Consider the following 115,343-nt stretch of genomic DNA (forward strand, 5'->3'; position numbering starts at 1 on the left):
TAGTTTTATTCGGTTCATATGAATGGGCAGATGGAGAATGGATGAGACTATGGCAAGAAGAAGTTGAAGGAACTGGTGCAAAACTTCTTGCAGATGGTTATGCAGCATATGACAACCCAGATCAAGATGCTTTAGAAGAATGTGAAGCTTTAGGAAAGGATCTTGCGAGGTCATAATGTATGACAGGGTTCTAATTGAATTTTTATCTTACATCAATAATTTTAAGGACTTTGATTATATTTTGGCTCTTATTAAGTCAACAGTTGCACCAACTAATAATAATTTAAAGCTTGGGACTATGATGAATCTGAGAAATGCCAAAAGGCCCTTAAAAGATTATTGGATGAAGAACAAATTTATATTAAAGGATGCCTTGGGACTTGATTTTTTTGAGTTAAAAGAAGGGGAAGACTCTGTCTTAGTATATTTCTTTAAAAATGAGAGACTTGAAAGGAAACTATCTCAAGTTAAGATTAAAGACTTCTTAAATTCTCATGGTTATGAATCTTGTCTTACTACAGATGATTATTTAAATTTATTGAGGGAAAGATTTACTAAAACATGTCCTGATGAAATAGGAATATTTTTAGGTTACCCCCTAAAAGATGTAATAGATTTCAAACATAGGGACAAAAAAGCATGTAAGTGCACTGGCTACTGGAAGTGCTTTAACAATGAAAAATCTTCTCTAGAAGCCTTTAAGAGGTTTGATGAAGTAAAGGTTATTGAAATGAAAAATATTTTACAAAGCCTTTGATAATATGAAAATTACCTAATTAATATTAATAATAAAACTCTATACCATATTTCAATCCAAGAGGACTGAGCTTATTAGCTTGGTCCTTTTAAAATTTAGAAACTTATAAGTTAGAACTACTTATTAATTATTTATCTAGAATATTCTTTAGATATATTATAAAATTTTAATAGGATTAATAACAAATTTTTATTTCAATATTTAAATAAAAGAGGTGGGTATGGAAGAATTAGTTTTTAAATTTTTAGAAAAAAAAGATATAGATGATATATATGATTTGACTAGTGAAGTCTATGAAGGAATAGAGAATAAAGAAATTTTTTCTCAAGACTCTAAAGAAGAATTAGAAGCCCTAATAGATGGTGGTGGATCCTTTGTTGGTGTTTTTGATGGAGGAAAGCTTGTAGCCTATAGGAGCATAAAGGTTCCAAGCCATGAAGACAATCTAGCTCATGATGTTGATTTCTTTATTGAACCAGAATCTGTAATTGTCAATGATACAGTTGTAGTATTAAAAGAGTATAGGGGAAGAAACCTACAAAACATAACTAGGGAGAAGCTTGAAGAAAGATATAAGAATTCAAAATTTACTAATAAGATGTCTACTATTTCTCCTAAGAACTACAGGTCCTATAAGAATACCTTAGATTCTGGATATATGCTTGTTTCATTAAAGAAGAAATATCCAGATGAATTTTCAGAAGATGGTTATGACAGATTTATTCTCTTAAAATCTGATGACTTAGACATAAAGATGACAGGTAAGGAGAGGATAATTCACTCAAGTGAGACAGATGAACTTAAAAAAGCTTTCGAAGACAATTTCTTTGGTCTTGCAGTGGATGAGAATGGATATATTCTTTTTAAAGAAGTAGAAATTTCATAATTAAAATATTGGTCAGAAATTATCTGACCTTTTTTATTGGAAATTTTTGCAAAAACAAAAAACCGAGATAAACTCGGTTTTCTTAAAAAAGTGTTACAAATATAAAGTTAATAATGAACCATATCATCTTAAATAGGAGTTCAAAAAGTGTAAAGGATATTGCGTACCAGCCTACAAAGTTTATCTTGGATCTGGCCACAAAATTTTCCTTATAAAGGTTTAGTCCTATTAAAAGTGAAAGTCCAATTAAAATTAAGGTTGCAAGTGGCATAGGAGTTAAGGCTTGAAGCATATTGTATTTGAAAAATCCGCCAAAAGGTGAAATTAAAAATCCAACAAATAATACACCCTTACAAATTATCCAGTTAATTAAGGCAAACTTCTTGACCTCAGAATAAGATGTATCAATAGAATCTCTGTCAGTTGCAATATTTAATGGAATATAAAATTCAAAATAATCAAAGACAATTTTTAAAAGTAAAAATGGGATTAAGATCAATTTAAATGATCCGCTTCCAATAAGGAGCATGATGAGATTTAATAAAATACCAAGCCCAATAATAATTTTACTTTCCTTTGAACCAAGGGAACCAATATATTTGGATAGTCTTCCTGTTAGCTTATCTAAAGAAGATAAAAAATCATCTATTTCTTTTTCAGACTTATGAGAGACTTTAGTTACCTTTTCTGAAATATTATGTTCTAATGATTTTTCAAGATTTGAAGAAACTTTTTCTATATCTTTAACAGGTTTTTCTCCCTTGTCACCAAAGCTGAATAAGTCTTTGAGATTTTTCTTAGTTTTAGATTCTTCTTTAAGTACAGAATTTTTAGAGGTATCTTTGGCTTCTTTACTTTCTTTCTTTGAATTAATCTTTGAAGTTTTGTTTATTTTTTCTTTATGAGCCTTAGACTTTTCTTCTTCAGCTTCTTTTATGGCATTTTCAATATCAATCTTAGGTGTGCTAAGTGTATTTTCAAAGGACATGTCAGAATCTTCAATAGATTTACTTATTTCTAAGTTCCTAGTGTCCTCTTTTTTCTTAGTATCATCTCTTAGGTCTACAAAAATTGAATATTCATCGTCATCCTCTTGTATAAAATTATTCCATTTTTCCTTTAAAGAGAATTTTTTAGGAGCATCTTTAGATTTTTCTTCTTCAAAATTTTCTAAAGATTGCTTAATATCTTCTTGAGTAGACTTAGGGATTTCAGATGAGGTATTCTTTATATTCTTTTCATCAAAGTTTGATTTTTTTAACTCTTCTTGAACCCTACGAATTAATTCTTTTTGGCTCATTTTATTTGAAGAATCAGAATCTTTAAAATCATCTAAAATATTTTCATCAAAGTCTTTTGAATCAATATTTTTTGACTTATCTGTATTCTTTTTTTCTTTTTTATTTATATTTTTTTCTGAAGTTTCTTCATGTTTTGATTTTGATTTCTTTTCTTTTTCAGCAGCTTTTGCCTGAATATTATTTTTTTCATAATCTTTTATATTTTTAGAAATCTTTCTATCGACTTCAGCAATAATATTTTTAAGTTCATCAGTAGTGTCAATTGCATCTAGAGATCTCGGATTAAAGACTCTCGTATTTTGACTAACTTTTTCCACCTTGTTGGTGTCTCCAAAGCTTTGATTTTTATTTGATGTAATATTTATTTTTACGTCTTTTAAGTTGTGGCCACATGAAGCACAAAAGTTGTCATCTTTAGAAACTTGGTTTCCGCATTTTGGACAAAACAATGTAACACCTTCTTTCATAAATTCTATTGAAGTAATTATAACATATTTTTTTACTTAGATTAATCTTTTATATGCTAAATTAGAAGAATACTAAAAGATTTTAAGAAAATTTTATGTAAAAAAAAGAAGCCTCGAAAGGCCTCTTTGTAAGTTAAGCTAAATTATTTTGCTTGTTCTTCTTTAGCGTTATCTTCTTTAGCGTTGTCAGCTTTAGCATTGTTTGCTTTAGCGTTGATTTCTTCTTTAGCTTGTTCTTCTTCAGCTTTTACGTTAGCTTCTGCTTCTTTAGCGTTAGCTTCAACTTTAGCTTTGTTAGCTTCAGCTTGTTCTTCTACTGCAGCATTTTTAGCGTTTGCAGCTTCGTTAGCTTTTTTGTCAGCGCCTTGGCATGCTACCATACCTAGCATTAATACTGAGATCATTCCAACGCTTGCTAATTTCTTTAAATTTTTCATTTTAATAAATCCTCCTAAATTGAAACATATTGTTTCTTTGATTTGTCTATATCTTATACTTGCCATGTGAAAATTATGTGAAGATGATGTTAAATCTTTTGGAAGAGATTTTGAAGTTCTTAATCATAAACATATAAGAAATCATTTTAATTGTTAGAAAATAATTCAATATAAAAGTTTTTCATGTATAATTATTACAAGGTGAGAGAATGTATAAAGCTTTATATAGAAAGTATAGGTCAAAGACCTTTGATGAACTCTACGGCCAAGAAGCTGTAGTAGCTTCACTAAAAAATCAAGTTAAAAACAATGAAATAAGTCACGCATATATTTTTCAAGGGACAAGGGGAACAGGGAAGACATCTGCTGCAAAAATTTTATCCCGTGCAGTAAATTGCCTTCATCCAGTAGATGGTAACCCTTGTAATGAATGTGAAAACTGCAAGAGGATACTAAATGAATCTGTCTTAGATGTTGTTGAGATGGATGCAGCCAGCAATAATGGTGTAGATGATATTAGAGACTTAAAGGACAAGGTAATATATCCTCCCCAAGCTCTAAAGTACAAGGTCTACATTATTGACGAAGTTCACATGTTATCAAAAGGGGCTTTTAATGCCCTCCTTAAGATACTAGAAGAACCACCAAGACACTTAATATTTATTTTGGCAACAACAGAGATTGAAAAAATTCCTGCCACAATCTTATCAAGATCTCAAAAATTTAATTTCAAAAGGATTTCTGTAGAAGACATTGAAAGTAATTTAAAGAGAATAACTGAGCTTGAGGGAAAGTCTTGCGATGAAGCAGTCTTTACCTTGATAGCAAAGACTGCTGATGGTGCCATGAGAGATGCCCTATCAGTTTTGGACCAACTTCTTACTAAGAATAAGGACCACATAAGGCTAGAAGATGCAATGGAAGTCTTAGGAATATCATCTTCTGACTTATTATTTTCCCTTTCAAAGGCAATGATTGGAAGAAATATGAGTGAGTCTCTTAATATTATTGATGAAATTTATAGGGAGGGTGTGGACTTTAACACCCTTTCCTCGCAAATATTAAGTCACTTTAGAGATATTTTGCTAGTAAAAACTTTGAGGGACCCTAAAAAAATAGTTTACACAACTTATTTAAAGGAATTTCAAAATCTTGCTGGAAGCATAGAGCTGGAAGACCTCTTAGATATTATAGAAATTTTAAAAGAATTGGCTCTTGAGATTAAATATGCAGATAACAAGAGAGTTGTATTTGAAATGAACGCAATTAAAATTTGCAATAGGTCTAGTAAGAATGATCTAGAGGGAAGAATTAAATTAATAGAAGAAAAAATAAATAATTTGGGTAGTGTTGGTCTTAATCAGCCTGCGAATAATCTATTAAATAATTCAGCAAATAAGGTAGAAGATAGCTACGATAATTTTGATGATAATTACTACAATCCAGAAGATTTTTATAAGGCAGAAGTAAGCCAAAACACAAAAAATATAGGCAAGACTAATGAAGGTAATCTAAGTGAAAATACAAAAGAAGCTAGTAGGCCTACAATTGAAAATTCAAGGCAATCTGCTATAATTGAAATTGATGAGGCTAAAAATATTAGTAAGGAAGATAAAGCTATTAATGAGATAAGCCTTGATAGAATAAAAGCTGATTGGGACAAGATCATAAATGAACTTGTTTCAAGGGGTTTTAAGGGTTTTGCTGGCTTTGTTGGTCATGCTAAACCAGAAAGTCTTCATGATAATATTTTAGAATTAGTATTTGAAGAAAAAGATAGCTTATTTTATGATTACTGCATCATGCCTGATAATAAAAATATTTTGCCTGAACTATTAAACAATATTTATGGCACAAATATTGATATCAGGATGAAATTACAAAAGCCTGGCATAGATAGGCTAGAAGAAATTTTTGGTAAAAATAATATAGAAGATATTTAGGAGGAAACATGGCTAGAGGTGGATTTAACGGCTTCCCTGGTGGAGGCGGAAGAAATAATATGATGAAGCAAATTGAAAAGCTTCAAAAACAAATGGAAGAAATGCAAGAAAACTTAGCAAATGAAGAAATTACTGCTAGTGCAGGTGGCGGAGCAGTTTCTGCTACTGTAAATGGTAATAAGGAACTTATTTCTATTAAGCTAGATAAGGATGCAGTAGATCCTGACGATGTTGAAATGCTTGAAGACCTAATTGTTGCTGCAGTTAACGAAGCATTGAGAAATGCTGATAGCAAAATGAGCTCTCAAATGGGTAAATTCACAGGCGGATTAAACATACCGGGGCTATAATATGACTAAAGAAATAGGACCTATTGAAGACCTAATCAAAAGATTAAATCGTCTACCGGGAATTGGTTCTAAAACTGCTCAAAGGTTAGCCTACTATATAATTGGACTTGATGAAACTGAAGTTAGGGACTTAGCAGAAGCCTTAATTTCTGCAAAAAATAATACTGTTGAATGTTCAATTTGTATGAACTATGCCGACAGCGATCCTTGCGAAATTTGCTCCAACAAAAATAGAGACGACTCAGTAATTTGTGTTGTGGAGAGTCCAAAAGATGTTGATGCAATGGAAAGATCTCTAAGTTTTCGTGGCAAGTATCATGTGCTTCACGGAGTTATTTCACCCTTAAAGGGCAAGACACCAGAAGACGTTACTATAAAGGAATTAATCAAGAGGATTGAAGAAGGAGACATAAAGGAAGTAATAGTTGCAACTAATCCAACTGTAGATGGAGATGCAACAGCTAGGTATATTAAAAATATCTTAGAAGATTACGATATTATTGTCTCAAGAATAGGCTATGGCCTTCCAGTAGGTGGCGACCTTGAGTATTATGATGAGATAACAATTCAAACGGCAATGGAAAATAGAAGAAGACTAGATTAATTTTGGGACTTGGTCCCAAATTTTTTCTTTATTCACCTTTAAGAGGGGGAAAAATTTGTCAAATAAAAATAATGATTTTAAAAAATATATTCCTACAATAATTTACGTAATCTTGGCAATTGTAATTTTTTACACAGTTGCCATAGTACTATTGCCAAGATTAAATAAGGACTCAGAAATAAAAGAAATTGATTATGTGTCCTTTGTAAATATGGTTAATGGGAATCAAGTGAAAAAGGCAGAGGTAAGAGACAGAACAATTGCCTTTGAAGTTGAAAAAGATGGAAAGAAAATTAAATATGAAACAAATAGGATGTATGATCCTAATTTAGTTGATAGACTAGTTAATAAAAATGTAAAGTCAGCCCAAGTTTATAAGCCAGAGATGAATCCAGTTTTATCCTTCATCATCTCAACTGTTGCAACTTTTGCAATAATTATTGCTTTTTGGCTCATCCTTTCCAAATTTATTTTCAAAAAAATGGGTGATGTAGGCCCAATGAATTTTGGTAAGAGTGGTGCAAAAATTTATGTTGAATCAACTGATGGCATAAAGTTTGATAATGTTGCAGGACAAGATGAAGCAAAAGAAGCTTTATCAGAACTTGTAGACTTCTTGCACAATCCAAAGAAGTACACAGAAATTGGTGCAAAACTTCCAAAGGGAGCCCTACTTGTTGGACCTCCAGGGACTGGTAAAACACTTCTAGCTAAGGCTGTTGCCAGTGAAGCAGAAGTACCTTTCTTTTCTATATCAGGTTCTGCCTTTGTAGAAATGTTTGTTGGGCTTGGTGCTGCTAAGGTAAGAGATTTATTTAAGCAAGCAGTGGAGAAAGCTCCTTGTATTATATTTATTGATGAAATTGATACTATTGGAAAGAAGAGGGATGGTTCAGGTTTTTCTGGAAACGATGAGAGAGAACAAACTCTAAATCAACTTCTTTCAGAAATGGATGGCTTTGATGCAAAGGCTGGAGTTGTAATTTTAGCTGCAACTAATAGGCCAGATTCCTTAGACCCAGCCCTTTTAAGACCAGGAAGATTTGACAGGAGAATTCCTGTTGAATTACCTGATTTAAAGGGTAGGGTTGAAATTTTAAAGGTTCATGTCAAAGACATTAAGAAAGAAGAAAACATTGATTATGAAAAAATTGGAAGAGCAACTGCTGGTGCCAGTGGGGCAGACCTTGCCAACATGGTAAATGAAGCAGCTCTTCGTGCAGTTCGACAAGGCAGAGACAAGATGAGTGAAAGAGACCTTGAGGAATCTGTTGAAGTTGTCCTAGCTGGTTATGAAAAGAAAAATGCAGTTATATCTCCTCGTGAAAAGAGGATTATAGCCTACCACGAAGTTGGTCATGCTCTTGTAGCTGCAAAGCAAAAGAATTCAGCGCCAGTTCACAAGATAACAATTATTCCTAGGACTTCAGGAGCTCTCGGTTACACAATGCAAGTCGATGAAGAGGAAAAATTCCTTATGACTAAGGAAGATGCCATTAATAACATTGTAACCCTAACTGGGGGAAGATCAGCAGAAGAGTTAATCTTTAATATAAGAACAAGTGGAGCTTCCAATGATATTGAAAAGGCAACAAAAATTGCCAAGGCCATGGTGACAAGATTTGGTATGACAGACGAATTTGGTTTCGTAGCACTTGAGTCCATGACTAATGCTTATCTTGGGGGAGATACATCTCTTCAATGTTCTCCACAAACTCAATATGAAATAGATGCAGCTGTTCAAAAAATTATTGATAACGCCCACGATGAAGCAAGAAAAATCTTAAGAGAAAATATAAGAGCCCTTCATGCTATTTCAGAATATCTACTTCGTCAAGAAACTATAACTGGCGAAGAGTTTATGGATATTCTAAAAAGATATGAAGAAGAGGAAAAACTTCCTGAAGAAGATAAGAATGAAACAAGGGAAGAAGACAGTGATGAATCTTCAATAAATTAAATAATTTGTTATAACTTAATATATTTATAGCTGACTTTGCAGAAAAATAATATCAAATAAAGATAAAAGACTTTTCTAATTTAGAGAAAAGTCTTTTTTTTAAGTCTAATTTAGCTTAGAATATAATATAGTAAGATAATAATTAAATAGAAAAGGAGAAAAAATGATATTTACAAACGCAGTTGTGCTGTCAGTAATTATTTTGGCAGCTTTATGTTTAGCAAAAATTCCTGTATTTTTTGCTCTAATGATTTCAGCAATATCTGCTGGTCTAATTTCAGGTATGGGAATTGCTGAGACTATGAACACCCTAATAGGTGGAATGGGAGGTAACGCTGAAACAGCATTAAGTTATATACTACTAGGTTCTTTAGCTTATTGTATGGAAGAAACTGGTGCAGCAGCCATAATGGCAAAGAAAATTGGGTCCTTGGTTAAGGATAATAAAATTTTACTTTGTGGAATTATAATTGTAATAGCTATAATGGCAGAAACAGTTATACCAATTCACATTGCTTTCATTCCAATTTTGATTCCGCCACTTCTTTCACTTACTAACAAGATGAAGATGAACAGAAAAATGCTTTCTGTTTCCTTTGGTTTTGGACTTAAGGCGCCTTACATCGCCCTACCTCTAGGATACGGTGCAATTTTCCATGGTTTAATAATTGACTCCTTTGGAAGATCAGGTCTTGATATAACAGATAAAGATGTAACTGGAACTAACTGGATTGTTGCAGCTATAATGTTTTTAGGTCTATGTGCTGGTTTATTATTCTTTATGAGAGACAGGGAATATGAAACAAAAGATGTAAAGGGAGAAATTGTCGAAGTTCCAGAAAAATTAGAAAAGAAACACGTTTTAGTTTTACTTTCTGGAGTTATAACAGTTGTAGTACAAATCTTAACAGAGTCACTGCCACTTGGAGCCTTAATTGGACTTATCTTTGTAGTTGTTACAGGAGTAGTAAAGTGGTCTGATATGCAAAAAATGCTTGATGGCGGTATTAACATGATGGGTTTCATTGCTTTTGTTATGTTAATTGCAGCAGGATATGCCAATGTAGTAATAAAATCAGGTGCAATTGATGATTTAGTTCAAGTCGCTCAAAACCTACTTGGTGGATCAAAACTTGTAGCATCCTATGTAATGATTTTATTGGGACTTATGATTACTCTTGGAATAGGAACTTCCTTTGGTACAGTTCCAATTATATCTGCCATTTATGTTCCAATAGCAATGAGTTTAGGTTATTCTCTTAAAGCAACTATCCTTCTTGTTACTATTGCAGCAGCTTGTGGTGATGCAGGATCACCAGCATCAGATACAACACTTGGACCAACATCTGGTCTTTCAGTTGATGGTCAACACGAGCACATAAAGGATACTTGTATTCCACAGATGCTATTCTTTGGTTTACCATTAATTGTATTAGGTGGATTTGTAACGACATTATTATAAAATAAATAAAAGAGACTTACTGCGGGGTGTACAGTAAGTCTCTTTTATTTTTCAAAATATAAGTAAAGGATAGTAAAATAATTCAAATATTATTTCACTAATATAATTATAACTCTAAACTAAAAAAAGTAAAGAAAATTTTTGCCATACGAAGTCTATTCCACAATACGGAACTAATTATTTTGACACTCAGGACAAAGTCCCTTTAGCTCTACAAGGTGACCAATTACCTTAAAACCAGTTTCTTCTTCAGCAATTTTTTCAAACTCTGATATAGGGCATTCTTTTATTGGAGACACCTTGCCACACTTAGAACAAACAATATAATGTCTATGCTCAGATCCTGCAAACTCATAATATAAAAGGCCATTAGAGTACAAATTTTTTCTTATTATGCCTTTGTCTGATAGCTCATTTAACATCCTATAGAGGGAAGTTAGACTAGGAATAGTATTCTTGTCAGCAGATGCAAAAATCTCTTCTGTGTTCATTGGAACTTCAGATTTATTTAACTCTTCTAATAGGGTGAGACGACCCTTAGTAACTTTCAAATTATTTTTTTTCAAAATCTCTTCAAATATTTTCATGATTTCACCACCTTTAATAATTTAATTATAACAAAATTTAATTAATTTTAAAAAAATCCTTTTATTATAATAATTATCTGTTATAATACTAATGCAAATCATTATTGTTTAGGAGGAAAAAATGAAAAATATCAAAAAATTTATATTTTTATTAGCAGGAATTATTTTATTATCAGGATGCTCTAAAGGAGGAGAAGCAAAAAACTCTAGTGACGCTAGCAATAAAGAAAACAAGCTAAAGGTTTACGCTTCTGTATATCCTATTTATGATTTTACAAAAAAAATTGCTGGAGATAAGTTAGATGTTGAAATGGTTATGCCACAAGGAACTGAACCTCATGGATGGGAACCAGATTCTAATGCAATTAAAAATTTAGAAAATGCTGATATGTTTATTTACAATGGAGCAGGTCTTGAATCATGGACTGATAAAGTTCTTGATTCTCTATCAAATAAGGACCTAAAAGTTGTTGAAGCTTCAGAAGGTGTTGATCTTATTAAGTCAACTCATAGCCATGACCACGAAGACGAAGATCATGACCACGACCATGATCACGAAGCAGAAGAAAACCATAACCACAATCATAATCATGAAGTTGAAGAAAATCATAATCACAATCATGAAGCTACAGAAAACAACCACGATCATGAAGATCATGACCACGAAGGACATCACCATGGACCAATGGATCCACATGTATGGATTTCTCCAAAGAATGCAAAAATAGAAATGGAAAATATTAAAAATGCCTTAGTGGAACTTGATAAAGACAATGCAGATTATTATGAGTCAAATTACAAAAAATATGCTAAAATGTTAGATGAACTTGATGCAAAATATAAGGAAAGCCTAGAAAATCTTCCAAAGAAAGAAATTGTTGTTAGCCACGAAGCTTATGGATATCTTTGCAAGGACTATGGCCTAACTCAAATTGGGGTTAAGGGAGTAAATGCAGAAACTGAACCAGATGCAAAGAAGATGGCAGAAATAATTTCTTATATTAAAGAAAATAATATTACAACTATTTTTACAGAAGAATTAATTGATCCAAAGGTTTCAAACATTATCGCAAGTGAGACTGGCTGCCAAGTTAAGGTTCTTTCACCAATTGAAGGTTTAAGCCAAGAACAAGTGGATAATAATGAAGATTATTTTAGCATCATGGAAGAAAATCTAGAAAATTTAGTAGGTGCTTTAAAATAGTGAAGGAAAAATTGTTAGAAATTAAAAATCTGAAATTTAAATACAATGATGATTTAGTTTTAGATGATATAAACTTTGATGTCTATAGGGGCGACTACATCGCCCTTATAGGATCTAATGGTGCTGGAAAGTCGACTTTAGTTAAACTTATTTTAAACCAACTTAAGCCGCTGGAGGGCACTGTTTCTTTTTATACAGAAAATGGAATAGAAAATATTGGCTATGTACCACAACTTTCTGTCCCATCAAGTCTTGAGTTTCCAATTACAGTTTCGGAACTCTTGTCCCTTGCTCTTTATCCAAAAAATAAGGGCTTTAGAAAATTAAAAAGTTATCATAAAGAAAAAATAACCAATGCCTTAAATTTAGTTGGCATGAATGACTACAGGGATAGACTTTACACAGAGTTATCGGGTGGCCAAAGGCAGAGAATTTTAATTGCCAAGACCCTAGTGGCAACCCCAGAATTTTTAATTCTTGATGAACCCATGACTGGTGTAGATAAGGAGTCTAAGGAAGCCTTATTTCACCTTTTAAGTCACATAAATAAACAGCACAATATTACCATCCTTATGATAACTCACAATCTTGAAGAGATAGAGGACAATGTAAACAAGGTTTATGAGATAAAAGATAAAAAGATAAGGGAAGTGAAATAATGGAAATTTTTCAGTATTCATATATGATAAAAGCTTTAATAGTTGGAGCTTTTTTATCAGTAATAATCCCTTGCATGGGTGTTGTAGTTGTAAATAAAAAAATTTCTGTAATTGGAGATGCCTTATCTCACGTCTCCCTTGCTGGTGTAATGCTTGGTCTAATAACTTCAACTTCTCCTGTTATTGGAGCCCTAATACTTTGCGTTGTTGGATCTATATTTTTGGAGTATGTTAGGACGAAATTTCCAGGCTATCAAGAAATTTCTTCTGCAATATTAATGAGCACAGGAATTGGTCTTGCATCACTTTTTTCAGGCTTTGTTAAGACAAGTGCAAACTTCGAAGAATATTTATTTGGATCCATAATTGCCATACCACAATTAGATTTTTATTTAATCCTTGGAGTTTCAATTATAGTATTCTTTTTATTTTCATATCTATTTGTGGACTTAATGTACATTTCCTTTGATGAGTCTTCAGCAAGGCTTTCTGGGGTAAACGTGGATAGAATAAATTTGATTTTTATGATTCTAATAGCTGTTACTATTTCTGTATCAGCAAGAACTGTTGGGATTCTAATTATTTCATCCCTAATGGTAGTGCCAGTGGCTTGTGCTATGCAGTTTAAGCTTGGATACTTAAAGACCACTATACTCGCTTCATGCTTTGGTTTTATATTTACTATGCTTGGACTCGTGTCATCCTTTTACTTGGGTTTAAAACCAGGTGGTGCCATTGTATTAATTGGAGTTTTATTTTTAACAATTTTACTAATTATAAAGAGAAAATAAGAGTGAGGATTTTTATATGACCTCACTCTTTATTAATAGCTTATGTTTTTATTTTTAATTATAGACGACCGTAGTGAACATAATCTTCTTCATAGAAATATTTAAAATGACGATTTGCTCCTGTTACAGAAAAATGCAAATTACCATTTCCACCAACACCAATACTTCCGCCACCAGTAGTGCTAATTGTACCATTATTATAGAAGTCTCCACTAATTGAATAATAAATTCTTGTGTTAGTTTCTAAGTTATAGTATATGTTACCTTCAAAAGTTTTTGACATAGAATTATACTGCCTGTTCATATCAACATTTAAGATTTTATAAATATAATAAGCACCGTGACCAGAATCAACTTGAATATAAAATTTTAGTGTAGGTTTATAATCTGAACGTACATTTAAAGTTCTAGATAATGTAGTATATGAGAAATCTCTTAATTCTGCTTCATTATTAGTTGAAAAACTACTGCCAAGAATAGAATATATTTCCCTTTCATTATATCCATCTTCTAGCATAGTATTGAACATTTCATCATAAGTTAATAGCTTGTTTTCAGAAAGGTCAATATCTATACTTTCCTTTTCAATATTTAATTTATCTGAATCAGCATATACGGTAGTGAAGATACAAAAAACTAATAGACTTATAAATAAGAATTTTTTAAATAAATTCATGACTCCCCTCCTAAAAAATAAATAATTTTATTAAAATTAACATAAGCTATCAAAGAAAACAAAGAGTAAATTTATTTAAATTATATATATATTCCAAGATTATATAAACAAATGCAAAAAACAAAAACAATGAAAACTATAACAGTACAGAGATATGTAATAATATAATATTCTTTTTTAAAGTTTTTTTTAAAATCAGAAAAGCCTAGCTTTGCGAGTATTATAGGAAAAAAAGGTAATAAAATAATTAAAAATTCTCTAAATAAATAATTAGCATAATCGCTCATATAATCACCTCATATATATGATAACATATTTATTACTAATATACAACGATATTGAGGTAAAGTAAAATAAAAAAATAATTTATTCTAAAAACAAGTAGAATCTTTATTTATACTTATCTTTGTTTTATTATAAAGATAACAAAGTATAGGAGTGTTTTATGGAAATACTAGTAAAAGAAAATTCTTATAAAATAGATATTGATTATAAAAGTGACTACAAGTTAAAAGATTTTTTAAGGGGAAGAAGCGAATCAAAATTTTTGATAATTACTGACGAAAATGTCTTTTCTTTATACGAAGACAGGATAAAAAGTATAATGAAGGGCTTGGAATATTTTATTTTCAAAATTACTCCAGGAGAAGAATCAAAATCCATTGAAAACTTTGTGGAAATTAATAAGTTTCTTGTAGAAAATAATTTTAATAGGGGCGATGCAATAATAGCCTTTGGAGGAGGAGTAGTTGGAGACCTTGGTGGCTATGTTGCAGCAAGCTACCTTAGGGGAATTGATTTTCTTGCTGTTCCTACAACTTTACTATCAATGATTGACTCATCTGTTGGCGGAAAAAATGGAATAAATTTTATGAATTTAAAAAATCAAGTTGGATCCTTTTATTTTCCAAAGTATGTGCATATTGATTACAGTTTTTTAGAGACTCTTGATGAGAGAAATATAAATAATGGGCTGGCAGAAATTTTTAAGTATTCTGTCTTAAAGGACAGGGAACTTTTTGATTATTTAAAAACAGCAGACGACTTGGACTATGAAATGATTATTTATAAGTCCCTAAACATAAAATTAGATTTTGTTAGAGATGACGAAAGAGATAGGGGCAAAAGACAAAAATTAAATCTTGGCCACACCATAGGCCATGGTATTGAGTCTCTATCAAACTATGAGCTTAACCATGGCGAAAGTATTGGAATAGGAACTATATATATGGCAAGGGCAGCTTATAAATTGGGTCTTGCAGAAGATGATTTTTATAAAGAACTAATTGAAGCTTTTGAGAATCATAATTTGCCAATATCTTATGACTTTGATACAGATGAGATTTTAGAAGTATTAAAGCATGACAAGAAGATAAAAAATAATAGGATTAACGTAATTATTCCAACAAAAATTGGAGAAGTTATGAGTAAAAAAATTGATTTTGATGAATTAAGGGAAATAATAGAACTTGGAAAAAATGATTAATAGACTAATTGAAAATAAAAAATTAGATGGAAAAATTTCAGGTATAACTTCAAAATCCTATGCTCATAGGGCAATCTTTTGTGCCGCTTTGGCAAGAGGGGAATCTTTTTTAGAAATTGACAACTTGTCCAAGGATATAGAAGCGTCTCTAAATGTGATAAAATCTTTAGGAGTAAAAATTTCAAGAGAAGGAAGTAAGTTTCACATTGAAGCTCCAGAAGAATACAACAAAAAAACACTTATTGATGTAGGAGAAAGTGGAAGCACCCTAAGGTTTATATTGCCGATTCTAGGAGCGCTTGGAATTGAGGCTGAAGTGATAAGAAGAGGAAGCCTCGTGACAAGAACTAACTCTGTTTACTTCGACCTATTTCCAAAACATGGAATTTATATAAAAGAAGAGGGAGAAAAAATTTTAATCAGTGGGAAATTAACAAATTATAATTTTGAACTTCCTGGAAATATCTCTTCACAGTTTGTTACTGGTTTATTATTGGCAGCTGGAGGAATAGGACAAAACTGCACTATTAAACTAACAACTGAGACAGAATCAAGGCCCTATATTGATATGACAGTAGATGTTATGGATAAATTTGGAGTAAAAGTATTAGAAGATAAAAATATTTATTCAAGCAGGGGAAAATTTATAGGACAAGATTATATTGTTGAAAAGGACTGGTCTAACGCCCTATTTTTCCTAGCAAGCGGAGTAGAAGTTATAGGCTTAAATAAATTATCAATCCAAGGAGACAAGGAAGCCTTGAGGTATTTTAATGAACTTGGACTTGAAAATATTTCAGAAAATTCCTATAAGTTTATAAAGAGAAATGACGCTAAAGAAAAAATTACAATAGATGCAAAAGATATTCCCGACACAATTCCAATCTTGTCAGTTCTTTGTGGAGTTTATGGAAAAGAAATAGAAGTCATAAACATTGAGAGATTAAAACTAAAGGAAAGTGACAGGGTAGAGTCAACTATTGAAATGCTAAAAAGACTTGGGGTAAAAGTTTCTTTAAATGAAAATTCTTTTTCCTTTATAGGAGTTGGAAAATTTAATTCATGTAAGATAAATTCCTTTAATGATCACAGGATAGCCATGTCTGCATCTATTGCTGCAGGCTTTGCCAAGGGACCTATAGAAATAGTTGATAGCGAATGTGTAGAAAAATCCTACAGAGAATTTTATAAGGACCTAGCTTCACTAGGAGGTGAAAATCATGTCCTATAGTTTTGGTAAAAATTTCAAAGTTACATTATTTGGTCAATCTCACTCAAGAGAAATTGGCCTTGTTATTGATGGAATTGAAGCCGGATACAAAATCAACAGAGGCTTAATTGAAAAAAATCTTGACCGAAGAAGACCTGGTAGAAATGAATTTTCAAGTCCTAGAAAAGAAGAGGACTCTTATGAACTTGTCAGTGGAGAGGTAGAGGACATAACTTGTGGGGCGCCTCTTTGTGCAATTATAAAAAACAAGGACCAGAGATCAAAGGACTATGACAATCTTAGGGATATGCCTAGGCCATCTCATGCAGACTATCCAGCCTATGTTAAATTTGCATCTTACAATGATGTAAGAGGTGGAGGCCAGTTTTCTGGAAGGATGACAGCTCCTCTTGTAATAGGAGGGTCTATTGCTGAAGATCTTTTAATGAAAAGAGGAATAAAGATTTACTCAAGAATTAAAAGCATAGGTTTGGCTGAGGATTGTGAAATAAATTTAGAAGATATAAAAGAAGAGAACTTTTATGACTTTAAAGTTCAGGTTTTTCCTGTTATAAATCCTTCTTCAAGAGAAAAAATGAAAACTGAAATTTTAAAGGCAAAGGAAGAAGGAGACTCAATTGGAGGTATAGTTGAAACCTTTATACTAAATATGCCTGTAGGTATTGGGGAGCCCTTTTTTGATTCTTTAGAGTCAGTTATTTCTCATGCAGTTTTTTCAGTTCCTGGCATAAAGGGAATTGAATTTGGAAGTGGTTTTGAAGCCGCAAAAATGTTGGGAAGTGACCACAATGATCCCTATTATTATGAAAATAATAAAATAAAAACTAGGACTAACAATCATGGGGGAATAATTGGTGGACTTTCAAGTGGTATGCCAATTGTATTTAGGACTGCTGTAAAGCCAACAAGTTCTATTGCTAAGATTCAGGACACTGTTTCACTAAAGGAAAAGAGTAATTCAAAGTTAGAAATTGTAGGAAGACATGACCCTTCAATTGTGCCAAGAGCTCTTGTTGCAATAGAGATGATTACGGCTATAGCTCTTCTCGACCTAGTGATGGAGGGTGAAAGATGAGAAATCTAAAAGAAGATAGGGAAATCCTAGATAAAATTGATGCTGAAATAATAAGACTTCTTGAAGAAAGAATGAAGATCATAAAAGAAGTAGGTCTTTACAAGTTAAATAATAATTTAAATACAGAAGATAAAAATAGGGAAAGAGAAATAATAAAAAAATTAGAAAATAAAATAGATGGAGAATTTATAAATATTGTTGACCCTATTTATACTTCAATCTTTAAAGAAAGTAAAAAGCTTTCAGCAAAAATAAAAAATGAAAACTTCACTTATGGATTGATTGGTAAAAGCCTATCTCACAGTAAATCTAAGGAAATTCATGAACTTTTAGCGAACTACACTTATAATTTAAGAGATATAAAAAACAATGAATTAGATGAATTTTTTAATTTAAAAAAGTTCAAAGGGATAAATGTAACCATACCTTATAAAGAAGTTTCCATGAAATATCTTGACGAGATAGATGAACTTGCTAAGGAAATTGGAGCTGTAAATACCATAGTAAATAGAAATGGAAGACTTATTGGATATAACACAGACTACCTTGGATTTGACTACAGTTTAGATTTTTATGGTATTGATTTAAAAGATAAAAAAGTATTAATTTTAGGATCAGGTGGAGCTAGCAAGATGCTTCAAAAGCTTCTTGTGGATAAGGGCGCCAAGGAATTTGTAGTAATAAGTAGGTCCACAGAAAACAATTATGAATCTATAGAAAAATTTGCTGACTTTGAAGTAATAATCAATGCAACACCAATTGGTATGTATCCAAACAACATGGAGTGTAAAGTGGATTTAGCTAAGTTTAACAAACTAGAGGCTCTTATAGACTTAATTTATAATCCACTAAAAACTAAGTTAATACTCGATGCAGAAAAATTAAATATAAAAACTATGTCAGGTCTTATGATGTTAGTTGCCCAAGCTTTCTTTGCCTGTGAACTTTTCCTAGATAAAAAACTAGATGAATCTTTAATTATAAGAATTTATAAAAAATTAAAATTTGATATGGAAAATATCCTTTTAATTGGAATGCCATCATGTGGCAAGACAAGTATGGGTAAGATGCTTGCAGAAAAACTTAAGAGAGACTTCTATGATACAGATGAGCTAATCATAAAAGAAGAAGGCAAAACAATTCCAGAAATTTTTGAAGAAAAAGGCGAAGCTTATTTTAGAGATTTAGAAAGTAAAATATTAAAAGATCTTAGCAAGAGAAACGGCATAGTAATAGCAAGTGGAGGTGGAACACCTCTTAGAAAAGAGAACAGAGATTACATCTCACAAAACTCTTTAGTTGTATATCTTAATAGAGACTTAGAAAATTTAGAGACATCTGGTAGACCACTCTCAAAAAATTTAGAAAATCTTAAAAAACTTTATGCAGAAAGAAAAGAAATTTATGAGGGATTAGCTAGTCTAAAAATAGATGTTATAGAGGATAAAATTAAAAATTTAGATTTAATTCTTAAGGAAGTAGAAAGACATGAAGATTTTAGTGATTAATGGACCTAATATAAATATGTTGGGGATTAGAGAAGTAAATATTTATGGCAGTGATAACTATGAAAAACTCTTAGACATTTTAGTAAAAACTGCTAATGAAGAAAATATTGAACTTGAACATTTCCAATCAAATCATGAGGGAGCTATAGTTGATAAAATTCAAGAAGCCTACAAAAAGTTTGATGGACTTATCATAAACCCCGCTGCCTATACTCACACCAGCATTGCAATTTTAGATGCCTTAAAGGCAGTAAGTCTACCAACAGTTGAAGTCCATATATCAAAAGTTTCAGATAGAGAAGACTTTAGACAAGTTAACTTTATCAGAGACTATGCTATAAAGTCCTTTGAAGGATTAGGAATATCTGGTTATAAAGAGGCAATTATTTATATAAAAAATTATTTAAAGGAGCAAGAATGAGATCACTTATAATAGATAATTACGATTCCTATACTTACAACCTCTATCAATTAATTGGAAAGGTTTCAGGCATTGAGCCCATTGTAATTAAAAATGATGAGATGACCTATGATGAAATTTTAAATTTAGATTTTGACAATGTAATTATTTCTCCAGGTCCTGGAAGCCCAGACAAGGAAAAAGATTTTGGAATTTGCAAAGATATAATCGAAAAATTAGATAAGCCAATCTTAGGAATTTGTCTCGGACACCAAGGAATTTATTACTACCACGGTGGGAAGGTAGTAAGAGCAGAAGAGCCAATGCATGGAAGACAAAGTTCTATTAACCATAATGGCAAGGGTTTATTCAAGGGAATAAAAAATAATTTTATTGTCACTAGGTACCATTCACTCACTTGTCAAGACCAAGAGCTTGATTATATTGAAATCGATGCAAGAACTCCTGAGGGTATAGTAATGGGTATTTCTCATAAGACCAAACCTATCTATGGTCTTCAATTTCATCCAGAATCTATAGCAAGTGAATGTGGAGAAGAATTAATTAAAAATTTTATAAATATTACTAGAGACTTTTATAATAAAAACCAACTTGCTTATGAAATAATTGAAAAAGATTTTGATACAAGTGAACTTTATGAGAAACTTTATGCTTATGATGACAGGACCCTTTGGCTTGATAGCAGTAAGGTAGAAGAAGGTCTTTCAAGATTTTCCATCTTTGGACTTCAAGGCGAAAAAAGAGGACACACAATTAAATATGATGTTGAAAAAAAATTAGTGGAAAAAACTTTTGTAGCTTCACAAGAAAAAGAAATCTTTGAAGAAAGTATATTTGATTTTTTAAAAACTAATAGACCTAGATGGTATTATGATGAAACTCTTCCCTTTGACTTTCAACTAGGTTATATTGGATACTTTGGATATGAGTTAAAAAAAGACACAGAGAATGTTTCAAATAAGCACTCTTATTCCTATCCAGATGCCTATTTAAAATATTGTGACAGAGCCCTTGTTTACGATCACTTAGAAAAGAAATTGTATCTACTTTCTTACGGCGATGATCTAGATTGGAAGGAAGATATAAAAAAAATTTTAGATGTTGATTTAGAAATAAAAAAAGAAAGAGAAGAAAAAAGAAAATTTCCAAAATTAAAATTTGTAAAAGATAAAAAAACTTATACTGAAGATATTATAAAAATAAAAGAACTAATTCGTGCAGGGGAAACTTATGAAGTTTGTTTAACAAATAGACTTGATATCTTTGACAAAATTGATGGAAAGAAGTATTATATGGAGCTCAGGGATAAAAGTCCTGGACAATATAGTGCCTTCTTGCCCCTTGATGAGCTAAAAATAGCATCTTCATCAATGGAAAGATTCTTGAGAGTAGATAAAGATAAAATTGTATCAACTAAGCCTATCAAGGGTACTATAAAAAGAGGAGAGTCAAAGGAAGAAGACGAAAGCTTAATCGAAGAACTTAGAAGCGAAGAAAAGACTAAGTCAGAAAACCTAATGATTGTTGACCTTCTTAGGAATGACTTGGGCAAGTTCTGTGAGATTGGATCTGTTGAAGTTCCAAAACTTATGGATGTAGAGACTTATAAGACCCTACATCAACTTGTAACAACAGTCTCTGGAAAAATCAAGGAAGATGTTGACATAATAGAAGTTCTTGAAAAAACTTTTCCAGGTGGTTCCATGACTGGGGCACCAAAGAAGAGGACCTTGGAGATAATTGATGAACTTGAAACTTATCCTAGAGGTGTTTATTCAGGAACAATTGGATATATATCAAATAATTCAACAATGGATTTTAATATTGTTATAAGGACTGCTCTTATTGAAAAAGATAAGGCTACTATAGGAGTTGGAGGAGCCATCATTCTTTTATCAGACGAAGAAGAAGAGTTTGATGAAATTGTCTTAAAGGCCAAGGGTTCACTTCTTGCACTCCAATCTTATTACAATAATTTTGATGAAATAGATATTGAGGGAAGCAAAAATTAAAATGAGAGAAAATTTAAGCAAAGCTAAAATTGTAAAAATTAGAGATATAAATCTTGGAGATGGCAAGCCAATATTAATTGCTGGGCCTTGTTCCATTGAATCGCGAGACCACATAATAGATGAAGCTAAAGACCTAAAAAGATTTGGTGTAGACATAGTAAGAGGTGGGGCTTTCAAACCTAGAACATCTCCTTTTGATTTTCAAGGGTTGGGTTTTGAGGCTGTAAAATATTTAAATGAGGCATCAAAGGAAGCTGACCTACCAGTAGTAACTGAAGTCTTAAGCGAAGATCACGTGGAATTAATTAAAGATTACGTAGATGTTTTTCAAGTTGGGTCTAGAAATATGTACAACTATGCTCTTTTAAAAAAAATTGGTAAGACTAATAAGCCAATAATTTTAAAGAGAGGATTTTCTGCAACTCTAAAAGAATGGGAAATGGCAGCAAAATATATTGAAGTTGAAGGCAATGAGAATATAATTTTCTGTGAAAGAGGAATCAGAACCTTTGAAACTGAAATGAGAAACACTCTTGACCTAGCAGGAGCTTACATGTTAAAAGAAAAAACTGGTTATCCTGTTATAGTAGATCCTAGTCATGGAACTGGAAAGAGAGAACTTATTGAACCAATGGCTAGGGCAGTCCTTGCTCTAGGACTTGATGGCCTTATGATAGAAGTTCATCCAAACCCAGACCAAGCGAAAAGTGATGCAGCTCAAACAATTGGATATGATATCTATGAAAGAATTGTAAAACAATTTGAGGAATTCAATGAGAATAGAATTTGATGATGGTTATTACTTTGGAAGGGGAGTCTTTGAAACTATAAAAGTTGTTGACGGAAAGCCTCTTTTTCTTGGTAAGCATTTAAGTAGACTAAAAAAATCTATAAGATTCTTTGGAATTGAAAAAGATATTGATGAAGGAAAAATTTATGCTTATATAAATTCTTCTGAAGAAAAAAATTTTGCTTTAAAGCTAATTGTATCCGACAAAAATTTTATATTGACAAGTAGGACTGACAATTATAGAGATGATGATAAAAGTTATAAATTAATTCTTTCTGATGTTAGGAGAAATTCATCTTCTAAAGTGATTTATCACAAGAGCCTTTCCTACTATGAAAATATTATGGAGCACAGGTGGGCACAAGACCAGGGATATGACTCAGCTCTTTTTATAAATGAAGTAGAAGAAGTTTGTGAAACTTCCTTTGCCAATATATTTTTTGTAAGGAATGGAGAAATTTTTACTCCAACTATTTCTTCAGGACTTTTAAAGGGGACTATGAGAGACTACATTTTAGAATCATATAAAGTTAAAGAAGATGTAATTAGTTTTAAAGACATAGATAATTATGATGAAGCTTTTATTTCTAATTCACTTATGGGAGTTAGAAATGTTTCATCGATTAACAATCTAAATTTTAATAAGGATGAAGTAACTAGATTAATTCAAAGAAATTTGAAAGAGTTTGGTTTTTAAATTAAGCTGGCAATAGCCAGTTTTTTTATTGAAGAAAATTTATGATAAAGGCAAGTAAAAATTTTTAAATAGATGAAGAAAAAATTATTTTGTTGTAAAATTAAAGTAGATGAAAAGGTGATTTTATGAAAAAAACTAATGCAATGAGAATTCTCGAAAGTGAAAATATAAATTTTGAAATAATTGAATACTCTACTAAAGACGGAATAGGTGGAGTAGATGTGGCAGAAAAATTAGGAGAAGATCAACACAGGGTTTTTAAAACTCTTGTAACAGAAGCCAAAGAAGGAGAACATTTCGTGTTTGTTGTTCCAGTTTCATCAGAGCTCGACTTAAAAAAAGCTGCGAAGGTATCAGGTTCAAAGAAAGTTGAAATGATTCCACAAAAAAAGTTATTACCACTGACTGGTTACGTCCATGGAGGTTGTTCACCAGTTGGCATGAAAAAAGAATTTAAAACTTTTGTTGATTCCTCTGCAGAAGATTTTGATTTCTTTTATGTAAGCGGTGGAAAAGTTGGAATGCAAGTAAAATTAAATCCCAAGGAACTAGTTAGTCTAATTGGTGGAGAATTTGCTGATATAAAAAAGGAGTAAGTATGTATAGAGATATTTATGAAGAGTGGCTTAAAAGTGATAAAGTAAGCCAAGACTTAAAAAAAGAACTATTAAAAATGAAAGATAATGAACAAGAAATAGAAGATAGTTTTTATAAGGATCTTGAATTTGGTACAGCTGGTCTTCGTGGAATTCTTGGACCAGGAACCAATAGGATGAATTATTTGACTGTAGGTAAGACTGCTCTTGCCCTTGCTGAACTAATAGATGATCTTGGAGAAGATGCAAAGAATAGGGGAGTTGTAATTGGTCGTGATATAAGACATGGGTCCTATGAATTTTCTATTCTGACAGCAAAAATATTAGCAGACAAGGGAATAAAAGTTTATTTGTTTCCAGGAATTTGTCCAACACCACTTCTAGCTTATTCTATAAGATATTTAAAGACGATTTCTGGAATAATGATTACTGCATCTCACAATCCTAAAAATTATAATGGATTTAAACTATATTGGGAAAAGGGATCACAAATCCTAAATGATATCGCAGAGGCAATTGAAAAAAAATCAAAAAATATAAATATTTTAGATTTTGACTTCAATAGTCTAAAAAAATTAGGGGAATATAAAAATATTAAATTCTTAGGTGAAAATGTAATAAACTCTTTTTACAAAGACACTCTCAGTCTATCCTTAACAGATGATATAGATAAGGATATAAAAATTGTTTATACCCCTCTAAGTGGTTGTGGTAATAAATATGTTAGAAAGGTATTAGCAAAAAGAGGCTTTAATAATGTTTTTGTCGTTCCTGAACAAGAAAATCCTGATGGAGACTTTAGGAATGTATCCAATCCAAATCCTGAAGATATAAGAGCTTTCGACAAGGCCATGGAACTTGCAAAAAAAGAAGATGCAGATATAATCATTGCAACAGATCCAGATTCCGATAGGGTTGCTGTTCTTGAAATGGGAGATGAAATTTTAAGAATTAGCGGCAACCAAATGGGATTTATATTAGGAAACTTCTTGCTTGAAATGAATATCCAAAAAAATATTGAAAAGCCAGCCTTTGTCAAGACAGTGGTAAGTGCTGACCTAATTAAAAAAATTGCCAAAGACTATGATGTTGAAGTTTTTGAAACTTTAACAGGCTTTAAAAATATTTGCAACTTGCCTAATATTTGGGATGAAAGTAAAGAACATAACTTTATCTTCGGATATGAAGAATCCATTGGTTATGTAATTGGAAACCACATAAGAGACAAGGATGCAGTGGGAATATCTATGATAATTGCTGAGATGGCAGGATATCTAAAGAAGAGAAATCTTAAAATCAAAGATTATATTGAAGAAATCTACAAAAAATATGGATACTTTGAAGAGTATCTTGACTCAGTTTATTTCCAAGGAAAAGATGGAAATGCTACAATGAAAACAATTATGGAAAGTTTCAGATCGCTTGATTCCTTTGAAAAAATCGGAGACTTAAAGAAGAAAAAAGACTTTATAAAGGATGAAGAGAACCCACAAGATCTTTTGAAATTTTATTTTGATGATGAAACATGGTTTGCTCTTAGACCTTCAGGTACTGAACCGAAATTAAAAATTTATGCATACGTAGTATCTGATAATAAGGAAGAAGCAAAAGAAAAAATAAATATTATGAAAGAAGAGATAATGGGAAAAATTCATACAAGTAGGTGAAAAAATGATTCTTTATTGTGACTTTAATCCAAAAATTGTTAGAGAGTTTAATTTGAAAGATGAATCAGAGGATATTATTGAAGCCTCAAAGATTTATCCTAGCGGGCATGGAATATATATGTCTCTCTTTGCAAAAAAACTTGGCATAGACTCTGAAGTTTTTATGTTAAAGGGAAATAAGAGAGGTAGAGAAATTGCATTATCATTGAGTCAACTGGGGATAGATGTTAACTATACAGGACTTAAGGATGAAAATGTAGAGGAAGTGTTAATTAAATCAAAAGATTTTAAAAAAATTTATAGTACTGAAGATCCCAGAATAACTATGGAGGACAGGTCTGATATATTAAACTCCTTTGAAAGGTCTCTTTACAATAAAAAGATAGTTGTTATTCCTAAAATTGATTTAAAGGGTTTAGATGATGATATTTATGAAAAACTCGTAAAGATTTGCTACCAAAACAAAGTTAAGGTTGCTATAAACCCAAGAAATCTTGATGAAATTGAAAAGACAAATCCCTACATCCTCATGTTTGATAAAAATGACATAGAGAAAGATAAGAAAATAAACTACACAGGAGAAGTAATTGAATTTAACAAAAAATTTATAAAGTCTGGAACTAAAATTGTCTTTGTAAATAGTAAAAGAGCAACAATTATTTCTACAGAAGAAAAAAATTATAGGGCCTATATAAATAAGGAAAAGTTAGAAAATAAAATTTTAACCGAAAAATTTGACACAAGTCTATGTCTTTCTGGTCTTGCTATAGCCCTTGATAGGGATTATGATTTTATAACTTCAATAAAGCTTGCAATCTCTTGTGGAGTGTGGGAAAATTTTGTAGAAAAAGATAAAATTGAAATGAGCCCTATTAAAAGAATAATGAATAGTGTTGAAGTAGAAGAAATTTTATAAATCAGGAGGAAAAATGAAAAACTTTCACTTAAACAGAGAAGATGTTGTCTTTACCTTTATTGACATTCAAGACAAGCTACTAAAGGCAATGTATAACAAGGATCAAATTGTAAAAAACTCAACTGTATTGGCAAAAGTAGCCAGTACTATTGGTGCTGAAGCAATATATACCGTTCAATATCCAAAGGGACTAGGCTTTACTAACGAAGAAGTTAAGGCTCCTCTTAAGGACAAAAAGGAATTTGGCAAGCTAACTTTTAATTCCTATGGAGACGAAGAAATAAAAAAAGAATTTGACAGTCTTGGTAAAAAACAAGTTGTCCTATGTGGAATGGAAACTCATATTTGTGTATTCCAAACTGTTAGGGCCCTACTTGAAGCAGGCTTTGAAGTTTTTGTTGCAGCAGATGCATTGGGATCAAGAAGTGAAGAAAACTCTAAAAATGGAATGGAACTTCTTCGTGAAATGGGAGCAGTAATTTCTAACACAGAAACAATTTTGTTTGACCTTGCGGGTATTGCGGGAACAGATGAATTTAAAACATTGCAAAAATTAATAATTTAATAAAATTCTTTATGAGAGAGCGTCCATGTGGATGCTCTTTTTTGGTCTTAATCTGTGATATAATTATTTTGGTGATAAGATGAAAATAATTCACACTGGTGATTTACATTTAAAAAAATTTTATAAGGGAAGGTTACCTTTAGAAGTTTCAAACAAACTTTTAGAGGATTCTTGGCGTGCCCTCTTTGAAGTTTTTGAATTTTCAAAGGAAGTTCAAGCTGACATAATTTTAATTGCAGGAGACTTATTTGAAAGAGAATTTTTTGACTTGAGAGATTTAAATAGATTTTTAGACTTGGTAAAAAGAGTTAAGGCCAAAGTTTTTATAGCCTTTGGAAATCACGACTACCTCTCTGAAGACAACTTATTTTTAAAGGTAAACTTGCCAGAGAATTTATATATTTTTAAAAATGAACTCGATTATTTTGAATTAAGTGAATTAAATACAAGGATTTATGGAATTTCTTACGATTCTTTTTCATTTAAAATAGATTTAAACGATATTAAATTAGACGAAAAATTCATAAACATTGGACTCTTTCATTCTGACTTAAAAGATGAAAGATACTTGCCCTTGAGCAGGGATTTTCTTGAAAAGTTTAATTACGTTGCCCTTGGTCACATCCACAAGAGAGGCAAGGTCTTTGACAATACTTATTATGCAGGATCCCTAATTCCGCTTTCCTTTAAGGATCAAGGCAAGAGAGGAATAATTTTTTTAGATGATGAAAAAAAATCTATTGAATTTAAGAATTTTTCAAAAAGAGAATTCATTAATCTTGAAGTAATTTTAAATAAAGAAATGGAATATAGTGAAGTTCTAAATTTAATACAGGGTCAAATTGAAGAAGACAATCTTTATAGGATAAGACTCAAAGGAGAAACAAGACATAGGGAAGACTTAGAAAACTTCTTAAGAGAAAATTTGTCAGCCTTTTATTTTGAAATTCAAAATGATTTACTTGATTCTTTTGAAGAATATGAGATAGAGGACAAGTATTTAATAGATCTCTTAAACAGTTTTGCTCCTAGCCCTAAAGGAATAGAGGCAAGAGAACTTTCAAAAAAATATATTTTGGAGCAATACTATGATAATTAAAGAATTAGGACTTTTAAATTTTGGAAAATTTGAAGATAAAAAAATTGAGCTCCAAGAAGGAATAAATTTAATCTACGGCAGAAATGAAGAGGGTAAGTCAACAATCGTAAACTTTATAGATGGAATTTTTTATGGTTTTAGTCGTGACTCTCTTTCGAGAAAGGTTCGTGACGACTTATTTGAAAAATCTAGACCTTGGAACTCAAATTTGTACAGGGGCTACCTGATTTTAAATGGCGATGAAGAAGATTTTAGAATAAGTAGGGACTTTGATAAGGACGAAATTTCAATTTTAAATCTTAAGACAGGCGATGATCTATCAAATGACCAAAGAAATTTTATTTATTCAAGAATTTCCCAACCAGGAGCTTTATTCTTTGACTTAAATAGAAAAATTTATAAATCAACTTTTTTTATTGGCCAAAGACTAAGTCAGTTTGAAAGTGATGCAAGTGGTGAATTACAAAATAGAATTAATAATTTTTCTGTTTCCAAAGATGAAAATGTTGATTTAAGTAAGGTCATAGAAAAAATGAAAGATGACCTTTATGATTTAGGAAGCAAAAAAAGAAAATCATCAGAAATTGGAAAAATTAACGAAGAATTAGAAAATATTTCAAAAGATAAAGTTAATTTTTTTAGTCTTAAGGAAACTTATAAGAAGTCAATTGATAAGTATAAGGAGTCTAAAGACAGATTAGTAGATTTAGAAGACAAGCTTAGGGGGCGAAAACTCTTTGAACTTGAAATCTTGAAAGATAAACTAAAGCAAGGTTATGCAAGCGAATCAGAAAATGATGAGAATTATAATTTTTCTGATCTTGAAAATGCCATTGAAATAAATAGAAGTCTTGGCATGTATTCAAGTAAGCTTGATGATTTATTATCAGCTGAGAGAAAGAATTTTGATGTTGACCTAGATTTGGAAGAGGATTATAAAAGATTTAAAGAAATAAATAGAGAAATCCAAGCCTTAAACGAAAATAATTATTCTAAAGAAAGAGAGATAATTTCTTGGGATATAAAAAACATAGAAAGAGAAGTTTTTAAATATGTTATAAAATTTCTTTCATCAATGCTTGGAGGACTTGCAATAATTTTAATTTCTTTTTATTTTAAGAAATATTTTATTTCAATCCTATCTCTTTTATTTTTTACTTATTCTTATTTTAGGATAGTAAAATTTAGAGAAAACAAAGACTTATTAAATAGATTAAAAAATAAATATCAAGATTATAAATATAAATCTCAGGAAAAAACTTTAATAAAGAAAAAATTTGACAAAGAAATAGACGAGATTTTAATCAAATACAATGCTAGAGATAAAAAAGAACTCAGTGAAATCTTTGATTTGAAAAGTGAAGAAAATATAAAAAATATTTCTAAAAATGAATACAATAGAGAATGGATAGAAAAAAATTCTCTAGAAATAGAAGAGACTAAAAAAAATATATTTAATCTTGAGAAAGAACTCCAAAATATTTTCCAAGAATATGAGGTTGAAAATATTAAGGAATTGAAAAATCTATTCTATGAAAAGAGAGACGCAAGCAGGGTTAGTGAATACAAGTATAGGATTAAAGAACTTGAAAAAGAAAATCTTAGTGGAGACTTCTACAAGGAAGAATCTATTGATGAAATACAAGATAAAATAGATCAAGAAAAAAATAATATTTTAAACTTAGAAGGTAGCTTAAAAACTCTTGAAGATTCCCTAGAAAAATTAAGAATTCTAGATGAAAATTCCTATGAGCTAAATGAAAAGTTAAAAAAATTAGAATATAAGAAGGAATTGCTAGAATTATCAATTGAAAAATTTGAAGATTTTGTTAAAGCAAGAAGAATAGATAATCTTCCCCTTCTAAGAAAAGAGATTTCAAAATACTTGGATTATATGACTTCTGGAAAATATAAGGACATTTTAATTGATGACAGCTTCGTAATAAGGGTTTATGATAGAGACATAGAAGACTACATTGAATTAGATAGTTTGAGCATGGGTACTATAGACCAGATTTATCTAGCTTTTAGACTATCTATATCAAAAATAATTAGTGACAAAGAAATACCTTTAGTGCTTGACAGCCATTTTGACTCTTATGATGATTTTAGACTTAAAGAAGCTCTTGAAATTCTACAAGACAATAAACAAGTCTTAATTTTTACAAGCACAAATAGAGAAAAAGAAATTTTAGATAAATATAGTATGACATATAATTTAATAAAAATTTGAGGTGTATATGATATTCGCAATTGGAGATCTTCACTTCGACTACACACAAGAAAAACCCATGAATATTTTTGGAGACAACTGGGAAAATCATGAAGAGAAAATAATTGAAAACTGGAAAGAAGTCGTAAGAGAAGATGACTTAGTTCTTTTGCCAGGAGATATTTCTTGGGCTCTTAAACTAGATACAGCTGCTTATGATCTAAAGAGAATAGATGAGCTCCCAGGAATAAAAATAATTTCAAAGGGAAACCACGACTATTGGTGGTCTTCATTAAATAAGATGAATAATCTTGGATACAAGACCATAAATTTCATTCACAACAACTCTTTTGAATACAAGGGTTATTCAATATGTGGCACAAGGGGATGGGCAGCTAGAGATTCCTTTGAGTTTTCTGAAAATGATGAAAAAATTTATTTGAGAGAAGTTCAAAGATTAAAGAATTCTCTTGATTCATGCGTAAATAAAAAAATTATTGCCATGATTCACTATCCACCCTTTAACCAAGACTTGGGAGTCAATGAATTTTCACAAACTTTAAGTGATTATAAGGTGGAAAAATGTGTCTATGGGCATCTTCATGGAAAGGGACATAAATTTTCATATGAAGGAGACCTAGAGGGTGTTGATTACCACTTTGTAGCCAGTGACTTTTTAGGTTTTAAATTAAAGATAATTGAGGAGGACTAATGGAAAGAGAGATTGAAGTAAAGCTTCTTGATATAGATGTAGAAGAATTTGAAGATAAAATAAAAAAAATTGGTGGCAAATTTGTAAAAGAAGAAAATCAAACCAATATTACTATTAATTCAACAGCCCACAAGATTTATAAAAAGAAGGGCTATTTAAGAATTAGAATTTCTGAATCATCTGATGGGGAGAAAAAATATTTTACTTTTAAAGAAAATGTTTCTGACTTAAAAGTTAGAGATAATATAGAGCACACTACAGAAATCACCAGTGTAGATGATCTTATTAATATTCTGAAGTGCCTTGGATATGATATCTATCACACAGGTTACAAAAACAGAAAAAAATATTCCTATAAAAAATTTGTAATTGACATAGATACTTGGGATAAGGAAACTTACCCAAAGTCCTATGTTGAGATAGAAGCACCTAGTATGGAAGATATTTATCACTTAGTAGATAAATTAGAAATACCTAGAGACCATGTTTCTACAATGTCTATTGATGAACTTAGAAAATCTTTAAAAAAGTAGTATGACATATATAATATATGTGTTATAATATTTTTAGAAAATAAGGAGGAGTTATGTCTAAGTATAATTATATTAAATGGTTTGATGAAATCGGTAAAGAAGATGTAGGAATTGTCGGAGGAAAGGGAGCTAACCTTGGTGAGTTAACTAATTTTGGTCTACCAGTGCCTCCGGGATTTTGTGTAACAGCAGAAGCTTACACTAAATTTATTAAATACGCAGAACTTGATGAAGTTGTTAAATTTTTAATGGAAGCTGTAGACGTTGAAAATGTTGATGACCTTACAAATGTTTCAAAGGAAATTCAAACTAAGATTAGAGAAAAAGACTTTGATCCTGAACTTGAAGAAGAAATCCTAAGAGCCTATAGAGAATTTTCTGAAAACATTGGGGTTAAAGACCCAGAAGTTGCAGTTAGATCATCTGCTACTGCAGAAGACCTTCCAGATGCATCCTTTGCAGGACAACAAGATACTTACTTACACATTAGCGGCGAAGAAGAACTTCTAAACCACATTAGAGATTGCTTTGCATCACTTTGGACATCTAGAGCAATTTATTACAGGGAAAAACAAAACTATGATCACTTTGATGTAGCTCTTTCTGTTGTAATTCAAAAAATGGTTAACTCAGAAAAGTCTGGTGTTATGTTCACAGCAAACCCAATTAACAACTCTACAGATGAAATGATGATTAACGCATCTTATGGACTTGGAGAAGCTGTTGTTTCAGGTATAGTTACCCCTGACGAATACATTATTGATAAAAAAACAAAAAAAGTTATTGAAAAAAATATTTCTGAAAAAGAATACATGGTAATTAAAAACGAAAATGGTGTTGGAACTAGAACAGTTAATGTAAAAGATGTTTTAGGAGAAGATGCTATAAAGGCAGAAGCTTTATCACCAGAAGAACTTGATACTCTTATTGAAAGAGGACTTAAGGTAGAAAAGCTTTATGGTTCAGTACAAGATACTGAATGGGGATTTGATACAGATACAAAAGAATTTTACTTCCTACAATCAAGGCCTATAACTACTCTTGAAGAAAAGAAGGAAGAAAAATTAGTTACACTATGTAAAGGTCTACCAGCTTCACCGGGGATTGGAAGAGGCAAGGTAAAACTTATTAAGGATATTTCTGAAATCAATCTTGTTGAAGAAGGCGATGTTCTTGTAACTGCAATGACAAACCCTGACATGGTACCTGCTATGAGAAAGTGTGCTGGTGTTGTTACTGACGAAGGTGGAAGAACATGTCACGCAGCAATTGTATCAAGAGAATTACAAATACCTTGTATAGTTGGTGCTAAAAATGCTACAAAATCTCTTAAGACAGGGGACACTGTTACAGTTGATGCTGTAAGAGGTATTGTTTACGAAGGCGAAGTCCTAAAAGAAAAAGAAGAAAAGAAAACTGAAAGTCAATCTTCAGGACCAAGCCTTGGAAATATTGACGAACTTAGAAGCATCTTTGCCCCAACAACTGCTACTAAGATTTATATGAATCTTGGCGAACCAGGACTAATCGATAAATATAAAAACCTACCAATGGATGGTATTGGCCTAATGAGGACAGAATTTATCTTCACTAACATGATTGGAGCTCACCCAATGTATCTTGTAAAGACTGGTCAAGGCGACTTAATGGTAGATAAACTTGCTGAAGGTATCTCTAAAGTTGCTCAAGCAATTTATCCTAAGAATCTCGTTGTAAGAACTAGTGACTTTAGAACAAATGAATTTAGAGGTCTAAAGGGTGGAGATGAAGTAGAACCAATTGAAGCAAACCCAATGATTGGTTGGAGAGGGGTTTCAAGATATATTTCTCCAGAATACGAAAAGGGATTTAGACTTGAGTGTCAAGCAATCAAAAAGGTTAGAGAAGAGTACGGACTTACTAATGTAATTGTTATGCTACCATTTGTTAGAACTCCACAAGAGCTTAAGGTTGTAAAGGGAATTATGGCTGAAGAAGGTCTAGTTCAATCAAAGAACTTTAAAATTTGGATCATGGCAGAAGTTCCTGCAGTAGTTCTTCAAGCTGAAGAATTTGCAGAATTAGTTGATGGATTCTCAATTGGATCTAACGACCTAACACAACTAGTAATGGGAGCTGACAGAGATTCTGGAATCCTTAACAACATGGGATACTTTGATGAAAGAAATGACGCAGTTAAAATTGCCCTTAAGACAATAATCGATGCAGCAAACAAGAAGGGAATCACTTGCTCAATCTGTGGACAAGGACCAAGTCAATATCCAGAACTTGCAGAATTCCTTGTTGAGTGTGGTATAACTTCTATGTCAGTTAACCCTGATACAGTTGATTACACTAGAAGACTTGTTGCAAGTGTTGAACAAAAAATAATTCTTAAAAAACTTAGACAAATGTAAAAACATTAAATCTAATAAAATAAGAACCTCATGAATTTAATCATGAGGTTCTTTTAATGTTAACTCTTATATTAAATTAGTTTTTTATAATCTAAAAAGTTTGCCTTAAGACTTTTTGTAAGAGGCAAGTTTATAAGTTCAATGTTACATATATCATCAATAAAGAAAAGATCTTTATCAATGAATACTTCAACATTATTTACTTCATAAATATTATACTTCTTATCTTTTCTTTTAGATTGTCCTAAATATACATCAGAAGATGGGAGACCACTGCCGCAACAAGATTTACTAGTAATCTTATCTACGGTAATTACAGTAGCCCCTTTATCTCTAAGATATTCTAAGAGATCATTGGATAAATGAATTTTCATATTATTCACTTTTCTTAATTAGAGTAACAAAAAATTCACTAGACTTAACTGCCTCAATAGAAATGTAATTTTCACCATCAAATTTTAAAACTTTGCCTGGTTCAAACTCTCTATCTTCTTCGTCATTTAATAGTACTTTTATTTCACCCTTCACAATAGTTACAAGTACAGTAAAGCCAGGGTGGTTGTGTTTCTCAATAGTTTCTCCAGAGGCTAAAACTTTTTTTACTAAAGTAAATTCTTTTTCGTTAAAAACTTTACCAGGCATACTTCCTACATAACCAATCATTTTATACATCCTTTCTTAAAAAATTATTTTTCAAACTTATCTAAATTTTTAAAAGAATCTAAGTTTAAATTGGATCTATCAAGATCCTTATCTCTTGAAGTGTTTTTCGCATCATCAAGATTTTTCTTTATAATCTGATCATCTTCCATCGTAGATTCTTTTTCTGCCTTAATTTCTTTGCCATTTTCAATTGAATCAATTAAATCTTCTGATGATTTTAAATCCTCAATCTTATATCCAGGCATCTTATCCAAGAAAGTTGAAAGATTAATAGTTTCACTTTCATACAGTCTTCTAATAATTTCATCGATATTTTGTGAATTTTTACGAACTAGTTCTGATCTAATTTCATTTAGAATATTAATTTTTTCAATGCTATAGTTTTCAGAAAATTTTTCTAAATCTTCAAAAATAATATCTGTAATAGTTGGGTTAATTTTTGAAGAATTTAGAGAAAAAGTTAAAGGTCCTCGTTCAATAGACTTATTAATAGACATCAAAGACTTAGACAAGATGTCAAACCTTTGATAAAGCATTTTTCTTGAAGAAGCTCTTTTTTCTATAGCTTCATTAACCTCAAAGTCTTCAGTAGCTATTAAGACATAATCATATCCCATAAACATAAAGTCTTTATCCACTTCGTGTTCCTTTAATTTAATTTTGCCATCAGACTTTTCTGCTATATTTACAATATTTGTTGTAAAAGAATCTCCTATCATGTATATTTCTGCTTCTGAATCAATAACAGACTTCAAAGCAGAATAGGCAAGATAACCTCCTCCCAAAATTAGAATTTTTTTGTCGAGAGTATCTAAGCTCACTGGCAAGTATCGCATCTTATCACTCCTTTAAAATTTTTTTGCGTTAGTGTATGTATCACTTAGCTTAATTATACCAAATAAAGGCCAAGTTTATTCAAATTATTGACGTAATTAAGACTTTCACTAGGTAATTTAATAGATTTTTAATAAATTATAAACTTCATGAAAGTAGATTTATGTTATAATGATTAAAAGATGTAGAAAGAAAATGGAGGTTTTATTATGAAATCCAATAATTTAAAGAGAGCTGCTGCTCTTGGACTTGCAGCTTTAATGCTAGCACCAAGTGCAACTTTTGCAAAAGAGTTCAAAGATGTAAAAAAGAAAAATAATAAATATTCTTGGGCTTACGATGCAATTGATAAATTAAGTGACAACAATATTATTAGTGGACACCCTGATGGAGAGTTTAAACCAGGTGAACCTGTTTCTCTAGAAGAGCTTCTACAACTTATTAAACAAATTTTAAGACCAAGCGATCAAGAGATAAAAACTGCTAAAGAAAAATATTCTAAAATTGCTAAAGAGAAGGGTGTAAACTCTTGGGCAGAAGATGCAATATGTTTAGCACTTCACAGAGGTTACCTAGATGAAAACTCTTTAAAGAAGGCAAGTGAAAGAGGCTTCTTTAAAATAAGTGGTAGGGAATACCCAAGCAGAGGCGACATAGCAATTTTCTTTGCAAGAGCATTACAACTTAGTCCTAATGGAAACACAAACCTATTAAAACACAATGATAAAGACAAAATGAGTGATACGCTTAAGGGATACTTATCTTCTCTTGTTGATGCAAAAATATTTACTTCAACTGGTTCCGATGGAAACTTTGAAGGAGAAAGGTCAATCACTCGTGCCGAAACTGCAATAATTACAAAGGCTTCTTTTGATTATGCAGAAAAAAATAAAATTGAAGCAAAAACTGAAAAATTAAAGGGTACAGTTATCCTTTCATCAAAGCTTAATAATGTTAATGTGGTTATAATTGAAACTAAAGGGTCAAAATATTCTTTTGACATTGATAGCAACACAAAGTATAAGTTAAAAGATAAGGACATCAAGCTTGAAGATATTAAGGCTGGCCAAGAAGTTGAAATTGAATATGTTAAGGCTAAGTCTGGTGAAAGAGAAGGTACTGCAAAGACTATAACAGTTACAAATGCAATGCTTGACATGGTTGGATATGTAAACTCTAAGGGCAATAATCAAATCACTCTTAGATACAGGGACAACTCAGATTCTATAAACTTTAGAACTACTTCAAAAATATCAACATCAGATACAAAAACTTTTGATTTAGATAAAAATGTAAAAATCAAAGCCTATGGCAAAGATTTAAAATTAGAAGACATTGCAGTAGATGACTTAGTTGAATTTAAGACAAATTCTGATAATAAAATAACAGAAATGACAGTATTCCCAAAAGAAGCTTATGTAAAGGGACAAATTATTTCTATAGAAAATACTAATAAGGATAAGGCATCAATTAAATTAAAATTAAGCGATGGCAAGACTTATGAGTTTTACATTACTAATGAAACAAAAGATTTAGATAGATTTTCCTTTAGAGATGAGATTAATATTTATGTAAAATATAAAGTTGCTATGGGACTTGCATCTAATAATGAAAAAGATAACAATCTAATGGGAGAAGTAATTGGTTACAGCAGTTCTGAGTCATCTTTTGACTATAGAAATCGCTACATTGTTATAAAATCAAGTAATGGATATCAAAAAACATATTATTTGGCTAATAGATTTGATATAAAAGATTACAATGGAGCAAGACAAACTCAAGTAACTGAAAATTATTTGAGAGGAAAAAATGTCTTATTGTCATTAAATAGCTATGGGGAAGTTGATACTATAACTATAGTTGACTCTAATCTTAAATTTAGCGCAATGTTTCAAGTTGTAAGTAGAGAAGATGTTGGTTTTAACAATAATAGATTTTATAAGATCGGACTTAGAGTTATTCAATCAGATAATGCTAGATTATATCCAGGAAAAACATTATATTTCCAAACAGGACAAAATTTAGATTTATATGATGTTGTATCTTTTGATGGTTATTTAAATTATGACGGGGAAATTATTGCAGATTCAAATAATAGATATATAGAAAATCCGAGAGTTTATTTGAACTATGCAGATAGAACTACTGATAAAAAAGACTTTAAAGATTATAAATATTTTTTAAATACAAGTCGTTATAATAGCGATTATGGTAGATACAACTTTTCTAACAATAATGGAATACCGAGCTTCTAATAATTGATTTTTAAAATAGAAACCTAAATGGGTTTCTATTTTTTTGCCAAAATTTATGCTATAATTTAGGGCGGAGTGATTAGATGAAAAAGAAAATTATAGCAATAAGTTTAGTTCTTTCAACTCTCTTAGCACCAGGAAGTATTTTTGCTAAATCTTTTACAGATGTAAAGAATAGTGGAAAGACAGAGTGGGCTTATAAGTATGTGGAAGAATTATCAAACAAAAACATTTTAAATGGATATGAAGATGGGACTTTTAGACCAAACAATCCTGTTAGCTTTTTGGAAACAATGCAAATTATAAAAACTCTTTCAAATCCTAGTGATGAAGAAATGAAATTAGCTAGAGAAGCTTACATGGAAATGGCAAATGCTAATGGAGTTATAGACTGGGCAAAAGATGCAATTTGCTTTAACTTATATCACGGTACAATCACTGAAAAGACATTAATAAATGCTCGTGAAAGAGGATTTTTAGATAATAAGCTTTATCCAAATAGAAATTCCATTGCAGTTTATTTTGCAAGAGCTTTGAATATTGAAAAAAGTCAGGATAAAAGTAACTTAAAATATAAGGATATGAAAAAAATTCATCCCCTAACTATGGAGTATCTTCCAAATCTTGTTAATTCAAATATTTTTACTAGCACAGGTTCAGAAGGTAATTTTAACGGAAATCTTGCAATAAGAAGAAGTGAAATTGCAGTATTAACTTCTAAGTCTCTTGAGTATTTTAATAAAAACTTAGATAAGGTAAAGAAACCAAAAGATGTTAATACCGAAGACTTGTTAGTTAAGCCTGAAGATAATAAAGCTAGTGAAAATAATTCTCTAAGCAAGGATAATAATAAAAATGAGAAAGACTCTTTCTTAGTGAATAAAGATTTAAATAATAAAACTATTGATGATAGAGATTTAGAAGCTGCTGAAGCTAACATACCAATTAAATTTAAGGGTCAAGTCATAGAAATAATAGAAAGTAAAAATGTTAATTTTATAAGGATTAAAGTAACTGAATCTGATTCTGATAGGTTTGGTCCAGGACAAGTTATAACTGTAAATACTTTCAGAAAACATAATATTAATGACATCGTTGAAGGTTATGGTATCCTTGGCGAAAATAGTCTAATAAACATAAAATTAAAATAAGATTAAAGGGGCTGTTCATTTGACGGCCCTTTCAAATTGGAGGAAATGTGGAATTTTTAAGTAGAACTGAGAGAATGATTCCTAAAGAAGATGTCAAAAAAATAAATGATAAGTCTGTTATTGTATTTGGACTTGGTGGAGTAGGCGGATCTTGTGTTGAGGCCTTAGTAAGAGCAGGGATAGGAGAGATAGGCCTTGTTGATGGTGACGAATACGAGATAACAAATATAAATAGACAAGCCTTCGCCACAACCAAAACTTTGGGAAGGAGAAAAGTTGATGCTTGTGAAGAAAGACTTCTTGAGATTAATCCAAAATTAAAAATAAAAAAATATGATTTATTTGTAAGTGAAGAAAATATTAGAGATATTGATTTTGAATCTTATGATTATGTTGTGGATGCAATTGACACGATTACATCTAAGCTTTTGATTATTAGGGAAGCATATGATAGAAATATAAAAATAATTTCTGCAATGGGTGCAGGTAATAGATTGGATCCTACAAAGTTTCAAGTTATGGAAATTGAAAAAACACAAAATGATCCCCTTGCAAGAATTATGAGGAAAAAATTGAAAGAAATGGGAATAAAAAAATTAAAGGTGGTTTGCTCCAGTGAGCTTCCAATAAAAACTGGCGATAGAACACCAGGATCTATCTCTTTTGTTCCACCGGTTTGTGGCATGGTACTAGCTTCTCAAGTCATAAGGGATATCTTAAAAAGTTGAAAATAAGGGAAAAAAAACATATAATATTTAGCAGTAAGGAGAAGTCATGGATATAAATACATTAAATGATAAACAAAAGGAAGCCCTTTTGGCAACGAAAGGCCCCTTGCTTATTTTAGCTGGAGCTGGAAGTGGAAAAACCAAGGTGGTAACTTCTAAAATTGCATATTTAATCGAGGAGTTACAAGTTCCATCTTGGAAAATTTTGGCAATTACCTTTACTAATAAGGCTGCTAATGAAATGAGAGACAGAGTTTCAAAATTAATCGACGAAGACATCTCCTCAATGTGGATAGGAACCTTTCACTCAATTTGCGTTAGAATACTTAGAAAAAATATAGATAAAATTGGTTATAGCTCAAGTTTTACTATTTATGATAGAGACGACCAAATTACTGTTGTAAAAGAAGCTATAGGAGAGTTAGGACTAGACAGGGATATTTATAAACCAAGATCCATTGTTAATGATATTTCAAACATAAAAAGTGAAGGATTAAGTCCAAAAGAATATATAGATTTAAATAAGACTAACTTTTTCAAAGAAAATCTTGGTAAAATTTATGAAATTTATGAAAAAAAGTTAGTTAGCAATAACGCTTTGGATTTTGATGACCTCCTAATAAAAACAGTTGATATTTTAAGAGACTATGAAGATGTAAGAGATTTTTATAGGAGTAAGTTTGAATATATCTTCGTTGATGAATACCAAGATACTAATAAAATTCAATATGAATTTATTAAACTGGTTGCAGGAAATGAACCAAATCTAACAGTAGTTGGAGACAACGACCAATCTATTTATAAGTGGCGTGGCGCTGATATTAATAATATCTTAAACTTCCACAAGGATTTTCCTGGTGCAAAAATTGTAAAGCTAGAACAGAATTATAGGTCTACTCAAAAAATTCTTGAAGTAGCTAACAAAGTTATAGAAAATAACAGAACTAGGATTGAAAAAAATCTTTGGACTTCAAGAAATGAAGGTAAGCCAGTTGTTTATAGAGAGTTTCCTCACTCAAATGAAGAAGAATATGGAGTTATAAATAAAATAATAGGTCTTCACTATAAGGGTGAAGAATTTAAAGATATGGCTATCTTATATAGGACCAATGCTCAGTCAAGAGGTTTTGAAGAGGCCCTAGTTAGAGAGAGCATACCCTACAAGATTGTAGGTGGACTAAAGTTCTATGATAGGATGGAAGTAAAGGATATCTTAGCTTACCTGAGAGCCTTAAATAATACTGATGATAATGTAAGTTTATCTAGGATAATAAACAGACCAAAGCGAGGGATAGGTGATACATCTTTAGCTGATTTATTAGATTATGCTGATAAAAATGGGATTTCTCTATATGATCTTGTGACAAATATTGACAAATTTGACGATTTGAACATCAGGGCAAGGAAAAATGTTAGAGATTTCGGAAGCATCTTGAAGATTTTAAAAGATAGGTCTGAAAAACTTTCTATTGGAAAGCTTTTTGAAGAAGTATTATACGAAAGTGGTTATGTAGAAGATTTAAAAAGTCAAAATACAATTGAAGCTAAGACTAGACTTGAAAATATTGAAGAACTTCACTCTAATATAATGGAATACGATAGGGAAGGTGTAGAACTTGCCGAATATTTAAATACCCTATCACTTTTATCCGATGTTGATAAGACTTCCGAAGAAAGTGGAGTTAATCTTATGACAATGCACGCTGCAAAAGGTTTGGAATTCTCCACTGTATTTCTAGTTGGATTTGAAGAAGGACTTTTCCCATCTAATAGATCTATTGAAAGCGAAGATGAGGTTGAAGAAGAGAGAAGACTTTGTTATGTAGGAGTCACAAGAGCCTGCAACAATCTTTTTATTTCATCCTCAAGGACTAGGTCCATGTACGGAAAATTAACTCCGGCAAAAAGAAGTAGATTTATTCATGAAATGGGCGAAACAATAGAAATTATTGAAGATAAGAGTAGAGAACTTTTAGAAATTCGCGACTATAATGAAGGAAACAAATCTTTTGTTAATAGAAAAACTAAATTCTTTGGAATAGAAAAAAAGACAGAAGCTGGCAAGGGCCTTAACCAAGCAACTGATAAGAACATAAGCGTTGGTGATAAAGTTAAACATAAAGTATTTGGCAAAGGCATGGTAGTTCAAAAGAAAGAAAAAAATGGAGACTATGAAGTTGTTATTTCCTTTGATAAAAAGGGATTAAAGAGACTTATGCTATCTGTAGCTCCTATTAAATTAATAGATTAGTTGGTGACTTATGAAGGATAAAATAAAAGAAATGGAAAATTTAATCAAGAAAATTGATAAATTAAATTACCATTATTATACTCTTGACGATCCACTTCTTTCCGATGCTGAGTATGACAAGCTTTACGACAAGTTAGTAAACTTAGAGAAAGAAAGTGGAACAGTTCTACCTTATTCACCTACAACTCGGGTAGGTGGTGCTGTCCTTAGCAAATTTGAAAAACATACTCATCTTGCTAGGCTTTACTCAATGGATAAGGCTCAGGGAGATGAAGCTCTTCTTGGATGGTTTAATAGAATAGAAAAATTTGTAAGTGACTATAATCAAAACAATGTAAATAAATTGCCAGAACCAGAATTTATTGTTGAGCTTAAGTTTGATGGACTTACAATTAACCTAACATATGAAAATCAAAATCTTGTTATGGCATCGACTAGGGGTAATGGGATAATTGGCGAAGAAATCCTAAAACAAGTAAAGACAATTTACTCTGTTCCCTTAAGAATTTCTTATCCTGGGAAAATTGAAGTTCAGGGAGAAGGCCTGATGCCTCTATATGAACTAGAGAAATACAACCAAGAAAATGATGAGAAATTAAAAAATGCTAGGAATGCAGCAGCAGGTGCCTTAAGAAACTTGGATCCCAAGGTTACTAAAAAAAGAAACTTAACAGCCTTCTTTTATAATGTTGGATATATCGAAGAAGATATATTTAAATCAGATGATGATATTAAAAATTTCTTAAGAGAAAATAATTTTAGAGTTTCAAAATATAACTTTAAAGTCAAAAAATTCTCAGACATAACACAAAAAATAAAAGAAATTGGAGAAAACAGAAATAAGTTAGATGTTTTAATTGATGGCGTAACTATAAAGGTAAATGACATAGAAACTAGAAAAGCTCTTGGTTATACCAATAAGTTTCCTCGTTGGGCGGTTGCTTATAAATTTGAAGCAGAAGAAATTTCAACTACACTTCTTGATGTAGTTTGGAATGTTGGGAGGACAGCTAAGGTTACTCCTTCAGCGATTCTTGAGCCAGTTGATATTGGTGGCGTAACAGTACAAAGAGCTACCTTAAATAATTATGATGACATACTTAGGAAAAAGGTTAAGATAGGTTCGAGAGTTTTAATAAGAAGGTCTAACGATGTTATACCAGAAATCTTAGGAACTCTTCCAAGTGATAACGAAACACGTGAAATAGAAAAGCCAAAAACTTGCCCTTATTGCGGGTCTCATCTTTATCAAGATGGTGTCCACATATTCTGCCCTAACACCCTATCCTGTGTGCCACAATTAGTTTCAAGGCTCACACATTTTGCATCAAGAGATGCAATGGACATCGAAGGTTTTAGTGAGAAAACTATAGAAAAGTTAATGGCTACTATTGGATTGAAAGAAATCCCTGATATTTACAAGCTAAAATATGAAGATATAATTAAAATAGAAGGTTTTAAAGAAAAGAGAACTAACAATCTTCTAAAATCAATTGAAAACTCTAAAAAACCACATTTATCAAATTTTATCTATGCCCTAGGGATACCTAACGTTGGTATAAAAACTGCTAGAGACTTAGCTGATCATTTTAAGTCCTTTGATAAATTAAAAAATTCTAAGGAAGAAGAATTAATTTCTATAGGAGACATTGGAAACATTACAGCAAAAGAAATTGTAGAATTCTTCCACGATGATAGAATCATTAGGGCAGTGGATGAGTTATTTGACTTAGGTTTAAAGCCAGTATATGAAGATGATAATAAGGGACCTAAGCCACTTGATAAAAAAACTTTTGTATTAACAGGGACATTAGAAATTCCTAGAAAAAAATTGGAAGAAAAACTGATATCTTTAGGTGCTAAAGTGACAGGATCAGTAAGTAAAAATACCGATTATGTTGTTGTAGGAGAGAATCCAGGATCCAAGTATGAGAAAGCTAGGTCCTTAGATATAAAAATTTTGAGTTTGAAAGAACTTGAAGATTTAGTAGGAGGTTTAAATGAATAAAGAAGATATAAGGCATATTGCAAATATTGCTCAAATAGATTTCACTGATGAAGAGCTAGATAAATTTGCACCAAGCTTTGATGAAAATATTGAGCTTGTGAATAAAATAAAAGAAATTGACACTGATGGTGTTGAAATGGTATTCCAAGTCAATGGAACAGAAAATAATATTCGTGAAGATAAAACACGAGAGTCTCTTACTCAAGAAGAGGCACTAGAAAACGCCGCTACTAAAAAATACGGTTATTTTAAACTCATTAAGTTTGTAGAATAGGAGGTACTCATGACTTTTAGCAAATTAAAGGCCTGGGAGATAGCTCAAGGATATAGAAATAGAGATTTTTCTTGTGAAGAAGTTACAAGAGAATTTCTAGATAATATTAAAGAAAAAGATAAAGAAATTAATGCGTATATTACAGTTACAGAAGAATTGGCATTAAAAAAAGCAAAGGAAGTTGATGAAAAATTCCATAACAGAGAAGAGATGTCACCTCTTGCTGGGATTCCTATTTCTATTAAAGACAATATTTCTGTGAAAAATGTAAAGATGACTTGCGGCTCTAGGATGCTTGAAAATTATATTTCACCCTATGATGCCACACTAGTTAAAAAAATAAAGGATAATGATGGAGTCATATTAGGCAAGGTAAACTTGGATGAATTTGCCATGGGAGCATCAACTAGAACTTCATACTTTGGAGTAACAAAAAATCCACTTGATATTACAAGAGTTTCTGGTGGATCATCAGGTGGATCAGCTGCATCTGTTAGTGCTAATATGGCAGCTATATCTATTGGATCTGATACAGGTGGATCTGTAAGGCAACCTTCAAGCTTTTGTAAAACTGTTGGTATGAAACCAACTTATGGTTCAATTTCTAGGTTTGGTATGGCTTCAATGGCAAACACCTTTGATCAACCTGGCGTTATTGCAAATGATGTTAGAGACCTTACAATAATGTTTAATGTAATAGAAGGTAGGGATGAAAGAGATGCAACTTCTGTTGGAAATCCTGGATTAAATTTTGACTTCGATTTCTCAGATGATGCAATTAAAAATCTTGAAGGCAAAAAGTTTGCTATTCCTAAAACATATTTAGAAATGGATTTAAATGAGAGAGTTAGAAGCGAACTTGAAAAGGCAATTGAAATTTTAAAAGACAATGGTGCCCAAGTAGATGAATACGATATCGAATCCCTAAACCACACTATAGAAACTTATAACATTCTAGTTAATGGAGAAATTGCATCGAACTTGGCTCGTTTTGATTCCATAAGATATGGCCATAGAACAGACAAAAAATTTGAAACAATAGAAGAAATGTACCGTGCTTCAAGAAGTGAAGGCTTTGGAGACGAAGTTAAGAGAAGGATTATGATAGGTACTAATATCCTATCTATGGATAATGCTGAAGAATTTTATTATAAGGCTTTAAAGGTTAGAGGTTTAATAAAAAGAGATATGGATAGAATGTTTAAGGACTATGACTTTATGCTTTGTCCAACATTCCCAGTTCTTCCTTTAAAAATTTATGATAATGTAAGTCCAGTTGAAGCATATCAAGCAGACTTATTTACAATTCCTGCTAATATGGTGGGCTCTCCTTCAATTTCACTACCAATGCCAGCAGGACAAGATGGACTATCAATTGGTATTGAATTTACAGGTAAAAGATTTAAGGACAAGGACCTACTTCAAGCGTCCCTAGCATTTGAAAGGAGCTTAAACAAATGAGATATAAAACAATTGTAGGATTGGAAATTCACGTAGAACTTTCCACAGAAACAAAAGCTTTTTGTTCATGTAAAAACTCCTTTGGTGATGAGCCTAACACAAATGTATGTCCAGTATGCTTGGCACTTCCTGGTGGGATGCCAGTTTTAAATAGAAATGTTGTTAATTATACTATAATGGCAGGAACTGCTTTTAACTGTAAGATTAACAATAAATCAAAATTTGATAGAAAAAATTATTTTTATCCAGACTTGACAAAGGGTTTCCAAATCACACAAAATGATAAACCAATTTGCACTGATGGCTATCTTGAAATAGACACAGAAGATGGAAAGAAAAAGATTGGACTATTCCAAATTCAAATGGAAGAGGATACAGCAAAAAGCCTTCACACGGAAGATAACGAAACGCTAATGGATTACAATAGATGTGGTGTTCCTCTAATAGAAATAGTAACTAAACCAGATATTTCTAGTGGTAAAGAAGCTCGTGACTTTCTAGAAAAATTAAAGTCAACTCTTAGATTCTTGGATATCTCAGATTGTAAGATGGAAGAAGGATCCCTTAGATGTGACGTTAACGTAAACGTTAAGGATATGGAAACAGGAGAAAAAACGGCTATCACAGAAGTTAAAAACCTTAACTCCTTTAGGGGTGTTGAAAAGGCAATTGATTTCGAAGTGGAAAGACACATAAAACTTCTTGAAAACCATGAAGATGAAATTAAGACTACTAGAAGATGGGATGATGCAAAAAACGAAACTATCTTAATGAGAGTTAAGTACACTGCAAATGACTATAGGTTTGCACCAGAAGGTGATCTTCCAATAGTTCATATTACAGATGAAGAAATAAAAGAAGTGGTAGATAAAATGCCAGAGCTTCCAGAGCAAATAATCGAAAGATTTGTAAAGGAATATGAAATTACACTTGAAGATGCACAAGTATTAACTTCTTCCAGAGAACTCGCAAAGTTTTTCGAAGAACTTGCAAAAGATTTTAAAGACTATACTTTATTATCAAACTGGATTCAAACAGAAATTTTAAGAAGAGTTGAAATTTCTGATGATGAGGAATTTAAACTACCTTTTGAAAACAAAGAATTTATTGAACTTTTAAATGCAATTAAGAGTGAAAAGATTAGCAACAATGCTGGTAAAAAAGTATTAAGAGAAATGTTTGAAACTGGCGATGGAGCAAAGGAAATAATTGAAAGACTTGGTCTTGTACAAATGACAGACCTATCTGCAATAGAAAAGATTGTAGATGAAGTTTTAGATGAAAATGAACAGTCAATTATTGACTTTAAAGAAGGAAAAGATAGAGCTCTTGGATTCTTGGTTGGACAAGTAATGAAAAAATCAAGAGGAAAAGCAAATCCAAAAGTTGCAAATGAAATGCTTGTAAAAAAATTAAATGAAAGATAAGAAAAATTAAAAAAATATAATTTAAACCCTAGGTTTTGTAACCTAGGGTTTTTGTGTTATATAAAACTATATTAAAACTATTCGTGTGTTAAATTGTTATTAATTCTATTGCTTTTATAATTCTTAATTAATTCTCTTATTATTCTTACAATACCTTGAGACAAAACTATTCCTAGAGCAAGAGCAGAAGTTGTAAGTGTTGTTTTTATAACATGCTCTCTCATGACAACATAATCAGATTCTATAAAGTAATACATGATGTAGTACATCCCCGCTCCTGGTACTAAAGGTACAAGACATGGAAGGGTGAAGACTGTTGCAGGTTTTTTAAAACAAACTGCAAAAGACTCCGAACAAACTCCTATTAACAAAGAAGACAACAAATAAGAAATCATATAGTTATCACTAAAAGCGAAGAGGAGTTCATATACAACCCATATAAATCCTGATAAAGCTGATGTAATTAGCCTAACTTTTTTAGGGAGCTTAAAATAAATAGTGAAGCCGTAAGTTGCAAGAGTTGCTAAGAGAAATTGTCCAATGCTTTTATTTAAAATCATAATATAAACCTCATTATCTTAAGTCCAACACCAACTCCAAAAGCTATGGCTAGGGCTATAAAAAATGCTTTTATCATCGTAATAGCTCCAGTTATAAACTCTCCACTCATAATATCTCTAACGGAGTTTGTTATAGCTACACCTGGTACTAAAAGCATTATTACACCGATTATAATCATATCTATATTTGAACCAAGGCCAAAGTGAACGCAAATAATTGCAAGAATTGATGTGATGAAGGCACAAATAATATTATTTATAAAAAATGAAAGTTTTAAATATGATAATTTTTCTAAAACCAGAGATATTAGAATTCCAATAAAGAAACTAGCGGCAAAGTCTTTGACATCTCCTCCAAATAAAACTGAGAAGAAAGATGCAGCTATCCCACCACCAATATAAATTTTCTTAGGATTTTCTTCTGTTCCATCAATTGCAAAAAGTCTGTCATAAGCTTCTTTTATTGAAAGGTCATGAGAAACGAATTCTCTTGAAAAAGAATTCACCCTGTCAATTTTATATAAATTTGTATCAGAAATTGTAATTTTTCTAAAGTTGCTAAGAGTTTCTCCCTCAAACTCCATTGAAATAAAAATTGCAGAGGGAAGAGCATAAGCTGATACATTAGAAATATTTGAAACAGATTTACAAATTCTTTCAATTGTATCTTCCGCCCTATAAGATTCTGCTCCATTTTGAATTAAAAGAGCTCCTGTATAGAGAGATAAATTCATTAAGTCCTTAGCATCTTTTATATTATTTAAGACTTTAGCCATTTTATCACCAAAAACATTATACTATGGAGTTTTTTTATTCTCAACGAAATTAGGAAATTGAATAAAATAATCTCCTTTGATATAATAACTAAGATAGGGGTGATTATATGGAAATGCCCATAATTTCAATAATTGGCAGACCAAATGTAGGCAAGTCTACACTATTTAATAAAATAGTTGGCAGGAAGGTATCAATAACTGAAGATACCCCAGGTGTTACTAGAGATAGAATTTATCAGCCTGCAACTTGGCTTAATTATAAATTTTTACTAGTTGATACTGGTGGATTAGAGCTTAAAGATGAAGATATTTTCATGTCCAGCATTAAGGCGCAAATAGATATAGCCTTAGAAACATCAGATGTTGTAATATTTGTAGTTGACGGTGCTGAAGGTGTTAATCCAACAGATAGAGAAATTTCTAATTTTTTAAGAAAGACAAAGACTAAGGTTGTACTCGCAGTAAACAAGTATGATTCTAAGATAACAAAAGATAATATATATGACTTTTATGAATTAGGTCTTGGTGAACCTATTGGTATAAGTGCAGAACAGGGGACAGGAGTTGGAGATCTCTTAGATGAGGCCGTAGATGGTCTTACTCCAGTTGATGAACTCGAAGAAGATGACAACATAAGAGTAACCTTAATTGGTAAGCCAAATGTAGGAAAATCTTCTTTGTTAAACTACTTAACAGGAGAAAACAGGTCTATTGTAACGAACATTCCAGGTACAACACGTGACTCTATTGACTCTCTCATAAAGTACAAGGGAAATGAATATGTTTTTGTAGATACGGCAGGATTAAGAAAGAAAAAGAAAATCGTTCCTGGTGTTGAGCGTTATTCAGTAATAAGAACCTTAACAGCAATTGAAAGATCGAATGTGTGTGTTCTTATGATTGATGCCTTAGAGGGTGTAACTGAACAAGATTCTAAAATAGTTGGCTATGCTCATGACAACAATAAGGCAATTATAATTGCTGTAAATAAGTGGGATGCACTGGAAAAAGAAACAAAGACAATGAGAAACTTTGAAAAGAAAATTAGAGAAGAGCTTCCCTTTGTAACCTATGCTCCAATTGTTTTTATATCTGCTAAAACAGGACAAAGAGTAAATGAATTTTTAGATATGATAGAGCTAGTTAACAACAACTATAACCATAGAATTCAAACTGGTGTCTTAAATGATATATTAAACAAGGCTGTTTTAATGAATCAACCACCTTCTGACAAGGGTAAGAGGGGAAAATTATATTATGGTTCACAAGTTAGTGTTAGACCACCTAAATTCTTGTTATCAGTAAATGATAAAGAACTATTCCACTTCTCGTACCTAAGGTATATTGAAAATCAAATAAGAGATACTTATTCTTTTGACGGAACACCAATAATTTTAGAGTTAAAAAACAGAGTAAGCCCAAGAGCAGATAAGGGACCAAAAAGATGAACCATGTCTTAACTTTATTAATATCTTATTTTGTAGGAACAATTTCGGGTTCTTACATAATTGGAAATATTTTTTTAAATAAGGATATAAGAAAATACGGTTCTGGAAATGCAGGAACTACTAATGCAATGAGAGTTCTTGGAAAGAAAGCAGGTGTCCTTACCTTTGCTATAGATTTTTTAAAGGGAGCCTTGGTGACTATCCTTATAAGAAAATTATTTGGTAATGAATTTGTTCCCTTAGGGATATTTGGAGCAGTTCTTGGCCACGATTTTCCTTTTTATATGAATTTTAAAGGAGGCAAGGGAGTAGCCACAACTTTGGGGGCCTTAGCCTTATTTAATTTTCCTTTGACTTTAATATGCTATATTGTATGGGTCTTGGGAACTGTATTAACAAAAATGGTTTCAGTAGGTTCAATATTATTTTTTATCTCGATTATTATGGTCTATTCCTTTATGTCTAAATTATCAATTTATAATATACTAATCATTGATATTGTTGCTATTATTGGGATAATAAGACATAAAGGCAATATTAAGAGAATTATCTCGGGAAATGAGAATAAAATAGGAGGGAAAAAATGAAGATTACTCTTTGTGGTGGAGGAAGTTGGGGAACTGCAATAGCAAGACTTTTGTCCAATAAGGGTCATGAATTAAACTTCTATATTAGAAATAAAGAGGTAATAGAAGACATTAGGAAAAATAAAGAAAATACAAAATACCTTCCTGGAGCTAAGTTTGAAAAAGAAATTAATCTAACAAGCAATCTGGATAGTGTACTTGAAGATATTGATGTATTTATAATTGCTGTTCCAACTTCAAGCATAAGAGAAGTTTTAACTAGCATTAAGGGCAAGATATCAAAAGATGTTATTATAGTTAATCTTTCCAAAGGTATAGAAGTAGAAAGTTTAGATAGAATATCAGAAATTTCATCTGAAATATTAAAAGATAATCCTTTTGTTGCACTTTCTGGGCCTTCTCATGCTGAAGAAGTGGGGAAGGATATACCCACAACTCTTGTTGCATCTTCTGAAAATCTAAAAGTTGCGCAAACTATACAACACGAGTTTTCCACTCCAATTTTTAGGATTTATACAAATCCAGACCTTGTAGGTGTTGAAATGGGTGGAGCTTTGAAAAATATTATTGCCTTAGCAGCAGGGATGAATGATGGTCTAGCTTATGGAGATAATTCAAAGGCAGCACTTATGACTCGTGGTATTTATGAAATGAGTAAGCTAGGGATTTCGTTGGGTGCAAACCCACATACTTTTAATGGCTTATCTGGAATTGGTGACTTAATTGTTACTTGTACCAGCATGCACTCTAGAAATAGAAGAGCCGGTATCCTAATTGGGGAAGGCAAGTCTATGGAAGACGCCTGTAAAGAGGTTGGACAAGTTGTTGAAGGTGTAAAAACTGTTAAATCTGCATATAAGCTTGCGAAATTAAAAAATATAGAAATGCCAATAACAAATGCCCTTTATAAAGTCCTTTATGAAGGTTATGATCCGAATAAGGCGGTGTATGAGCTTATGACTAGAGAAAATAAGGATGAAATAGAGCAAATCTTCTTTGAATAATATCTTATTATAAGACTTTATGATATAATATTTTGGTAAATAGGTGGTTTTTTGAGCAATTTTAAAAATAAAAATAAATATATAAAAAGAAGAGTTTTTGCTCTTTTGCTTATTTTATTTTTGCTAATGGTTTTTGGAAAGTTATTAAGGGGAAATCGGGTAAATGATTATAAAACGATTTTTCCAACTTTAACCACTTTTGAAAAAGACATTGACACAACAATATATAATCTTTTCGAAGAGAAAGCTTACTATGCAAATGGGGATGGGGTTGTAGTTTTCCATGCTAGCGAGGGTCAAAAAGTTCCCTCTGGATATGAGGTTGCAAGTCTAAACCTAATGGGAGATGTATCTTCTTTAAAGGATGATTTAGCTAAGGTAAATGCAGCTATTAAGATAAAAAAAGGGATTGAACCTCTAGAAAAAGAAAACTCAAAAACCTTTACAAAAAATTTGCAAGAACAAATAAAAGATAAAAATTTTGCTGGCGTGTATTATGATATCAACTCTTCAGATAATGGAATTAGTGAAAATATAAACACAGCCGAATTAAAAGAATATTTAGAAATGTCTGATGCTGCTTTAAATTATAAAAAGGAAGAATTGGAAAAAGAGATTTCAAAATATAATTTTTCTTATAAATCAGAATTTAGTGGCATTGTTTCTTATAAAATCGACGGAAACGAAGAATACTTTAATATCAGCGACCTTGACAAGTTTACATACAAGTACTTAAACAGAAACTATAACTTTAAGAATCTTGAAATGGAAACAAGGGTTAGAAATGGAGAACCACTTTTTAAAATTATCAACAATTTAAATTGGAAAGTAGCTTGTACAATTTCAAATGCATCAAATATTGCCAACTACAATATTGGCGATTCTGTAAAAATTCAAATACCTGAGATAGAAGATATATATGGTGTGGTGGAAAAAATAAATAAAGATGAAAACCATGCAGTTATTATTGTTAGTTTAGATAGATATTTTGAAAACATGTACTCAAACAGAGTTCATGATGGTAAAATAATTGTAAATAAAACCAAGGGTTTTGAAATTCCAAAGTCAACTTTGATTGAAAGAAATGATCTTACAGGTGTTTATGTACAAGAAATTAAAGGGCTTGTAAAGTTTGTACCAGTAGATATTGTAAGCGAATCAAATGATACTGTATTTATCAACAGAGGCAATAAGCAATCTGTATTTAGTATTGGTGAGAAATCCTACAAAACTTTGACTGTTAATGATGCAATAGTAATTAATCCTAAGACAGTTGATGAATCAAGGATATTAAACTGAGGTGATAAGTTGGATTTAAAAGATAATTTAAAAAAACTTTATGAAGATATAGAAATAGCCAAGGACAAGTCTAACTATAATAGAGATGTCAAGCTAATAGCTGTTTCTAAGACTCACCCTGTTGAAATGATTGCTGAATTCAACAAACTTGGAGTCAAAGATTTTGGTGAGAATAAAGTACAAGAACTTGTTTCTAAAATTGAAGATGAAAGAATAGAAGAATCTTTAAAAAATAATGAGTTAAATTTTCATTTAATTGGAAATTTACAGACTAATAAAGTAAAATATATTTATAACAAAGTTAAATTAATTCAATCTCTTGATAGGATTAAGCTGGCAAAAGAAATTGATAAAAGAGCAAAAACAGATGACATAATTGTGGACTGCTTAGTTCAAATTAACATTGGAGATGAAGATAGTAAGTTTGGAATAAAGTACGATGAAACAGAAGACTTTATATATGAACTTCTTGACTATAAAAATATAAAAATCAAAGGCCTTATGGCTATTGCGCCAAACACCGAAGATGAATACTTGTTAAGAAAATTATTTGAGAAAATGAATAATAAGTTTGAGGAAATTTCATCAAAAGCTTATGAAGGCGTAGAAATGAAATACCTTTCAATGGGAATGAGTCATGATTTTAAATTGGCTATAGAAGAAGGTTCCAACATGATTAGAGTTGGTTCTAAACTTTTTGGAAATAGAAATTATAATTAGGAGGATATTATGGCAGAAAAAACAATGGATAAACTAAAGAAAATCTTTGGTTTTGCAGACGAATATGAGTATGAAGATTTTGATGATGAGTTTGAAAATGAGGTAAATGAAAGTGAAGCTGTAGAACCAGCTTATACTCCTAAGCCAGCTAGCCATAAGCCAGCAGCAAAAGCTAGAGTATCATCAAGTAACATGACAATCACAGTTCATGAACCACTATCTTATGATGAATCTCCACTTATCGTTGATGATCTAAGAGACTTTAAGGCAGTAGTTCTTAACTTTGAACAACTTGATGTTGATGTTAAAAGACAAATCTTTGATTTTGTTAGTGGAGCTCTTTATGCACTTGATGGCAAGATGCAAAAGGTAAATAAGGATATTTTTATTCTTGCACCAAATAATGTTGAAATTGATGGACTAAAGGAACAACTTAAGAACAACGGAATGTTCCCTTGGTAAATTTAAATAGAATAGATTTAATTAATCACATTAACAGACCAGAAGAAAAGATTTCTATTAGAAGAGTAATCGACAAAATGGAATCTGTAATGAATAGTCACATTACGACTTCAACAGATTTCCTAAATCCTCACGAGATTAATTTATCTATTTCCATATTGAATAGGTTTAAAGATGACATCTCTTATCAAGTTGATGGGGGATATGAAGATAGCGAATCTAGCATTATCTACATATACCCCTCTTATATGTATGAAAATGAAGATGATGATCTTGTCCTATTTAAGTTTGATACTAATAATAAAATTAAACATGGGGATATACTGGGATCCATATTAGGTCTCAGTATAGACAGAGGAAAAATAGGTGATATTTTAATTGGAGAAAAATACACTTATTTTTTTGTTAAAAGAGAAATTGCAAATTTTGTAGAAATTAATCTTACAAAGGTATCACGCTATAATATATTACTTTCAAGAGAAGATGATACTAGTAGTTTGCCTAAGAAAGAGTACGATTATAAAAAGATAATTGTATCTTCTTTTAGGTTGGATAATCTAATTGCAAAAGTATTTAATCTTTCAAGATCAAAAGTCAAGGAAATGATAAAATCTGAGCTTGTTAAGGTAAACTTCGCAAGGGAGACAAGACCTCATCTAGAATTAGAACTAGGCGATTTAGTTTCTCTTAGACACTATGGAAGATTTAGGATTTTTAATATAGAAGGAAACACCAAAAAGGGAAATTTTGTATTAATCGTGAGATTAAACAAATGAGGAGATATTTATGTTTGTTGCTATTTTTAGCATTATTTTAATTATTATAGACCAATTCACAAAATTCTTAGCTGCTACTTATTTAGCTAATGAAGATTCTGTTGTATTAATAGATAATTTTTTAAGACTTTATTACATAGAGAATAGAGGAGCAGCCTTTGGAATTCTTCAAGGATTTAGGTCTTTATTTGCTGTTATAACAGTAGCAGTTTTAATTATATTAATTGTATTTTTAATTAAAAATTATAATAAAGTTCCTTTTATATACCTACTAAGCTTCAGTTTATTAATTGGTGGGACAATTGGTAATTTTATTGACAGAGTAAGGCTTCACTATGTTATAGATTTTATTAGTATGAGATTTTTTGGATATGATTTTGCCATTTTTAATTTTGCTGATGTATTCATAGTAGTAGGAACAATTTTGATCTCAATAGGAATACTGCTTCATGATAACAAAAAAAGGTGAGTTATGTACAAAAACACTTTCATTGTAGATAAGGAATCAGTAGGACTAAGGCTAGATAAGTTTTTAGAAAAAAATCTTGAAATAAATAGGTCACAAATTAAAAAGAATATTGTAGACGGAAATATTTTATTGAATAATAATAAAGTTAAAGCTGGTTATAACTTAAAATTAGACGATGAGATAACTGTAGAATATGAAGATGATTTTAGTTTGTCCCCTGAAAAAATTGATTTTGATGTATTATATGAAGATGATTACCTTGCTGTAATATCAAAACCACAAGACTTGGTTGTTCATCCAGGAGCTGGAAATAAAAGTGGAACTTTAGTCAATGGCCTTTTGTATAAATTTAAAGAACTATCAAACCCTATAGATAATGATAGACCAGGGATAGTCCACAGGTTAGACAAGGATACATCTGGTCTAATGCTTATTGCAAAAAAAGATGAAGCCTATTACAAATTAGTTGAAATGTTTAAAAATAGACAGATAGATAAGCACTATCTTGCAATTTGTCATGGAAATATATACGAAGATTTTGATGTTAAGGCCCCTATTGGAAGAGATCCTAATAATAGGATTAAGATGAAGGTAATTGATGAAAATTCTAAGGAAGCCTTCACTAGCTTTAAGGTATTGAAAAACTTTTATAAGTATACTCTTTTAGATGTTCACCTTCACACAGGAAGAACCCACCAAATTAGGGTCCACTTAGCCCATGTAAATCACCCAGTAGTTGGTGATGAAGTCTATGGCATAAAAAATAAGTTTAAAATAAGTAAACAGCTTTTACATGCATATAAACTTAAATTCAATCACCCAATAAGTGGAGAAGAATTAGAAATAATAGATAAGTTCCCAGTAAGATTTGAAGATTTTATAAATAAATTTAGTTAGGAGATATTAAATGAAAGACTACGATGTAATAATAGTAGGAGCAGGTGCTTCTGGTGTATTTGCTTCCTATGAATTTAAAAAAATGAACTCAGACTTAAGGGTTCTAGTTATAGATAAGGGAAATTCAATTTACAGAAGGCAGTGCCCTATAAAAACTGGAAAAGTTGAGACTTGTATCTCCTGCGAACCTTGCAACATAATGAATGGTTATGGTGGAGCTGGAACTTTATCTGATGGAAAATATAACATAACTACAAATTTTGGCGGACAAATGCATGAATTTCTTGGTAAAGAAGATTCCATAGAGCTCATGGAATATGTTGATAAAGTTCTTTGTGAATTTGATGGAGGAGAGTCTAAATTATATGAGACAAAATCTTCTAATTTAAAAACTCTTGCACTAAAGCATGACTTACATCTTCTTGATGCAAAGGTAAGACACTTTGGGACAGATAGAAATCTTAAAATTCTTGAAAAAATATATGAATGGACAATGGATAAAGTTGAAATGATTTTTAACACAACTATTGTGGATGTTGAAAAGAAAGATAAGTTTATTCTTACTAGTAATAAGGGAGAAAGATATTCTTGTGATAAATTAGTTCTTGCTTCAGGAAGAAGTGGATCTAAATGGATTTCTGAAATTTGTAAAAAATTTAATATTAATTTATTTTCTAACCAAGTTGATATTGGTGTTAGGGTGGAACTACCAGCAGAGGTATTTAAACATATAACAGATGCTGTCTATGAATCAAAAATAGTATATCAAACAAAAATGTACAATGATTTAGTAAGGACATTTTGCATGAATCCTTATGGACAAGTTGTAGCTGAAAATACTAATGGGATAATTACAGTTAATGGTCACTCTTATGCAGACCCAAAGCTTCAATCAGAAAACACTAACTTTGCACTTCTTGTTAGCAATAAATTTACGGAACCTTTTAAGGATTCTAATGAATATGGTGAATCAATTGCCAAGTTATCTAATATGCTAGGTGGAGGAGTTCTTCTTCAAAGATTTGGTGATTTGGTAAAGGGCAGAAGATCTGATGAGAGAAGAATGCAAAAATGTTTTACAGAGCCAACTCTTAAGGCTACACCAGGAGACTTGTCTCTAGTAATTCCTAAGAGACAACTGGATTCTATCATCGAGATGATTTATGCTCTTGATAAAATTGCACCTGGTACTGCCAACGATGATACACTTTTATATGGAGTGGAAGTCAAATTCTATAACTCAAGGGTAGAAACGGACAACAATTTTGAAACCTCAGTTGATGGATTATTTGTTGTAGGTGATGGTGGAGGTGCAACCCATTCACTTTCACAAGCATCTGCATGCGGCGTTTATGTTGCTAGATATTTAAATAATATATTATCTTAAGAGTATGCTTATGCATACTCTTTTCTTGATAAAGTGGCTATTTTTCAGTTATAATATAAGGATATGAAATGAGGATGTATTATGGAAAATAAAGAATTAATAAATGACATAAATAACAATGTAAATGAATATATAAGAAATATAAAGGAAAGCGTAGATGAGAAGAAAGCACTTGTTATAACTCATGGATGTCAGATGAACGAGCACGATTCAGAGAAAATAACTTGGCTTCTCGAAAAAATGGGCTATAGCTTTGTCAATGAAATTGATGAAGCTGATTTTATTATTTTAAATACTTGCTCAGTCAGACACTCTGCTGAAGATAAGGTTTATGGTCAACTTGGAAATTTAAAAAATTTAAAATCAAAAAAGAAAAATATTAAAATTGCAGTTTGTGGATGTATGATGCAAAGAGATGAGTCTAGAAATTATGTTATAGAAAAATTTCCAAATGTAGATATAATTTTTGGAACAAATAATATTTGGAAATTACCTGAACTTTTAATTGCATCATATAATGGAACAAAACTTGCCATGGATATTGAAGAAAACGCCCTTAGTATTGATGATAAGCTTGGAGCAAATAGACTTTATAACTTTAAGTCCTACGTTAATATTATGTACGGTTGTAATAACTTTTGCTCCTATTGTATAGTTCCTTATACAAGAGGTCGAGAAACTAGCAGGAGACCTGGTGAAATCATAAGAGAAATAGAAGATTTAGCAAGGCATGGAACAAAAGAAGTAACACTATTAGGACAGAATGTAAATTCCTATGGAAAAACACTTGATGAGAAATTTTCATTTGCCAATCTTTTAGAAGAAATTAACGATATAAAAGGTATTGAGAGAATTAGGTTTATGACATCGCACCCTAAGGATATTTCAGATGAACTTATTTATTCTTTTAAAAATCTTGATAAACTCTGTAATTTTCTGCACCTGCCTGTTCAAGCTGGCTCATCAAGGGTTCTTAAGATGATGAATAGAAAATACACTAGGGAAGATTATCTTAGAAAAATTGATAAAGTTAAAAGTCTTAATCCAAATATAGCGTTATCAACAGATATTATGGTAGGTTTTCCAGGAGAAAGTGAGGAAGATTTTCTTGATACTTTAGATTTAGTGAAAAAAGTTGAATATGATACAGCTTTTACCTTTATTTATTCTGTTAGAGAAAATACTCCAGCTGCTAATAGGACTGACCAAGTTCCTGACAAGGTTAAACATGATAGATTTGAAAGACTACTTGATGTTCTTTATCCAATTCAAGAAAGAAAGAACAAGGCATTCATCGGTAAAGATGTAGATGTTCTTGTAGAAGATATTTCTAAGAAAAACGAAAGCAAGATAAGTGGAAGAACTGATGAATTTAAATTAGTTAATTTCAAAGGCGATAAAAATGATGTTGGAAATATTGTAAAAGTTAGGATAAAAGATGCAAATAGTTTTTCTCTAGTAGGTGAGAAGATTGAATCGTGAAAAATTAACTCCAATGATGCAGCAATATCTTGCTGTTAAGGATGAAAACCCAGACTCCATTCTATTTTTTAGACTTGGGGACTTTTATGAAATGTTTTTTGATGATGCCCTATTAGCGTCAAGAGAACTTGAAATAACTCTTACTAGAAGAGATGCTGGATTAGAGGAAAAAGCTCCTATGTGTGGCGTTCCTTACCACGTAGCCTCTTCTTATATCTCAAAGTTAATAGACAAGGGTTATAAGGTTGCAATTTGCGATCAAGTAGAAGATCCAAAACTCGCAAAGGGCATAGTAAAAAGGGAAGTTACCCAAATTATTACTCCAGGAACCTTTACGGATACAGAATATTTAAAGAGTGATTTAAATAATTATCTCTTATCAATTTATATTCAAGGATATTCTTTAAATTTAACTTATTCTGATTATTCTACAGGAGAAATTTATTTTACGAATAAGACTTTCTTATCTAAGACAGAGTTATTTAGATTCCTTCAAGATCAAGTAGATAGAATAAGTCCCAATGAAATTCTAATTAATGAAGATGCCTTAGCTACATTTAAAAAAGAAACTAAAAAGAACAATGTGTTTTTAAATCCTTATATTGCTGAAAATCTAAAAGACAGTAATATATTCAAGGATTTTGGTAATTACTTTAGTGATAACTTTAAAAACAACTTAAAAGACTTCTTATCTGACAATAAGATAGGTGATTATACATCACTAAAAAAGATTTTGCAGTATTTAGTTGTAACTCAAAAGATTAACTTAAAACACATAAATAATATTTCTTATTACAATAATTATGATTTTTTACTTTTGGATGAAAGTTCAAAAAGAACACTTGAAGTAGTTAAGGGTTTAAACACTTTTACAAAAAAAGGTTCACTTTTAGATGTATTAGACAAGTGCAGTACTTCTATGGGTTCAAGAAAATTAAAGAAATGGGTGGAAAGTCCACTAGTTGATTTAAATAAAATTGAAGAAAGGCAAAATATTATAGAATCTTTTACAAAAGATTTATTATTACAAGATAAAATCGAAAAGATTTTAAGAGAAGTTTATGATATAGAAAGACTTGTAGTAAAGATATCAAATGGAAGCATTAATCCTCGTGAGCTATACTCTCTTAAATCTACAATCGAAAATGCAAATAAAATAAAAGCTATTTTAGAAAATCAAGATAATAATTATTTAAAATTACTTTCTAAAGAATTTATTGACCTATCTGATGTTTACGATGAAATCGATAAAGTTTTAATAGAAAATCCACCAGTAGTAATCGAAGAAAATAGGATTATTAAAGAGCGATATTCTTCTGAACTAGATGAGCTCTTTAAAATTGCCACAGAAGGCAAAAATTGGTTACTTGATTTCGAAGAAAAGGAAAGAAACAGGACTGGAATTAAAAAATTAAAGGTTAAACATAACAAAATTTTAGGATATTTTATTGAAGTTACAAAGTCCTTCCTAGATCAAGTGCCAGAGGATTACATTAGAAAGCAAACTTTAGTGGGTTCAGAAAGGTTCTTTTCCATGGAATTAAAGGATATGGAAGGGAAATTACTTGGATCCAAAGAAAGAGCCTTGTCTATGCAGGCTGAAATTTATAATAATTTAAAAGACTTTATAGGTAAAGAAATTTATAGAATACAAATTCTTGCAGATAAACTTTCAAAGCTCGATTCACTTTTATCCCTTGCTAAGGTTTCAAACTTAAATAATTATGTAAGACCAAAGTTTAATAATGAAGGATTTATTGAAATAAAAAAAGGTAGGCACCCAATAGTTGAGTCTTATATGAAGGATGAATTCTTTGTGCCAAATGACACCTATATAGATACTAAGAACAACATGATTCATATAATTACTGGTCCCAACATGGCAGGTAAGTCAACTTATATGAGGCAGGTTGCTCTTATTACCATAATGGCACATATTGGTTGCTTTGTGCCTTGTGACTCTTGTAACATTTCCCTTGTAGACAGAATTTTTACAAGAATAGGTGCTAGTGATAACTTGGCAATGGGTCAATCAACTTTTATGGTTGAGATGCAAGAAGTTGCCGATATAATACAAAATGCATCTTCTAAGTCACTTTTAATATTGGATGAAGTTGGAAGAGGTACCAGCACCTTTGATGGACTTGCAATAGCAAATGCAATAATAGAATATATAGCAGAAAATATTAAGGCAAAAACACTTTTTGCTACACATTACCATGAATTAGTGCATCTTGAAGATAAATACGATTCTGTTGAAAACCTAACTATAGCAGTAGATAGGCAAGAAGATGATATTATCTTTTTGAGAAAAATAATTAAGGGATTTACAAATAATTCATATGGAATTGATGTAGCAAAACTTGCAGGAATTGATGATAGGATTATTAATAGGGCCAAGGATGTTTTAGCTCTTATTGAGAAAGAAAATGAAGGACTAAATATTGACCTTAATAAGGAATATATAAGAGAAGAAAAAACTAGCCCAGAGGTCGAAATTTTTATAAATAAATTGAGTGAGATGAATATACTTGAGATAAGTCCTATGGAGGCCTTTAATTTATTAGATGAAATAGTTAAAAAATCTAAGGAGTTAATATGATAAGACTTTTAGATGAACAAACAATATCAAAAATTGCAGCAGGAGAAATAATTGAAAATTCTGCTTCTATAGTAAAAGAATTGGTGGAAAACTCAATTGATGCTGGAGCAGATGACATTTTAGTTGAATTAAGAGGGGAAAGTACTGATTATATTAAGGTTTCTGACAATGGGTCCGGCTTTTCTGAAGAAGACCTTGAGCTAGCCTTTTTACGTCACTCTACATCCAAACTTCAAGTAATTGAAGATCTTGAAAAAATTAGGACTTTGGGATTCCGTGGCGAAGCCCTTGCAAGTATTTCAAATATTTCTAAGATAAAACTAATGACAAAAACAGAAAATGATTTGGCAGGAAACTCTCTTGTCATAGAGAATGGAAAGATTATAAGGAAGAATAAAGTTGGAATGCCCAAGGGTACGACTTTTATTATTAATGATGTTTTTTATAATACACCTGTGAGGAAGAAGTTTCTTAGAAAAGATTCTACAGAAATAAGTAATATAATTGATATTGTTCAAAAAATTGCCCTATCAAATAATAATATTAAATTCACTTTGATAAGGGACGGAAAGACTATTCTCAATACAGGAAATGATAAAGATCCTATTAATAGAATATTTTCTATCTTGGGTTCAGAAATAGCATCTTCTTTAAATGAAGGAAGTTTTGAATCGGAAAACTATAAAATTAAAGGTTTTTTCTCGGATAATAAGTTATTTAGGTCTAATAGAGATAGCCAATATATTTTTGTAAATGGAAGATTTATTAGAGATATAAATATTTCAAGAGCTGTAGAAAAAAACTACAATTCCTTGATTCCTTTAAACAGGTACCCTGTATTTATTTTATATATTGACATAGATCCTAAATTAATTGACGTTAATATTCATCCAAAGAAAAATGAAATAAAAATTTCAAATGAAAATATTTTAGAGGCACTTTTATCTGAAGTTGTTGAAGAAGTTATTTACCCTAACAGGTCTATTAGGGAAATAGAGTTTGAAGAAAAAAAAGAGAATATAAATGTATTTGATATTTTTGATGAAGATGACTCTGAAGAAGCCCTAGATTCTATTGGGACAGTAAATTCAGAAGAAAATAAGAGTCTTAAAAGTCTATGGGATTTAGAAAGAGAAATCGAAGAATCAGAGACTGAAAAGGAACAAGCCCTCAATGAAGAAGCCCTGTTATATAGAGAAGAATATACAAGAGATTTAAAATCTTCAAATGAACAAGAGGAACATATAGAAAAAAACTTTTTATTTAATAATGAATCTAGTCGAATTGATGAAGGACTTTTAAACACAAGAATAAGTGGAGTTCTATTTAAGACTTATATTTTGTTGGAAAATCAAAGAGATGGCAAGGTTTTTGTAGTTGACCAGCACGCGGCTCACGAAAGAGTTAACTATGAAAAATTTTTAAAGATGTATCTTAATAGCGAGATATCTTCACAAATTTTAATTAAACCAGAAATAATTGAATTGAATCAACTTGAGTACGATAAAATTCTCAATTATATTGATTTGTTTACTAAGCTAGGATTTAAAATTGAAGATTTCGGTGATAGGTCTGTTGTCCTAAGAGAAGTCCCAATGATCTTTGGACTACCAACTTATGTAAATTTTATTAGAGACATAATAGACTCTCTTGATAAAGAAATCTCATCAAATTATGAAGCTGATCTTTATAAAATTATGAGAAAAGCTTGTAAGGCTTCTGTGAAAGCAGGAGATGACTTGTCAGATATAGAAATAGAAGCATTGATAAAAGATTTGAAAAACTGTGAAAATCCATACACTTGTCCTCATGGAAGACCAACAATAGTTGAAGTATCCAAACACACAATTTCAAAATTATTTTTGAGGGAATAAATGGAAAATTTATTAATAATTACTGGACCCACTGGAATAGGAAAAACGGAGCTTTCTTTAAAACTTGCTAAAAAGTATAAAGGAGAAATAATTTCCAGTGACTCCATGCAAATTTATAAAAAACTTGATATTGGAACAGCTAAGGTAGATCTTGAAAATACAGAAATCCCCCATCATATGGTAGATATAATTGATGCTGAGGAAAACTTTTCTGTTGCAGACTTTAAGCATAGAGCTAAAGAAATTATTAGTGAAATAAATAGTAGGGGAGGTTTGCCCCTTGTAGTTGGTGGTACAGGTTTATATATAAATTCCCTTGTTTATAATCTTGACTTCACAGAGACAGAAGCGGACTATGCTTATAGAGAAGAGTTGAACAAAATACTTAAAGAAAAAGGTAGTGAATTTCTTTATAATAAGCTTTATGAACTCAATAAGGATATGGCAGAACAAATTCACCCAAATAATGGTCAAAGAATTATTAGAGCCTTAGAAATTTCGAAAGATGGAAATGAAAAAGGGAATAATTTTCGTCAAGAAAATAAAGAATATAATTTAATCTTCATTGGCTTAAATATGGATAGAGAAAGGCTCTATGAAAGAATTAATAATAGGGTAGACAAGATGATAGAACTTGGTCTTGTAGAAGAAGTAAAAAGCTTATTAGATGAAGGTTTAGATAAAAACTCACAATCCCTTAAGGCCATTGGATATAAGGAAGTTATATCATATCTCGATGGTGAAATTGAATATGATGAAATGATTGAACTTATAAAAAAGAATTCGAGACATTATGCTAAGAGACAATTGACCTGGTTTAGAAGAGATGATCGAATACAATGGTTTGACAGGGAAGCAGATAATTTATTAGAAGAAATTGAAAATTATATCGATAGTAAATTAGACGGGGAGTTTAGGATAAAAGATGACAATATACGATAATTTATTTAAAGAAAAATATAATATAGATCCGAAAATAATTGAATTTGTGAATAGAATAGAAGATAAACTACGAGATAGGTTCAAAGAATTTAGTGACATAGCCCAATATAACCAAGTTAAAATTTTAAAAGCCATGCAAGAAGAAGGACTTAAGGCAACAGATTTCAACTGGACAACAGGATATGGTTATGGAGATATAGGAAGAGATAAGGTTGAATCTATTTATACAAGAATTTTTAATGTAGAAGATAGTCTTGTTAGGTCAAATATTGTATCAGGTACTCATGCTATTACACTTGCAATAAAGGCAATTTTAAAGCCAGGAGACCATTTTCTATCTGTTACTTCAACACCCTATGATACCTTACAAAAAGTGATAGGATTAAGGGGAGACAGTCCTGATTCTTTAATAAATTCTGGATTTGAGTATTCTGAAATTCCTTTAGTGAACAATATGATAGATATAGGAAGCATAAAGAGTTATATTCAAGATAATACTAGTCTAGTTATTATGCAAAGATCAACAGGTTATTCTAATAGGCGAGCCTTTACCGTTTCTGAACTTAAGGAAGCTGTGGATGAAGTAAAAAGGATAAATAAGGATATAAAAATTTTTGTAGATAATTGTTATGGAGAATTTACAGAATTAATTGAGCCTAGTGAAATTGGAATAGATATAATGGCGGGATCCTTAATAAAAAATCCAGGAGGAGGACTATGTTATACTGGTGGATATGTTGCTGGTAAAGAGGAGCTTATTGAAAGGGCAGCTAATATTTTGACTGCGCCTGGAATTGGAAAGGACTGTGGACTAACTTTTGGAATGACAAGGCAAATATTACAAGGTCTTTTTATGTCCCCTAAAATTGTTGAAGATGCAATAAGGGGAGCTACCTTATTTTCAAGGTCATTTGAAGAATTAGGATTCAGGACAATACCAACAAGTACAGACCCAAGAAGCGACATTGTAACTGCTATAGAACTAAAAAAGCCTGAAATACTTGAAATATTTTGTAAGTACATTCAGTTTTCTTCTCCAGTTGACTCAGAATTCACGCCACTCCCTTGGGACATGCCAGGATATGACGACAAAGTAATAATGGCTGCAGGAGACTTTATAGAAGGCTCATCTATAGAATTATCAGCAGATGGACCTATGAGAGAACCTTATTATGTATATTTCCAAGGAGGTCTTTCTTATTATCATATAAAATTTGCACTTATAAACTTATTAAATGCTCTTTACAAAGAAAAACTAATAAATATTTAATTTTATTATAATTTGTTAATAAGTTTTTAGGTAAGAAAGCAGAAACAAATAAAGTGTAAGAGAATAAGCATAAAGTTTATTCTCTTTTTTAATAAATATATAGAGTTATAAAATAAAATACTTTTAGATAATGTATATACGGAGGATTTTAATGAAAAAGAAATTTATTAATGGGAAAATTTATGGTCACAAAGATGCTACAGAGATCTTGGTTGAAGATGGGAAATTTGTAAAATTTGGTAGTGACCTAGGAGATGCTGATGAAGTAATTAATCTTGATGGCAATCTAGTTATCCCACCTTATGTGGATTCTCATATTCACCTAGACTACTACATGATAGGAAAGACAGATGAAGTTAAGAATGAGTCAGGTACACTTTTCGAAGCAATAGACCTTTGGAACGATTTTAAAAAAGGATCAACTAAGCAAGAAATAAAGAAAAGAATTCGTCAAGCTGTAGAAGATTGTGTTTCCTATGGAACTCAATATATTAGAGCACAAACTGACTGTACTGATCCTAACTTAACAGGAATTAAAGCAGCTCTAGAAGTGCGTGATGAATTAAAAGATAAGGTGAAAATCCAAGTGGAAGCTATAGCGTTGATACAAAAGATGTAAACTTATAAATCCTGCATTTTAAGCAGTTTTATAAGCATTTTGTATTTGAAAAAGATAAAGAAGGATACGTTAAAAAGGCTCAAAAAAACCACATGGATGTAAGAGTAGTTTTGAGACTAGTATGAGGAAACACAAAAAATATAATAACTCATTTTGTACTTTCTACAAGAGTAGCTTAAAAGGCTGCTCTTTTTTATTAAAGGTAGTAATATTTCGTTACATCCTTTTTCAAAAAATGGAAAACTCATAAGCAACTTTACATATTCGCTTTTATTACATATAATAAAAGCGCAAACGAGAGGAGGCGGACTATGAATACACTTAAAGAATATATACAAGAAAATTTAGTAATAACCAACAAAGAAGCAGAAGACCTTGGATATACTAGGCATAATCTATCAGAATTAACAAAAATCGGACAATTAGAAAGATTAAGACCAGGACTATATCAATTAAAAGGAAAAGTAATAGACGATTTTGTTTTAATATCATCAAATAGCAATCGAATTATATTTTCCCATCAAACAGCCCTATACCTCCACGACCTATCAGATAGGACCCCAAATGTATTTCATATATCTGTACCCCAAGGCTACAATGCCAGCCATATCAAAAAGAGGTACGAAGATCTACAAGTTCACTATGTAAAAAAAGACCTATACGAAATTGGAAAGACAGAAATAAAATCACCACAAGGCAACCTTATTCCAGTTTACGATATAGATCGAACAATTTGCGATATCATAATCGAAAGAGAAAAAATAGATAAACAGATTTTTACAGAAGCCTTAAAAAGATACTTTAAATCAACAAATAAAAATCTAAGACGACTCATAAAATACAGTAGACTATTTAAAATAGAAGATGAAATTAGAAAATACATGGAGGTATTATCGTGATTAATATCGAGAGTATAAAGGGAAAGATAAGGAGCTTGGCAGAGAAGAAAAATCTAAAGTCGCAAGAAGTTCTTCAAATATATTTTTTCGAAAGATTTTTAGAAAGGCTATCTAAATCAAAGTACAAAAATAATTTTGTAATAAAGGGAGGATTCTTAATATCTTCCTTAATTGGTATTGAAAATAGAACAACTATGGACATGGACACAACCATAAAAGGCATAGCCCTAAAAGAAGAGAAAATAAAAGACATTGTAGAAGAAATTATAAATATCAATGTAGAAGATGGAATAAGATTTGAAATAAAAGACATCTCTTATATAAGAGAAGAAGATGAGTACGAAAACTTTAGAATTTCACTAATAGCAAATGTTGGTAAAACTAAAAATCCAATGAAACTAGACCTAACAACAGGAGATGCAATAACACCAAAAGAAATAGAATACACCTATCCCTGTATCTTTAGCAAAGAAAATATAAAAATAATGGCATATCCATTAGAAACAATTTTAGCTGAAAAATATGAAACCATAATCAGAAGAAATATAACAACAACACTAATGAGAGACTTCTACGACCTATACACCCTCTATAAATTAAAAAAAGATGAGATAAACTATAAAATTTTAAAAGAAGCAATAGAGAGAACCTCAAACAAAAGAGGAAGTCAGGAGATAATAAAAGACTATGAGGAAATAATCAAGGACATAAAAGAAGATTCATACTTAAGATCCTTGTGGGAAGTATATCTCAGTGAAAATAAGTATATTGAAGATTTGACCTTTGATAAGGTAGTTGATGTAGTGATAATTTTATCAAATAGGATCAATGAGATGTAATTTAACAGACACCGTCTGGCAAATCATATACAAGAAAATATTAAGGATTAAAGAAGTGGAATTAATCTACTTCTTTTATAAAACTTAAATTTTACTTCAAGGAGAACGTTTTTACTTTTAACAGATATTTAATGGTATAATATAATAAATATTAGAACTCAACATTGGATATACTGAGAACTTTTAGCAATAAAAGATTATTCAAAAAACTAATAGATTTAATATGACAAAAAGAACTTGATGAAAATTGAGCTGAACCAGTAAACACGGAACAAATTTAATATTATATTAAGCGGAATGTAAATACCAATGAATTTGTGATTTTTTTAGATTTTGAAATTGAAAAAAAATAGTTAGAGAAATGAAATTAAGGAGGATGTATAAGTGAAAAAATACGGAAGTATAGATGAAATAGCTAAGGAATATGCACTTACAAATGAACAATTAAGGAACTATTTGCTATTAAATGACATTGATTCACTAAGTGATTTAGATAAGATTGATTTAAGTGATAAAGATATAATAGATGTTTTAAACAAGATAAACATTAATAAGAAATTGAATAATCATATTAATTTAACATCTCTTGACAGTATAAAGATAGAAGGACTATTTGGTAAATATAATTATTTTATAAATTTTAAAGATGATATTTCTATATGGGTATCTGAAAATGGTGTTGGTAAAACAACTATATTGAATATAATAGTTGCAATTTTGACTAGCGATAAAAACATATTAATGGATATTAATTTTAAAAAAGTGACTGTTAGTATTTCGGGAGAAAAATATGAAATAGATAGAGAACAATATTTTCAAGTTAATAGTAAAAATAATAGATATTCTAGAAGAATAGAAAATTTACTTGAAGAAATATCAATGTATTTGCCAAGAAGTTATTCCATAAAATTAAGGAAGGATTTTGAATATAAACAATATATTGATTTAGATCTAATTGAGGAATTAACCTATAGATATTTTGATAATGAGATTGACTTAATCAAAAATAAGAAGATTATGTATATATTGCAAGAATTAAAAGAATTACAATATGAAGATCTTTCTAGAATTTTGTATAAAATAAAAGATGCACTAGAAGAAGATGTTCTTTTTTATCCAACGTATAGAAGAGTGGAAGTTGGTTTGGATAAAGTTTTTCTAAATCGTAGAGATGAGTACAATAGATATGAGTTATCACCAAAATACATGGGATTTGGAATGAATGATGTTAAGAACAGAATAGGTAATTTGCTAAATAAAATGAGAAAAGATGCAAATACAGCATATATAGAAATGAATGCAAATATCATTAGTGAGTTACTGAAGAAAAATGTAAGAGAATATCTAAGTGAATATAATAGAATTGATATGCATAAAGTAGATGTAATAATAAAAAGAATTGGCGAAGAAAGAATCGATAATATTGATAGTTTAAAAAATTTCATCAATAATTCAGCAAAAGGTAACCTAATGCCTAATATAGAATTCTTATTATATTATTTACAAAAATTAGTAAAAATATATGATGAACAAAAACCATTAGATTCAAAACTTAGAAAATTTTCTGATGTTTGTACAAAGTATTTATCTGGTAAAAAAATAGTATATGATGAATCGCTTTTAACAATGAATGTTTATGATTTTAATAATAGGAAAATTGATTTTGAAGATTTATCTTCAGGAGAAAAACAGGTGATTTCTATTTTTTCTAAAGTTTATTTGGACGTAGTAACACCTTGTATATTTATAATTGATGAACCAGAGATATCGTTATCAATAGAATGGCAGAAAGAATTCTTGAAGGATATTTTTGATTCTCAAAAAATTGGATTAATGATTGCAACGACACATTCTCCTTTTATATTCAAAAATGAATATAGAAAATTTGTTATTGAACTTGATAAATATAAGGAGGTGTAGTTCTGTGGGTTTGTTGGATATTATGGAGAACGAATCTGACTGTATAGAGTCTATTTTTCAAAGTTATATTTCCTCAAAAAGTAAAAAAGATATATTTTTATTTTTTGAAGGGAAGGATGATTTTAAGTACTATGTTAGCAGAGTATCATCACATATTGGGGATAAGGAATATGGAGTTTTTCATTGTAATTGTAAAATGAATGTGTTAACCATTCAAGAAATGATTGCTAACCAAGCTGCAATTCAAGATGATAAGAAGAACTTATATTTTATAGATCGTGATTATGACGATAATGAAAATATACCTGATAGTATATATGTAACATCGTCCTATTCAATAGAGAATAATTATTTTACGAATTCTGCAATAAAGAGAATATTGATTGGAGTAATTGGGATTTCTGAAGAAAATGAAGATGATAATTTAGACTTTAAAGTTGTTTATAATCATATAACAAGTATAAGAGATAAAATTATTGAAGAAATTATTTACGCAAATGCTTGGTATTCATTACAAATCAAAAAATCTAAACATAGTGTTGAGCATACACAAATGTCAAATTTAAAAGAATATAGTAACATTAAGAATATTTGTCAAATACAAGTTCTTGAGAAATTAGTTAAAAATTCACTTGAAATTAATGAGTCTGAAATCAATAAAGAGATAGAAAATTTAAGATTAAATCCAGTAAGCAAAATAAGAGGGAAGTATTTTACTCAAGCACTAACACCTGTTTTTAGAGATGTATTTCAAGATGCAGGCAAAAAATATAATAGAAAATATTTTTCGAAAAAAAGAAAAATACATGCTAATTTATCTGACATAATTTCAGAATTGTCTGCATATGCAGATACACCACCAGAATTGATTTCTTATATTAGAGAAAGATTATCTGTTTAAGAACATCTATAATATTTCTGTTATATTAAAATAGTAAGAAAAATATTTTTAAATAAGCAATGTGTATTGTTAAGTTTTTTTATGATAATAGTTTGATGAACCCAAAACAGAAATTTTTAATTATTTAATTTTGTAATTTATATAACAATTCTGTCTAATTTATACTGTTTGTTGCATTTGAAAGTAGCCATTGTAAGTTTCTAAATTGTTCTAAATCTACAACATATATCTCTTTTTCCAATACACATTTTCTAAGAAAGTGGGACATTGTTTTGCAATTTGCAAGTTTCATTTTCTTTTCAAAAACTTCCTTTTCTTCCTTAGTTAATTTTATTTCTATTCTTTCATTTCTAAATCTATTTGCCATTTTATTCTCCTTTATAAAATATATTTCGGGGTCTTAGGGTTCTCCCTAACAAGGTAAAAATTAAAAAAATGGAGCATTCCGTAAAGGTCTGCTCCATTAATTTTTTCGTAAGTGTCCGTACACTTACTGTGCTTGCTATTAAAGTTATTAGCGTTAAGCCTGTATTTAATTATTAGTAATTATATCATAATTAAGTATGATTTTCTACTGTTCCTATTGACAAAAATAAGATAAGAGTATATAATGATAACTAAGTTATCTATATGCCGCAAACTTATAAATTTAGCCGTTAGTAAAGGAAGTGGGATATGACAGAAATTACTGGTTATGATTTAACACATAAAAAGATTATGGATAGTGGTAAAGTTAATTTTTTAAATGATGGCTATGAACGAGCTAATTTAAGAAAAATTTGCAAAGATGCTGGGGTTACAACGGGTGCTTTTTACAGGCATTTTAATGATAAAGAAGATTTATTTATCAGTTTAGTTGATCCATTGGCAAACGAACTTTTGGGTTTTTATAGCAAGTTTGAAGAGGAATCTTTTCAAAACATAGAAAAAAATTGTGGAGAAGATTTATCAAAAATTAACATTGAAGGGTCAATTGAATCTGCATTATATATGTTTAGCAAAAAAGATTTATTTAATCTTTTAATATATAAATCATATGGTACGAAATATGATAATTTTATAGAGCTTCTTGTGGAAAAGGAAGATATAAACAGACATAAAGCGTTTCAGATTATTTCAAAGAAAAAGAATATAAAATCAGAAGTCCCTAAAGATGCAATGCATTTGTTAAACCATGCTTATATTAATGCATTGTGTGAAATTATAATACATTCTCAAACAGAAGAAGAAGTAAAGTTAAACACAAGAATAGTTTCGAAGTTTTTTTATGATGGATGGGAGAAATTGCGATGTTTTTAAATATAAGGGAAAGGGTATTAAACGCCCTTATATTTTTTAAAATAAAGATAACTAAGTTAGCTAATTAAGTTATTTCATTTGGAGGTGTTGATTATGAAACAAAAAAGTCCTGCTACTATATTGTGGGAGCTTGCAAAAAAGGAACATTCAAAGTTAAAAACATCTGTATTTATAGCGAGTATCGGTGTTATTGCAGGGATTATTCCATACATTGCTGCAAGCCGTATTTTAGTCTATTTATTAAATGGAATTGCAGATTTCAAGGTCTATTTTTTATGGATGGGAATAGGTCTGTTATCTTATATTTTAAAATCTGTTTTATACTCTACGGCGTTATCTGTATCTCATAAAGCGACTTTTAGTGTATTGAAAGATATTCGCTTGAGAATGCTTGATAAACTTCCGAAGATGCCGTTAGGAGAAATAATCTCTGTTCCAAGCGGAAACTTTAAGCAGATTATAGTGGATCAGGTTGAAAGTATGGAGAAACCGCTCGCTCACCTGTTGCCTGAAATGACATCGAATCTCTTAGGTTCTTTGAGTATATTTATTTACTTATTATTTCTTGATTGGAGAATGGCTCTTTTATCATTAGTATCCATTCCTTTGGGGATGCTTTTTATGGGACTCGTAATGAAAAATTATGCTGTTCAATATGAAGGATCTGTAAAGGTAAATCGAGAAATGAATTCTGCAATTATTGAGTATGTCAATGGAATAGAAGTGATAAAAACATTTAATCAAGACAAGAGATCGTACGCAAAGTACAAAAATAAAGTCATTGCAAATGCAAGATACTTTTATGAATGGATGAAGAGCTGTCAGTTACCTGTATCTTTATCTAAAAACATATCTCCTACTACAATGATAACAGTGCTTCCATTTGGTTGGTATTTCTACATTAGCGGAAGTTTAAGTGCAGAAGTATTTATATCTGTAATTATTCTATCTTTAGGTATTGCAGGACCTTTACTTGAAACAATCAATTTTGTTGATGGTCTTGCTAGGATAGGGACTATTGCAAATTCTATTAACTTAATTTTAGAAGGAAAAGAACAAAAGCATTCTGATAGAGAAGTGACTATCCAGCAATATAACATTGATTTACAAAATGTAAAGTTTGGATATGAAGAAGAAAAAGAAATTCTTCATGGAATATCCCTAAACATAAAAGAAGGGACAACAGTGGCTTTTGTTGGACCAAGTGGAAGTGGCAAGTCAACTTTAGCAAAATTAATAGCTGGATATTGGGATATCATGGAAGGAAATATAAATATTGGTGGACACAATCTTAAGGAAATTCCATTAAAGCAATTATATAGTTTGACCGCCTTTGTTTCTCAGGATAATTTTTTGTTCAACGAAAGTATTAGGGAGAATATAAGAATGGGCAATCCAAGTGCCAGTGATAAAGAAGTAGAAGACATTGCTAAGAAATCGGGTTGTCATGATTTTATTATGAAAATGGAACATGGTTACGATACGGTTGTCGGAAGTAGTGGGAGCCATGTTTCTGGTGGAGAAAGGCAAAGAATATCAATAGCAAGAGCAATGCTCAAAAACGCACCTATTGTAATACTTGATGAAGCTACTTCATATATAGATCCTGAAAATGAAGTGATTATAAAGCAAGCTTTATCAAAGCTTATAAAAGATAAAACGGTGATTATTATTGCTCATAGGTTATCAACTATAACAGATGCAGAACAAATATTCTTAATTGAGAATGGAGAGCTTGTTTCACATGGTAAGCATGAAGAACTTATGGAAGATTCTGAGTTATACCAAAAGATGTGGAATGCTCATATTGGAGTAAAGGATGGTGAAATAAAATGATAAGTGCCTTAAAGAAAATTTTAGATTTCTCAGGTGATGAGAAGAAAAATGTATACCATTCTATATGGGTAAGTTTCTTGTTTGCAATTTTTCACATGCTCCAAATCAGTGCAATATACATTATTGTTAAAGCTATTGTTGAAAAAGATATGAGTATGACACCTGCATGGATTGCTTTGATACTTCTTGTTATTAGCATAATCGGAAGAAGTGTTACAAATTATTTTTCACAATTACAGCAATGCCATGCAAGTTATTTCATGGTGGCAAATAAAAGAGTAGCAATAGGTGAAATGTTAAAAAAAATACCTATGGGATTTTTCAATGAAAACAATATTGGTGAAGTGGTTGGAATTTCTACAACTGTTTTAGAAGATGTAGAAAATACCGCAGCAATGGTTATGGTAAATACATTATCAGGTTTTATAAACACGATAATATTTACAATAATGATTTTAGCATTTGAGTGGAGAATAGGTTTTATTGTTGCAATTGGATGCCTATTGTACTTATTTGTTCTCTCAAAAATGGAAAGCAAATCAAGGAGTGTTCTTCCTAAAAGACAAAAAGCATCTGCTAAATTAGTTGATGCCATTTTAGAACAAATTGGAGGAATGTCTGTTATAAAATCCTTCAATTTAACAGGGAAAGGAGATGAAAAAGTCAGAGGTGCTATTGAAAATAGTAGAAAAATAAATCTTGATTGTGAAAAACTGTTTACACCTTATACGATTTTGCAAAATATTCTTTTGGATTTGTTTAGCATTTTGATAATAGGTGCAGGTATTTTCTTTTATATCAATGGAGAACTCTCATTCTTAAATACAGTTATGACGATTATAATTTCTTTTCTTGCTTTTTCTCAAATAAAATTGGCAGGAAGTGCAACAACCTCTCTCAGAGTTGTTAGTGGATCTATTGAGCAAACAAAGAAGTTAGAGAAATTTCCACAGATGGATATTGATGGAAAAGACATAAAGCCTACTACTTTCGATATTTCTTTTGATAATGTAGAGTTTTCTTATTCAGGCAAAAAAATCCTCGATGATATTTCGGTCAAGATACCACAAAACCAAATGACAGCTATAGTTGGACCTTCAGGAGCTGGAAAAACTACATTTTGCAATTTGATAGCGAGATTTTGGGATGTAGAGAAAGGAGAAATCAGCATAGGTAGACATAATATTAAGGAATATTCATTAGAGTCATTAATGAGACAGATTAGTATGGTTTTTCAAAATGTTTATTTATTTCAAGACACTATTGAGAACAATATAAAGTTTGCCAAGCCAGATGCTACACATGAGGAAGTTATAGAAGCTGCAAAGAAAGCGTGTTGTCATGAATTTATTATGAAGCTTCCTGAACAATATGAAACAGTTATAGGAGAGGGAGGTGCAAGTCTATCTGGTGGAGAAAGACAAAGAATATCAATTGCAAGAGCAATGATAAAGAATGCACCTATCATTATTTTCGATGAAGCTACTGCAAATGTAGACCCTGAAAATGAGGATAAATTGCAGGTTGCTATGGAGGAACTCACAAGAAATAAAACAGTAATAATGATAGCACACAGACTAAAGACAATAAAAAATGCAAACCAAATACTTGTTTTAGCAAATGGAAAAATAAATCAAAAAGGCACACATGAAGAGCTAATTCAAGCAGAAGGTATCTATAAAAATTTTGTTGAGGCACGACAAAAGGCAGTTAATTGGAAATTGTCATAAGTGAAAATGATTTATATGAGAATTATTCAAATATAGCTCATGTAGATTTATATTATTTTAATTTAAGGAGGATTAAAAAAAATGAAAAAAGGATTGTCAGCTAAAGATCTAATCAATGTAGGAATTTATACAGCTATTTATTTAGTTCTGTTTTTTGTAGTAGGGATGATGAATGCAATTCCTATCTTATACCCAGCTATCTATCTTCTCATTCCTATAGTCACAGGAATTCCATTTATGTTGTTTTTAACCAAAATAGAAAAATTTGGCATGGTTACGATTATGTCAATTATTATTGGTGTGTTTTGGTATTTTATGGGCTATACATGGTTAGCGTTAGTGGGATATATTCCATTTGGAATTATCAGTGATCTGGTTATGAAATCAGGTGGTTTTAAGAGTTTTAAAAAGAATGTTATTGGATTTTGGCTATTTTCTTGCGGAATGATAGGTTGTCAAATGCCAATGTGGGTAATGGCAGATACCTATATGGAAGGTGTTAAGCAACAAATGGGAGAACAATATGCACTTGCACTCGCAAAATATATGCCTTCTTGGATGGGGATTGCTGCATTTGGAATTATTTTTATCGGCTCAGTTATTGGTGCAAATTTAGGGAGGAAAATGCTTAAGAAACACTTTGAGAGAGCGGGTATCATTTAATGGAAGAGTATGAGGTATACGAACCGAATAAACCAAAGGGCTTTTTCTTAGATCCTCGTACTAAAATTTTATTTATGATATTTATAACAACCATAATGTCTGTCGGATATAAGGATATTTTAGTTAGCCTTATATCCGCCATTGTGGCAATAGCATTATTATTATCTAATAAACAAGTTAAGATAGCTTTCATTTATGGAGGGCTATTTACCTTGGCTATTATGGCACACTTTACGAAAGATATGTACACATTGCCTACACTCATAAATACAATTTCAGTATTGTTGAATGCCTTAATTTTAAGACTATTTCCAATTTTCATGTTGGGATATTATGTTGTAATGTCCACAAAAACGAGCGAGTTTATAGCAGCCATGGTAAAGTGGAAAATTCCCAATGCATTTATTATTCCAACAGCAGTTGCATTCAGGTTTATTCCAACTTTGAAAGAAGAACACAATTCTATTAAGACTGCTATGAAAATGAGGGGAATTAGCTTTAAAAATAAAAAGGCGTGGAAAAATCCAAGCTTATACTTGGAATATGTAACAATACCTTTAATCGTTTCTATTGTAAAAATAGGTGATGAATTGTCGGCGGCAGCAATAAGTAGAGGATTGGGAGCTTTGAAAAAGAGAAGTACTGTGGTAAAAGTAAAGTTTACTATATATGATTTATTAATTTTACTCTTTTCAGTTGCCTTTACAGGACTATTTTTATATAGGAGGGGATAGCATTGATTGAATTTAAAGACGTGTCATTTACTTATGATAGCGGGAATAAGAATGCTGGAATTTATAATATTAATTTAAATATCAATGCTGGTGAAGTAGTTGTATTTTGTGGTGAGTCCGGTTGCGGAAAAACTACAATAAGTAGGTTGATAAATGGGTTAATTCCCGGGTATTATTCCGGAAATTTGACTGGTAGCGTTATTGTAAATGAACATGAAATTTCTAAAAATTCTATTAATGAATTGAGTCAATATGTAGGATCAGTATTTCAAAATCCAAGAACTCAATTTTTCAATGTAGATTCAACAAGCGAAATTGCATTCGCCTGTGAAAATTTTGGGATTTCAAGAGAAGAAATTTGTAGAAGAATTGGCAAGGTAACAAAAGAATTAAATATAAAAGATTTGCTTGATAAGAGCTTGTTTTCTATGTCAGGAGGAGAAAAACAAAAAATTGCTTGTGCTTCTGCTGCTGTTATGGAGCCTGAAATCTATGTATTAGATGAGCCATCTTCTAATTTAGATATACAAACTATAAAAAAGTTAAAATATATCATAAAAAAATGGAAAGAAAAAAAGTCAACTGTGGTTATTGCAGAGCATAGACTACAATATTTAATAGATATTGCAGATAGATTTATTTATATGAAAGATGGAAAAATTAACAAAGAATTTTCTTGTGTTGAGTTCAAGAAATTACCTAACAGCATTTTAAATAATATGGGGTTAAGGAGCATACACCCTATTGATACCAGTAGCCGTATAAAAAATATAGAATCTAAGGAACAAATAGAGATTAAGAATTTTATGTTTAGTTATGGAAAAGAGCCGTTTTTTGAAATTAATGATGCTGTATTACCTCAAAAATCTATTGTGGCTGTTTTAGGAAATAATGGTTCTGGAAAATCAACTTTTTCAAAATGCTTATGTGGAGTTGAAGAAAAAGCAAAAGGAACTTTAAATATACAAACAGAAAGTTATGCTACAAGAGAAAGGCTAAAAAAATGTTTTATGGTGAAGCAGGATGTTAATCATCAATTATTTACCGAATCAGTTAAAGAAGAAATTCTTTTGAGTATAGAGAACGATGAGAATAAAGAAGAAAAGATCGATGAAATATGTAAAAAGTTAAATTTAATGGATTTTATAGATTGCCATCCAATGTCATTATCCGGAGGGCAAAAACAAAGGGTTGCAATTGCAAGTGCTATCGCTTCTGATAGGACAATACTGATTTTGGACGAACCTACAAGTGGTTTGGATTTTAAGAATATGAAAGAAGTTTCTAATGAAATGATAAGGCTTAAAGAGGACGGAAAAACTATTTTTATTATCACACATGATCCGGAATTAGTAGACTGTTGTTGTGATTATTTTATGTTTATGGAGAATGGAAAAGTCAAATGGCATGGTATTAAAGATGAAAAGAATATGGGAAAAATTAGGGAATTCTTCGATCAAACTTAAAATTTGCTAAAAAAATCTGGATGAAAAAAAGGAGGTAATTTTATGAAACAAGATATGAAAGAACAATTATTAACAAAAAGACCTATAGATTTACTTTTTCAATTATCTATCCCTGCTGTAATAGGAATGATAGTAATAGGTCTTTATCCACTAATGGATGGAATTTTTGCAGGAAATATTATAGGACAAACAGCAATGACAGCTTGTGGTGTAGCTATGCCACTTACTTTTTTCAATAGCGGAGTATCTACCCTAATTGGTGTAGGGTCAGCATCGGTTTTATCAAGAGCTATAGGAAAGGGCGACAAAAAAACAGTTGATAAAATTATGGGGAATTTAATCTTTTGGGTTATTCTATTCTCATCAATTATTACAATAGGCGGAATTTTACTTGCACCACATTTTTTAGATATGGTTGGAGCAAGTGGAGAAATTAAAGAATATGGTATCAGATATTTACGAGTAATTTTTATTGGTTCTTTATTTGTAAACTTTACTCAATCAGCAAACATGGTTATGCGTGGAGAAGGATTAATGAAAAAAGCAATGCTCATTATGGGGCTAGGAGCTTTTTTAAACATAATTCTTGATCCTATTCTAATGAAATTAATGGGAAAATATGCAATTGAAGGGGCTGCACTTGCAACTATTACAGCACAATTTGTTCAAGCAATAATAACACTCCATTACTTCAAATATAAAAGTAAAGCAGTAAAAATAAATAAAATCAAACCTGATCAGGAAATAAAAAAAGAAATGTTTGGCGTAGGGTCATCTGCTATGATGATGCAAATTTTATTTATGATTCAACAAACAATGCTATATAAAATGTCATTTAAATATGGCGGAGATACAAATGCTATCTTGATGGCAGCAACACTTAGAATATATGCCTTTTCATTCATTCCACTTTGGGGAATGAGTCAAGGTTTACAACCTGTAGTTGGTACAAATTTTGGAGCGAAAAAATACGACAGAGTAAAAGAAGCTATGAAAGTATTTTCTATCGGAGGATTAGTTCTTGCATCAATATTTTGGATACCAGCATTAGCATTTTCAAAGAATATTCTGTCTTTATTTGGAGTAGAAGAAAGTATTATAACTCAGGGAATAGGAAACTTTAGACTATTTTATTCTATCTTTATCCTATATGGAGTAATGGTAATGACTATAACATTCTTCCAATCAATAGGAAACGCTAAAAAAGCCGGCATAATAGTAATGCTAAGACAGTTATTTTTATTCGTACCTGCCATGATTATTTTACCAATGATATTTGGAGTTAAAGCAGTATGGTTTGCAGAACCCCTTGTAGATTTAATTATGATAATAGCTGGTGTAGTAATGATGTTTGGGGAATTAAATAGGATGGATAAAATTGGTTTAAAAAACTAAATACAAATAACAATCGAAAAAGTTTCTTTCTTTTAAGAGGATTTATGCCTTAGAGCATAAGTCCTCATTTTTTTATGCTCAAATTAATCATTAAAACTCAAAAATACTATAAAAAATAAAAATTCAGGTTACCAAAGAGGGCAAATTTCACTTTATAAAGTGAGGGGTATTTTTTCATCTTTCTATAAAAATCCAAATACTTTGAAGTGTGAATATTCTTGAAAATGCTTAGATGAAATTAGCATATTTCATATTTAATTCACTTATCTAGGAAAAAAATTCAACTTACATAGGAGGTTAAAATGCAAGCAATAAAAGTTTATAGCATGAGAGTTGCTATGTTATGTAGACTTTATGATCTTAAATTAATTAATGATAAGGAATACACAAAAATAAAAAATAGAATAGAAAATGATTATAAGAAGAGAGATAGAAAGTAGTTAATCTTGTGATATAATAACACTGTAGAAAGATACAAAATGGGAAGGAGGTAAAATGAATACTAAAGTAAAAGTAATAAAAGCTTCAAATACAGGAGCAAGAAATAGAAATGCACTACATTTAGATTTAAAACGTGTTGCAGCATATTGTCGAGTTAGCACTGATAGTAAAGACCAACTTGAATCATATAAATCGCAAGTTGATTATTATACGAATCTAATAAAAAATAATAAAAACTGGACTTTGGCTGGTATATACGCCGATGAAGCAACTACAGGAACAACTGCTACTAAAAGAGCAGATTTCATGAGGTTAATAAGTGATTGCCAAAATGGAGATATAGACATGATAATTACTAAATCTATATCAAGATTTGCTAGAAATACATTAGATACCTTAAAATATGTAAGACTATTAAAGGAAAACAATGTTGGTGTAGTATTTGAAGAAGAAAATATAGATACTTTGACAATGGATGGAGAGTTACTATTAACAATATTAAGTTCAGTAGCTCAACAAGAAGTAGAAAATACCTCAGCCCATGTAAAAAAAGGACTGAAAATGAAAATGGAAAAAGGGGAACTTATTGGTTTTCAAGGTTGCCTTGGATACGACTATGACCCTATAACAAAAAGTATCTCTATAAATGAAGAAGAAGCCAAAATTGTTAGATATATCTTTAAAAGATATTTAGAAGGCAATGGTGGTTCGGTCATTGGTAGGGAACTAGAAGAGCAAGGATATCTCACCCCGAGAGGTAAAACAAAATGGTCTGATACTACAGTGTTAGGAATAATTAAAAATGAAAAGTATATTGGAGATATACTAATGGGAAAGACCTTCACAGTTGATCCCATAACAAAAAGAAGACTAGCAAACTTTGGTGAATCTGATAAATACCACATTGAAAATCATCACGAGCCAATTATATCAAGAGAAGATTTTGAAAAGGCACAGGAGATTAGACTCAGGAGAGCACAAAATAGAAACACCATTGCTAATAAGGATAGAAAAAGAGAGAAACTATCAAGGCAATACGCTTTTTCAAGTATGCTGGAATGTGGATTTTGTGGTGAAATACTTTCAAGAAGAACATGGCACACTAGTTCAATTTATAAAAAAATTAACTGGCAATGTGTAAAGTCAACTAAAAAAGGTAAAAAATATTGCCCTCATTCAAAGGGAATACAAGAAGCAGCAATAGAAAAATCATTTGTTGAAAGCTATAGGCAATTATGCCATGCAGATTCAACAATAATAGATGACTTTTTAAAGATTGTTGAAGAAGAAATAAATGATAATACTTTAGTCAAAGATTTGAAAAAGTTAGAAAACCAATTAAACAGAATCATTAGTCAAGAAAGAAAGTTAGTTGATCTTCATTTAGAAGATAGTATAGACGAAGAAGTTTATGCTAAAAAGTATAAAAAACTTACAAAACAAAAAGAAGAATTACTTGATGAAAAGAAAACACTGGAACTAACGATAAAAGATGAAGACTCTATTAAAGAAAGATTAAAGCAATTTAAAAAAGTCTTAGAAAATAAAGAAATTATAGAGGAATTTAACAGAACAGTATTTGAAAGCATAGTTGATAAAGTTGTGGTTGGAAGAATTGACAAAGACGAAACAGTTCATCCATATGACTTAACATTCTATTTCAAAACAGGGGTTAAAGATAGTCAAGATTCAAATAATTTTAAAGATAAAAGAAAAAATGCCAAAGACAATGACAGTGATAAATTGTGCTCCTACAAGGATGACGAGGATAAAAAATTATGTTCCCAAGCAAAAGACAACGCAAGTTGTAGCCTTCCCTCAAAATGGTATGTATTCTTACGGAGAAGAAGGCAAAACTGGTAGAGACCTAGTTGAAGAAGCTCTTGAATTAGGTTGTGAAGTAGTTGGAGGAATTCCTCACAATGAATGGAGCCGTGAGCTAGGAGAAAAATCAATAAAAGAAATAGTTAATTTAGCAGTTAAACACAATAAATTAATTGATGTACACTGTGACGAAACTGATGACGTAATGGCAAGATTCTTAGAAGTTCTAAATGCTGAAGCCATGATGAAAGGTATAGCTAAAAAACTACTGCAAGTCACACTTGTTCCTTTGGATCATCAGATGATTCATATGCCTTTAGAATGATGGGACTATTTAGAAAGTCAAAAATAAACTTTGTATCGCTACCAACAGAAAATGCTTTTCTACAAGGACGTCAAGATACTTATCCAAAACGCCGTGGCATAACAAGAGTTCGTGAATTCGTTGATAATGATATTAATGTTTGCTTTGGTAAAGACTCAATTGTAGATCTCTGGTATCCAGCAGGAAATGGAAACCTTATGAATATTCTTGATAATGGAATCCACCTTTCACAGCTTATGAGAGAAGAAGATTTTGAAAAAGATCTAGACTTAATAACTTATAACGGAGCAAAGGCTCTTTATATTCAAGATGAGTATGGATTTGATGAAGGAAAACCTGCAAACTTTATAGTTCTTGATGCACCAAATGAATTTGAAGCAATAAGAAATAGGGCAGAGTGTTTATCATCGGTCCGTAATGGAGAATTTTTATTTAAAAAAGCAAAAAGAGAATTTGAAGTTCCACTAAGTCTATAAGAGTTTTATTTAATCCCCAGTTTTGGGGATTTTTTTTTAAATAAAAATAACCCCCGATTCCTGATAGGGGATTGGGGGTTATAAAAGTTAATTCATTTTTAGTTGAATCTTCGATACAGTCCAACGATTTTGCCAAGAATTTCAATATTGTCGAAGTAGAGAGGTTCCATTGTATCATTTTCAGGTTGCAATCTAAATCTGTTTTCTTCTTTGTAATAGGTTTTAATTGTTGCTTCGTCCTCAATTAAAGCTAAAACTTTTTCTCCATTTCTTGCACAATTTGATTTCTCAATAATTACATAGTCACCATCAAAAATTCCTACATTAATCATACTTTCACCAGAAACTTTTAAGATAAAGAGTTCCTTATCTGAAACGAAGTCAACAGGTAAAGGCATAGTATCTTCTATGTTTTGGACAGCTAGTATTGGTGCACCAGCAGTTACTCTTCCAAGAACAGGAACATCAACAGTCTTTTTCTTAAGCATTAAGATGTCATCATCTTGTGGAACAATTTCTATAGCTCTAGTCTTTGATGCATCCTTTCTTATATAGTTCGTAGTCTCTAGTTTTTCAAGTGCATAATAAACAGTTGAAGTTGATTTTATATTACAGCCTGCACAAATTTCACGAACAGTAGGTGGATAGGACTTTGATTCAATAAATCTTTTAATAAAAAATAAAATTTCAAGTTCTCTTTGGTTTAAGTCTTCGTACATGGGATTACCTCCTATTTTTGTTAAATTAATAATATCATATTTGAACAAGCATTTCAAACTCTAGTTTAAAAAACTTGTTCTTTTTAGTTGACAAAAAAGAACATAAGATGTAACATATGTTCAGAACTTTTATTTGATACGACTGTTTGATACAAAAGTTTAAACTAAAGTTGGAACATAATTTTGAGGTGATAAGATGAAACGTACTATTATTATAAGAAAACAAAAAATTTTATTATTTTTATTATTAATTTTTATTTTTAATACTGGTCTAATGGTAAAAAATGAATCGGATTTAAACTTACAAGAAAAAGAAATTATTTATGATATTTATACAGTAAAAAGTGGAGATACAATTTGGACTATTTCTGATAACTATGATTATAAGAATAAAATGAAGTTTGTAATGGATATAGAGAAGGCAAATAGCATTTCATCTTACGATATTAAGCCTGGGTACAAGCTAGCTATTCCTATATACAAAAGTAAATAGATTGAGCTTATATACACGCTTTTCTGTTTGACTTATGCTTTTAAAAGATATACAATTATTTTAAGGCTTGTGCCTTAATAATGATTTTAAAATTTGAAACATGAAAACTAAATAGGAGGTGTGTAAAATGGGTTTTAGTAGTACTTTAATATCTATTGTTATCGGTATTATTGGCTTAGCTGTAGGCTATGCTGTTAGAAAATATATTTCTGAAGGTAAACTTAAAAATGCTGAAGAATTATCTAAAAAGATAATATACGATGCTGAAAATCAAGCACAAACACAAAAGAAAGTTTTGCTTGTTGAAGCTAAAGAAGAGATTCAAAAGTTAAGATCTGAGCAAGAAAATGAAGCGAAGATTAGAAGAGCTGAAATTAAAGAATTAGAGGACAGGGTTTTATCTAAAGAAAAACTTTTAGATAAAAAATCTTCTCAAGTTGAAAAGAAAGACGAAAAACTTAGCAAGAAATTAGAAGGCTTGAGGGAAAAAGAAGAACAAGCTGATGAACTTGTTAAACAAAGAGAAGAGGAACTTCAAAAAGTTGCTGGTCTTACAAAAGAAGAGGGTAAAGAAATTCTTTTGAATGAACTTAAAAAAGAAATAACTAATGAATCGGCACTTATTATTAAAGAAAATGAAAACAGGATTAAAGAAGAATCTGGCAAATATGCTAGAAATGTTATTGCTCAGGCTATTCAAAGATGTGCAGCCGACCAAGTTGCTGAATCTACTGTTGCTGTAGTTAATCTTCCAAATGATGAAATGAAGGGAAGAATTATAGGGCGAGAAGGTAGAAATATTAGAGCTATAGAGTCAATAACAGGAGTAGATTTAATTATTGATGATACTCCAGAAGCGGTAGTTTTATCTTGCTTCGACCCAATTAGAAGAGAGATAGCAAGAGTAGCTCTAGAAAAGCTTGTTAATGATGGTAGAATTCACCCAACAAAGATTGAAGAGACTGTTGAAAAAGCTAAAAATGAAGTGGAAACGATAATTAAGGAATCAGGTGAACAAGCAGCTTATGATGCTGGAGTTCACGGCTTACATCCAGAAATTATTAAGTATTTAGGTAGACTAAAATACAGAACTTCTTATGGACAAAACAACCTTAAGCATTCAGTAGAAGTTGCTGAAATTGCTGGTATTTTAGCTGGTGAAATAGGCGCTGATGTTAAACTTGCTAAGAGGGGTGGACTACTTCACGACATAGGAAAGTCGGTTGATAGAAATCTCGATGCTCCGCATGTTGATATTGGTGTTGAAATTGCAAGAAAATATCACGAATCAGAATTTGTTATTAATGCAATTCAATCCCATCATGGAGACGTTGAACCTAACTGTGTAGAGTCTGTCTTAGTTCAAGCAGCAGATGCTATATCTGCAGCTAGACCAGGAGCTAGACGTGAAACAGTCGAATCTTACATCCAAAGACTTGAAAAACTTGAAGAAATCGCTAATGAATTTGATGGAATTGAGAAGTCTTATGCTGTTCAAGCTGGACGTGAAATACGTATAATTGTAAAACCTGAAAAAATTTCTGAAGCAGAAATTACTATTACTGCTAGAGAAATCGTTAAAAGAATTGAGTCTGAACTAGATTTCCCTGGACAAATTAAAGTTAATGTCATAAGAGAAACTAGAGCAGTTGAATACGCAAAATAATTAAGAACCTGACATTTGTCAGGTTTTTATTTTTATAGGAGGTGATGACTTGATTAATTCAAACTTAATTGATGATTTTTTAGATTACATGAAATCAACTAAGGGTGCATCCGATAATACTATTAAAGAATATTACTATGACCTGAGGATGTTTGTTCGATTTATAAAAAGGCGAAAGGGTCTTGTAGACTCAAAAATTGAGTTTGACCATATTACAATTGAAGATATAAGTCCTGATCTTCTTGAAAGTGTTACTAAACAGGATATTTATGCCTATAATGCATTTTTAGAAAGAGAAAGAAAAATATCTAATAGGTCTAAATTTAGAAAAATTTCGTCAATAAGGAGTTTTTACAACTATCTTCATGCAAAGATTGATATAATTAAGATAAATCCAGTAATAGATATTGATATGCCAAAGGTGGAAAAAACTCTTCCAGTTTATTTGACCTTAGATCAGAGTCTAAATTTATTAAAAACCATAGAGGAATCAAAGATTAAGCATCTTTATAAAAAAAGAGATTATGCAATTGTCACCTTGTTTTTGAATTGTGGGATGAGGCTTTCTGAGCTTGCTGGTATGGATATATCTCATTTACAGGAAGATAATACCCTAAAAGTAATTGGAAAGGGTAATAAAGAAAGGGTCATCTATTTAAATGAAGCGTCAGTATTTGCCATTGAAGAGTATTTAAAGCTTAGACCACAAATAAAGGATGATGCCTTGTTTCTATCAATGAGGCAACAAAGGATGAGTAATAGGTCTATACAACATATGATAGAGAAGCATATGAAAAATTCAGGCCTAGACACAAATATTTATTCTGTCCATAAGCTTAGACATACTGCTGCAACTCTTTTGTACGAATATGGAAATGCCGATATAAGGGCACTTCAAGAAATTCTTGGCCATGAATCAGTTAACACTACGGAGATATACACTCATGTAAATAAAAAAGCCCTAAGAAAGATGGTGGACTCAAATCCACTTTCAAAACTCAATAATTATACAAATAATAAAGATGAAAATAATAACTAAAGGAGAGATTATGAAAAACATAAAAAGGTTACTAGGAATTGGAGTAATGTCTATTGTTTTAAGTACATCTGTTTTTGCAGCTGGAAAGCTTCCAAAAGAAGCTGCTGATAAGGATATTAATATTTATATCAACAATAGCATACAAAATATTCCCGAAGACATGGGAAAGGCTTACCTTGATAAGACTAATAATAGGGTAATGGTTCCAGTTAGATATATAACAGAAAATCTTGGCGCTAATATCAACTTTTATCAAAGGAAGGACACTAATACTAGCGGTATTCTAATTGGAGCGATAGATGTATTAGTTGAGTTAGATATAAATTCTACAAAAGCTAAGGTAAATAATGGGGGAAATGAAAATATAGTTAATCTTGATTCTCCTGCAATCCTTTACGATGGAAGGACCTATGTTCCTATTAGATTTATTTCTGAAACTCTAGGTCTCAATGTAGACTGGAAGAATGATTCGGTTTATATTTCTGGAAACTTTAAGACTAAGGGTAAGAGGTATAACTATGAAGATGATAATAAAAATTCAGATAAGAAAGAAAATGAACTAAAAGAATTAAATAAGGAAGAACGTAAGGATTTAAAAGATATAAAAGATATAAGAGATAATTCTTCGAAAAAAGAAAATAAAAACTCATTATTCGATTTTTAATTAGAAAAATAATACTTATGATAATTTAGTTCGGCAAAAAGATCTCATTTTGTTATTTTATAAAAAGTAGGGAACGAAAAACATCATAAAAAACCACTAAAAAAAGAATATGAAAGTAGAAATATTTAGTCACAAAATAATAATTTTGTGACTAAATTTGTTTTTTTAGTTATTTTTATTTTTTTTAAGTTTGTTTTAATATCCTTAAATACCTATGCTCATTAGCTTTAACAGGTATTTTAAACTATTATTACTATCCTGCATATAAAATACTTCTTATTTTATTTATAATTTTCTCAAAATTTTTCATTTTATCATTTTTATAAAATCTTTAGATCTTATTCTTAGCTATTATTATTTTATTTTTCTATATATTTGTTTTATACACTCTTATTTATATCTTTTTACAATTGCTTAAATCCATATACAAAGCTTAGTGTTTTATAAATTTTAGAATTTTCACTACAATAAATAAAAAAGTTTATAAATTAGCGTAATTTTTATTTCTAAATAAATTTATAAAGGAATCCTTTATTTCTTATTGTTAATTTCTATATGTTTACACCTCTCATTTCAGACTTCATATTTTTCCATATATTTTGGTCCTAAATTTTTAATTTAATCCTATGACTAATACATATGCTCTAAACCTTTGTTTTGAGAATTAACTAAATTGATTTTATAATATATGTTATAATAATTTCCAGGTGATAAAATGTCATTAGACGGAACAGTAGTAAAAAATTTAGTATATGAAATAAATAATCGTGTCAATGGTGGTAGAATAGATAAAATTTACCAAGATGACAGCAATAATCTTTTAATAAATATAAGAGCTAATGGTAAAAGAGAAAGACTCTTCATATCTATTTATGGAAGCCCTAGGATGTATTTTAGCGAAGAGCTTTTTGATAGTCCACAAAATCCTCCAGCTTTTTGCATGCTACTTAGAAAACATCTCGAGAACAATCAAATTTTACGTGTTAACCAATATAAAATGGATAGGATTGTAGAAATACACGTTAAATCTCGAGATGAACTTGGCCTATATAGTGAAAAGTCTCTTATAATTGAGCTTATGGGTAAACACTCAAATGTTATATTAATTGATAATGAAAGCAAGAAAATTATCGATTCTCTAAAGAGGGTAAATTTTAATCTTTCGAGTGTTAGAGAAATACTTCCAGGCCTTATTTATAATGAGGAAGACATTTCTCAGGGTCTGGATCCTTGTGAAACAGAATCTATTATAAATCTAATAAAGGATTGTGAAGAAAACCTCAATTTAAAATCTTTCTTCTTAAAGAATTTTACAGGCATAAGTCCACAAATGTGTGAAGAGATTGAATTTAGGACTAATATTGATTTTAAAAAGAATATTTTTTCACTTAATGATGATGAAATTGAGATTTTAAATAAAGTATTTTTGAATATCTTCTTAGACATAAAAGAAAATAAATTTGTTCCAATAAAAATTTATAGAGAAGAAATTTTTAAGGATTTTTATTCTATTGATTTGAAAGAATTAAGTGATAAAGATAAGGTAAAAGCTGATAGCATCTCTTCCCTACTTGAAGAGTTTTATAATTCAAAATTTTTACGTGATTCTCTCAGATCCAAGAGTAAAGAGCTTAGAAGGGCTGTTAAGAAGCATATTGATAAAATTAATAGGAAGATATCAAACCAATCAAACGAACTCAACCTAGCTCTAAATAGAGACAAATATAAAGTTTACGCTGATTTAATTTCTTCAAATTTTCATAGAATAGAAAAAGGTTCTGATTATGTTACAGTTGAGAACTTTTATAATGAGATGGAAGAAATAAAAATTCCACTTGATTCGAAATTAGATGGACCAGGAAATGCTTCGAAGTATTATAAAAAATATTCTAAACTAAAAAATGCAGCTGTATATTTAGAAGAACAAATTAGCATAGGAAAATCAGAAGTTGAATACTTAGAATCAATCTTATTAAATATAGATTTTGCTGAGACTCCTGATGATATTGATGACTTGTATGAAGAGTTAGAAAAAGAAGGTTATTTAAAAAAACGTAGTAAAAATAATAAAAAGAAAAGAAAAGATTCGCAAGAAAATTATATTAAAATAAAAACTGAAGACGGATTTGATATTTATATTGGTAGAAACAATAGGCAAAATGATTACTTAACCTTAAAAAAAGCAAAAAAAAATGACCTGTGGTTTCATGTAAAGGATGCTCCAGGTTCTCATGTAATCTTAAAACATGATAATAGAGATTTTTCAAATAGTGCAATGATGACAGCAGCTAAGCTAGCAGCAAAATATAGCTCTTTATCAAAGTCACAAAATATTCCTGTGGACTATACCTTCAAGATGAACGTAAAAAGACATCCAGCAAAAAAGCCTGGATTAGTATCTTATATAAATTATAAAACCATAAATGTAAACATATAAAAAAAGAATAAGGGCATCCTTATTCTTTTTCTTCGTCTTCATCTATAAAGTTTAATCTTTGTAAAACTAATTTATATCCATCAGAACCATAGTTTAAAGATCTATTAATTCTAGAAATAGTAGCTGTTGAAGCTCCAGTTTCACTTTCAATTTCATGGTAAGTCTTGTTTTTAACTAGTAGCTTAACAACTTGTAGTCTTTGTGCAATTGCTTGCAACTCCTTAACGGTACAAATATCTTCAAAAAATCTATAACATTCTTCTAAATTTTCAAGTAAAAGAATAGCTTCGAATAAACCATCGACATCTTTATTCTTTAATTTTGAGTCGTAAATCATTATATATCCTCCTGTCTTAAAGTTTAATATTAATATAATACATAAACACTCTATATGCTCACTAATATACTAACAATTTTACATGCTAAAGTCAAGAAAATATTACTCCTCATAAACGCTAACTTCACTAATTCCTTTCTTATTTTTGACTTGAAAAGCCTTGTCAGAAATTTGTGACAAATGAGGATTGTGTGTTACCATTATAATTTGTCTGTTGAAAACATTTGATGATTGTTTTAAAAACTCCCCAAGATTAAAAATATAATCGTTACTAACATGCTTTCCTGGTTCATCTAATATCAAAGGACCAGATAATATTGGTTGGTTTTGTTGTAAGAAAGCAATTCTAAGAGCAAGAGAAATGATATCAACAACTCCCCCACCTCTAGCTATCTCGGGCTTTGTCTTTATGCTATAACCTTCAGAATAGTTAGATTGAACATAAAATTCTGCAATAGGTACAGATCTTGCTTCTGATAATTCTATTAAAAACTCTATATCTGTTTCAAAAATAAACTGAAGGCACTTAGTTACAGTATCTTCAATCTGCCTTTTGGATTGTTCTCTTGCAAATTCAGAAGTCTTTTGAAAAAGTAGTGAGACTTGAGTAAGTACTTCGCTATATTTTTCTTTATCCTCAAGCTTCTTCTCTATTTTTTCCAATTGATCATTTAAAATTTCAATTTTACCTTCATCGCTTAAAATCTTATTATTTAATTTACTTAAGTTTTGATCTAATTCTTTAAGGTCCAAGCAATCACAACCTTGGCATTAAGTCATTGGCTTCAGCGAAAAGCCTATCAATTTCACTCTTTAAATTTGATATTTCATTTTCAAGATCTTCGGGTTTAATACCTAGTTTTTCAATTTCATTTAAAATATCTTTCTTTTGAGCATTAAGTTGTTCAAGTCTAGCCTCAGATTTATACTTCATATTTTTTAATCTGTCTAATTGTTCTTTTAAATTTTTCAAATTTTCTTCGTAGTTCATTTAATCATTCCTCAAATGGTATTTTATATGTTCAATGGAGTCATTATTTATTTCACTATAACAGAAGGGACAAACACCAATTTCTAGAATAGTTTTCTCGTATGACTCAGTATAAGAGTTTAAATTACTTTTAATTTCAGCAAGATCATTAGCTCCTAATTTATAATCATTATTTAGTTCAACTAATTTTCTTTGAAAATCTGATAAAACAAATAAAGACCTTATCTTATTTTCTAATTTTTCGGAAATATTTTCTATAGCATCATTATTACTAAAGTTTTTTATATAATCATTGCCATAATTTAACTTGTCATTAATTGCTAAAAGATTTTCCTTTGTTGAAAATATTTTAGAATACAAATTTATCTTTTCTTCTAAAGAATTATTTATGTCAGAAATCTTGCTAATATTTTTTATTGATTCTAAATCTTTTTTTGTGTCATTAATAAGATTAGAGTTAGCTTTATACTCTTTGACAAGTTTTGAATATAAATCTAGCATTTTTTCTTTTATTTCAATTTCTTTAGCCTTCTCAAATATTGAATCAATATTCTTTAAATTATCCAAAGTATTAGAGATACTTAAAACCTCGGATTCTGTTCGGTTTAATTTAGTAATGTATGATTCGTAGGTGTTTCTTTTAATTAGATTACTTTCTATTATAGGAATAATGGAGACTATCTTGTTTATGTTTTTAAAATTTTCAAGTAGACTATTAATTTTTTTTAGCTCAAAATTATATTGATCATACTGTTCTTTTAAGCTAGATACTAAATTTAATCTTTGATCTAATTCCATTATTTTATCTCTAACTTGAGAAAGTTTTTGGAATTTATCTTTATAATCTTTGATATAGTCAAATTCTTTCAATTGTTCTTTAATGTCATCTTTACTAGATCTAAGATTATCAATTTCCTGATTAATTCTTTTGTTATCTCTTACAACAGTCCTAAGAGCATCATCGACATAATTAACTCCAATAAGTCTACCTATAGCAGAGGCCCTCATAGATGCTTGATCATTTAACAAGAAAGGTCCATCTAGTTGTTCTGCAATATTTAAAATGACTTTATTATTAGAATTATCTAATGAAACTTTGTACATTTGAATAGCATCAGTTATTTCTTTTGGTACATCTAAACCAAATCCTTCAAAACGCATTTCTTGACCTTCGGAATCCATAAGATAATAGGAGTTTTTAGATGGAGTTCTCGATCTTTCAACTACTACGCCATTAGAGAAAGTAACTTTAACAGATACATCCCTCTCCCCTTGTCTAATAAAATAATCTCCTTTTGGTTCATTGAAAAGAGCCCACTTTATTGCCCTTAGAATGGCAGTTTTACCAGCATCAGAATTACCGAGGATAACATTGAGGCCTCGGTCAAATTCTATTTCTGTATGATTATGGGATTGGAAATTAGTAAGTTCTACATTTTTTATATAAATCATGAGTATCTAACCTCATTAATTTGAGCTTCTTCCACTCTCTTCAGAGCTTCACTTTTAACTTCTTCACTAATGTTTTCACTTTTAGAAATTCTTAAGAGCAAATCAAAAATATCGAGACTTTTATAGTTTGCTGAAGCTTCTATACTCTCTTTAAATTCTGCCATTTTAATTCCCTTAAACTGATGTCTTTCCATTTCAGACCTATCAAGGACTTCTTCTCCAGGTTTTGCAGATTTTAAATATCTTTCTTCTATATGAATATCTTCATCTAAGCTTATAATATCTACCTTAGGTCTTCTTTTCATTTCAATTTTTGAATTAGATATCCTTATTAAGGCACCAGGATTTACAAAAAATTTGTTATCAAGTTCAACAGTTTTAAATCCAAAGTGGTAATGACCCCCTAGAGTGATGTCAGCTTTTGTATCTTTAATATCCTCTATTAAAGTATGACTAACTTCTTTCATAAAGGGTTTATCAATTAAAAAACCATGAGTCATATGTATGGCATATTTACAGGATTCATCAACTTCTGTTACCTTATAGTTATCTCTATTGGAAAGCTCGTCCATTGAATAAATATAGGGAGATCCTGTTAGTTGAACTCTTAAATTATCCTTTTCTAAAATAATTTTTTTATAGTTCACAAGATGCATAATTCCAAGATTACACAAAAGACCAAGCATTGTTCTGTCTAAGGTGTCTGGATTGTGACCAAATATATCATGGTTGCCGCTTATTATATATATAGGCACTCCAAAAGATTGAAAAATCTGTGCAAATTCAGAGACTATACTGACAGACACATCTGGCCTGTCAAATAAGTCTCCTCCATGCAAAACAAAATCAACCTTCTCTTCTTTAACAATATTTGAAATTTCTTTTAATTTTTCTTTTAAAGTTTCACAATAATCGTCTAATCTATTCTTTGGACTAGTGCCTCTTATGTGAGTGTCTGTTAAATAAAGTAATTTCAATAAATCACGCCTTATTCTTCATTATTAGCTGTGTTTTCTTCCTCTTTGTTTTCTATATTTTCATCATCTTCAATAAGATTATAATGAACTCTTACTTTGTGTTCTATTTCCTTTAGTAGTTCAGGATTTTCTTCTAAAAAGTCCTTAGAATTTTCTCTACCTTGGCCAAGCCTTTCTTCACCATAAGAGTACCAAGCTCCTGCTTTTTTTATAATGTCAGCTTCAGCTGCAACATCAAGTATATTGCCTACACTTGATATTCCCTTACCGTACATAATATCAAACTCTGCTTGTCTAAAAGGTGGTGCTATTTTATTTTTAACAACCTTTACCCTAACTCTGTTACCAATAATTTCATCACCTTTTTTGATGTTTTCAGACTTTCTAATATCAAGTCTTACAGATGAATAAAACTTAAGGGCTCTACCGCCTGTTGTAGTTTCTGGGTTACCAAACATGATACCAACTTTTTCTCTAAGTTGGTTAATAAATACAACGGTACATTTTGACTTGTTGATTGCCCCAGTTAATTTTCTAAGAGCTTGAGACATAAGTCTTGCTTGGAGACCTATTTGTGCAGCTCCCATGTCACCATCGATTTCTGCTTTTGGTACAAGTGCGGCAACTGAGTCTATAATAATTAAATCAACAGCGTTAGATCTTACAAGAGCTTCAGTTATTTCTAAGGCTTGCTCACCTGTATCAGGTTGAGAAATAATTAAATTTTCTACATCTACTCCAAGGTTTTTTGCATATCCAGCATCAAGAGCATGCTCAGCATCTACAAATGCACCTGTTCCGCCAATTTTTTGTGCTTCGGCTAGCATATGCAGAGCCAAAGTAGTTTTACCTGATGACTCTGGTCCATATATTTCTATAATTCTTCCCTTAGGAATACCGCCAATTCCAAGGGCAATATCAAGAGCAAGTGAACCAGTAGGTATAGATTCAATGTCTAATTTAACATCTTCACCAAGAATCATTACAGATCCTTCCCCGTATTGTTTTTCAATTTTTGATATGACGTTGTGAAGAGCTTCTTGTTTTTCTTTACTTAAATTGCTTTCTTTCATAATTACTCCTTAAAATTTTTTCTAAGTAAATAAAGAATGTGAGATAAAACTCTATTTACAGTGCTTCTGCGTATTTTATTTCTGTCTCCTGAAAAGAAATAATGTTTTGTATAATAATTATCTTTACCAAAATAGATGCATGTAAAGACATTTCCAACTTCTGTTTCTGATGAATTTGGTCCAGCTTCTCCAGTTGTTGAAACTCCAATATTGGCAAGTGATTTTTCTTTTACTCCTTTGGCCATTTCAAAAGCTGTATTCTCACTTATAGCACCAAATTCTTTCAGTGTTTCCTTAGAAACATTTAAATTTTTATTTTTTGAATCATTTGAATAGGTAACATAGGAGCTTTCAATAACATTAGATGCTCCACTTATATCTGTAATAGCTGATGCTAGCATTCCACCAGTTATGGATTCTGCGAAGGAAATCTTTAAATTATTTTTTCTTAAAATATCTACAATTTGTTTTGCGACATCTTCATTATTTTCTGAATAAATATGAGTCTTAAACTCCCTATAAAGAGAATTGACTGTTTCCTCTATAGAGGATATAAGTTTATCTTTATCAGAATTTTTTCCAATTATCTTAACCTCTGTATAAGTCCCATGGGCAAAAGTATTGATTGAAATACTCTTGTCATTAAATTCCATATGTCTTATTCTATCTTCAATAATAGACTCACCAAGGCCAATGATATCTATTGACTTTATAATAATATTATCACTTGTAAAGGATTTATTAGCAATATAATAGTCAAGCATTGGTTCCATTTCGTTAGGAGGTCCAGGTAGTAGAATGATTTTTTTATTATTAAATTCTATAAACTCACCAAGAGCAACTCCCCAATGATTATCGATTTTCTCTGATCCTTCTATAAGCATAACTTGCTTAAGATTATTTGGAGTCATTGTTCTTCCAAGTCTATTAAACCTCTCTTCCATTTTTATCTTTTCGTCTTGGTCGAGATAAACCCTTCTATTTAAAAATTTTGCTACAGCATCTCTTGTTAAGTCGTCATCTGTAGGTCCAAGTCCACCACTTATAATAATTAAGTCAGATGATTTAGAAATATAGTTTAATTCTTCTACAATTTCATCTAAGCCATCATCTACTGAGACTTGTCTTATAACATCTATCCCCATATCTGTTAATTTTTCTGATATATACTTGGAATTTGTATTTAAAATTGAACCAATTAGGATCTCTTTGCCAATTGTTAGGATACTTGCCTTCATAATTCTCCTTAAATGTTTTCTAAGTCTAATACTTTTTTGTTTTTAATAAGGTAATCAGCACCAGAAATTATAGTAAATACTACAGCTAAATAAAAAATAATCATTCCAATACCTCTAAGACTTTCTAAACCTGTTAAAAGCAAAATATTTGAAATTAGTTGAGTAACTGTTTTAAATTTTCCTAAAGGACTTGCAGCAATAGTGATATTTTCAGATGCCGCTATTATTCTAAATCCAGTAATTGTAAACTCCCTTGCAATAATTATGATTACAGCCCATGCTGGCATTTCGCCTGTACTAACTAACATTATCATTGCAGAGCACACTAATATTTTATCAGCAAGGGGATCAGCAAATTTACCAAAGTTCGTAACAAGATTGTCTCTTCTTGCTATATGGCCATCTAAAAAATCAGTAAAAGAAGCAACCGCGAAGATAGCTGTGGCAATTAACCTTGAATTATTAAAATCTAAATACATACAAAGGATAAATATAGGAACCATTAGGGTTCTCATTAAGGTTAGTTTATTTGGAGTATTCATATAATTTCACCTACTAAGTCGTAATCTAAACTATCAACTACATCTACTTGGACAAAGCTACCGATTTCGAGATTTTTAGCTGAATGAACATAAGTAACACCATCGATTTCTGGAGAATCCATATAAGTTCTACCAACGTAGTTTTCTGCATCAACCTCTTCTTCAATTAAAACTTCTAGCCTTTTTCCTATATTTTTTGAAAGGATTTCGGCAGAAATTTCACTTTGAATTGCCATTATCTCGTTTTTTCTTTCTTCTTTTATTGAATCGGAAATTTGTTCATCTAATGAAGCTGCTTTTGTACCTTCTTCTTTAGAGTATTCAAAAACACCTAGTTTATCAAATTTTATATCTTTAATAAAATCAACTAATTGATTAAAATCGTCATCACTCTCTCCAGGAAATCCAACGATAAAAGTCGTTCTTATGACAATGTCAGGTACAGATTTTCTTAGATTCTTTAGAGTTTTTATAATATGTTCTTTACTTGTCTTCCTATTCATTTTTTTAAGAACATCGTCTGAGATATGTTGAAGTGGCATATCCACATAATTTACAAGCTTTTGATTATTTTTAAACTCTTCAATTAAGTCATCTGTAAAATGATCTGGATATAAGTATAAAACTCTAATCCACTTTAAATCTTTTATTTTTGAAATTTCTTTTATTAAATTAGCTAAAGAATATTTAGAATATAAGTCTATACCATAGTCAGTAGTATTTTGAGCAATTAGGATGATTTCTCTTGCGCCCTTACTTACCAGGTATTCCACTTCACTATAAATATCTTCAATTTTTCTAGATCTATTTTTCCCACGTAGTGAAGGAATTATACAGTAGGAGCAGTTATTGTTGCAACCTTCAGAAATCTTAACATATTCTGTCGTATTAACTTTTTCTTTTCTAATGCCCTCTATATAGGCTGAATTTAAATTATCTGTCTTGATAAATAAATCTCCAGCAAGACTCCTATCTAAAAGTTCATTGATATAATCAATATTTCCCGTACCAATTATGCCGTCTATTTCGGGTATTTCTTTAATGAGTTCCTCTGGGTATCTTTGTGCAAGACATCCAGATAATAGAACCTTTTTACATCTGCCTTCGTTTTTATATTCTACAGATTCAAGTATTGTATCAATGGATTCTTCCTTTGCAGCATCTATGAAACCACATGTGTTAACAATTAAAATATCAGCTTGACTTGGCTCATTAACCATTTGATATTTATTTTTATCTAATAGTGAGTACATCATAGAAGAATCCACATCATTTTTTGAACACCCAAGGGTAACAATGTGAACATTATTCATCTTCTTCACCTAAAATCATATCCAATTCTTCCTTTGTTTTTAAAAGTTTACGAGGCTTTGAACCTTCGTGAGGGCCAATTATTCCCATTTCTTCCATTTGATCAACAATTCGACCTGCTCTTGAATAACCAACTTTTAGCTTTCGTTGTATATAAGATATAGAAGCTTGTTCATCATTAACTACAAGTTCAACTGCTTCTTTAAAAAGAGGGTCTTTTTCGTTGTCAATCTTTACTTTTTTGTCTTCTATTGCTTGTTCTATTTTTGATTCAACCTTATTTTTAATTTCATTGTTGCTTTTTACAAAATCAACTAATCTTTCTACTTCCCCATCACTAATAAAAGCACCCTGTATTCTCTTTGGCTTAGGATATTTACTTGGATAGAATAGCATATCTCCCTTTCCTAGCAACTTTTCTGCACCACCCATATCAAGTATGGTTCTAGAGTCTACAGAAGATGCTACTGCAAAGGCAATACGAGATGGAACATTGGCTTTAATAGTTCCAGTAATAACGTCAACAGAAGGTCTTTGAGTTGCAAGTATTAAGTGCATACCAGCAGCTCTTGCCTTTTGAGCAAGCCTTGCTATATATTCTTCGATTTCTTTGGAAGCAACCATCATAAGGTCAGCCAACTCATCTACGATTATTAAAATTTTAGGAAGCTTTTCATCTTCTTTTCCTTCTGCCATCATTTTTTTATTATAGCCTTTTAAGTCTCTCACATGATTTTCAGCAAAGGCTTCATATCTTTTTTCCATTTCATCCACAGCCCAGTTAAGAGCAAAGGCTGCTTTCTTAGGATTAGTAACTACATCTATTAAAAGATGTGGTATTCCATTATAAACGCTGAGTTCAACAACCTTAGGATCTATTAGCATTAATTTAACATCTTTAGGAGATGATTTATATATAACGCTAGTGATTATTGAATTAATACAAACTGATTTACCTGAACCAGTTGCACCTGCAATTAAAAGGTGTGGCATGTCTTCCATACCAGAAATTAAAATATTACCTTCTACATCTTTGCCTAGGGTTAGAGGAATATCAGATTTACTATTTTTAAATTCTTGAGACTCAATTAATTCTTTAAGTGCAACAGAATCTTTATCTTTGTTTGGAACTTCAATACCTACTACTGTTTTACCAGGTATTGGAGCTTCAATACGTAAATCAGAACTTGCTAACGCCATTGCAATATTGTCACTTAAACCAACAATTCTAGATAATTTTATCCCTGGAGCAGGTTTTAGCTCATAAGAAGTTATAACTGGTCCCCTATTTATAGCTACAATCTTAGAATCAATTCCAAAGTTTTTCATAGTATTTTCAATGATTTTGCCTTTTTCAAGAACTTCGTCTTTGGAAAAATTACCCTTTGATGGAATCCTATCTAAAAGAGCTGTGTCTGGGTAAGTGTAAATAAACTCTTCTTCTTTTTTGTGTTCAATGTCATCTTTTATAGTATCGATAACTTCTTCCTCATCATCTTGAGTTTCGATAGTAGCATCATTAGTAAATTCAATATCATCAGTATAGGCTACATCCTCAAAATCCTTATTCTCAGGAATACTATCTTCAGAATAATCTTTTATTACTAAACTTTCAGACAAATCCTGACTATTATCTAATTCTTTTTCTTCAATTTTTTTAATTTCTTTCTTCTTGCTTTCTTTTAATTCTTTTTTCTTTTCTTTTTCTTCAAGCTTCAATTTTTTCTCGAATCTTTTTTCTTCACGAGCTAGTTTTTTGTCTTCAAAATATTCGCCCAAATCTTCAAAAGCCATAATTATATGCTCGATATTAGGTCTTATCATGAAATATATTGAAGCAATTATTACTAAGCTTAAGATTATATAAGTACCAAGTGAACCTAAAAGTTTATAAGAAAAGAATCCAAAGATTGCGCCGATAATCCCACCGCTTCTAGTGATATCCATATACTCAGTTGATTTTATTATTCTTTCGATTAAAGTCATATCCATTTCCTTAGATCCGTCTAAGAAAACCAGTATGCATAAAAGAATTACTAAAGAAAAACTTATATAGCGACTCATATGTATTTTTGTCGCTTGAATATTAAAAAGTATTCCCCAAAAAATTAAAAGTAGTGGTAAAAGAAAGTTTGCGGAACCAGCTAAGACTGAGAACAATTTATATATTAATGATCCGACAATACCCATTCTCTGACTGTAAAGGCATATAAAGAAAACTATTCCAATAACTATTAAAAATAGTCCCATTATTTCTTTGCCACTACCTATTTCTGAATATCTTTTTTTCCTGTTAATTTTTGTATTATTTTTTTTATTTGTAGGTTTTTTATTTGTTTTAATTTTTCTTTTCAAGAGCTAGCACCTCATTAATATTATAACAATTTGTGCTCTTAAAGACCAGTGTGACCGAAGCCTCCGTCACTTCTTTCTGTATCACTAATCTCTTCTACTTCAACTAATTCAGGAGTTTCAATTTTCATAAACACAACTTGAGCAATCCTATCACCATCTTCAATTATTACGTCTTCCCTACTCATGTTTATTAAAATAACTTTTAACTCACCTCTGTAGTCTGAGTCAATTGTACCTATACCGTTAGGAAGTCCTAAACCTTTTTTTAAGGCTAATCCAGACCTTGCTCTTACTTGTGCCTCATAGCCTTTTTCAAATTCAAAATAAAGGCCTGTAGGAACAAGTACTCTGTCAAGAGGTTTTAAAATTAAATTTTCATCTAAGTTGGCTCTTAAATCCATACCAGATGAGCCTTCAGTTTCATATTTTGGTAGAGGGTGTTTACTTTTATTAATAACTTTTAATTTCATAATTTCTCCTTTAAAAAAATCGCATTAAAATAAATTCTAATGCGACTAAAATTTTTCTTATTTATTTTCTTCGTTCTTTGGACTATCTTCTCTTTCAATTAAAGCTTTTCTTGATAGTGAAATCTTGCCTGTATCTTTAGCTATATCAATTACCTTAACTTCTATTGAATCGCCAACTTTTAATACATCTTCAACATTGTTTGTTCTTTCATGAGCAATTTCAGAGATATGAAGAAGGCCTTCTGTTCCCTTTTTAAGCTCTACAAAAGCACCAAACTTAACAATCTTTTTAACCTTACCAAGGTAAACTTCTCCAACTTCGATTTCTTTAACTATGTCTTCAATTATTGCAATTGCTTCTTTAGCTTTTTCATCGTTATCAGATAATATAGAAATCTTACCATCGTCATCAATATCGATTTTAACACCAGTTTGTTCAATAATTTTATTTATTATTTTTCCACCAGCACCTATTACTTCTCCAATTCTTTCTGGATCGATAGTAATCATGTGGATTATTGGAGCATATTTAGAAAGTTCTTCTCTTGGTTTTTCAATAGTTGTTGCAATATGATCTAGGATTTCAAATCTAGCATCCTTTGCTCTATCAAGAGCAGTTTCAAGGATTTCTTTTTTAATTCCTTCAACTTTAATGTCCATTTGAATAGCTGTGATACCTTTTCTAGTACCTGCTACCTTAAAGTCCATATCTCCAAAGTGATCTTCTAAGCCTTGAATATCAGTTAGAATTTTAATAACTCCATCTTCTTCAATAAGTCCCATAGCTATACCAGCTACTGGCGCTTTAATAGGAACACCTGCGTCCATAAGAGCAAGTGTAGATCCACAAATAGATGCTTGAGATGAAGATCCATTAGATGATAAAACTTCAGAAACGACCCTAATTGTATATGGGAATTCTTCAGAATCTGGAATAACTGGAATTAAAGCTCTTTCAGCAAGGGCACCGTGACCTATTTCACGTCTACCTGGAGATCTTGATGGTTTTGTATCCCCAACACAAAATCCTGGAAAGTTATAGTGGTGGATATACCTCTTAGGTTTGTCATCTCCTAGTCCATCGATAACTTGCTCTTCAGAGATTGCTCCAAGAGTTGCTATAGAAAGTACTTGAGTTTGACCTCTTGTAAATAAACCTGAACCGTGAGTTCTTGGTAGAACGCCAACTTCTGAAGAAAGATGTCTTATCTCAGTTAGCTTCCTATCATCAGGTCTTCTTTCTTCTTCGATAATGCCACGTCTGATTTCATTAACTTCAATTTCATCAATTGCAGCTGAAATATCCTTTGCATGTTCTTCCATCAGGTCTTCAAAGTGTTCTTTGATAGCTTCCTTAGCTTTCTCAGTGTTTGCTTCCCTAACTACTTTATCTTTTTCTCTAATAGCATTAACAAGTAAATCTTGACCAAATTCTTTTACTTTAGCTACAATTTCTTCGTCAGCTTTAAATACTTCGTATTCAGCTTTATCTTTGCCAATTTCCTTAGCAATCTCGTCTACAAAGTCACAAATTTCTTTAATAACTTCATGACCTTCTAGTATAGCTTCAAGCATTTCTGCTTCGCTTACTTCTTGGGCACCTGCCTCTACCATCATAATTGCAGTCTTTGTACCAGCAAGAGATAAATTTATTCTAGAATTGTTTCTTTGTTCTTCATTTGGATTAATTATATATTTTCCGTCAATGTATCCAACTTCAACTGAACCTGTAGGTCCATCAAAAGGAATATCAGAAATAGAAAGAGCAATAGAAGAACCTATCATGGCAACAATTTCTGGTGAATGATCTTGGTCAACACTTAAAACAGTTGCTACTATGTGTACATCATTTCTATAACCTTCTGGGAAAAGCGGTCTTAGTGGTCTATCAATTAGTCTAGCTGAAAGAGTAGCTTTTTCGCTAGGTCTTCCTTCTCTCTTGATAAATCCGCCAGGGATTTTACCAACAGCGTACATTTTTTCTTCATAATCTACACTTAGAGGAAAAAAGTCGATTCCCTCTCTTGGCTTAGAAGATGATGTTGCTGTAACAAGCACAACAGTATCCCCATATTGTACTAAACAAGCGCCATTTGCCTGCTCAGCAACTTTTCCAATTGTTACTTTTAACTGAGAACCTGCAAGATCCATAGTATAAGTTTTTTCCATTATTTCCTCCTTCTAATAAGAAAGAGCGGGATTACCGCTCCTATTATCCTCTTATTTGTAGTTTTTTAATAAGTGTACGATATCTTTCTATATCACTATTTTTTAAATATCTTAATAAATTTCTTCTCTTACCTACCATTTTAAGAAGTCCTCTTCTTGAATGGTGGTCTTTTTTGTGAATTCTTAAGTGTTCGTTTAAATCGTTAATTCTTCTAGTAAGAATAGCAATTTGTACTTCTGGTGATCCTGTGTCACCTTCGTGAGTTTTAAATTCGTCAATAATAATTTGTTTGATGTTTGTTTCTAACATATTTTCCTCCTAAATTTTTGATAAAGCTAATCGAAGTAGGCGTCGAGGAGCGACCAACTGCGAATAGCTATTTAACCTTGTATATCTTAACATATAATAACTTACTTGTAAAGTCATCTATTCCTTGTAACTAAAACATCTTTAGCAATTTGTTCGAATAGTTCTTCTATAGAATCAAACTTTAATTCTGGTCTTACAAAATCTAAAAGTTCAAGCTCTACAATCTCGCCATAAATATCTCTATTAAAATCAAGTATATGAGCTTCTATTTTTATTCCATCATGCTCAACTGTAGGGTTTGTGCCAATGTTGGTTGAGGCTCTAAACCTCTCCCCGTTGATAATAATATCTGTGTCATAAACACCAAATTTAGGTATTACAAAATTATCTATTAGTTTTAAGTTAGCAGTAGGATAGCCCATTTTTTTCCCTAAACCCTTGGCGTGAATAATTTCTCCAATTAATTTATAGGGTCTTGATAGAAGTTCATTTGCTTCTTTTAGTTTACCTTCTTCAATTAAGCTTCTTATAAGAGTTGATGAAATTTTCACTCCATGGGAAGAAATTTGATCTATAACATCTACACTATTAAACAAATCTTTATTTTTATTTAAAAAGTCAACATCTCCAGATTTTTTATAGCCATAGGTATAGTCATAGCCCACAACAATACCTTTTATTTTTAAATTATCAGCTAGAAAATCTTTTAAAAACATTATTGGAGTGTAGGACATAAACTCTCTTGTAAAGTTTATAAGATATATAATATCAACTCCTAAATCTTCAATAATTTCAAATTTTGTTTGGTTAGTTGTTATAATATCTTTTTTTCCAACTTTGACTAGATTATCAGTATGCTCATTAAAAAGTAATAAACTTGATTTAATATTTAATGTTTTAGCATTTTTAACTGCCCTATTTATTAACTCCATATGTCCCTTGTGGACTCCGTCAAAATTTCCCAGGGCGATAACTGAATCTTCATCTGCTATATAATTTAAGTCAATTTCAATTATTTTCATAAATCACCTATTAATTTCTTCTTCATTTTTAGATAGGCTTCATTATCAATGTATCTAATTTCACCAATACCCAAAAATAAATTATCGCAGTATACTCTATAATCTTCGTCTTCTAAACTATCCTTAACTTTATAAAATTGCCCATTAAGGAATTCTTTACAAAAAATTCTATCTATTGCAATCTTTTTAAAATTACTTAAAGCCATATCTATAGGTAAGATTTTTTCTTTTATTTCATCAAGAGACATTTCTTGAAAGGAAGAGGTTTTTATAGAATCTTCGATTTTAAAATCTCCAGTCCTAGTTCTTCTTAGCTCAGTTAGTGTGCCATAAGTTCCAAGAAATTCTCCAATATCATTAGCAAGAGATCTAATATAGGTACCCTTAGATACTTTCACTCTAATAAGAAACTCATCACTTCCATTGAATTCTAAGAGTTCATTTTTATAGATTTCAATATTTCTTTTCTTGATTTCAACGTCTTTACCTTCTCTGGCATATTCATAAAGTTTCTTACCCTTTACTTTTAAAGCAGAATATATTGGTGGTTTTTGAGTCATTTTTCCTGTGAAATGTTTAAGTGCATTAATGATTTCATCTTGCGTAAAAGTTACCTTTTCTTCTTTTAAAATTTCACCAGTAATATCGTAAGAATCTGTAAGAACTCCAAGTTTTATTCTAGCTTCATATTCCTTGTCACTGGAAATAATATATTCACTAGTCTTTGTAGCCTTACCAATAGATATAACTAGAACACCTGTTGCCATTGGATCAAGGGTGCCAGTGTGTCCTACTTTTTTTATACCTAACTTACGTCTAACTTTATATACTAAGTCGTGAGAAGTGATTCCCTGTTCTTTGTCAAATATTAATAGACCGTCCATCATAATTCTTCTTCAGCCACTTTTATTAAATCTTTTTTAGCTTTCATAAGGTCAGTGTGGTTAATTGTCCCCCCTGAAGCCCTAATATGACCACCACCATTAAATTTTGAAGCTATTTTTGTGCAGTCTACATAAGATTTTGACCTAAGAGATAATCTTATACAATCATCTTTTTCTTTTAGAAGAACAGCCAGCTCAACTGAATCAATGTCTCTTACAAATTCAACAATTCCATCAGCATCTGATTTTGCAGCTTTTGTATTTTCCATATCATCTTTAGTTACAAGAACTACAGCTATTCTATCTTCATCAAAGTATTCTATTGAGTTCATAGCTTTAATCAAAAGGTCAGTTTTTTGTCTAGACCTACTTTGATAAACATTTTGTGTAACTTCATTAATATCAATATTATATTTAAATAAATCTGAAGCGATTTCAAAAGTTTGTGATGTGACAGAGCTATATTTAAATGATCCCGTATCAGTTGAAAGACCAGTGAATAATGAAGTTGCTATTTCCTTATTTAAACTAAGTCCAAGACTTTTAAAAATCCTAGCTAGTATTTCACAAGTTGCTGGAGATTTTTCATCAACAATATTCAAATCAGCATAATTTTTATTGCTAAAGTGATGGTCAATATTAACAGTTTTCTTTGATTTATTAAAGATTTCTTTTACCCTATCTCCCATCCTATCTTCATCTGATGAATCAAGAGCAATAAATAAATCAAAAGTTGTATCAATATTATCAGGATTTTTTGCAAAGGATAGATTTGATAAAAATTTAAAAGAAGATGGTATGAGATCATCCAGAATAAAAATTGGTTTTTTACCAAGCTTATTAAGCATGCCAATCATTGCAGTTGCAGATCCCAAATTATCACCATCTGGATTCAAGTGAGATGCAACTGCAATAGTTTGGCTACTATCTATTAAATTTTTTAATTCAGAGGATACTTCCTTTAAATTAATCATTTTTTCGATTTACCTCTTCTATAAGTTTGTCTAGTTCCATAGCTTTTTCAATAGAGTCATCTTTAATGAAAATTAATTCCGGCATTGCCCTAAGTTTAACTCTATGAGCCAATTCCTTTTTTATAAAACCTTTAGCAGAATTAAGGCCTTCAACTGCTTCGTCCCTATCATAATCGTCTCCTAAGACAGATACATAGACCTTTGCAAAGGACAGGTCGTTAGTAACCTCAACATGGGAGATACTTGTAATAGAAGGTATTCTAGGATCTTTTAATTCGTTTTGAACAATATTAGAAATAGTTTTTCTTACTTCTTCTGAGATTCTATTAATTCTTTTATTATTCATTATGATCTCTCAACTTCCTTCATGATATATGATTCAAGAAGGTCACCCTCTTTTATATCATTAAACCCATCAATTACAAGTCCACCTTCAAAACCTGTTGCAAGTTCTTTGGCATCATCTTTAAATCTCTTAAGTGAAGCAATGTCACCTTCATGAATAACAACATCGTCTCTTAGGACTTTAACCTTAGAATTTCTTAAAATTTTACCATTTAGTACATAAACCCCTGCAACCATTTGATTGTTAGGTAGTTTAAAGGTTTGTCTAATTTCACATCTACCAAGTATTTCTTCAACAATATCAGGATCAAGCATACCCTTAGCGGCTTGTTCAATATCATTTATAATTTCATAGATAACTCTATATGTTCTAATTTCTACATCTTCTGTTTTTGCAAGTTCTATGGCATTGATATTAGGTCTAACGTTAAATCCTATAACAATTGCATTAGAAGCAGAAGCTAATGTTACGTCAGATTCATTAATTCCACCAACACCAGAGTGAATTACAGAAATCTTAACTTCTTCAGTGGAAAGTTTTAATAGTGATTGGTTAAGTGCCTCAACAGAACCCTTTACGTCACCCTTAACAACGATGTTTAGTTCCTTAACATCCTCTTCAGAGATTTTTTCAAATAAGTTGTCAAGACTAATCTTAGTTGTTTGGCTTAGTCTCTTCTCCCTAGAAATTTCTTTATTCTTGTCAGCAATAGTCTTTGCAGTCTTATCATCATTTACTGCATATATTGTATCCCCTGCATTAGGAACATCATTAAGTCCTAGAATTACAACTGGCATAGAAGGACCTGCTTTTTTAACTCTTTTACCCTTGTCATCTTCCATTGCCCTGATTCTACCTGAGCAAGTACCTGATACTACAGCGTCACCGAATCTTAAAGTACCATTTTTAATAAGGATAGTTGCCATAGGTCCCTTAGCCTTATCAAGATTTGCCTCGATAATAGTACCTACAGCACGTCTATTAGGGTTTGCTTTAAGTTCTTTCATTTCAGCGACTAAAAGAATCATTTCAAGCAAGTCATCAATACCTTCTCCAGATTTAGAAGAAACACCAACAACAATAGTATCTCCTCCCCATTCTTCAGGAACAAGGTTTTCGTTCATCAATTCTTGCTTAACTCTTTCAGGATTTCCTTCAGGTTTATCGATCTTGGTAATTGCTACAATTATTGGAACGTCTGCAGATCTTGCGTGAGAAATTGCTTCAAGAGTTTGAGGCATAACACCATCATCTGCTGCTACAACAAGTATAGCTATATCAGTAGTTTGAGCTCCTCTTAATCTCATAGAAGTGAAGGCTTCGTGACCAGGAGTATCAAGGAAAGTTATTTTCTTTCCTGAAAGATTAACAGTGTATGCTCCTATATGTTGAGTAATTCCGCCAGCTTCTGATTGTGTAACGTGAGTTTTCTTAATTGAGTCTAGTAAAGAAGTTTTACCGTGGTCAACGTGACCCATAACTGTTACAACAGGTGGTCTTGGTTTAAGGTCTCTCTCCTTATCTTCTTTTAAAAGACCGTATTCTTCTTCAACAGATTGGTCAAGATTTGGCGCTTCTATTTCAATTTCTATTCCAAGTTCATCAGCTAGTAAGATACAAGTATCCTCATCAATACTTTGGTTTTGATTTGCCATAACTCCAAGACCAATTAGCTTTGTTATAACTGTTGAAACAGATACTCCTAACTGATTAGCAAAATCTTTTACTGTAATAGGTGCAATCACTATTATAGAATCATCTCCCTTATCTTCCTCTTCAACTCTATGTCTTGATTTAACTTTTTTCTTCGGTTTTTTCTTAGTTAAATCTCTTTTAAAGGAGTTGTTTTTATCATCTTTATTATCTTTATGCTTAGACTTATTCTTCTTATTCTTTTTATTATTAGGAGTCTTTTCAACATCCTTTTCTTTTTGAGAATTTATGTCTTTATTCTCTTTCTTACTTGTTTTATTATCTAATTTTTTTTCGCTTTGTTTTTCCTTATTAGGATTGTTTTTTTTGCTTTTATCTCTCTTTTTATCTGAATTTTCATTCTCTACAGGAGATTCATTCTTAGAAGAACTCTTTTTGTATAATTTTCTTACTTTTTCTTCTTCAGCACTGTCTAATGTTGACATGTGATTTTTTACTGATATTTCAAGTTCATTTAATTTTAATAATAATTCTTTACTAGTAATACCAATTTCTTTTGCCAACGCATGTACTCTAATTTTTGACAAATTGAACACCTCCTAAAAAGAAGCTTAATCTACAGAATCAATTAGTTTTTCATAAACTTCCTCACTAATTTCTGTTGTAAATGCCCTATTTAAAGCTTTTGACTTTATCGCTTTCTCCAAACAACTTTTGTCATTACATAAATAAGCTCCTCTTCCATTTGCCTTTCCAGTTTTATCAATAAAGATTTCATCTTCTTTGTTTTTTACAACTCTGATTAAATCTTTTTTTGCTTTTTGTTCTCTACAACCTATACAAGAACGCATAGGTATCTTCCTAATTTTAGTCATTATTTACTCCGTTAAATTAAGAATTTTATATTTCAGTTTCTTCAACAGAAGATTCTTCATCAGCGTTTTCTAAATTGCCACAAACTTCATCTTCTATGTCGTCTACTTTTATATCTTGTTCTTCAGGATTATTAAGATCCTCAGATACTTCCTCTACATTCTCTTTAACTGCATTTTCATATTCTTCAATTAAGTCTTCTTCTGTTATATTTCTTTCTTCAAGATACTCTTCAAATTGAAGATTTGACTTAATATCTATCTTCCATCCTGTTAATTTTGCAGCTAGTCTAACATTTTGACCTTCTTTACCAATAGCAAGTGAAAGTTGATAATCAGGAACTATAGCAAGTGCTGATTTTTCTGCTTCGTTAACAAATACCTTCTCTACCTTGGAAGGACTCAAAGAATTTGCAATGAATTTATCAATTTCTTTTTCATAAATAACAATATCTATTTTTTCATTGTCAATTTCATCAACAATAGCATTTACTCTTTGTCCCTTGTAACCAACACAAGCTCCAAGTGGATCAACTTCAGGGTCTCTAGAAAATACAGCTATTTTTGTTCTTGAACCCGCTTCTCTTGAAATAGAGTAGATTTCTACAATTCCTTCACTAACTTCTGGAATTTCTAATTCAAAAAGTCTTTTTATTAAATCTGGATGAGATCTTGAAAGAACAATCTGTGGACCTTTAGTAGATTTTTCTACTGATAAGATTAACATCTTATATCTATCTCCATGATTATAAGATTCACCGCTAATTTGCTCACTGTAAGGAAGTATTGCCTCAGTAGATCCTAAATCCACGTAAACATTATTGTAAGACTTTCTTTGAACAAGTCCTGTTATAATTTCCTTTTCCCTTTCAACGTACTCATCAAATACAATATCTCTTTCTGCGTCTTTGATTCTTTGAATTACAACTTGTTTAGCTGTTTGAGCAGCAATTCTTCCAAAATTTTTTGGATGAATTTCTTGGTTATATACATCCCCAATTTCATAGTTTGGATTAATCTTTTTTGCTTCATCAAGGGATATTTCAAGTTGAGGATCCTCAACTTTTTCTACAATATCTTTAGAAGCAAATAATTTAATTTCACCAGTTTCTCTATCCATGTTTACAATAACATTTTCTGATGTGCCGTAGTTTTTTCTATAACTAGAAACTAAAGCTGATTCCAAAGCTTCAAAGACGATTTCTTTAGAAATTCCTTTTTCTTTTTCGATTTCATTCAAAGCGTCTATAAACTCTTGATTCATTTATTCCTCCATTAAAATTTAATAGTTTGTTTCATTGACGAAATTGACTTAATTGGTATAGCAAATTCTTTTCCATCAAGTGAGCAATATACATTTTCATCATCATACTTGTCTAAAACAAAACTAAATTCTTTTTTCCCGTCTATTGGTGCGTAAAGTTTAACATCTACTTCGTTTCCAATATTTCTTCTGTAGTCATCTTTTGTTTTTAAAGGTCTATCAAGTCCCGGCGAAGAAATCTCAAGATAATAAGGATTTTTTAAAATTTCTAAGTTGTCTAGTTTCTTTTCTAGACTTCTACTCATATCAGTGCAGTCATTCAAATCAATTCCTTCTTTTTTGTAAATAAAAATTGATAATAAATCGTGCTTTGATCCATTTTGAAATTCAATGTCTACAATTTCGTAGCCAAGTTCTTCTGCTACCTCTTCAGCTAGTGGGTAAATTTCTTTTTTTAATTCTTTTTTATTCACTTAACACCTCACTACTAAAAAACAAAGAGTGGGCTCACCCACTCTTTACTCTAAAATATCTTACTTATTTAAAATTATATCATAAAATGCTATAAATACAAGTTTTTCAAAAATTAAATAATGAAATTTGGTTTGTTTCATCTAAGTCTTCAAGTATTCCATTTTTTTGTAGAATTGTTATAACAGAATTTCCTGCTCCAGTCCTTTTTGAAAAGTCTTCGATAGATAAATACTTTGATTTTTGTGATTCTTGTTCTATCTTATTTGCACAGTTTTCACCAATTCCAGGCACTGCTCTTATAGGCATTCTAATTTTTCCATCTTCTATAGTGAACTTAGAAGCCTTAGACTTATAAATGTCTGCCTTTAAGAATTGAAAACCTCTAGCATACATTTCAAGTGCAACTTCAGACACTCTTATTTCACCCTTGTCTTTGGCTGTTGGCTTTTCAATCTCTCTTAGCATTTTAATTCTATTTTTCAAAAAGTTTGGTCCTTCAATAATATTTTCTCCGTTAAAGTCAGTTAGCTTAATTGTAAAGAAAGTTGCATAGAAGGCCAAAGGATAATTTAATTTATAGTATGCAATTCTAAAGGACAACATAACATAAGCCACTGCGTGGGCCTTAGGGAACATATACTTAATTTTTTTACAAGAATCAATATACCATTCAGGCAGGTCTAAGTTCTTCATAATACTTTCTTGTTCTTCAGTTAGTCCCTTGCCCTTTCTAACCTTTTCCATTGTGTCAAAGGCCATTTTATTTTCAGCACCAGCATTTATTAGATAGACCATAATATCTTCTCTAGTGGCTATTACATCTTTAAGCTCAGCTCTACCAGAGTCAACTAACTCTTGTGCATTCGAAATCCATACATCAGTACCATGAGATAAACCAGAAATTCTAACAAGGTCTGCAAAGTTTTTCGGATTTGTTTCTAATAGCATTGATATAACAAAGGAAGTTCCAAACTCAGGTATCCCGAGGGTTCCTGTCTTGCAAGAGAAAACTTCTTCATCCATATTAAAGGCTTCTGCACTATTAAAGATAGAAAGTGTCTCTTTATCATCAAGTCTTATAGTATTGGAATCAATTCCTGTAAAGTCTTCTAACATTTTAATAATTGTTGGACCATCGTGACCAAGTATATCTAGTTTTAAGATCTTTCCATGAATAAAGTTATAATCAAAGTGAGTTGTTATTACTCCGGAGCTTGGATCATCTGCAGGATATTGAATTGGAGTAAAATCAAAAATAGAATTTGTTTTAGGGACAATCATTACACCGCCTGGATGTTGTCCACTTGTTCTTTTTCCATCGGTTATAGCTCGTGATAGTCTGTCGATTTCGATAGGAGAAATATGTTTGTTTTCAAAATATTTTTTTACATAACCATAAGCAGTCTTATCTGCTATTTTTCCAATAGTTCCTGCTCTAAATACATAACCCTCGCCAAACAATTCTTCAGTGTACTTGTGTGCCCTTGGTTGATATTCACCTGCAAAATTTAAATCAATATCTGGCTCCTTGTCACCATAAAAACCTAAGAAAACTTCAAAAGGAATGTTATGTCCATCCTTTTTAAGAGAACTGCCGCACTTAGGACAAACTTTGTCTGGCATATCAACTCCACTGCCATAAGTTAAGTCTTCTGTAAATTCAGAATATTTGCAATTAGGACAAATATAATGTGGCGGTAGAGGATTTACTTCTGTTATGTCAGCCATTGTTGCAACAAAGGATGAACCAACAGAACCCCTTGACCCTACTAAGAAACCATCATCATTAGATTTTTTTACAAGTTTTTGAGCAATTATATAGAGGACGGAATAACCATTTGAAATAATTGACTTAAGTTCTTTTTCCAACCTATCCTCAACAATTTTTGGAAGTTCATCTCCGTAAATATCATGTGCTTTTTTATAGGTCATTTCTCTTAAACTACCATCAGAACCTTCAATAACTGGAGGATAAGTTCCATCAGGAATAGGCTTGATATCTTTTATTGAATTCTTTAATTTGTTAGTATTAGTTACGACAACTTCATAAGCCTTGTCCTGTCCCAAGTAAGAGAACTCATCTAGCATTTCTTCTGTAGTTTTAAAATAAAATTTTTGATTTCTACTAGCTCTAGGATCTGGTCTTCCAGGTTTACCGTTTAGCACAATTCTTCTTAATACGTCTTCAGACTCTTCAAGATAATAGGTGTCTGAATCAGCAACCACAGGTATATTTAATTCTTCTCCTATGGAAATTATCTTTTTATTTATTTCTCTTATATCTTCAATAGTATATTTACCATCTTCAATTGCAAGAATATTATCACTTGCTGGTTGAATTTCTAAGAAGTCATAATATTTTGCAATCTCAAGCAATTCTTCTTGAGGGCACATCCTATATATAGCATCAAATAATTCTGAGTTAGCATTACCTGATCCTACTAATATTCCTTCGCGGTATTTATCCAAAAGGCTTCTAGGTACTTTTGCAACAAAGTTAAAATATTTCATATGAGAATCGGAAATCAACATGTATAAATTTTTTAAACCAATTTCATTTTGCACTAATAATAATAAAGACGACTCGAATAAACGTTTAGAATCTATGTTTACTATTTCTTTATTTAAATTTTCAAAATTAAATTCTTCTTCTCTTTTAATTTTTTCAATTAACTTAATAAAGACTTCTGCAGTAGCTTCAGCATCATTAACTGCTCTGTGAGCCCCCACAAGGGATACTCCAAGATTTTTACAAAGTGTTCCTAGATTAAATCTCTTCATGTCGGTCATTGTTGCCCTTGCAAGTACAAGAGTATCTAGAATAGGATGATTAAACACTAGATTTTTATTTGCATATTCTCGTCTAATAAAAGATATATCAAATTTAGCATTATGAGCTACTAAAACTGCATCTTTAGCAAAGTCATAGAATTTGAGAATTACTTCTTCTATAGTAGGTTCATTTTCAACCATAGCATTGCTAATTCCTGTCAAATCAACTACAACTTGTGGTATTTCCTTTTCTGGATTAATAAGTTGTGAAAATCTATCTACTATCATTCCGTTTTTAATCTTAACGGCACCAATTTCTGTAATTTTATCATTTCTTGAAGAAAGTCCTGTGGTTTCTATATCAAAAACCACATAAGTATCATAAGTTTTTCCCTCTTCGTAATTTGTAACAATTTTTTCTTTGTCATCAACAAAGTTAATATCAGTACCGTAGAGAATTTTTAATCCAGTTTTTTCTGCGGCCTCCATAGCTTCTGGGAAACCTTGGACATCATTTGTATCGGAAATACCTATTGAATCATGTCCCCAAAGTTTTGCTCTATTGGCAAAATCAGTAAAGGAGGTTACACCTGACATTTGAGACATCTTTGAGTGAATTCTAAGTTCTGTTCTCTTATCATCTGAATAATCCCTTCGAATGATCTTGTCTCTCTTTTCAATATACCTGATCATGATAGTGTCACACCTAGAAAAATTATCATAAGAAACATTTCCTGTTATTATTACATGGTCTCCTTTATTGAAGCTTTCAAGAAATTCTTCAGCTTTTTCAGGTTTCAAAAATATTTTTGCTAAAGTAGAAGATGTGTAGTCTGTAATAGAAAGTGAGATTAAGAAGTTACCATTTTTTAATTCCCTGCTTTCAATATTAAATATATCAACTTCAACACTAACTTTTTGGGAGTTTACATTCACATCGATTAATCTTTCGATTGTTCCAAGGTCCTTTTTACCATAGGAGTCAGATTTTTTAGTGTTTTTTTCTTTTGATTTTTTTTCGATTTTGGTCTTAACCTCTTCCTTGTGTTTTGTGGATATTACTTCCTCAGCTTCTTCTATTTGACATATAAAGTCCTCAATACTATCTTCTTCAAATTCATTTTTTTCAAAATCAAATTTAATATTAAAATCGCCAAAAATTTTTAATTCTTTTTGAAGATAGCTAGCGAATCCATTTTGACTTAAGCTATAGAAAGCTTCTTCACTAGGTAGAGTTATATCGATTGTTCCTATTTTTTCATTTTTATTTATTTCAATATCATCTATCCAAATTTTTGAAGATGGGTTGTATTTCAAAATTTCTGCACAAATTAAATCATCTTCGCTTTTGTATAGAGAAGATGATTTGAAGTCAATATAAATTTTGTATTCATCAAGATTTTTGGAAAAGATATCTTCAATTTCATTTTTAAAAGTTTCTTCTAAATCTCTTTTTGAATTAATAACAAAAAAAGCTTCATTAGTATTTTTATTTCTTTTAATAGATTCTATGAAAATCTCTTCTGAAATATTATCGTATGAAGTATTTAATTTTTGTAAAATATCTTTTAATAAAATCAAATTATCACCCAATTTTTTCTATCTCAGATAAAAGTTCAGATAATAGCATATCTTCTGGAACTTTTTTTAATATTTCTCCCTTGCTAAATATTAGACCTTCACCGTGTCCACAAGCAATTCCAATATCAGCCTCTCTTGCCTCACCAGGTCCATTAACAGGGCAGCCCATAATTGCTACCTTTAAGTTTTTGTCCATAGAATAAAGCTTTTCTTCAGCCTTATTAACTATCTCAATCAAATCAACCTTAGTCCTTGCACAAGTTGGACAAGAGATTAAGTCAATA

At 30.9% G+C, this 115,343-nt stretch carries 105 protein-coding genes and 1 pseudogene (2 of these 106 cut by a window edge); 72 read left to right on the plus strand and 34 right to left on the minus strand.

Annotation, left to right across the window (positions count from 1 at the left end):
* From ACWPVO_RS03960 to ACWPVO_RS03970, 3 genes are all read left to right on the plus strand, one after another.
* A protein-coding gene (locus tag ACWPVO_RS03960; protein WP_454206676.1) for a flavodoxin crosses the window boundary here: on the plus strand, positions 1–176 show its 3' end. The gene continues 253 nt to the left of window position 1, outside the view; 176 of the gene's 429 nt are visible here — the last part of the coding sequence; its start codon lies off the left edge, out of view; it ends in the stop codon at positions 174–176.
* A complete protein-coding gene (locus tag ACWPVO_RS03965; RefSeq protein ID WP_454206678.1) occupies positions 176–757 on the plus strand; it encodes a DUF3793 family protein in 582 nt (193 codons plus the stop codon). The genes ACWPVO_RS03960 and ACWPVO_RS03965 overlap by 1 nt, the downstream gene beginning before the upstream one ends.
* Positions 758–977: 220 nt before the next feature.
* Positions 978–1,643, plus strand: a complete 666-nt coding sequence (locus ACWPVO_RS03970) for a GNAT family protein (RefSeq protein ID WP_005957612.1) — start codon at positions 978–980, stop codon at positions 1,641–1,643.
* Between the two features lie 82 nt (positions 1,644–1,725).
* On the opposite strand, the gene ACWPVO_RS03975 is transcribed toward ACWPVO_RS03970, so the two are convergent.
* Together ACWPVO_RS03975 and ACWPVO_RS03980 are read right to left on the minus strand one after the other, a co-directional pair.
* The gene (locus ACWPVO_RS03975; RefSeq protein WP_454206680.1) at positions 1,726–3,393 is read right to left on the minus strand and encodes a zinc-ribbon domain-containing protein; all 1,668 of its coding nucleotides are present in this window, start codon (positions 3,391–3,393) and stop codon (positions 1,726–1,728) included.
* 161 nt (positions 3,394–3,554) lie between these two features.
* Positions 3,555–3,815, minus strand: a complete 261-nt coding sequence (locus ACWPVO_RS03980) for a hypothetical protein (RefSeq protein WP_231723734.1) — start codon at positions 3,813–3,815, stop codon at positions 3,555–3,557.
* A 242-nt stretch (positions 3,816–4,057) separates the two neighbouring features.
* Here ACWPVO_RS03980 and dnaX point away from each other — a divergent pair, with 242 nt between their 5' ends.
* The 5 genes from dnaX to ACWPVO_RS04005 all read left to right on the plus strand — a co-directional run bounded on the left by dnaX (position 4,058) and on the right by ACWPVO_RS04005 (position 10,167).
* Positions 4,058–5,791, plus strand: a complete 1,734-nt coding sequence (dnaX, locus tag ACWPVO_RS03985) for a DNA polymerase III subunit gamma/tau (protein WP_454206682.1) — start codon at positions 4,058–4,060, stop codon at positions 5,789–5,791.
* Positions 5,792–5,799: 8 nt separating this feature from the next.
* Complete coding sequence (locus ACWPVO_RS03990; protein ID WP_005957673.1) at positions 5,800–6,141, plus strand: YbaB/EbfC family nucleoid-associated protein; 342 nt, start codon at positions 5,800–5,802, stop codon at positions 6,139–6,141.
* Position 6,142: 1 nt separating this feature from the next.
* Entirely contained in the window at positions 6,143–6,745 is a 603-nt protein-coding gene (gene recR, locus ACWPVO_RS03995; protein WP_005957697.1) for a recombination mediator RecR, read from the plus strand.
* 55 nt (positions 6,746–6,800) lie between these two features.
* The gene (gene ftsH, locus ACWPVO_RS04000; protein ID WP_454206685.1) at positions 6,801–8,705 is read left to right on the plus strand and encodes an ATP-dependent zinc metalloprotease FtsH; all 1,905 of its coding nucleotides are present in this window, start codon (positions 6,801–6,803) and stop codon (positions 8,703–8,705) included.
* A 163-nt stretch (positions 8,706–8,868) separates the two neighbouring features.
* Complete coding sequence (locus ACWPVO_RS04005; RefSeq protein ID WP_060800298.1) at positions 8,869–10,167, plus strand: Na+/H+ antiporter family protein; 1,299 nt, start codon at positions 8,869–8,871, stop codon at positions 10,165–10,167.
* A gap of 173 nt (positions 10,168–10,340) precedes the next feature.
* Here ACWPVO_RS04005 and ACWPVO_RS04010 read toward each other — a convergent pair whose 3' ends face one another.
* Positions 10,341–10,754 carry a Fur family transcriptional regulator gene (locus ACWPVO_RS04010; protein ID WP_454206687.1) on the minus strand — a complete coding sequence of 138 codons (414 nt, stop codon included), beginning with the start codon at positions 10,752–10,754 and terminating at the stop codon, positions 10,341–10,343.
* 121 nt (positions 10,755–10,875) lie between these two features.
* Here ACWPVO_RS04010 and ACWPVO_RS04015 point away from each other — a divergent pair, with 121 nt between their 5' ends.
* From ACWPVO_RS04015 to ACWPVO_RS04025, 3 genes are read left to right on the plus strand one after another with little or no spacing between them, the layout of a single operon-like run.
* A complete protein-coding gene (locus ACWPVO_RS04015) occupies positions 10,876–11,958 on the plus strand; it encodes a metal ABC transporter substrate-binding protein (protein ID WP_454206689.1) in 1,083 nt (360 codons plus the stop codon).
* Positions 11,958–12,617, plus strand: a complete 660-nt coding sequence (locus ACWPVO_RS04020; RefSeq protein ID WP_454206691.1) for a metal ABC transporter ATP-binding protein — start codon at positions 11,958–11,960, stop codon at positions 12,615–12,617. Before ACWPVO_RS04015 ends, ACWPVO_RS04020 begins: the two co-directional genes overlap by 1 nt.
* Positions 12,617–13,408 carry a metal ABC transporter permease gene (locus ACWPVO_RS04025; protein ID WP_412621447.1) on the plus strand — a complete coding sequence of 264 codons (792 nt, stop codon included), beginning with the start codon at positions 12,617–12,619 and terminating at the stop codon, positions 13,406–13,408. The genes ACWPVO_RS04020 and ACWPVO_RS04025 overlap by 1 nt, the downstream gene beginning before the upstream one ends.
* 58 nt (positions 13,409–13,466) lie before the next feature.
* Here ACWPVO_RS04025 and ACWPVO_RS04030 read toward each other — a convergent pair whose 3' ends face one another.
* Positions 13,467–14,084 (minus strand): hypothetical protein, encoded by a 618-nt coding sequence (locus tag ACWPVO_RS04030; RefSeq protein WP_454206693.1) that lies wholly within the window; start codon positions 14,082–14,084, stop codon positions 13,467–13,469.
* Between the two features lie 445 nt (positions 14,085–14,529).
* On the opposite strand from ACWPVO_RS04030, the gene aroB reads away from it, so the two are divergent.
* From aroB to ppsA, 17 genes are all read left to right on the plus strand, one after another.
* A complete protein-coding gene (aroB, locus tag ACWPVO_RS04035) occupies positions 14,530–15,570 on the plus strand; it encodes a 3-dehydroquinate synthase (RefSeq protein WP_454206695.1) in 1,041 nt (346 codons plus the stop codon).
* Entirely contained in the window at positions 15,563–16,801 is a 1,239-nt protein-coding gene (locus ACWPVO_RS04040) for a 3-phosphoshikimate 1-carboxyvinyltransferase (RefSeq protein WP_454206697.1), read from the plus strand. The genes aroB and ACWPVO_RS04040 overlap by 8 nt, the downstream gene beginning before the upstream one ends.
* Entirely contained in the window at positions 16,791–17,876 is a 1,086-nt protein-coding gene (gene aroC / locus ACWPVO_RS04045; RefSeq protein ID WP_454206699.1) for a chorismate synthase, read from the plus strand. The genes ACWPVO_RS04040 and aroC overlap by 11 nt, the downstream gene beginning before the upstream one ends.
* A complete protein-coding gene (locus ACWPVO_RS04050) occupies positions 17,873–19,384 on the plus strand; it encodes a shikimate kinase (RefSeq protein WP_454206701.1) in 1,512 nt (503 codons plus the stop codon). Before aroC ends, ACWPVO_RS04050 begins: the two co-directional genes overlap by 4 nt.
* Entirely contained in the window at positions 19,365–19,805 is a 441-nt protein-coding gene (gene aroQ, locus ACWPVO_RS04055; RefSeq protein ID WP_148465956.1) for a type II 3-dehydroquinate dehydratase, read from the plus strand. Before ACWPVO_RS04050 ends, aroQ begins: the two co-directional genes overlap by 20 nt.
* A complete protein-coding gene (pabB, locus tag ACWPVO_RS04060; protein WP_454206703.1) occupies positions 19,802–21,817 on the plus strand; it encodes an aminodeoxychorismate synthase component I in 2,016 nt (671 codons plus the stop codon). Before aroQ ends, pabB begins: the two co-directional genes overlap by 4 nt.
* A gap of 1 nt (position 21,818) precedes the next feature.
* Positions 21,819–22,607 (plus strand): 3-deoxy-7-phosphoheptulonate synthase, encoded by a 789-nt coding sequence (gene aroF, locus ACWPVO_RS04065; protein ID WP_270675532.1) that lies wholly within the window; start codon positions 21,819–21,821, stop codon positions 22,605–22,607.
* Entirely contained in the window at positions 22,591–23,304 is a 714-nt protein-coding gene (locus tag ACWPVO_RS04070) for an aminotransferase class IV (protein WP_454206705.1), read from the plus strand. The genes aroF and ACWPVO_RS04070 overlap by 17 nt, the downstream gene beginning before the upstream one ends.
* A gap of 125 nt (positions 23,305–23,429) precedes the next feature.
* On the plus strand, positions 23,430–23,900 hold the full coding sequence (gene ybaK, locus ACWPVO_RS04075; RefSeq protein WP_005957689.1) for a Cys-tRNA(Pro) deacylase: 471 nt from the start codon (positions 23,430–23,432) through the stop codon (positions 23,898–23,900).
* Positions 23,901–23,902: 2 nt separating this feature from the next.
* The gene (locus ACWPVO_RS04080) at positions 23,903–25,567 is read left to right on the plus strand and encodes a phospho-sugar mutase (protein ID WP_454206708.1); all 1,665 of its coding nucleotides are present in this window, start codon (positions 23,903–23,905) and stop codon (positions 25,565–25,567) included.
* A gap of 4 nt (positions 25,568–25,571) precedes the next feature.
* On the plus strand, positions 25,572–26,483 hold the full coding sequence (locus ACWPVO_RS04085) for a tagatose-6-phosphate kinase (RefSeq protein WP_454206710.1): 912 nt from the start codon (positions 25,572–25,574) through the stop codon (positions 26,481–26,483).
* A 13-nt stretch (positions 26,484–26,496) separates the two neighbouring features.
* Positions 26,497–27,048, plus strand: coding sequence for an isochorismatase family protein (locus ACWPVO_RS04090; RefSeq protein ID WP_005957578.1), 552 nt, complete (start codon positions 26,497–26,499; stop codon positions 27,046–27,048).
* A 79-nt stretch (positions 27,049–27,127) separates the two neighbouring features.
* Positions 27,128–28,147, plus strand: coding sequence for a metallophosphoesterase family protein (locus ACWPVO_RS04095; RefSeq protein ID WP_454206713.1), 1,020 nt, complete (start codon positions 27,128–27,130; stop codon positions 28,145–28,147).
* Positions 28,137–30,380: an ATP-binding protein gene (locus ACWPVO_RS04100; RefSeq protein ID WP_454206715.1), complete on the plus strand. Its 2,244-nt coding sequence runs from the start codon at positions 28,137–28,139 to the stop codon at positions 30,378–30,380. The genes ACWPVO_RS04095 and ACWPVO_RS04100 overlap by 11 nt, the downstream gene beginning before the upstream one ends.
* Positions 30,381–30,387: 7 nt before the next feature.
* The gene (locus ACWPVO_RS04105; RefSeq protein ID WP_454206717.1) at positions 30,388–31,071 is read left to right on the plus strand and encodes a metallophosphoesterase; all 684 of its coding nucleotides are present in this window, start codon (positions 30,388–30,390) and stop codon (positions 31,069–31,071) included.
* Entirely contained in the window at positions 31,071–31,604 is a 534-nt protein-coding gene (locus ACWPVO_RS04110) for a class IV adenylate cyclase (RefSeq protein ID WP_454206719.1), read from the plus strand. The genes ACWPVO_RS04105 and ACWPVO_RS04110 overlap by 1 nt, the downstream gene beginning before the upstream one ends.
* A 53-nt stretch (positions 31,605–31,657) precedes the next feature.
* The gene (ppsA, locus tag ACWPVO_RS04115) at positions 31,658–34,000 is read left to right on the plus strand and encodes a phosphoenolpyruvate synthase (RefSeq protein WP_454206721.1); all 2,343 of its coding nucleotides are present in this window, start codon (positions 31,658–31,660) and stop codon (positions 33,998–34,000) included.
* A gap of 71 nt (positions 34,001–34,071) precedes the next feature.
* Here ppsA and ACWPVO_RS04120 read toward each other — a convergent pair whose 3' ends face one another.
* The 3 genes from ACWPVO_RS04120 to ACWPVO_RS04130 are packed head-to-tail and all read right to left on the minus strand — an operon-like array spanning position 34,072 to position 35,499.
* Complete coding sequence (locus ACWPVO_RS04120) at positions 34,072–34,374, minus strand: CC/Se motif family (seleno)protein (protein WP_454206723.1); 303 nt, start codon at positions 34,372–34,374, stop codon at positions 34,072–34,074.
* A gap of 1 nt (position 34,375) precedes the next feature.
* Entirely contained in the window at positions 34,376–34,663 is a 288-nt protein-coding gene (locus ACWPVO_RS04125) for a Cro/Cl family transcriptional regulator (protein ID WP_005956518.1), read from the minus strand.
* Positions 34,664–34,686: 23 nt separating this feature from the next.
* Positions 34,687–35,499, minus strand: coding sequence for a precorrin-2 dehydrogenase/sirohydrochlorin ferrochelatase family protein (locus ACWPVO_RS04130; RefSeq protein WP_454206725.1), 813 nt, complete (start codon positions 35,497–35,499; stop codon positions 34,687–34,689).
* 207 nt (positions 35,500–35,706) lie between these two features.
* Here ACWPVO_RS04130 and ACWPVO_RS04135 point away from each other — a divergent pair, with 207 nt between their 5' ends.
* From ACWPVO_RS04135 to gatB, 8 genes are all read left to right on the plus strand, one after another.
* Entirely contained in the window at positions 35,707–37,752 is a 2,046-nt protein-coding gene (locus tag ACWPVO_RS04135) for an S-layer homology domain-containing protein (RefSeq protein ID WP_454206727.1), read from the plus strand.
* An 83-nt stretch (positions 37,753–37,835) separates the two neighbouring features.
* Positions 37,836–38,903, plus strand: a complete 1,068-nt coding sequence (locus tag ACWPVO_RS04140; protein WP_454206729.1) for an S-layer homology domain-containing protein — start codon at positions 37,836–37,838, stop codon at positions 38,901–38,903.
* A gap of 47 nt (positions 38,904–38,950) precedes the next feature.
* Entirely contained in the window at positions 38,951–39,631 is a 681-nt protein-coding gene (locus ACWPVO_RS04145; RefSeq protein ID WP_454206731.1) for a tRNA threonylcarbamoyladenosine dehydratase, read from the plus strand.
* 46 nt (positions 39,632–39,677) lie between these two features.
* The gene (locus ACWPVO_RS04150) at positions 39,678–41,882 is read left to right on the plus strand and encodes an ATP-dependent helicase (RefSeq protein ID WP_454206733.1); all 2,205 of its coding nucleotides are present in this window, start codon (positions 39,678–39,680) and stop codon (positions 41,880–41,882) included.
* A 10-nt stretch (positions 41,883–41,892) separates the two neighbouring features.
* Positions 41,893–43,890: an NAD-dependent DNA ligase LigA gene (ligA, locus tag ACWPVO_RS04155; protein WP_454206735.1), complete on the plus strand. Its 1,998-nt coding sequence runs from the start codon at positions 41,893–41,895 to the stop codon at positions 43,888–43,890.
* Positions 43,883–44,164, plus strand: a complete 282-nt coding sequence (gene gatC / locus ACWPVO_RS04160; protein ID WP_454206737.1) for an Asp-tRNA(Asn)/Glu-tRNA(Gln) amidotransferase subunit GatC — start codon at positions 43,883–43,885, stop codon at positions 44,162–44,164. The genes ligA and gatC overlap by 8 nt, the downstream gene beginning before the upstream one ends.
* Positions 44,165–44,173: 9 nt before the next feature.
* Positions 44,174–45,625, plus strand: coding sequence for an Asp-tRNA(Asn)/Glu-tRNA(Gln) amidotransferase subunit GatA (gatA, locus tag ACWPVO_RS04165; protein WP_454206739.1), 1,452 nt, complete (start codon positions 44,174–44,176; stop codon positions 45,623–45,625).
* Positions 45,622–47,052, plus strand: a complete 1,431-nt coding sequence (gatB, locus tag ACWPVO_RS04170; protein ID WP_454206741.1) for an Asp-tRNA(Asn)/Glu-tRNA(Gln) amidotransferase subunit GatB — start codon at positions 45,622–45,624, stop codon at positions 47,050–47,052. The genes gatA and gatB overlap by 4 nt, the downstream gene beginning before the upstream one ends.
* Positions 47,053–47,129: 77 nt before the next feature.
* Here gatB and ACWPVO_RS04175 read toward each other — a convergent pair whose 3' ends face one another.
* Together ACWPVO_RS04175 and ACWPVO_RS04180 are read right to left on the minus strand one after the other, a co-directional pair.
* A complete protein-coding gene (locus ACWPVO_RS04175; protein WP_060800266.1) occupies positions 47,130–47,612 on the minus strand; it encodes a threonine/serine exporter family protein in 483 nt (160 codons plus the stop codon).
* A complete protein-coding gene (locus ACWPVO_RS04180) occupies positions 47,609–48,388 on the minus strand; it encodes a threonine/serine exporter family protein (protein WP_005956516.1) in 780 nt (259 codons plus the stop codon). Before ACWPVO_RS04180 ends, ACWPVO_RS04175 begins: the two co-directional genes overlap by 4 nt.
* Positions 48,389–48,495: 107 nt before the next feature.
* On the opposite strand from ACWPVO_RS04180, the gene der reads away from it, so the two are divergent.
* From der to ACWPVO_RS04280, 20 genes are all read left to right on the plus strand, one after another.
* Positions 48,496–49,836: a ribosome biogenesis GTPase Der gene (gene der / locus ACWPVO_RS04185; RefSeq protein WP_454206744.1), complete on the plus strand. Its 1,341-nt coding sequence runs from the start codon at positions 48,496–48,498 to the stop codon at positions 49,834–49,836.
* Complete coding sequence (gene plsY / locus ACWPVO_RS04190; RefSeq protein WP_454206746.1) at positions 49,833–50,423, plus strand: glycerol-3-phosphate 1-O-acyltransferase PlsY; 591 nt, start codon at positions 49,833–49,835, stop codon at positions 50,421–50,423. Before der ends, plsY begins: the two co-directional genes overlap by 4 nt.
* Complete coding sequence (locus ACWPVO_RS04195; protein ID WP_454206748.1) at positions 50,420–51,427, plus strand: NAD(P)H-dependent glycerol-3-phosphate dehydrogenase; 1,008 nt, start codon at positions 50,420–50,422, stop codon at positions 51,425–51,427. The genes plsY and ACWPVO_RS04195 overlap by 4 nt, the downstream gene beginning before the upstream one ends.
* A 51-nt stretch (positions 51,428–51,478) precedes the next feature.
* Positions 51,479–52,726 (plus strand): HlyD family efflux transporter periplasmic adaptor subunit, encoded by a 1,248-nt coding sequence (locus ACWPVO_RS04200; protein WP_454206750.1) that lies wholly within the window; start codon positions 51,479–51,481, stop codon positions 52,724–52,726.
* Between the two features lie 9 nt (positions 52,727–52,735).
* Positions 52,736–53,446 carry a YggS family pyridoxal phosphate-dependent enzyme gene (locus ACWPVO_RS04205; RefSeq protein ID WP_454206752.1) on the plus strand — a complete coding sequence of 237 codons (711 nt, stop codon included), beginning with the start codon at positions 52,736–52,738 and terminating at the stop codon, positions 53,444–53,446.
* Between the two features lie 9 nt (positions 53,447–53,455).
* A complete protein-coding gene (locus tag ACWPVO_RS04210; RefSeq protein ID WP_412594068.1) occupies positions 53,456–53,908 on the plus strand; it encodes a cell division protein SepF in 453 nt (150 codons plus the stop codon).
* Positions 53,902–54,684: a YlmH family RNA-binding protein gene (locus ACWPVO_RS04215; RefSeq protein WP_454206754.1), complete on the plus strand. Its 783-nt coding sequence runs from the start codon at positions 53,902–53,904 to the stop codon at positions 54,682–54,684. The genes ACWPVO_RS04210 and ACWPVO_RS04215 overlap by 7 nt, the downstream gene beginning before the upstream one ends.
* 10 nt (positions 54,685–54,694) lie before the next feature.
* A complete protein-coding gene (gene lspA / locus ACWPVO_RS04220) occupies positions 54,695–55,153 on the plus strand; it encodes a signal peptidase II (RefSeq protein ID WP_454206756.1) in 459 nt (152 codons plus the stop codon).
* Positions 55,154–55,156: 3 nt separating this feature from the next.
* Positions 55,157–56,050, plus strand: a complete 894-nt coding sequence (locus tag ACWPVO_RS04225) for an RluA family pseudouridine synthase (RefSeq protein WP_454206758.1) — start codon at positions 55,157–55,159, stop codon at positions 56,048–56,050.
* A 10-nt stretch (positions 56,051–56,060) separates the two neighbouring features.
* A complete protein-coding gene (locus ACWPVO_RS04230; RefSeq protein WP_454206760.1) occupies positions 56,061–57,437 on the plus strand; it encodes an NAD(P)/FAD-dependent oxidoreductase in 1,377 nt (458 codons plus the stop codon).
* 81 nt (positions 57,438–57,518) lie between these two features.
* Positions 57,519–58,919 carry a tRNA (N6-isopentenyl adenosine(37)-C2)-methylthiotransferase MiaB gene (gene miaB, locus ACWPVO_RS04235; protein WP_454206761.1) on the plus strand — a complete coding sequence of 467 codons (1,401 nt, stop codon included), beginning with the start codon at positions 57,519–57,521 and terminating at the stop codon, positions 58,917–58,919.
* Positions 58,909–61,521 carry a DNA mismatch repair protein MutS gene (gene mutS, locus ACWPVO_RS04240; RefSeq protein ID WP_454206763.1) on the plus strand — a complete coding sequence of 871 codons (2,613 nt, stop codon included), beginning with the start codon at positions 58,909–58,911 and terminating at the stop codon, positions 61,519–61,521. Before miaB ends, mutS begins: the two co-directional genes overlap by 11 nt.
* Positions 61,518–63,395 carry a DNA mismatch repair endonuclease MutL gene (gene mutL / locus ACWPVO_RS04245; RefSeq protein WP_454206765.1) on the plus strand — a complete coding sequence of 626 codons (1,878 nt, stop codon included), beginning with the start codon at positions 61,518–61,520 and terminating at the stop codon, positions 63,393–63,395. Before mutS ends, mutL begins: the two co-directional genes overlap by 4 nt.
* Positions 63,396–64,337 (plus strand): tRNA (adenosine(37)-N6)-dimethylallyltransferase MiaA, encoded by a 942-nt coding sequence (miaA, locus tag ACWPVO_RS04250; protein ID WP_454206767.1) that lies wholly within the window; start codon positions 63,396–63,398, stop codon positions 64,335–64,337.
* Positions 64,321–65,607: a methionine gamma-lyase family protein gene (locus tag ACWPVO_RS04255; protein WP_454206769.1), complete on the plus strand. Its 1,287-nt coding sequence runs from the start codon at positions 64,321–64,323 to the stop codon at positions 65,605–65,607. Before miaA ends, ACWPVO_RS04255 begins: the two co-directional genes overlap by 17 nt.
* A gap of 151 nt (positions 65,608–65,758) precedes the next feature.
* Positions 65,759–66,226 (plus strand): hypothetical protein, encoded by a 468-nt coding sequence (locus ACWPVO_RS04260; RefSeq protein WP_454206771.1) that lies wholly within the window; start codon positions 65,759–65,761, stop codon positions 66,224–66,226.
* Positions 66,227–66,537: 311 nt separating this feature from the next.
* Positions 66,538–67,125 carry a type IV toxin-antitoxin system AbiEi family antitoxin domain-containing protein gene (locus ACWPVO_RS04265; protein WP_454206773.1) on the plus strand — a complete coding sequence of 196 codons (588 nt, stop codon included), beginning with the start codon at positions 66,538–66,540 and terminating at the stop codon, positions 67,123–67,125.
* Entirely contained in the window at positions 67,122–67,964 is an 843-nt protein-coding gene (locus ACWPVO_RS04270; RefSeq protein WP_454206775.1) for a nucleotidyl transferase AbiEii/AbiGii toxin family protein, read from the plus strand. Before ACWPVO_RS04265 ends, ACWPVO_RS04270 begins: the two co-directional genes overlap by 4 nt.
* 384 nt (positions 67,965–68,348) lie before the next feature.
* Complete coding sequence (locus ACWPVO_RS04275) at positions 68,349–69,884, plus strand: AAA family ATPase (RefSeq protein WP_454206777.1); 1,536 nt, start codon at positions 68,349–68,351, stop codon at positions 69,882–69,884.
* Between the two features lie 4 nt (positions 69,885–69,888).
* Positions 69,889–70,785, plus strand: coding sequence for a DUF4435 domain-containing protein (locus ACWPVO_RS04280; RefSeq protein WP_454206779.1), 897 nt, complete (start codon positions 69,889–69,891; stop codon positions 70,783–70,785).
* 157 nt (positions 70,786–70,942) lie between these two features.
* On the opposite strand, the pseudogene ACWPVO_RS04285 reads toward ACWPVO_RS04280, so the two are convergent.
* A pseudogene (locus tag ACWPVO_RS04285) lies at positions 70,943–71,152 on the minus strand (plasmid mobilization protein); the annotation flags it as partial.
* 308 nt (positions 71,153–71,460) lie between these two features.
* On the opposite strand from ACWPVO_RS04285, the gene ACWPVO_RS04290 reads away from it, so the two are divergent.
* The 11 genes from ACWPVO_RS04290 (at position 71,461) to ACWPVO_RS04340 (ending at position 82,974) form a co-directional block, all read left to right on the plus strand.
* Positions 71,461–72,084 (plus strand): TetR/AcrR family transcriptional regulator, encoded by a 624-nt coding sequence (locus ACWPVO_RS04290; protein WP_010815642.1) that lies wholly within the window; start codon positions 71,461–71,463, stop codon positions 72,082–72,084.
* Positions 72,085–72,177: 93 nt separating this feature from the next.
* Complete coding sequence (locus tag ACWPVO_RS04295) at positions 72,178–73,920, plus strand: ABC transporter ATP-binding protein (protein ID WP_454206781.1); 1,743 nt, start codon at positions 72,178–72,180, stop codon at positions 73,918–73,920.
* On the plus strand, positions 73,917–75,650 hold the full coding sequence (locus ACWPVO_RS04300) for an ABC transporter ATP-binding protein (protein WP_454206783.1): 1,734 nt from the start codon (positions 73,917–73,919) through the stop codon (positions 75,648–75,650). The genes ACWPVO_RS04295 and ACWPVO_RS04300 overlap by 4 nt, the downstream gene beginning before the upstream one ends.
* 81 nt (positions 75,651–75,731) lie before the next feature.
* Complete coding sequence (locus ACWPVO_RS04305) at positions 75,732–76,313, plus strand: MptD family putative ECF transporter S component (protein ID WP_010815644.1); 582 nt, start codon at positions 75,732–75,734, stop codon at positions 76,311–76,313.
* Positions 76,313–77,047 (plus strand): energy-coupling factor transporter transmembrane component T, encoded by a 735-nt coding sequence (locus tag ACWPVO_RS04310; protein ID WP_010815645.1) that lies wholly within the window; start codon positions 76,313–76,315, stop codon positions 77,045–77,047. The genes ACWPVO_RS04305 and ACWPVO_RS04310 overlap by 1 nt, the downstream gene beginning before the upstream one ends.
* Positions 77,048–77,049: 2 nt before the next feature.
* Positions 77,050–78,513, plus strand: a complete 1,464-nt coding sequence (locus tag ACWPVO_RS04315) for an ABC transporter ATP-binding protein (RefSeq protein ID WP_010815646.1) — start codon at positions 77,050–77,052, stop codon at positions 78,511–78,513.
* A gap of 42 nt (positions 78,514–78,555) precedes the next feature.
* Positions 78,556–79,908, plus strand: coding sequence for an MATE family efflux transporter (locus ACWPVO_RS04320; protein ID WP_227931958.1), 1,353 nt, complete (start codon positions 78,556–78,558; stop codon positions 79,906–79,908).
* Between the two features lie 302 nt (positions 79,909–80,210).
* The gene (locus ACWPVO_RS04325) at positions 80,211–80,348 is read left to right on the plus strand and encodes a hypothetical protein (RefSeq protein WP_023054952.1); all 138 of its coding nucleotides are present in this window, start codon (positions 80,211–80,213) and stop codon (positions 80,346–80,348) included.
* Positions 80,349–80,403: 55 nt separating this feature from the next.
* Positions 80,404–82,212 (plus strand): recombinase family protein, encoded by a 1,809-nt coding sequence (locus ACWPVO_RS04330; protein ID WP_454206787.1) that lies wholly within the window; start codon positions 80,404–80,406, stop codon positions 82,210–82,212.
* Positions 82,178–82,498 (plus strand): hypothetical protein, encoded by a 321-nt coding sequence (locus ACWPVO_RS04335; RefSeq protein ID WP_454206789.1) that lies wholly within the window; start codon positions 82,178–82,180, stop codon positions 82,496–82,498. The genes ACWPVO_RS04330 and ACWPVO_RS04335 overlap by 35 nt, the downstream gene beginning before the upstream one ends.
* Complete coding sequence (locus ACWPVO_RS04340; protein ID WP_454206791.1) at positions 82,498–82,974, plus strand: amidohydrolase family protein; 477 nt, start codon at positions 82,498–82,500, stop codon at positions 82,972–82,974. The genes ACWPVO_RS04335 and ACWPVO_RS04340 overlap by 1 nt, the downstream gene beginning before the upstream one ends.
* Positions 82,975–83,072: 98 nt before the next feature.
* Here ACWPVO_RS04340 and lexA read toward each other — a convergent pair whose 3' ends face one another.
* Entirely contained in the window at positions 83,073–83,693 is a 621-nt protein-coding gene (lexA, locus tag ACWPVO_RS04345; RefSeq protein WP_005956429.1) for a transcriptional repressor LexA, read from the minus strand.
* Between the two features lie 196 nt (positions 83,694–83,889).
* Here lexA and ACWPVO_RS04350 point away from each other — a divergent pair, with 196 nt between their 5' ends.
* The 5 genes from ACWPVO_RS04350 (at position 83,890) to ACWPVO_RS04370 (ending at position 89,992) form a co-directional block, all read left to right on the plus strand.
* Positions 83,890–84,186, plus strand: a complete 297-nt coding sequence (locus ACWPVO_RS04350; protein ID WP_454206793.1) for a LysM peptidoglycan-binding domain-containing protein — start codon at positions 83,890–83,892, stop codon at positions 84,184–84,186.
* Positions 84,187–84,313: 127 nt separating this feature from the next.
* Positions 84,314–85,852 (plus strand): ribonuclease Y, encoded by a 1,539-nt coding sequence (gene rny / locus ACWPVO_RS04355; protein ID WP_005956514.1) that lies wholly within the window; start codon positions 84,314–84,316, stop codon positions 85,850–85,852.
* Between the two features lie 49 nt (positions 85,853–85,901).
* Positions 85,902–86,891 (plus strand): tyrosine recombinase XerC, encoded by a 990-nt coding sequence (locus ACWPVO_RS04360; RefSeq protein ID WP_454206795.1) that lies wholly within the window; start codon positions 85,902–85,904, stop codon positions 86,889–86,891.
* A gap of 10 nt (positions 86,892–86,901) precedes the next feature.
* Positions 86,902–87,555, plus strand: coding sequence for a copper amine oxidase N-terminal domain-containing protein (locus ACWPVO_RS04365; RefSeq protein WP_454206797.1), 654 nt, complete (start codon positions 86,902–86,904; stop codon positions 87,553–87,555).
* A 715-nt stretch (positions 87,556–88,270) separates the two neighbouring features.
* Positions 88,271–89,992 (plus strand): Rqc2 family fibronectin-binding protein, encoded by a 1,722-nt coding sequence (locus ACWPVO_RS04370; RefSeq protein ID WP_454206799.1) that lies wholly within the window; start codon positions 88,271–88,273, stop codon positions 89,990–89,992.
* Positions 89,993–90,011: 19 nt separating this feature from the next.
* Here ACWPVO_RS04370 and ACWPVO_RS04375 read toward each other — a convergent pair whose 3' ends face one another.
* The 23 genes from ACWPVO_RS04375 to ispG all read right to left on the minus strand — a co-directional run.
* A complete protein-coding gene (locus tag ACWPVO_RS04375) occupies positions 90,012–90,329 on the minus strand; it encodes a YerC/YecD family TrpR-related protein (protein WP_005956529.1) in 318 nt (105 codons plus the stop codon).
* A gap of 102 nt (positions 90,330–90,431) precedes the next feature.
* A complete protein-coding gene (locus ACWPVO_RS04380; protein ID WP_285073486.1) occupies positions 90,432–91,082 on the minus strand; it encodes an ATPase in 651 nt (216 codons plus the stop codon).
* A 4-nt stretch (positions 91,083–91,086) separates the two neighbouring features.
* On the minus strand, positions 91,087–91,320 hold the full coding sequence (locus ACWPVO_RS04385; RefSeq protein WP_005956548.1) for a hypothetical protein: 234 nt from the start codon (positions 91,318–91,320) through the stop codon (positions 91,087–91,089).
* The gene (locus tag ACWPVO_RS04390) at positions 91,321–92,772 is read right to left on the minus strand and encodes an AAA family ATPase (RefSeq protein WP_454206802.1); all 1,452 of its coding nucleotides are present in this window, start codon (positions 92,770–92,772) and stop codon (positions 91,321–91,323) included.
* Positions 92,769–93,749: a metallophosphoesterase family protein gene (locus ACWPVO_RS04395; RefSeq protein WP_454206804.1), complete on the minus strand. Its 981-nt coding sequence runs from the start codon at positions 93,747–93,749 to the stop codon at positions 92,769–92,771. The genes ACWPVO_RS04390 and ACWPVO_RS04395 overlap by 4 nt, the downstream gene beginning before the upstream one ends.
* A gap of 11 nt (positions 93,750–93,760) precedes the next feature.
* Positions 93,761–94,822, minus strand: coding sequence for a recombinase RecA (gene recA / locus ACWPVO_RS04400; protein ID WP_005956439.1), 1,062 nt, complete (start codon positions 94,820–94,822; stop codon positions 93,761–93,763).
* A 2-nt stretch (positions 94,823–94,824) separates the two neighbouring features.
* Positions 94,825–96,060 carry a competence/damage-inducible protein A gene (locus ACWPVO_RS04405; RefSeq protein ID WP_454206807.1) on the minus strand — a complete coding sequence of 412 codons (1,236 nt, stop codon included), beginning with the start codon at positions 96,058–96,060 and terminating at the stop codon, positions 94,825–94,827.
* An 8-nt stretch (positions 96,061–96,068) separates the two neighbouring features.
* On the minus strand, positions 96,069–96,602 hold the full coding sequence (gene pgsA / locus ACWPVO_RS04410) for a CDP-diacylglycerol--glycerol-3-phosphate 3-phosphatidyltransferase (RefSeq protein WP_005956431.1): 534 nt from the start codon (positions 96,600–96,602) through the stop codon (positions 96,069–96,071).
* Positions 96,599–97,915, minus strand: a complete 1,317-nt coding sequence (gene rimO / locus ACWPVO_RS04415) for a 30S ribosomal protein S12 methylthiotransferase RimO (RefSeq protein ID WP_454206809.1) — start codon at positions 97,913–97,915, stop codon at positions 96,599–96,601. The genes pgsA and rimO overlap by 4 nt, the downstream gene beginning before the upstream one ends.
* The gene (locus ACWPVO_RS04420; RefSeq protein ID WP_454207184.1) at positions 97,908–100,163 is read right to left on the minus strand and encodes a DNA translocase FtsK 4TM domain-containing protein; all 2,256 of its coding nucleotides are present in this window, start codon (positions 100,161–100,163) and stop codon (positions 97,908–97,910) included. Before ACWPVO_RS04420 ends, rimO begins: the two co-directional genes overlap by 8 nt.
* A 143-nt stretch (positions 100,164–100,306) precedes the next feature.
* Positions 100,307–100,738, minus strand: a complete 432-nt coding sequence (gene dut, locus ACWPVO_RS04425) for a dUTP diphosphatase (protein WP_285073482.1) — start codon at positions 100,736–100,738, stop codon at positions 100,307–100,309.
* Between the two features lie 57 nt (positions 100,739–100,795).
* On the minus strand, positions 100,796–102,907 hold the full coding sequence (locus tag ACWPVO_RS04430) for a polyribonucleotide nucleotidyltransferase (RefSeq protein WP_148466000.1): 2,112 nt from the start codon (positions 102,905–102,907) through the stop codon (positions 100,796–100,798).
* A 43-nt stretch (positions 102,908–102,950) separates the two neighbouring features.
* Complete coding sequence (gene rpsO, locus ACWPVO_RS04435) at positions 102,951–103,217, minus strand: 30S ribosomal protein S15 (RefSeq protein ID WP_005956416.1); 267 nt, start codon at positions 103,215–103,217, stop codon at positions 102,951–102,953.
* Between the two features lie 113 nt (positions 103,218–103,330).
* Complete coding sequence (locus ACWPVO_RS04440) at positions 103,331–104,239, minus strand: bifunctional riboflavin kinase/FAD synthetase (RefSeq protein ID WP_195444363.1); 909 nt, start codon at positions 104,237–104,239, stop codon at positions 103,331–103,333.
* Positions 104,236–105,123: a tRNA pseudouridine(55) synthase TruB gene (gene truB, locus ACWPVO_RS04445; RefSeq protein WP_454206812.1), complete on the minus strand. Its 888-nt coding sequence runs from the start codon at positions 105,121–105,123 to the stop codon at positions 104,236–104,238. The genes ACWPVO_RS04440 and truB overlap by 4 nt, the downstream gene beginning before the upstream one ends.
* A complete protein-coding gene (locus ACWPVO_RS04450; RefSeq protein ID WP_454206814.1) occupies positions 105,123–106,097 on the minus strand; it encodes a DHH family phosphoesterase in 975 nt (324 codons plus the stop codon). The genes truB and ACWPVO_RS04450 overlap by 1 nt, the downstream gene beginning before the upstream one ends.
* Positions 106,090–106,443, minus strand: a complete 354-nt coding sequence (gene rbfA / locus ACWPVO_RS04455) for a 30S ribosome-binding factor RbfA (protein WP_005956570.1) — start codon at positions 106,441–106,443, stop codon at positions 106,090–106,092. The genes ACWPVO_RS04450 and rbfA overlap by 8 nt, the downstream gene beginning before the upstream one ends.
* Positions 106,443–108,683, minus strand: a complete 2,241-nt coding sequence (gene infB / locus ACWPVO_RS04460) for a translation initiation factor IF-2 (protein WP_454206816.1) — start codon at positions 108,681–108,683, stop codon at positions 106,443–106,445. Before infB ends, rbfA begins: the two co-directional genes overlap by 1 nt.
* A gap of 24 nt (positions 108,684–108,707) precedes the next feature.
* A complete protein-coding gene (gene rnpM / locus ACWPVO_RS04465; protein ID WP_454206818.1) occupies positions 108,708–108,971 on the minus strand; it encodes an RNase P modulator RnpM in 264 nt (87 codons plus the stop codon).
* Between the two features lie 25 nt (positions 108,972–108,996).
* Positions 108,997–110,232: a transcription termination factor NusA gene (gene nusA, locus ACWPVO_RS04470; RefSeq protein ID WP_454206820.1), complete on the minus strand. Its 1,236-nt coding sequence runs from the start codon at positions 110,230–110,232 to the stop codon at positions 108,997–108,999.
* An 11-nt stretch (positions 110,233–110,243) separates the two neighbouring features.
* Entirely contained in the window at positions 110,244–110,705 is a 462-nt protein-coding gene (locus ACWPVO_RS04475; RefSeq protein ID WP_454206822.1) for a ribosome maturation factor RimP, read from the minus strand.
* Between the two features lie 106 nt (positions 110,706–110,811).
* Entirely contained in the window at positions 110,812–115,059 is a 4,248-nt protein-coding gene (locus ACWPVO_RS04480; protein WP_454206824.1) for a PolC-type DNA polymerase III, read from the minus strand.
* 4 nt (positions 115,060–115,063) lie between these two features.
* A protein-coding gene (gene ispG, locus ACWPVO_RS04485; RefSeq protein WP_454206826.1) for a flavodoxin-dependent (E)-4-hydroxy-3-methylbut-2-enyl-diphosphate synthase crosses the window boundary here: on the minus strand, positions 115,064–115,343 show its 3' end. It continues 776 nt past the right edge of the window; only the last 280 of its 1,056 coding nucleotides appear in the window; the start codon falls outside the window, past its right edge; it ends in the stop codon at positions 115,064–115,066.

This window comes from Peptoniphilus sp. Marseille-Q6390, from assembly GCF_965119475.1.

Coding starts and splice junctions, on each gene's coding strand:
- ACWPVO_RS04430 (WP_148466000.1), bottom strand. CDS start 102,907: ATGGAAAAAACTTATACTATGGATCTTGCAGGTTCTCAGTTAAAAGTA.
- ACWPVO_RS04225 (WP_454206758.1), top strand. CDS start 55,157: ATGTACAAAAACACTTTCATTGTAGATAAGGAATCAGTAGGACTAAGG.
- ACWPVO_RS04130 (WP_454206725.1), bottom strand. CDS start 35,499: ATGCGATACTTGCCAGTGAGCTTAGATACTCTCGACAAAAAAATTCTA.
- rny (WP_005956514.1), top strand. CDS start 84,314: ATGGGTTTTAGTAGTACTTTAATATCTATTGTTATCGGTATTATTGGC.
- rnpM (WP_454206818.1), bottom strand. CDS start 108,971: ATGACTAAAATTAGGAAGATACCTATGCGTTCTTGTATAGGTTGTAGA.
- ACWPVO_RS04230 (WP_454206760.1), top strand. CDS start 56,061: ATGAAAGACTACGATGTAATAATAGTAGGAGCAGGTGCTTCTGGTGTA.
- gatB (WP_454206741.1), top strand. CDS start 45,622: ATGAGATATAAAACAATTGTAGGATTGGAAATTCACGTAGAACTTTCC.
- ACWPVO_RS03965 (WP_454206678.1), top strand. CDS start 176: ATGTATGACAGGGTTCTAATTGAATTTTTATCTTACATCAATAATTTT.
- ACWPVO_RS04195 (WP_454206748.1), top strand. CDS start 50,420: ATGAAGATTACTCTTTGTGGTGGAGGAAGTTGGGGAACTGCAATAGCA.
- truB (WP_454206812.1), bottom strand. CDS start 105,123: ATGGACGGTCTATTAATATTTGACAAAGAACAGGGAATCACTTCTCAC.
- ACWPVO_RS04210 (WP_412594068.1), top strand. CDS start 53,456: ATGGCAGAAAAAACAATGGATAAACTAAAGAAAATCTTTGGTTTTGCA.
- ACWPVO_RS04300 (WP_454206783.1), top strand. CDS start 73,917: ATGATAAGTGCCTTAAAGAAAATTTTAGATTTCTCAGGTGATGAGAAG.
- ACWPVO_RS04375 (WP_005956529.1), bottom strand. CDS start 90,329: ATGATTTACGACTCAAAATTAAAGAATAAAGATGTCGATGGTTTATTC.
- ACWPVO_RS04150 (WP_454206733.1), top strand. CDS start 39,678: ATGGATATAAATACATTAAATGATAAACAAAAGGAAGCCCTTTTGGCA.
- aroC (WP_454206699.1), top strand. CDS start 16,791: ATGTCCTATAGTTTTGGTAAAAATTTCAAAGTTACATTATTTGGTCAA.
- ACWPVO_RS04335 (WP_454206789.1), top strand. CDS start 82,178: ATGTATTCTTACGGAGAAGAAGGCAAAACTGGTAGAGACCTAGTTGAA.
- ACWPVO_RS04135 (WP_454206727.1), top strand. CDS start 35,707: ATGAAATCCAATAATTTAAAGAGAGCTGCTGCTCTTGGACTTGCAGCT.
- ACWPVO_RS04325 (WP_023054952.1), top strand. CDS start 80,211: ATGCAAGCAATAAAAGTTTATAGCATGAGAGTTGCTATGTTATGTAGA.
- ACWPVO_RS04180 (WP_005956516.1), bottom strand. CDS start 48,388: ATGGCTAAAGTCTTAAATAATATAAAAGATGCTAAGGACTTAATGAAT.
- nusA (WP_454206820.1), bottom strand. CDS start 110,232: ATGAATCAAGAGTTTATAGACGCTTTGAATGAAATCGAAAAAGAAAAA.
- ACWPVO_RS04025 (WP_412621447.1), top strand. CDS start 12,617: ATGGAAATTTTTCAGTATTCATATATGATAAAAGCTTTAATAGTTGGA.
- ACWPVO_RS04070 (WP_454206705.1), top strand. CDS start 22,591: ATGAGAATAGAATTTGATGATGGTTATTACTTTGGAAGGGGAGTCTTT.
- rbfA (WP_005956570.1), bottom strand. CDS start 106,443: ATGAATAATAAAAGAATTAATAGAATCTCAGAAGAAGTAAGAAAAACT.
- ACWPVO_RS03970 (WP_005957612.1), top strand. CDS start 978: ATGGAAGAATTAGTTTTTAAATTTTTAGAAAAAAAAGATATAGATGAT.
- ACWPVO_RS04050 (WP_454206701.1), top strand. CDS start 17,873: ATGAGAAATCTAAAAGAAGATAGGGAAATCCTAGATAAAATTGATGCT.
- ACWPVO_RS04310 (WP_010815645.1), top strand. CDS start 76,313: ATGGAAGAGTATGAGGTATACGAACCGAATAAACCAAAGGGCTTTTTC.
- ACWPVO_RS04085 (WP_454206710.1), top strand. CDS start 25,572: ATGATTCTTTATTGTGACTTTAATCCAAAAATTGTTAGAGAGTTTAAT.
- miaB (WP_454206761.1), top strand. CDS start 57,519: ATGGAAAATAAAGAATTAATAAATGACATAAATAACAATGTAAATGAA.
- ACWPVO_RS04290 (WP_010815642.1), top strand. CDS start 71,461: ATGACAGAAATTACTGGTTATGATTTAACACATAAAAAGATTATGGAT.
- dnaX (WP_454206682.1), top strand. CDS start 4,058: ATGTATAAAGCTTTATATAGAAAGTATAGGTCAAAGACCTTTGATGAA.
- ACWPVO_RS04365 (WP_454206797.1), top strand. CDS start 86,902: ATGAAAAACATAAAAAGGTTACTAGGAATTGGAGTAATGTCTATTGTT.
- dut (WP_285073482.1), bottom strand. CDS start 100,738: ATGAAATTAAAAGTTATTAATAAAAGTAAACACCCTCTACCAAAATAT.
- recR (WP_005957697.1), top strand. CDS start 6,143: ATGACTAAAGAAATAGGACCTATTGAAGACCTAATCAAAAGATTAAAT.
- aroQ (WP_148465956.1), top strand. CDS start 19,365: ATGAAGATTTTAGTGATTAATGGACCTAATATAAATATGTTGGGGATT.
- ybaK (WP_005957689.1), top strand. CDS start 23,430: ATGAAAAAAACTAATGCAATGAGAATTCTCGAAAGTGAAAATATAAAT.
- ACWPVO_RS03980 (WP_231723734.1), bottom strand. CDS start 3,815: ATGATCTCAGTATTAATGCTAGGTATGGTAGCATGCCAAGGCGCTGAC.
- rpsO (WP_005956416.1), bottom strand. CDS start 103,217: ATGTTAGAAACAAACATCAAACAAATTATTATTGACGAATTTAAAACT.
- ACWPVO_RS04040 (WP_454206697.1), top strand. CDS start 15,563: ATGATTAATAGACTAATTGAAAATAAAAAATTAGATGGAAAAATTTCA.
- ACWPVO_RS04080 (WP_454206708.1), top strand. CDS start 23,903: ATGTATAGAGATATTTATGAAGAGTGGCTTAAAAGTGATAAAGTAAGC.
- ACWPVO_RS04405 (WP_454206807.1), bottom strand. CDS start 96,060: ATGAAGGCAAGTATCCTAACAATTGGCAAAGAGATCCTAATTGGTTCA.
- ACWPVO_RS04095 (WP_454206713.1), top strand. CDS start 27,128: ATGAAAATAATTCACACTGGTGATTTACATTTAAAAAAATTTTATAAG.
- ACWPVO_RS04100 (WP_454206715.1), top strand. CDS start 28,137: ATGATAATTAAAGAATTAGGACTTTTAAATTTTGGAAAATTTGAAGAT.
- ACWPVO_RS04110 (WP_454206719.1), top strand. CDS start 31,071: ATGGAAAGAGAGATTGAAGTAAAGCTTCTTGATATAGATGTAGAAGAA.
- ACWPVO_RS04385 (WP_005956548.1), bottom strand. CDS start 91,320: ATGAACTACGAAGAAAATTTGAAAAATTTAAAAGAACAATTAGACAGA.
- ACWPVO_RS04005 (WP_060800298.1), top strand. CDS start 8,869: ATGATATTTACAAACGCAGTTGTGCTGTCAGTAATTATTTTGGCAGCT.
- ACWPVO_RS04370 (WP_454206799.1), top strand. CDS start 88,271: ATGTCATTAGACGGAACAGTAGTAAAAAATTTAGTATATGAAATAAAT.
- ACWPVO_RS04330 (WP_454206787.1), top strand. CDS start 80,404: ATGAATACTAAAGTAAAAGTAATAAAAGCTTCAAATACAGGAGCAAGA.
- ppsA (WP_454206721.1), top strand. CDS start 31,658: ATGTCTAAGTATAATTATATTAAATGGTTTGATGAAATCGGTAAAGAA.
- ACWPVO_RS04450 (WP_454206814.1), bottom strand. CDS start 106,097: ATGATTAATTTAAAGGAAGTATCCTCTGAATTAAAAAATTTAATAGAT.
- miaA (WP_454206767.1), top strand. CDS start 63,396: ATGGAAAATTTATTAATAATTACTGGACCCACTGGAATAGGAAAAACG.
- ACWPVO_RS04350 (WP_454206793.1), top strand. CDS start 83,890: ATGAAACGTACTATTATTATAAGAAAACAAAAAATTTTATTATTTTTA.
- ACWPVO_RS04175 (WP_060800266.1), bottom strand. CDS start 47,612: ATGATTTTAAATAAAAGCATTGGACAATTTCTCTTAGCAACTCTTGCA.
- ACWPVO_RS04440 (WP_195444363.1), bottom strand. CDS start 104,239: ATGAAAATAATTGAAATTGACTTAAATTATATAGCAGATGAAGATTCA.
- ACWPVO_RS04090 (WP_005957578.1), top strand. CDS start 26,497: ATGAAAAACTTTCACTTAAACAGAGAAGATGTTGTCTTTACCTTTATT.
- lspA (WP_454206756.1), top strand. CDS start 54,695: ATGTTTGTTGCTATTTTTAGCATTATTTTAATTATTATAGACCAATTC.
- ACWPVO_RS03990 (WP_005957673.1), top strand. CDS start 5,800: ATGGCTAGAGGTGGATTTAACGGCTTCCCTGGTGGAGGCGGAAGAAAT.
- ACWPVO_RS04125 (WP_005956518.1), bottom strand. CDS start 34,663: ATGATTGGTTATGTAGGAAGTATGCCTGGTAAAGTTTTTAACGAAAAA.
- gatC (WP_454206737.1), top strand. CDS start 43,883: ATGAATAAAGAAGATATAAGGCATATTGCAAATATTGCTCAAATAGAT.
- pgsA (WP_005956431.1), bottom strand. CDS start 96,602: ATGAATACTCCAAATAAACTAACCTTAATGAGAACCCTAATGGTTCCT.
- ACWPVO_RS04010 (WP_454206687.1), bottom strand. CDS start 10,754: ATGAAAATATTTGAAGAGATTTTGAAAAAAAATAATTTGAAAGTTACT.
- recA (WP_005956439.1), bottom strand. CDS start 94,822: ATGAAAGAAAGCAATTTAAGTAAAGAAAAACAAGAAGCTCTTCACAAC.
- ACWPVO_RS04390 (WP_454206802.1), bottom strand. CDS start 92,772: ATGATTTATATAAAAAATGTAGAACTTACTAATTTCCAATCCCATAAT.
- ACWPVO_RS04105 (WP_454206717.1), top strand. CDS start 30,388: ATGATATTCGCAATTGGAGATCTTCACTTCGACTACACACAAGAAAAA.
- lexA (WP_005956429.1), bottom strand. CDS start 83,693: ATGTACGAAGACTTAAACCAAAGAGAACTTGAAATTTTATTTTTTATT.
- ACWPVO_RS04120 (WP_454206723.1), bottom strand. CDS start 34,374: ATGAAAATTCATTTATCCAATGATCTCTTAGAATATCTTAGAGATAAA.
- mutL (WP_454206765.1), top strand. CDS start 61,518: ATGATAAGACTTTTAGATGAACAAACAATATCAAAAATTGCAGCAGGA.
- ACWPVO_RS04340 (WP_454206791.1), top strand. CDS start 82,498: ATGGGACTATTTAGAAAGTCAAAAATAAACTTTGTATCGCTACCAACA.
- aroB (WP_454206695.1), top strand. CDS start 14,530: ATGGAAATACTAGTAAAAGAAAATTCTTATAAAATAGATATTGATTAT.
- rimO (WP_454206809.1), bottom strand. CDS start 97,915: ATGAATAATGTTCACATTGTTACCCTTGGGTGTTCAAAAAATGATGTG.
- ACWPVO_RS04305 (WP_010815644.1), top strand. CDS start 75,732: ATGAAAAAAGGATTGTCAGCTAAAGATCTAATCAATGTAGGAATTTAT.
- aroF (WP_270675532.1), top strand. CDS start 21,819: ATGAGAGAAAATTTAAGCAAAGCTAAAATTGTAAAAATTAGAGATATA.
- ACWPVO_RS04260 (WP_454206771.1), top strand. CDS start 65,759: ATGAAAAAGAAATTTATTAATGGGAAAATTTATGGTCACAAAGATGCT.
- ACWPVO_RS04255 (WP_454206769.1), top strand. CDS start 64,321: ATGACAATATACGATAATTTATTTAAAGAAAAATATAATATAGATCCG.
- ACWPVO_RS04320 (WP_227931958.1), top strand. CDS start 78,556: ATGAAACAAGATATGAAAGAACAATTATTAACAAAAAGACCTATAGAT.
- gatA (WP_454206739.1), top strand. CDS start 44,174: ATGACTTTTAGCAAATTAAAGGCCTGGGAGATAGCTCAAGGATATAGA.
- ACWPVO_RS04015 (WP_454206689.1), top strand. CDS start 10,876: ATGAAAAATATCAAAAAATTTATATTTTTATTAGCAGGAATTATTTTA.
- ligA (WP_454206735.1), top strand. CDS start 41,893: ATGAAGGATAAAATAAAAGAAATGGAAAATTTAATCAAGAAAATTGAT.
- ACWPVO_RS04295 (WP_454206781.1), top strand. CDS start 72,178: ATGAAACAAAAAAGTCCTGCTACTATATTGTGGGAGCTTGCAAAAAAG.
- ACWPVO_RS04265 (WP_454206773.1), top strand. CDS start 66,538: ATGAATACACTTAAAGAATATATACAAGAAAATTTAGTAATAACCAAC.
- ACWPVO_RS04140 (WP_454206729.1), top strand. CDS start 37,836: ATGAAAAAGAAAATTATAGCAATAAGTTTAGTTCTTTCAACTCTCTTA.
- ACWPVO_RS04420 (WP_454207184.1), bottom strand. CDS start 100,163: ATGGGACTATTTTTAATAGTTATTGGAATAGTTTTCTTTATATGCCTT.
- pabB (WP_454206703.1), top strand. CDS start 19,802: ATGAGATCACTTATAATAGATAATTACGATTCCTATACTTACAACCTC.
- der (WP_454206744.1), top strand. CDS start 48,496: ATGGAAATGCCCATAATTTCAATAATTGGCAGACCAAATGTAGGCAAG.
- ACWPVO_RS04030 (WP_454206693.1), bottom strand. CDS start 14,084: ATGAATTTATTTAAAAAATTCTTATTTATAAGTCTATTAGTTTTTTGT.
- plsY (WP_454206746.1), top strand. CDS start 49,833: ATGAACCATGTCTTAACTTTATTAATATCTTATTTTGTAGGAACAATT.